Origin of the sequence: Streptomyces sp. NPDC032940 (assembly GCF_040636935.1) — a bacterium.
Taxonomy (GTDB): domain Bacteria; phylum Actinomycetota; class Actinomycetes; order Streptomycetales; family Streptomycetaceae; genus Streptomyces.
The window spans coordinates 1-108,835 of sequence record NZ_JBEZVJ010000029.1 but is presented as its reverse complement, the minus strand read 5'-3'; the positions used below and the strand labels follow the sequence as shown (position 1 = coordinate 108,835).

Here is a 108,835-nt window from a genome sequence, read left to right as displayed (position 1 = left end):
TGCGGCGCTCCATGGTGTCGAGCAGGGTGAGCTGCTTGTGCAGCAGCACCTGGCTGCGGCGGGCGAGGTTGACGAACACCTCGGAGACTCCGGCGGAGCGTTCGGTGCCCGCCTCGGGATCGACCGGTTCGCCCTCGCCGCCGGGCTTGTCGCCCACGCCGTCGCCGTCGGGCGCGCTCACCTCGGGCTCCTCCTGGGCCAGCCGCTCGTCCAGGGTCTCGCCGTCGTGCTGTTCGGCGGCCGTGGTGCCGTGCCTGGTCACGCCCAGCGGCTTCTCCGGCGGGGAGTAGCCCTCGTCGAGCGTTTCGTCGTAGTCCCGCTCGTCGACGGCGTCCTGGAGGTCGAGAGGTGCGGCGTCCGCCTGCTCCTCGTTGGTTCCGGTGGGCTGGTAGGCGTCGTCGGCCATCGGGTCCGTGCCCATCGCTGCCTCCTCGCGCGTGCGTCGGCTCGGTCGTTCGGTGTCCGGTTCGCGTTTCCCGATCCGCGATCTCTAACCCGGGGGCGCGACGCGGATGTCCAGATCGCCGATGCGGTACGGGACCCAGGTGCGGGCGTAGGCGGGCGGGGTGCCGCCCGGTGCGGTGACGGCGGCGACGGGGATCCGGCGGGCCGTGTCCAGGATCCGGGCGACCGTGGTGTTCTCGTTGTTGCCGCTGGTCGCGCCGGAGGAGCAGCCGGTGTAGTAGCCGATGGGGATGGCCTCGTGTCCGGTGAGCAGGCAGGGCGGGCGTACCCCGAGGCGGTGCAGTGCGCCTGCCGTGCGGGCCCAGTCCTCCCGGCTCTCGGCGGTGCGGTCCACGGTGTACACGAGGACGACGAGCTGCACCGTGAGATGTCCGGCCAGCGCGAGGGCGACCAGCGGCGCGCCCACCGGCCGCCGGCGGCCCCGGGGGGTGCGGGCCAGGTGCCACAGTGCGTCGGCGACGGGGACGGCCAGCAGCGCGTAGGCGGGCTGGAGGAAGCGGGGAGCCGCATATCCGATCATGAAGAGGTACGGCGACGCGGCCGTGGCGGCGCAGGCGAGCGGGACGAGGGTGCGGGCGGTGCGCCGGGCCCGGACGGCGACGGCCAGTGCGACGAGGGCGACGGCCGGCAGCAGGACCCACCACAGGGTGATCACCGGATGCGGCATCGACCCGGTGCAGGGGCGGCACAGGGCGCGTCCGCCCAGGCTGCGCAGCTGGTCGTCGACGGCGATCTGGAAGCCGAGCCCGCCCTGGATGCGGGAGGCCTCTTCCAGCCGCTCCGCCAGCCCTCCGTACCAGGCGTACGCCTCGATCACCCACTCCACTCCCCCGGCCGCGAGTCCGCCCGCGAGGGCGAGCAGCAGCCGTCCGCGCCGGCGGACCAGGGCGAGGACCAGGAGGGGCAGGGTCACCCAGACGGCGTCGGTGGGCCGCATCCACGCCATGAGCGCGGCGCCGGCCACCACCGCCCCCAGGGCGCCCGGCTCCCGTTCCCGCCGGGCCCGCAGGAAGCCGCCGACGCAGATCAGCGCGCCGATCCCGACCCACTGGTTGGGCATGGCCTGGGGGCCGTAGAAGAGGGTCACCCACAGCGTGGCGAAGAACGCGCCGGCGGTGGCGAGGACGCGCGCCGGGAAGAGGCCCCGCCAGGACCGCAGCCCCAGGTACAGGCCGGCCCCGGAGAGCACGGCGAGGTAGACGCGCAGCAGCGCGGTGGACGACGACCAGGAAGCGACGGGTGCCACCAGCAGGGAGACGCCGCGGGAGCGCGGGGCGCTGAAGAAGGCGGCCGGGTGGTGCGTGGTGACCTGGCTGACGTAGACCGTCTCGTCCCAGCCGAGGCCCAGACCGGGGCGTACGAGCAGCAGTTGGGCCAGGGTGAAGGCGGCGGCCACCGCGGCGAGCGGGGCATCACCGCGCAGGCGCCGGGAGGTGCCCGGCGCCGGCGCCTCGCGTCGCCGTCCGCCCGTGAGCAGGGCGCTCGCGCCGTCGGCCATCGTGCACCCCTCACCCCCGCCGCCGGCGGGGCCGTTCGGACCTCGCCTCCTGCCGCCACCGACGGAAGCCCGGAAACCCGGAGACCGAGGTCAAACTAACCCGCGCGGCGCGAAACCGCAGGGCGGAATACGGCCGGACGCCCCGTCCTGACCCGGCCCCGGGGTCGGGTCAGCGGACGTTCGGGCGGCGGTGCGGGGGCTGCTCGGGCGTCGGGCGCCGCTCGGGCACGGGGATGGGGCGCGTGACGGGGCCGTCCCCGTTCATGTGCACCGGGCTGCCGTGGTGCCGGATCGTCAGGGGATCTCCCATCAGCAGCTTGTACGTCACCTTGTCCGCCTCCATCTCCACGCTCACGCACCGCCCGCGGAACTGGAGCCGGAAGGCCAGCCGGCTGAACTTCTCGGGCAGCCGCGGCGAGAAGCTGAGGCTGTCGCCCTCGCGGCGGGTGCCGCCGAAGCCGGCGACCAGCGCCATCCACGTCCCGGCCAGGGAGGCGATGTGCAGCCCGTCGCGGGTGTTGTGCTCCAGGTCGGCCAGGTCCATCAGGGCAGCCTCGGCCGCGTAGTCGTAGGCCAGGCGCAGGTGTCCCGTCTGGGCGGCGACGACGGCCTGGCAGCACGCGGACAGGGACGAGTCCCGCACGGTCAGCGGCTCGTAGTAGGCGAAGTTGCGGGCGATCTGCTCCTCGTCGCAGTGGGCGTCGAACCAGCTGCCGCAGGTGTACATCGCCAGCACGAGGTCTGCCTGCTTGACGACCTGTTTGCGGTAGAGGTCGAAGTAGGGGAAGTGCAGCATCAGCGGGTAGTGCTCCGGACCGGTGTTCGCGAAGTCCCAGCGCTGGTGGCGGGTGAAGCCGGCGTGCTGCTCGTGGACGCCCAGTTCGTCGTTGTAGGGGATGTGGACGCTCTCGGCGGCGTCCCGCCAGGCGGCGCTCTCCTCGTCGTCGACGCCGAGCCGGGTCGCGTGGTCGGGGTGGCGTTCGCAGGCGTCGGCGGCGGTGAGGAGGTTCGAGCGGGCCATGAGGTTGGTGTACGTGTTGTCGTCGGTGATGGCGCTGTACTCGTCGGGACCGGTGACGCCGTCGATGTGGAAGACGCCGTGGTGGTCGTGGTGGCCGAGGGACCGCCACAGCCGGGCGGTCTCCACCAGGAGCTCCAGGCCCGTGTCCCGTTCGAAGTCGGTGTCGCCGGTCGCCGCGACGTAGCGGACCACGGCGTGGGCGATGTCGGCGGCCACGTGGAAGGCGGCGGTGCCGGCCGGCCAGTAGGCGGAGCCCTCCGAGCCGTCGATGGTCCGCCACGGGAACGCGGCGCCGCGCAGCCCGAGCTGGGCGGCGCGGTCCCGGGCGGCGGGCAGCGTGTCCCGGCGCCAGCGCAGCGCCTCGGCGACGGCCCTGGGCTCGGTGTAGGTCAGCACGGGCAGCACGAACATCTCGGTGTCCCAGAAGGCGTGACCGTCGTATCCGGAACCGGTCAGTCCCTTGGAGGGGATGGCCCGCTGCTCGGCGCGGGCGCCGGCCTGGAGCACGTGGAACAGGGCGAAGCGGACGGCCTGCTGGATCTCCTCGTCGCCGTGCACCTCGACGTCGGCGCGGCCCCAGAAGTCGTCGAGGTAGGCGCGCTGTTCGGCCACCAGCCCGTCCCAGCCGCTCTGCGCGGCGGCGGCCAGCGCGGCCTCGACCTGGTCGCTCATCGCGGGCCGGGAGCGGGCGCTGGACCAGCCGTGGGCGACCGTCTTCTGCACGCGCAGCCGCTGGCCCGGCTCCAGGACGGAGGTGATGGTCAGCCGGGCCACGTCCTCGTTGCTCTCGCTGCTGGTGGTGGTGGTCGCGTCGGGGCCGTCGACCACGTGGTCGGCCGCCACGGCGACCCTGAGGCCGCTGCGCCGGGTGCGGTGGACCAGGCGCAGCCGGGGGCCGAGCGCCAGGTCCTCCTCCGGTTCGAGCGGGGACTTCAGGGCCCTGGCCGTGCGCGGGTCGCCGTTCGGGTCGGGCAGGCTCTCGTTGGTGACCAGCTCGGACTGGATGACCACCCGGGTCTTGCTGTCCACGGGTTCCACCTCGTACTCGACGGCGGCGATGGCCCGCTGGGTGAGGGAGACGAGCCGGGTGGAGCGCACCCGGACGGTCGACCCGGCCGGCGAGGTCCACTCGCAGATCCGCTCGAGGACGCCGCGCCGCAGGTCCAGGGTGCGTTCGTGCTGGACGAGCCGGCCGTAGCGCAGGTCGAACGGCTCGTCGTCGACCAGCAGGCGCAGCAGCTTGCCGTTGGTGACGTTGATGACGGTCTGCCCGGACTCGGGGTAGCCGTAGCCGGCCTCGGCGTAGGGCAGCGGGTGCAGTTCGTAGACGCCGTTGAGGTAGCTGCCGGGCAGCCCGTGGGGTTCTCCCTCGTCGAGGTTGCCGCGCCAGCCGACGTGCCCGTTGGAGAGGGCGAAGACGGACTCGCTCTGGGCGAGGAGGTCGAGGTTGAGCTCGGTCTCGCGGACCGACCAGGGCTCGACGGAGTAGGTCCGGTTGGTGATCACGCGTGGCCCCCCAGCTCGGCGAGGTCCTTGACGACGCGGTCGGCGCCGTGGGCGTACAGGGCGTCGGTCTGGCCGACGCGGTCGACGCCGACGACGTATCCGAAGTGGCCGGAGCGGCCGGCGTCCATGCCGGCGAGGGCGTCCTCGAAGACGGCGGCGCGGGACGGCTCGACGCCGAGGTCGCGGGCGGCGGCCAGGAAGGTGTCGGGGCGTGGTTTGCCCGGCAGTTTCCGTTCGCGCGCCACCACGCCGTCGATCCGTACGTCGAACAGGCGCTCGGCGTCGACGGAGCGCAGCACGTCCACGGTGTTGGCGCTGGAGGAGACGATCGCGGTGGCGAGGCCGGCCGCGCGGACCGCCTCGATGTAGCGCAGGGTGCCGTCGTACGCCTCGACGCCCTCGGTGCGGATCTTCTCGAGGACCAGCTCGTTCTTGCGGTTGCCGACCCCGTTGACCGTCGGCGCGTCCGGCGGGTCGTCGGGCCCGCCCTCGGGCAGTTCGATGCCGCGCGAGGCGAGGAAGGTGCGCACACCGTCCGCACGGGGGCGTCCGTCGACGTACTCGTCGTAGTCGGAGTCGGTGAACGGGCGGAAGCCGGCGCCCTCCCGCTCGCGCAGGAAGGCGTCGAACGTCTCCTTCCAGGCGGCGGCGTGCACCACCGCCGTCCGGGTGACGACCCCGTCGAGGTCGAAGAGGCAGGCCTGGATGTCGTCGGGAAGTCCGAGCTGCGTCGTCATACCCGACACGTTCCCCGCCGGGGCGCGTCCCATCGGGTGGTACCCGCCACAAGGGGACGACCGCCGGCCCGCGTGCCGGGGGACCGCTGCCGCCGGACATGTGCGCCGCCACTTCCAGCCCCGGCCCCGCCGCCGGCCGGTCGGCCGCAGGCGGCGGCTCGCCGGGGCGGCACGCCGCTAGGCCCTGTCGCCGGACTCCCCGTCTGCCTGGCGGCGCCATGCACGCACTCTCGCCGCGCCTGGCGCCGCTCCGGGCGGACGACGGGAGTCTGACGGCAGGACCTAGGCCGCCGCGAGGTGCGTGCCGATCCGGTGGAACGCCTGGACCAGCGGGGCGGGCGGCACGGCCGGGGACGTCACCTGGGAGCCGAAGTGGACGATCACGAGCTCCAGACCCGGTGAGACGAAGAGCCGCTGGCCGTGGATGCCGCTGGCCATGTAGGAGCCGTAGGGGTCGTTCAGGATCCACCACAGGTCGTGGTACGAGAGCCGGGCCGGCGAGTCCGGGGGTGCCGCCGGGAAGCGGACGCGGCGCGGGTAGCCGTCGGGCACGCCGCCGGCGATCGTGGCGGCCACCTCCTCCGGGACCACCTGACGGTCCCCCACCGCTCCGCCGCAGCGCAGCATCTCGCCGAGCCGGGCGACATCGCGCAGCGTCGCGCTGAAGCCTCCGCACGCGGCTTCCACCCCGTCGGCGTCGAGCACGTAGTACGCGTCCTCCTCCGCACCTAGCCCGGTCCACAGCAGCTCGCTGAGCAGGGCGGACGTGGTCGATCCGGTGACGCGGCGCAGGACCTCGGCCAGTGCTTCGACGTTGCCGTTCTCGTAGCGGAACTCCTCCCCCGGCGCTCCGGTGGCGCGGGCGGTGCGCAGGTGCTCGCGGATGGTGTCCGGGCCGGTGTAGCCCTGGGGGCGCAGCGCGGGAGCGACGACCGCGTGGTACCGGTGGGCCTCGATCGCCTTGTCGAAGGGGCGGCCCGCGTAGCTCACGCGCGTGCCCATGTGCAGCAGGTCCTGGACCCGGGCCTCGCCGAAGGCGGTGCCGGCGAGTTCGGGGACGTAGGCCGACGCCCGGGCCGTGCGGTCCAGCAGGCCCCGGTGGGCGAGCGTCGCTGCGACGAGGCCGAGGTAGGACTTGGCCGCTGAGGCGTTGAAGTGGGGGGTGTGCGCCTCGGTGCCGTGCAGATGGCGTTCGTGAACGACCGAACCGCGGTGCATCACCAGGAACGCGTCCGTCTGTGCGGCCGCGAAGAGATCCGGCAGCTTGAGGGTGCCCGCGTCGGTGGTGACCAGCTCCAGGGAGTCCAGGTCGTGCGGCTGCTCCGGCAGCGGACGGGCGGGCCCCCGGCCCCGCCAGACGCGGCGGCTGGGCGCCAGCTCCCGGCCCGCGGAGGTGAAGCGGCGGATCCAGGCCGGATCCGTGTAGCCCCGGGTCCACTTCAGCTCGCTCAGCGGTGTCGTCTCGGACATGGTGCCGCTCCCTCTCGGGTCGTCGGGTTCCGCGTCGATGCCGTCCGGACCGTTGACCTGGCGACGCCGGACGCCTAGGTTGCCAGATCATCTGGCCGTTACTGGACAGTCTGTATGCCAACGCACCGCTCTTTCAATAGCGATGTCGCTCCGAGCCTCAGGAGTGCCCATGGAATTCGACCGCCGCCGCGCCTGGCCCATCGCCGCGCTGATCGTGGCGTTCATGCTCATCAACTACGCGGACAAGTCCGTCCTCGGGCTGGCCGCCGTACCGATCATGGAAGAGCTGCACATCAGCAACAGCACCTACGGCCTGATCTCCAGCTCGTTCGCCCTGCTGTTCAGCCTCTCCGGGCTGATCGTCGGGTTCGTCTCCGCCCGTGTCTCCAGCCGGATGCTGCTCTTCACCATGGCGGTCCTGTGGGCGGTGGCCCAGCTGCCGGTGCTCTTCGTGGCGTCCGTGCCGGCGCTGATGGCGGGACGCGTACTGCTGGGAGCGGCCGAGGGACCGGCCGCGTCGATGTCGATGCACGCGTTGTACAAGTGGTTCCCGGAGGACCGCCGCGCCCTGCCGTCGGCGCTGCAGATCAGCGGCGCGGCCCTGGGCACGCTGATCGCCGCCCCGGTCGTGACCTGGCTGATCACCGCGTTCGGCTGGCGCTCCGCTTTCGCCGCGCTCGCGGTGACGAGCCTGGTGTGGAGCCTGGTCTGGTGGCGGACGGGACACGACGGTCCGTACGGCCACGCTCCGGCGCACGGGTCCTCCGGCGCCGGCCCGGGAGCGGCCCGCCGGCTGCCGTACCGCGTGCTTCTGCTGAACGGCACGGTGCTGGGCAGTGTCGCCGGCGCCTTCGGTGCCTCCTGGGCGCTGGCGCTGAGTCACGCGTGGCTGCCCGCCTACCTGCGCACCCAGCTCGACATGACGCCGAGCCGGGCGGCCACGCTCATCAGCGCCGTCTCGGCCTTCAGCTTCGTCCTGCTGCTGACGGTCTCGCCGCTGGTGGACGCGCTGAACCGGCGCGGGCTGTCGAGCCGTTGGTCGAGCGGCGCGCCGCAGGGGGTCGCCGTCGTGGTCGCGGGACTGGCGACGACGGCCCTTCCCTTCGTCGACGCGCGGGTGCCCCTGCTGGTGCTCATCGCCGTGGCGTTCGGCGGGCACGCGATCGTCTTCCCGCTGCACTACCTCACGACGGCCGCCGTGGTGCCGCCCGCACAACGCGGTGCGGTGTTCGGGATCGTCGCGGCGACGGGGACGCTGCCCGGACTGGTCGCGCCGTATCTGACCGGGCGTCTGCTCGACTCCGCCTCCTCACAGCACGCCGGCTACGCACAGGCGTTCCTGCTGACGGCGGCGGTGATGCTGGTGTGCGGGCTGATCGCCCTCCTCGCGATCCGGCCGGAACGGGACGCCGGACGCCTGACGCCGGCCGGAGGTCCGGAGCACCCCGCCCGACAGCCCGCGGCCCGCTAGCGGCGCCCACGGACCGGCGACTCATCAGGACCCACCGCCTCCACTTGGTCCTCCCATCGACTACACAGCATCTTCACTGTCACCATGTGCCTCATGACGCACATCACCAAGGGCGCCAACACCCCTGTCCCCACTGCTCTTCTCCGGGTCGCGGTCTGCCGGCAGAACGTTCCGGGAGCACCGGCAGTGGATGTCTCCGCCCTGCTGCTCGACGCTGCCGGCACGGTGCGCGGCGACGCCGACCTCGTCTTCTACAACCAGCCCGCGCACCCGTCGGGGGCCGTACGCCACGCGGGTACGGCCGAGGGCGGCGGGCAGCTCGCCGAGTGGCTGGAGCTGGACCTGCCGCGTGTGGAGCCCTCCGTCCAGCGGGTGCTGGTCGCCAGCTCCTGCGACGGCGGGGTCTTCGGTCAGGTGCACGGGCTGCATGTGCAGGCGCTGACGGCCGAGGGCTCGGTGGTGGCTCACTACACGGTGAGCGACGCGGGGAGCGAGACGGCGTTCGTGCTCGGGGAGTTCTACCGCCGGAACGGGCAGTGGAAGTTCCGGGCGGTGGGCCAGGGATACGCCTCGGGTCTGGCGGGACTGGCGACGGACTTCGGCATAGCCGTCGCGGAGCCGGCCCCCTCGGCCGCGGCCCCGGCCGTCGCCGTACCGCTTCCGCCCACCACCCCCGCCTCCCACCCGGCACCCGCACCCACGCCCACACCGACGCTCTCCGGTCCCGCCTCCGCCTTCGCCCCGGCGGCCGCCGCCCCGGCCGCCCCGCCCCCGGTGACGGCGGCCGGGGCGGCGCCGGTGGACGCCCCGCCGCACTCCTTCGGCCCCGAGTTCCACCCGTACACCCAGCGCGGGCAGGGCAACGGTGTGGTGTCCGTGGACGCTCCCCTGCCTCCGGGGCCGGTCGTCGTCGAGGCCTGGCACCAGGGGGAGGGCTACTTCGGGATGCACACCCTCACCCGTCGCAACAAGGACGACGACCTGCTGGCCAACTCCACGCTGCGCGACTTCCGCTGCCGCGTCCTGGTGCAGCCCCCGAAGGACCGCCCCCTGCGGCTGCGCGTCGAGGCGGACAACGACTGGACGGTGATCGTGCAGCCGCTCTCGGTGCTCCGCCGTCTGGGGCCGGGCCCCCTCAGCGGCTACGGCCCCGAGGTCGTCGCCTACACCGGACCCGTGGCCGACCTGGACGTGGACTTCGCCGGGGACGAGGACGGCGGCGGATACTTCGGCCTGTGGACCCTGGACGCGTCCCGCCTGCACGACCTCGACGACCGCGACCTGCTGGTCAACGACACCGACCGGCTGCGGCAGACGGTACCGATCGCCGACGGCCCGCTCCTGCTCCTCCTGGAGGCCGACGGCGCCTGGCAGCTCGACGCCCGGCCCCTGTACGTGCCCGACCAGGCCGCGGCGCAGGCCGCCGGCGCCTACTCCGGACGCGGCGAGAAGACACTCACACTGGTCAACCCGACGCCCGGGCGGCCGGCCCTGCTGGAGTACGCCTGCCCGGGCACCGGCGGCGGTCTCGGCCACCGGCTGATGCTGGTCGACGAGTACGACGACGAAGAAGACCTGGTACAGGGCTACCGCCACGGAGAGCACGGCCGCACCCTGCTGTTCACCAAGGGCGAGTCCCAGGTGCGGCTGCGGCTGGCGGACGTGGGCGACTGGAGCCTGCGCCTGCTGCCGGTGGAGCAGGCGCCCCTGCTCACCGGACCGGCCGAGGGGCGGGGCAGCACGGTCTTCCGGTACGAGGGGCAGCCTGCCCTGCTCGGGCTGTGCCGGACCGTCTCCGGCGACCAGGTGGTGACGACCCGCACGGTCCAGGCCGACGGCCGGTCGAAGATCTCCGCCGACACCATGCGCCGCCGCCCGGTCACGGGGCCGCTGTGGGTGACGCGGGCCGGCCACTGCTACGTGCAGGTGTGGACCACCGACGAGACGGGCTGGCGGATCGAGCCGGCCGCCCTGGCCACCGTGCCGGTGCTGGACCGCGCGCCCGTCGAGGGGCAGGGCTACGGAGTGGTGCGGCACGCCGGGCCCGAGGCCGAGGTGATGGTCCAGCACGACGCGCTCGGCGGGGCCGCCCTGCCGGTGCTGTGGGAACTGGACGAACACCTGGAACCGATACGCAGGATCAGCACGGCTTCCGGTCTCCAGCGCGTCCCGAGCGGATACCTCCAGATCCGGACGTCCGGCCGCTGGGCCCTGGAGCCCCGCGGATGAGCCGTCTCCCCCGGCTGGCACACTCTGCGGTGTGCCCCTGACTTTCGACGACCTGCTCGCCCGGGCCCGTTCCCTCCCGCGCGGTGGACGGCGCGCGGTCCTCGGCATCGCCGGGAGCCCCGGCGCCGGGAAGTCGACGCTCGCCGAGGCGCTCGTGCGGGACCTGAACGGGCCGGGCGGGACCTGGGTCGCGCACGTCCCCATGGACGGCTTCCACCTCGCCGACGCCGAGCTCGACCGGCTCGGCCGCCGGGACCGCAAGGGTGCGCCGGACACCTTCGACGCCGCCGGGTACGCGGCACTGCTGCGCCGGCTGCGCGAGCAGGGGACCGGCGACGGGGAGGACGCGCGGGACACGGTGTACGCGCCCGGCTTCGAGCGGGTGCTGGAGCAGCCGCTCGCCGGGGCCGTGCCGGTGCCGCCGACGGCCCGGCTGGTCGTGACGGAGGGCAACTACCTTCTGCTGGGCACCGGCGCGTGGGCGCGGGTGCGGTCCTCGCTCGACGAGGTGTGGTTCTGCGAGGTGCCCGAACAGGAGCGGATCCGCCGACTGGTGGCCCGGCACGTGGAGTTCGGCAAGTCCCCCGAGGAGGCGGTGGCCTGGGTGCGGGGCACCGACCGGCGCAACGCCGACCTGGTGGCCGCGACCCGCGACCGCGCCGACCTCGTCGTACCGGACGCGGCGCTGCCGCGCTGAACTGCGCCGTGCCGCACGACGTACCGGTGGGCATGACGGACGAGGAGCGGCGGCCGGCCCCCTGGCGGCGCCGGTGCGCGGGGCCGTGGACGGTGCCGGTGCTCGTGGCCGTGCTGCTCGCCCAGATGGCCTTCGCGATGGTGACCACGGCGCTTCAGCAGACGCCGACGATCGACGAACCCGTGTACGTGGGGGCCGGCGTCGACTACGTGCGCGAGCACCGGCTGCGCCTCAACCCCGAACACCCGCCGCTGGGCAAGCTGGTGGTCGGCGTGGGGGTGGCGCTCGCCGGTCCGCGCGTCGACACCTCCTTCGAGGGCGGACAGAGCGCGTGGGGGCGGCATCTGCTGTACGAGTCGGGCAACGATCCGGGGCGGCTGATGCTCTGGGCGCGGCTCCCGGTGATCACGCTGACCCTCCTGTGCGGGCTGGTGGTGTTCGCGTTCGCCCGGGAACTGGCCGGGCCGGCGGGCGGCCTGACGGCGCTCGCCCTGTACGCCTTCTCCCCCGACGTCGTCGCCCACGGTTCGCTCGCCACCCTCGACGCGCCGGCCGCCGCCTTCGTGCTGACGTCGGTGTGGCTGCTGTGGCGCGCCCGGCGCCGTCCCCGGCTGTGTCTGCCGCTCGCCGGGGCGGCGTTGGGGGCCGCTCTCGCGACGAGGGCGAGCACCCTGCCCGCGGTGCCGGTGCTGCTGGTCCTGGCGGCCCTGTCGACGGGGACTCGGACGGGCGGGCGCAGGGCGGCGCGGGCTGCGGCGGGCGCCCTCGTCGTGGCCGCGGGCGCGATCGCCGTCGTCTGGCTGAGCTACGTGGCGGTCGATCCGCGGCTGCGCGGTGCGGCCGGGCAGCCGGCGCCGCCCGGTGTGGCCGGCCTGAAGGGCGCTCTGGTGGACCTGCTGCCCTTCCCGGAGGCCTACCGGGACGGGATGCGGCTGCAGTTCGCGCTGGAGCGTCATCCGTGGCAGGGCTTCCTGTTCGGCCGGCTGTACACGGGCTCGCTGTGGTACTACCTGCCGGCCGCGCTGCTGGTGAAGACGCCGCTGGGCGCGCTCGTCCTGTGGGCCGCCGGAGCCGCCGCCGTGGTGGCGGTACGCCGGCTGCGGCCGGCCGCGCCCCACCTGCTGCTGCCGGCCGCCGTGCTGCTGGTGTCCGCGATGGCGGGCTCGCGGAACTTCGGCACCCGGTACGCGCTGTTCCTGCCGATGCTCCTCGCGGTGGCGGCGGGGTGCGTCCTGGCGGTGCGGGTGCGGTGGGGCCCGGCCGTGACGCTCGCGCTGGTGGGCTTCGTCGCGGTCAGCTCGGTACGGACGTACCCGTACTACCTGCCGTACGGCAACGAGGCGTTCGGCGGGCCGGCCGGGACCCGGCTGCTGCTGCACGACTCGGCCGTGGACTGGGGGCAGGACCTGGGCCGGCTCGCCGACCGGCTGCGCGAGCGGTACCCGGGCGAGCGGGTCTGGCTGGTCTACAAGGGCAGCGGTGTGCCGTCCCACTACGGCATCGAGGCCGCCGACCCGCGCACGGTGCCGGAGCGCGAGGTGCACGGGCTGCTGGTCGTGTCCGACTCCGCGGCGGCCAAGGCGACGGGGCGGCTGGCCGCACTGATCGACAGCAGCCGGCCCGTCGAGGACGTCGGGCACTCGATCACGGTCTACCGCCGCTGAGCGGACGCGGGGTGCGCCTGCGCTAGGGCGAGCCCGCGCTCGGGAAGCCATCGGCGCTGACGTGGGGCAGTACGCGGCTCGCCACGCGATAGCGGCCGTTGGGTACGTCGGCGGACGTGCCGACGTGCACCGCCAGCGGGCCGGCCCACTCGTAGCCGCGCCGCTCGGCGTGCCGGGCCAGACTGTCGGTGAGCACCTGGCCCACCCGGCCGTCACGGCGCGCCAGTTCCTCGTGGACGGCCTCGGCGAGCTCGACGTCGTAGGCGTTGGGGACCATGACCCGGCCTTCGGCGCAGACCACGGCGTTGCTGTCGCACTCGGTGCGCAGGGCGTCGAGGATCTCGACGGGTTCCTTGTCGAGCACCCGCGCCCACAGTGCTTCCCATCGGTTCTCGAGGGCTTTCTCCAGCGCGCTGATCGCGCTCATGCGGTGTCACCTGCCGGGTTGGGGGACGGAGGGTCCGGGGCGGTGGAGCCAGGGACGACGGCTGACCGTGCGGTCATTTCTCGTCGTAGTCGTCGGGACGCACATGAGCCTCCTCGAGGGCTTCCCGCAGGGTCCGGCCGGTGCCGCCGGGCGGGCGCGGGGCGTTCTCCTCACGCCGGTCGGGGACGTCGTCGGTGGTGTCGGTCTTCGGCCGGTTCTCTTCCGGGACGGTCATGACGCGGGCTCCTCGTCGCTGGTGCCGGGTTCTTCCGTGGCGGCGGGTTCCCGCCGGGCGCGGTGCTATCCCCCGCGAGCCCCGGCCGCCCTGGACAACCCCCTGACGGGCGCGGCCGGTGGGCTATGTTGACCTCCGTGGGAGACAAAGGAGGCGCATCCGTGCCATCGCCGCAGCAGGCACGCGCACAGGCATCGGCGATCACCTCGGGACGGACGGCCCCGGAGACGGAGGTCTCCCCCACGTCCCGGCTGAGGACGCTGTTCGACCGCCCACGACTCTCCCCCGGCCAGCGGCGCATCGCCCAGTACCTGATCGAGAACCTCACCGAGGCGGCGTTCCTGTCGATCACGGACCTCGCCGAACGCGCCGGCGTGAGCCAGCCGTCGGTGACCCGGTTCGCGTCGGCGGTCGGTTTCAGCGGCTATCCGGCGCTGCGGGAGCGGCTCCAGTCGATCGCGCTGGGCGGCCGCGGCGGCACCCCGGCCGAGGAGAACGGCGGCAACGAACTGCAGGCGGCCGTCGACGCCGAGATCGAGAACCTGGAGAACCTGCGGCGCGACTTCGCCGACCCCGGGCAGGTCATCGACACCGGCCGGAAACTGGCTTCGTCGACGCCGCTGACCGTCCTCGGGCTGCGCATCTCCGTGTCGCTCGCCGAGTACTTCGCCTACGCCGCCCGCCGCGTCCACCCCGACGTCCGGCTGGTCACCCGCGGCGGCAGCGTCGCCTACGACGCGCTGCTGCAGTCCCGGGAGGCGGGCGGTACCTGGGTGCTGGCCTTCTCCCTGCCCCGGCACGCGCAGGAGACCCTCAACGCCGTCCGGGTGGCCCGCGGGGCCGGACTGAAGGTGGCGCTGATCACCGATCTGGCGCTCGGTCCGGTGGCCGACGAGGCCGACGTCACCTTCGCCACCGGCACCGGGTCCCGGCTGGTCTTCGACTCGTACGCGGCCTCCGGCGTGATGTGCGCGGCGCTGCTCCAGGCCATGACCGACGCCGATCCGGAGCGGACGCAGGCCCGGCTCGAGGAGTACGAGCAGATCGCCGAGCAGCACCAGTTCTTCCTGCGGGACTGAGCCCGCTGCGCCGGGCGCCCCGGGGTGACCGGCCCCAGCAGGCATGAATGTTTTCATACGTCTTGCAAAGCGGATGGCATATATAAATACTGCTCACGGATCGCGCCCCGGACGCCCGGAGCGCGTCCGCATCTGCGCGAACACCCCGGCCGCCGACTCCTACCCGCTCCGGCGCCACCCCGGGTGTTCGTTCGGGCACCGCCTGCGCGAGGGCCCGAGGCGGTCCCGGCCATCCCCTAGGCCGGGGCCGCCCACAACGTCGCAGCACCCCGTCGACGCCGCACACCCCGGAAGCGATGATCATGCCCCTGACGACCACGCGCCTCAGCCCGGACTGGCCGTGCCAGGTCAAGAGCCCCGGCAGCTACGACTGGGAGCGCTCGGCGGCCAAGTGGCTGCGGGAGCTGGTACCGGCCCGCTACGCCGGCTACCCGGCGCTGATCCGGCATCCCGTCCTGCTCGCCCGCCACGCGCAGATCCAGGTCCAGCACGAGTTGCGGGTGGCCCGCACCGCCCTGCAGACCGCCCGCGCCGACCTGCCGCGGCTCGGCATGCCGGAGTCGGTCATCGAGCACACGATCAAGCTCTACCTGGCGGAGCTGCGGCAGTTGCAGCACATCGCTCGCAGCGTGCGCGTGGTCACCGAGGCGCTGGTCGAGCGGGGTACGACCGCACGCTGACCCCGCCCGTCGCCGCCCGGGGCGCCCGCCCCGGGGACCGTCCGGGGGGCCGCGGGGAAATCAGGGCGAGCACCTGCCGACGGGCAGCCCTCGATGCGCGGTCCGTGTGCCATGCTCGTGGCGTGACGAGCGAGCACGCCGCGCGGGCGGATCGCGGCGCCTCGGCCGACCCGGCCGGACCGGCCCGGGTCGCCGCCGGAGAGCGTGCCGAGACCGACCGGCTGCACGACCTCGCCACGACGGCGGCCGTCGTGGCACGGGCCGAGGGCGCCCTGATGGCACTCACCGGCATCTCCGCCGAGGCGGCGCGCGAGACGCTGGTCCGGCGCGCGCGGGCGGAGCGGCGCACGCTGCTGGAGGAGTGCCGCGTCACGCTCGCCGCCCTGCCCCCGCACGCCGCCGTCCAACGGCAGGAGCAGCGACTGGCGGACCTGCAACGCCTGGGCGACCTCGGCTGGGCGGACTGGGACCTGGTCGCCGGCGAAGCCGTCTGGTCCGGCCAGGTCTTCGCCATCTTCGGCCGCGATCCCGCGCGCGGGCCGGTCGCCCTCTGCGGCCTGCCCGGCCTCGCCCTGCCGGACGACGGGCCCGCGCTGACCCGGGCCGTGCGGGCGCTGACGCGCGAGGGGCGGTCCTGCGACGTACCGTTCCGGATCATGACGCCTGGCGGTGTCCGGCACCTGCGGATCGTGGCCGAGGCGGTGACGGACGGCGAGGGTACGCCCGTCGAGGTGCACGGCTTCGTCCAGGACCTGACCGCGCGGCGCCGTGCGGAGCTGGCGCTGGTCGAGAGCGAGCGGGCGATCCTGACCCAGCACGACGTGCTGCTGGCCGAACGGACGCTGGCCGCCCGGTTGCAGGACGCGCTGCTGCCCCTGCCCCGGCGCCCCGTCCGGCCGGCCGGGCTGCGCGTCGAGGTCGCCTATCTGCCCGCGCAGGCGGGCGTGCAGGTCGGCGGCGACTGGTTCAGCGCCATAGAACTCCCGGACGGGGACGCCCTGTTCGTGGTCGGGGACGTCGCCGGTCACGGTGTGGACGCCGTCGCCACGATGGCCCAGCTGCGCTTCACCGCCAAGGGCATGGTCGTCACGGGCTCCTCGCTGACCGGCGCCCTGGCCCGCCTCAACACGCTGCTGCTGCACTCCCGGGGCGCCCACGGCACGGCAAGCATGGTCATGGCCCGCTACTCGCCCGCGCGGCGACGGCTGGCGTGGGCGCAGGCCGGTCATCTGCCGCCGCTGCTGCTGCGCGCCGGGAGGGCCCGCTACCTCGACCGGCCGCGGGGCATCCTGCTGGGTGCGAGCACCTCCCCGGTCTTCGCGGAGGCGGAGTGCCGCCTGGAGCCCGGCGACCGTCTCCTGCTGTACACGGACGGCCTGGTGGAGCGGCCCCCCGACGGCATCGACCGCGGCCTCGTACGGCTCGCCGGCGCCGCCGCGGCGAGCGGAGCCGGCACGGCGGGCACGCTGGAGCCGCTGCTCGCGGCGCTGCTGCCGGAGGACGAACTGCGGGACGACGTCTGCGTCCTGGACATACGGGTCCCCGACGATCCGGCGCCGCGGACGTCGACGGCGCCGGGCGTAGACGGCGCCGCGGACGCAGACGGGGCCGAGGACGTCAGTCCACCGGGTGGCCGGCCTCGACGCCGCTGACGTCGCCGAGCCGCAGCAGCGGCCGGCCGGGCGTCTCGCGCCCGCCCCACTCGACCGGTTCGAGGACGTGGCCGACGTGGTCGCCGCCGGCGACCCGCTCCACGACCCGGCCGACGAACCACGCCTCGGCGTCCTCCAGCAGTACCGTCCCGCCGTGTCCGCGGCGCTTGCGGACCTGCCGGAACTTGTCCACGTCGTCGCCGGTCCGCCCGCCGAACACCTCGGCCAGTCCGTGCTGCCCCCGGGCCAGCAGGTGGACGGCCAGGTACTCGGCGGACCGGGCCACCCGGAAGGTGCGGTTGACCTCGGACAGCCACACGACGAACCGCACGGGCCGCATGGAGCACTGGGAGGCGAAGCCGACCAGGCAGCCCGCCTCCTCCCCGCCCGCGGCCGCCGTCACCACGCACATGTCCGGGTCGAGCCGGTCGAGAAAGACGTCCATGCCCGCCATGCTAGGCAGGGCCGTCCCGGCGGGCCGGGGCCGACCGGTCGTCAGCTCTCGAGCAGGCGGCGCAGGGCCGCTTTCATCGCCGCCACGAAGGCGTCCCGGCGCGGCGCGTCGAGGACGTCCAGCGACAGGTACGGGTTGAGGTCCTCCAGCTCGACCAGCAGCAGTCCGCCGCCGGGAGCGCGGCAGGCGTCCACGCGCTGGATGCCGTGCTCGATGCCGTTCCACTCGATGAACCGCCGGGCGAACTCGAGGTCCTCCGGCGTCGCTTCGTAGGGTTCCAGCTGCCAGCGCCGGTCGGGGTGCGGCGCGTACAGGGCGTACTGGAAGTCGTGGTCGACGAAGTAGAAGGACACCTCGTGGGCGAAGTCGACGCGCGGCTGGACGAGGACGTCACCGGCTCCCTCGCGCACCGCCTCCCGGGCCCTCCACGCCGGGACGAACCGCAGTCCGAGGGAGTCGGCGCCCAGCTTCGGCTTCACCACGTACTCCTCGGCGGCGGGCAGCCGGTCCAGGTGCTCGAGCCGGTCGACGGTGGGGATGACGGGGTATCCGGCGGCCGTCAGGTCGAGCAGGTACTGCTTGCCGGCCATGTCCGCCCGGCCGGTGAGCTGGTTGTAGACGCGGGCACCGCACGCGGCCGCGCGCTCGCGGAAGGCGACGTACGCGGCCAGATGCCCCAGCACCGGACCGCTGTTGCGGACGACGACGGCGTCGAAGCCGTCCAGCAGCGCGGCGGCGTCGCGCGGGTCGCACAGGGCCAGGTCGAAGTCCTCGCGCAGCCGGGAGGTCAGCAGGATGTCCTCGTCGCAGTAGCGCCGTCCCCGGGCCTGATAGGCGAGGTCGGTGACGTAGAGGATGCGGGGGCGTTCGGACGGCATGGGGACTCCTCGGGACGACCGCAGGCGATCGTATGTGATCACCGTGGGAGAGGACGAGGGTCCGGAACCTTCCCCTACCCTGCACTCAGTGCCACATCTCCTCCACCGCGAATGGCTCATTCCTCCAGCAGGCCAGGAATTCGGGGGCAGACAGCACCTTTACGCGTGGCACTGAGTGCCATACTCTGTCGTCGTGCACGGTGGCACCGTCCCCGAGCACACGCGTGCCCGGGCAGCCGCGCACGCGGGATTCCGGCCCGAGTGCAGGGAGTTGACAGCGTGTACCACCCCTCAGGAAGCGTCGCTCAGCAGACAGCCGGCTCCGCGACGGCGGTGCTCGACCACGGGGCTCCGGAGACCGAGGCCATCTACTTCCAGCGCTGCACCTGGTGCGGCACCTCGATGTACCACCGGCTGCTGTGTCCGGTCTGCCGCGGCAGCGACCTGCGCACGGAGCGCAGCGAGGGCACCGGTACGGTGCGCCACACCACCGTGGTGCACCGCAACACCCCCGCCGCGCGGAATGTGTCCCTGATCGAGATGGCCGAGGGCTTCGTCGTGCGCGGCCGGGTCACCGGTCCGCTCATCGGCATCCACAGCGGGGACCGGGTGCGGCTGTCCACGGCCAAGGACCCGGTGCGGGGCGAGCCGGTCTTCCAACTGGTCGACGACTCCTACCGCGCCTGGACCTGAGCCGGGCCCTCAGGGCGTGAGCGTGATCGTGATCCCCACCGTGCCGTCCAGGCCCCGGCGCAGCCGGCTCCCGAGGAGGGTGAGCCGGCCGACGATGCCGTACTTGCGGGCGATGAGCGCGCGGTAGCGGCCGGCCGTGGCGGCGTCGCCGATCTCGGCGGTCGCGGGGACCTGGTCGCCGGTCGGATTGCCCCGCACGTCGCAGGGGCCGACCAGGACGTCGGCGCGCTTGCGGATGCGCTTGACCTTCCCGGAGTCGGCGGCCGTCCACACGCCGAGCACGTCCCCGTCCCGTACGACCCACACCGGGGTGGCGACGGGGGTGCCGCTCTTGCGGTAGCTGGTGACCAACAGGTACTTGCCGGCCCCGAGCCGGGCCAGTGACGCCTCGTCCATGGTCGGGAAGTCTAGGCCCGCACCCGTATGTGCGTGGCCGGTACGCGACAAGTACGCGCGCGTCCCGGCTCAGGTCAGGGCCGCCGCCATCCTGCGCACCGCCTCCGTGATCACCTCCGGGGAGGTGGCGAGGTTGAGCCGGACGTGTCCCGCCCCGCCGGTGCCGAAGTCCGGGCCCGGGCTGAGGGCGACCCGGCCGCGGTGGAGGAAGACCTCCGCCGGGTCGTCGCCGAGGCCGAGCGCGCGGCAGTCGAGCCAGGCCAGGTACGTCGACTCTCCCGGGTGGTGGACGACGCCGGGCAGGTGGGCCGCCAGCAGGCCGGTGAGCAGCCGCCGGTTCTCGTCGAGCCCGGTGAGCACGGCGTCGAGCCAGGCGGTGCCGTCGCGCAGGGCGGCCGTGTGGGCGATGACGCCGATGTGGCTGGGGCCGTGTCCGACCTCCTCGGGCATCCGGGCCAGGTCGGCGGCAGCGGCGGGTCCGGCGAGGGCGAGTGCCGCCTTGAGCCCGGCGAGATTCCACCCCTTGGACGCCGACATCAGCGACAGGCCGCGTTCGGCGCCGGGGACGCTCAGGTACGGCACGAACCGCACGCCGCGGGCGACGACGGGGGCGTGGATCTCGTCGGCCACGACCCGGACGCCGTACCGCTCGGCGAGGGCGGCGATCGCGGCCAGTTCCTCGGCGGTGTGCACGGTGCCGGTCGGGTTGTGCGGGCTGCACAGCAGATGGGCGGCCCGCCCGCCGCCGGCGACCGCCCGCCGGAAGGCGTCCTCCAGCACCTCGAGGTCGATGCGGAGGTCCGTGCCGAGCGGCGCCTCGACCACGCGCCGGTCCAGGTGCGTCACGAACTGGTAGAACGGCGGGTACACCGGCGGGTTGACGATCACCGGGTCGCCGGGGCCGGTGACCAGCTTGAGCATCTCGACGACGCCGAGCATCACGTCGGGCACGATCGCGGTGCGCTCCACGGCCAGGCCGTCCCAGCCCCAGCGCTTGCCCGCGAAGGCGGCCAGCGCCTGGGCGTAGGCGGTTCCGGCGGGGTAACCGGTGTCGCCGAGCTCCATGGCCTCGGTGACGGCCCGCACGACGGGTTCGGCGAGCGGCACGTCCATCTCGGCGACCCACAGCGGCAGCACGTCGGCGGGGTGGGTGCGCCACTTCATGCTCGTGCGCCGGCGCAGCCGGTCGAGGGTGAGCGCGCGCAGGGGGTCGGGGTCACCGGGCGGGTCCTGCGGGATCCTGGTCATGAGGCTCAAGATAGGGGGCCGCGGTGTGACCGGGAAACGGGACGACGGGGCGCCGGGGACGCCGGCCGGGGTGTTCCTGGAGGTCGCGTGCGACGAGTCGGGCTCGGACGGGGAGAACCTGACCGGCGGGAACACCGACGTCTTCGCGCACGCCGGTGTGTGTCTGCCCGTGGCCCCGGCCGCCGAGGCGGTGCTGACGGTACGGGACCGGATCCGGTCGCCCGCGGAGGAGTACAAGGCGAACCATCTGCTGCGGGAGAAGCACCGGCCCGTTCTGGAGTGGCTGCTCGGCCCGTCGGGGCCGCTCCACGGGCACGCGCACGTCCACCTCACGGAGAAGGCGTACTTCGTGGTGGACCGCACGGTCGCCCTGCTGCTCGGCGATCCGGCCGGGGCGCTCCCCCTGTACCGGGCGGGGCGGCGGATCGCCGGGGAGGAGAGCTGGCGGGCGTTCCTGACGTCGGCGAACCGGCTGCTGTGGGTGCGCGGCAACGGCGACGGTGCGGACGCAGGGGCGCGGGCGGCGCCCGTCGACGCGTTCTTCCGCGCCGTGGACGTGCTGCGCGGTGCCCGGCCGCCGGACGGGCCGGCCGCGACCCTGGAGCGGCTCGCGGCGTCCCGGCCCCGCGCGGACGCCTGCCGGGCCCGCCTCACGTCCTCTCCCGCGCCGATCCCGGTGCTGGATCCGCTGCTTCCGGCCGTGGTCGCCACCGCCGCGCACTGGAGCGCGGCCGGGCGGCCGGTGCGCCTGGTGCACGACCGGCAGAACACGCTCACGCCCGAGCGCATCGCCTGGATCGTGGAGCGGGCCCGGCTCGGCGGCGTCCGGCTCGACGGGCTGCGGCTGGTGCACGCGCGCCTCGACGCACGGGTCCAGCTCGCCGACTTCCTGGCCGGGATCGCCCGGTCGCTCGCCTCCGACGCGCTCGGCGGCCAGGACGACGCGGTCCTCACCGGGCTGCTGCGTCCCTATCTCGACGCGGCCTCCGTGTGGGGGGACGAGGGCAGTTGGCGGCGGCTCGCCGGGGAGGGGGCGGGATCGCCGTCGCGCTGAACAGGGCCGTCCCCGGGGCCGTATGGAGGGAGGGCGCCCGAGGTCCGCGGGCCCCCGCGGCGGTGACGCCGCGCATCCGGGTTCGGGAGCGCACGCATGAGGCACGCACGACGACGCATCGTCCGGCGAGTGGCACGGCTGGCCGCCGTCGGCGGACTCCTGCTGGGCGGCACGATGGTCACCCGGGCCGTGGCGAGCGAGCCTCCCGGCGTGGCGGCCGCCCGGCACACGCCGGCCGGGCCGGCGTCCGACGCCGGCGGCGCTCTCGTGGCCCGCCTCGGCACCTCCCGTACGGCCGGACACTGGATCGGCTCCGACGGGCGGCCGGTCGTCGCGGTCACCGACGACGATGCGGCCGACGAGGTGCGGCGGGCGGGCGCCGAGGCGAAGGTGGTCCCGCACAGCATGACGGAGCTGAAGTCGGCGACGTCCGTGCTGCGTTCGGCGCCCCGGGTGGCGGGGACGGCGTGGGCCCTCGACTACCGGTCGAACGAGGTGGTGGTCCGGGGTGACGGCACCGTCTCCGGGGCCGACTGGGCACGGCTGACGCGGGTCGCGGAGGGCATCGGCGGCTTCGTCCGCATGGAGCGCACGGAGGGCGCGTTCACGACGCGCCTGAACGGGGCCCGGCCGATCCTGTCGACGGCCGGCCGCTGCTCGGCGGGGTTCAACGTGACCGACGGCACGAGCGACTTCATCCTCACCGCCGGTCACTGCGGGCCGACGGGCTCGGTCTGGTTCGGGGGCGACGAGGGCGGCGGCCGGCAGCTCGGGAGGACGGTCGCCGGGAGTTTTCCCGGGGACGACTTCTCCCTGGTGGAGTACGCGAACGGCCGGGCGGGGGACGGCGCCGACGTGGTGGCGGTCGGCGACGGCAAGGGGGTGCGGATCACGGGCGCCGGCCAAGCGGCCGTCGGCCAGCGGGTGTTCCGCAGCGGCAGCACGAGCGGGCTGCGCGCCGGTCAGGTCACCGCGCTCGACGCGACGGTCAACTACCCGGAGGGCACGGTCACGGGCCTCATCCAGACGAACGTGTGCGCCGAACCCGGGGACAGCGGCGGCCCGATGTTCTCCGAGGGGATCGCCCTCGGCGTGACGTCGGGCGGCAGCGGCGACTGCACCGAGGGCGGGACGACGTTCTTCCAGCCGGTGACGGAGGCGCTGGCATCGCTCGGCATGCGCGTGATCGTCTCGTCGCCGGACGGGACCGGGCAGCGGGCCGCGCCGCCCGCGGCCTCCGGTGCCGCCGCGCCGGGTGCGGCGGCACCGGGGGCGTCGGCGCCGGTGACGGGCGTCGACGGGTCGACGCTGCTGTCCCGGCTCACCGACCGCCGCAACATCGGCCCGGGACTGCTGGTGATCGCGGGCAGCCTGATCGCGCTGGCGGGCACCCGGTGGCTGCGGACGGAGCAGGACCGCAAGGCGTACCGGCGGCACTACTCGGCTACGTGGGGCTGAGTCGCGAGGGGGACCCGGCGGTGTGCGGCCGGGTGGCGAGGGTCACCGAGGAGCCTCGGGCGGTCAGGCGGCCTTCACCGGCTCGGAGGGCGCGGCGGCCCATTCCAGGACGAGGCGCTGGTATTCCTCGCGCTGCTCGACGCTCAGTGTCCCGCCCGACCGGAGCCACAGGGCCCGGATCTCCTCGTTGACCTCGGCAGCCGATCGCTCGGAGGAAGGCTCAACAGTGGTGGACATGCTGTGAAGCATACGGTGCCAGGCGTGAAGACGATGTGAGTAATCGCGAGCCAAACGGACATATCAGACCGTGTTACTGATCACGTCGATCCTCCCATCTGTCAAGACCCGTCGGCCAGTTCGTTACCGACGGCTGTGTCCTGACGCACATGCCCCGTCTTCCCGCGTCCCTCGGTGTGCCGGTGCGCCGTGGCGGGGTACGGCTTCGGCGTGACGGCTGTCACCCGGCCGGTCAGGTCCCTCCGTCGACCAGCGAAAGGGCACGCTCCCCATGACGTTCTCCCTCGGCATCGTCGGCGCCGGTCAGTTCTCCGGCCGGTTCGCCAGGCTGTTCCGGGCCCATCCCGGTGTGCGCGACGTGTACGTCACCGACCTGATCCCGGAGCGGGCCGAGCGGCTCGCCGCCGCCGAAGGCCTCACCGGCACCTTCCCCGGCTACGAGGCGATGCTGGAGTCGCCGGCGGTCGACGCCGTGGCGGTCTTCACGCAGCGCTGGACCCACGGCCCGCTGGTGCTCCAGGGACTGAGGGCGGGCAAGCACGTGTACTCGACGGTCCCCATGGCGATCGGCGTGGAGGAGATCGCGGAGATCCTCGACACGGTCCGGGCGACCGGACTGACGTACATGATGGGTGAGACCAGTCACTACCACCCGGCCGCCGTGTACGCCCGCGACCGGATCGCCGAGGGTGCCTTCGGGCGGCTCTTCTACGCCGAGGGCGACTACGTCCACGACATGGACCTGGGCTTCTACGACGCCTACCGGTACAGCGGGGGTGAGGAGTGGAGGTCCACCGCCAGCTATCCGCCGATGCTCTACCCGACGCACTCGGTGGGCGGGGTGCTGGGCGCCTGGCGGACGCACGCGGTGAGCGTCTCGGCGATCGGCGTGGTGGACGAGCGCGGAGACGGGGTCTTCGACCGGTCGGTCAGCCGGTTCGACAACGACGTCTCCAACGCGACCGCGCTGTTCGAGGTGGCCGGCGGCGGGTCGTTCCGCACGAACGAGTTCCGGCGGGTCGGCTATCCCTCGTTCATCCGGGAGTCCCGTTTCCGGTTCTTCGGCACCGAGGCGAGCATGGAGCAGCTCGCCACGGTGGCTCTGTGGCAGGACAAGAACGGGGTGGAGGACATCAGCGAGCTGCTCGAACCCAGGCCCGCCACGGACCCCGACGACCCGTCCCTGCGGCATGTCGCGCCGGAGCTTCGGGCCGCCTTCACCTCGGGTTCGGCGCCGGTGCACGACCGGAGGCGGCTGCCGCGGTCCTTCGACCGTCTGCACAACGGCCACGAGGGCAGCCACCACTTCCTGGCGGACGACTTCGTGACCGCGGTCGCCACCCGCACCCTGCCGCCCGTGAACGCCTGGGTCGCGGCCCGCTACACCCTGCCGGGCATCGTCGCGCACGAGTCCGCGCGGCAGGGTGGTGTCAGGCTGGAGATCCCGGACTTCGGGGACGCGCCGGGGCCGTGAGGAGGCCGCGCCCGTCAGGTGCCCGGCTTGCGGCCGTACACGTAGACGTCGTCGCCGTTCTTCAGCAGCGACCAGTACTTCCTGGCGTCGGTCTTCGTCATGTTGACGCAGCCGTGGGAGCCCGGCGGGTTCCACATGCTGACGCCGACCGAGTGGAAGGCCTGGCCGCCGTCGAAGAACTGGCTGTAGGGCATCGGCACGTCGTAGATCGTGGAGACGTGGTCGATGTGCCGCCAGTAGATCTTCTTCAGGCCGGTGCGGGTCTCGTAGCCGTTGCGGCCCGTACGGACCGGCACCGGGCCGTAGACGAGCTTCTTCCCGTCCTGGATCCAGCTCAGCTGGAGGGTCAGGTCGACGCAGGCGATACGGCCCTTGTTGACCGGACACTTGCCCGACTTGTTCGGGTTCTTCCCGACGGCCTTCTGCTTCTGCATCAGGTCCATCACGCCCCAGGTGACGGGGCCCGCGTAGCCGATGTTCGGCGTGATGCCGTGCTTGGTCTGGAAGGCCCGGGTCGCCGTGCAGTCGGCGGCGGACTGCTTGCCGTCGACGGGGCGGCCCAGGAACTTCTCGACCTTCTTCTGGTACGGACCCGTCTGCGTGGTGCAGCTCGCGGCCTGCGCCGGTGCCGCGCCGAGCGCGAGGGTGAGCGGCGCCACCAGTGCGGTGAGCCCGAGTGCGACGGCACCCCGTCTGCGTATGTCCCCCATGGCCGGTCAGCCTTTCGCGTCGAAGGGGTGGAACGGGCGGAGGTCGCCCGTGGTGCGATCCCCGGCCTGGTAGACAGTTCACCGGCGGCTTCGGTTGCCCGCCGCGCCGCACCGCGACCGAACCGTGACGAACGACACCGTTCCGCCCGTACCGGCGTGCGGGTCAGTCCGTGGCGCCCCGTTCCTCCACTGCCTGCCGGAAGCCGGTGTTGACCGCGGTCAGGCCGCCGTCGACGGTCAGCGTGGTGCCGGTGATCCAGGACGCGTCGCGCGAGGCGAGGAAGGCGACGGCCGCCGCGATGTCCTCGGGCTCGCCCACCCGGCCCAGCGGATAGAGCCCCCGGACGGCCGCCAGTTCCTTGTCCCGGCCCTCCCAGGCGGTGGTGCGCACGGTGCCGGGCATCACCAGGTTGACGCGGACTCCCCGCGCGGCGGCGTGTCCGGCGAGGGTGCGGGTCAGGGAGGCCAGGCCCGCCTTGGCGGCGCTGTAGGCGTGGTTGCCGAAGTCCTGGTGGCCGTTGACCGAGCCGATGCTGACGATCGCGCCGCGGCCGGAGGCCGCCAGGCGGGGCAGTGCGGCGCGGCAGCATCGGTAGGCGCCGGTGAGGGTGACGTCGAGGTCGCGCGCCCACGCCTCGTCCGGTTCGTCCTCGAAGAGCGGGGCGTCGGGGGTGCAGGCGTAGGCGTTGTTGACGAGCACGTCGAGGGAGCCGAAGGCATCGACGGCACGGGCGACGGCGGCCTCGACGGACGCCCGGTCGGCGACGTCGCAGACGGACGCCTCGGCGGTCAGCCCCCGCGCCCGCAGCGCCGCCGCGGCCCGCTCGGCCGCGGGCCCGTCCACGTCGGTCACCAGCACCCCGGCCCCCTCCTCGGCGAGCCGTGCGGCGGTGGCGGCGCCGATGCCGCGCGCGGCGCCGGTGACGAGAACGCCGTGTCCTTCGAAGCGCTCGGTGTCGGTCATGGGGCCGACGGTAGTGCCTGGCCGCCCTGCGGTCACCGGTACCCGGTGACGTCGGCCGGCTTGTCCGCGTCCTGGACCTCGACGAGGTAGCGCCAGGCGTCGGGGCGGCTGCCGTCGAGGTCGGTGAAGCCGTACTCCCGCGCGAGCCCGCCGCTGGAGAGGGACTGCCCGTTGAAGCGGGCGACGTTCGGGTCGGCGGCCAGTGCGGCGACGGCGCGCCCGACGTAGCGGGGGGTCTCGGAGATGGCGAAGTGGGGGACGCGGTCGAGGGCGTCGCGCCAGTTCTCCTCCCGTACGCCGAAGTGGTCGAGCATGATCTCCGAGCGCAGCCAGCCGGGGGTCAGCGCGACGGCGGTCGCGCCGCGCGGTCCGAGCTCGTGGCCGAGGGCGAAGGCCATGCGCAGCACCGAGGACTTGGCGAGGTCGTAGAAGAAGGAGACCCGGTAGTTCTCGCGGTTGTAGTCGGCGGTGCCGTCGGTGACCTCGACGACGAGCCCGCCGGGGCTGCGCAGCAGCAGCGGGAGGGCGTGGTGGCTGGTGATCGCGTGGGTCTCCACGGCGAGCCGCAGGAGCCTGAGGCCCTTGTCGAGGTCGTGCTCCCAGACGGGGCTGTCCCACTCGAAGAGGTTCTCGCCGCCCCAGATGTCGTTGACCAGGACGTCGAGACGGCCCTGTTCGCGGGCGACGCGGTCGACCAGCGCGGCGACCTCGGCCGGTTCGAGGTGGTCGGTGGGGACGGCGACGCCCTGGCCGCCGGCCTCGGTGACCAGGTCCGCGGTGTCCTCGACGGTCTCGGGGCGGTCGTACTCCGAGCGCCGGGCGCGGGTGGTGCGGCCGGTGACGTAGACGGTGGCGCCCGCCGCGCCCAGTTCGACGGCGATGCCGCGTCCGGCGCCGCGGGTCGCTCCGGCGACGAGTGCGACCCTGCCCTCGAGTGACTTTGCCATGTCCGGCTCCCGTTCCCTCTCACCACGAACCATCACGTGCTCACCCGGGGCTCCGGGTGAGCGATGTCGTGATCGAGACTGCCCGGGAAGCCGGACATCTTCTGTCACCTTTTCCGCGTGTTGCCCAGCTTGGCGCCGAGTGCCGCGCGGTCCGGTGTCAGTGGCCGCGGTCGATCCACTCCTTCAGATGCGGGGCCTCGGCGCCGATCGTGGTGGAGTCGCCGTGGCCGGTGCGGACCTCCGTCTCGGGCGGCAGCACGAGGAGCCGGTCGCGGATCGAGTCGATGATCGTCGGGAAGTGGGAGTAGGACCGGCCGGTGGCGCCCGGGCCGCCCTGGAAGAGCGTGTCGCCGGTGAAGACGGTGCCGAGGCCCGGGTCGTAGAGGCAGACGGCGCCGGGGGCGTGTCCGGGGGTGTGCAGGACCGTCAGGTCGGCGCCGGCGGCCTCGATGACCTGGCCGTCGGTCAGCCAGGCGTCCGGTTCCCGGTCGGGGTGGGTCTGCTGCCACAGCGGCATGTCGTCGCGGTGCAGCCAGATGGTGGCGCCGGTGCGCTCGGCGAGGGCGGGGGCGGCGTTGACGTGGTCGTTGTGGGCGTGGGTGCACACGATGGCGGTCAGGCGCCGGTCCCCGACGGCCTCGAGGATGGCGTCGGCGTCGTGGGCGGCGTCGATGACGACGACCTCGTGGTCGTCGCCGACCAGCCAGACGTTGTTGTCGACGTCCCAGGTGCCGCCGTCGAGGCTGAACCGGCCGGAGGTGACGAGGCGTTCGATGCGGGCGGTCATCACAGCACCACCACCGAACGCAGCACGTCACCGGCGTGCATCCGCTCGAAGGCCTTCTCGACCTCGTCGAGCCGGATGGTCTCGGTGACGAACTTGCCGAGGTCCAGGCGGCCCTGGAGGTGGAGGTCGACGAGCATCGGGAAGTCGCGGGAGGGCAGGCAGTCGCCGTACCAGGAGGACTTCAGCGACCCGCCGCGTCCGAAGACGTCGAGGAGCGGCAGTTCGAGCTTCATCTCGGGCGTCGGGACGCCGACGAGGACGACGGTGCCGGCCAGGTCGCGGGCGTAGAAGGCCTGCCGGTACGTCTCCGGGCGGCCGACGGCCTCGATGACGACGTCGGCGCCGAAGCCGCCGGTCAGTTCGCGGATCGCCTCGACGGGGTCGTTCTCACGGGAGTTGACGGTGTGGGTGGCGCCCATGGAACGGGCGGTCTCCAGCTTGCGGTCGTCGATGTCGACGGCGATGATCTTCGCGGCTCCGGCGAGGCGGGAGCCGGCGATCGCCGCGTCGCCGACGCCGCCGCAGCCGATGACGGCGACGGTGTCGCCGCGGCCGACGTCGCCGGTGTTGATGGCGGCGCCGATGCCTGCCATCACGCCGCAGCCCAGCAGGCCGGCGACCTCGGCGGAGACGGACGGGTCGACCTTGGTGCACTGCCCGGCGGCGACCAGGGTCTTCTCGGCGAAGGCGCCGATGCCGAGCGCCGGGGAGAGCTCCTGGCCGGTGGAGGCGAGGGTCATCTTCTGCTCGGCGTTGTGGGTGTCGAAGCAGTACCAGGGGCGCCCGCGCAGACATGCCCGGCACTTGCCGCACACGGCACGCCAGTTGAGGATCACGAAGTCGCCGGCGGCGACGTCGGTGACCCCGGCGCCGACCGACTCCACGATGCCCGCGGCCTCGTGGCCGAGCAGGAAGGGGAAGTCGTCGCTGATGCCGCCCTGCTTGTAGTGCAGGTCGGTGTGGCAGACGCCGCAGGCCTGGATCTTGACCACGGCCTCGCCCGGTCCGGGATCGGGCACGACGATCGTCTCGATCCGCACCGGCTCGTCCTTGCCCGGTGCGATCACGCCGCGTACTTCCTGCGCCATGGTCCTGACTCCTTCTTCGCCCACTCGTGGTTCCTCCCCGACCCTACGCGCAACTGATCGTCAGGGCGCCGGTGACGGGGCGGTTCGACGATCCGCGGTGCGCGGAGCCGACGCGGTCCCGGCGGCCGGGCCCGTGGCACGCGTGAGGGCCGCCCGGACGCGGGCGGCCCTCACGGGAGACGCGGCGCGGGACGTCAGCCTCCGGCGGCGGCGCCGAACACGGGGGACAGCAGTCCGGTGACCTGTCGCAGCTGGTCGCGGGTGTCGGGCCGGTGCAGATGGACGGCGGGGATCGTCCGGGAGTCGTCACGCCCTGCGGGCAGGCCGTCGACGGCGAGCGAGCCGAGCGCCGGACCGAGTGGCCCTGCCTGCGCGGAGCCCGGGTCGGCGGCGTTCGCCATCGGCGCGACGAGGCCGGCGAGAGCCGCGGCGAGACCGAGGGCGGCGGCGATGCGTCGTGGTGAGATCATGCTTCGGCAACGCGAACGGGCCGCGACCGGACACGGGCGGGCCACCGCGCTCACCCGTCGGGAGCATCGGTACGGCAGGGCTTGCCCGAGCCGCCCGGGCGCAGGAGGCTCGAAGGAGAGGCCCTCCGCGGTCCGTCCCGGTCGGGCCGCGACCTTCGAAGGAGGTCGTCATGGGCACCAGCACAGGCACCGGCTTCGACAGCGAAGTACTGCGCCGGGGAATCGAGGAGGAGACGGCGGCGACCATGTTGTCGCTCTACGCGGACGACGCGGAGATCCGCATCGTGGACCGCTACACCCAGCCCAGCAGCCCGAAGGTCCTGCACGGCCGCGACGAGATCGCCGAGATGCTCGACGACGTCTACAGCCGCGACATGACGCACCACCTCGAGGAGTGCGTCGTCCAGGGCGACCGGGCCGCATTCACGGAGTCCTGCGCCTATCCCGACGGCGCGCGCGTCCTGTCGGAGTCGATGATGTCGCTGCGGGACGGGAAGATCGTCCGGCAGACCATGATCCAGGCATGGGACGAGTAGCCGAGGGCTGCGGTCCCTGCCGGTCCCGGTGCCGATTCCTCGCGCCGGGGCCGGTTTTTGTCGTGTCCGCGGTCTTGTGGTGGGGGCGCTCTCTCCTTACTTTTCAGTAAGTTCCTTTGAAACCAGGTCTGTTCACTCCGCGCCCCCACCTGCAGAGGAGAGACAGCAGCATGCCTGTTTCCAGATCCAGGCACCTGTGCTCCGTGGCCGCCGCCCTCGCACTCACCGCCGCCGTCGCCGCTCCCGCGACCGCGGCGGCGGCCACCGCCACCCCGTCCCGGGAGGCCCCCGCCGCGCTCCGCGAGGTGATGTTCGTCGGCAACAACTGGGACGGCACCGCCGACGTCATCGGCTCCACCGGCGACTTCGCCAGGATCGGCCGGATCGGTGTCGTCCCGGACCGGGAGCAGCGGATGGCCGAGATCAACGCCGACCCGATCCGCTGGATCTACTTCCAGGCCATCCGCAACAGCGTCGGCGAGGGACACGACCAGTTCGTCGACGACATGTACTCGACGCCGGACGGCAGGTCGCTCGTCGTCTCCCGGCCCAGCTTCGCGGACGTCGTCTCCATCGACCTCGCCACCGGCCGCCTCAACTGGCGATTCCCCGTGTCGGGTTACCGCGCCGACCATATGGCGGTCTCGCCGGACGGAACCCGTGTCGCGGTGTCGGCGTCGACGTCCGACACGGTGCACGTGCTGGACATCGAGACGGGCCGGCAGCTCGGATCCTTCGGCACGGGCGCCAAGCCGCACGAGAACATCTTCACCAAGGACGGCAAGTACCTCTGGAACATGTCCATCGGCGAGGTCAACACCGCGCTCGACGCGCCCTGGCTCGACTGGACGAAGGGCGACCGGCGCATCACGGTCGTGGACACGACGACCTTCCGGCAGGTCAGGGTCATCGACATGCGTGAGCGTCTCGACGCGATCGGTCTCGGCGACTACTCCGACGCCGTGCGGCCCGCCGTGTTCTCGCCCGACGAGTCCACGCTGTACTTCCAGGTCTCGTTCTTCAACGGCTTCTTCGAGTACGACCTCGCCACCGACCGGATCACCCGGACCAAGACCCTGCCGAAGAACCCGGCCACCAGCGAGGACCGCACCACCTGGGTCAACGACTCGCGGCACCACGGCCTGTCCATGAGCCCGGACGGCGCGAAGATCTGCGTCGCGGGCACGATGGACGACTACGCGACGGTCGTCGACCGGACGACGCTGAAGGAGGGCCCGCTGGTGCCGGCCGCCAAGCCCTACTGGGCCACGGTCAGCGGCGACGGCACGCACTGCGTGATCTCCGAGAGCGGCGCCGACCAGGTCACCGCCATCGACTTCGCGACCGGCGAGAAGTCGGTCTCCGTCCCGGTCGGCGACCATCCGCAGCGCGTTCGGCTGGGCCATGTCGCGGCCGGCTGGACCGGGCCGTCGGCCTGACCTCCGCCGGGTCGCGCCGAGGACATCGAGTCCCCTTTTTTACGTGAGCCCGGTGTGTGAGCCGCGCCGGGAGGGGTAGTCGCACGGCATCGAAGAGGCATGCATGTCCTCCGCAGTACTCCTGACGGAAGGAGGTCCGTGACAGCGCACACTCGTAGCGACCGGGCCGACTCCTCCGACACGGAACGACCCGGCACGTAGCGGGCAGCGTCCACGAGGGCGCTGCCCGTCCCCTGTCCCTCCGCCCTTTTCCGGTCCCCTACGAGGCCCGCCGGCGCAGCGGCAGGCGGTGCAGTTGGACGTCGTCGAGGCGGCCGTCGGCGGCCGTGGCGGTCATGTACGTGCAGTACGGCTGGCGGCGCCGGTCGGTCGGGGAACCTGGGTTGAGCAGCCGCAGGCCGGTGTCGGCCGTGGTGTCCCACGGGATGTGGCTGTGCCCGAAGACCAGCACGTCGAGGTCGGGGAAGCGGGCGGCGCAGCGTGCCTCGCGGCCCTGGGCGGCGCCCGTCTCGTGGACGACGCCGAAGCGCAGCCCGCCGAGGTCGGCGTAGGCGATCTCGGGCAGCCGCGCGCGCAGGCCCGGTCCGTCGTTGTTGCCGTACACCGCCACGAGGCGCCGGCTGTGCTCCTCCAGCAGGTCGAGCGTGTCCGTGTCGACCCAGTCCCCGGCGTGCACGACGACGTCGGCGCGGGGAATCTCCGCCAGCAGGGGCGCGGGCAGTTCCCTGGCCCGCTTCGGCAGGTGGGTGTCGGACATGAGCAGGAGGCGCACGGATCCAGCCTAGCGGCCAGGTCTCCGCAATGGGCAGGTAAAGCTGTTCAGGACGAACTGGACAGTCTTGCCTGTCGAAATTACGGTGGCGGTATGCAAGCCGATGCCGTGGAACCCGCCGGGGCCGTCTCCGATTCCGCCGCCCGTGCCGCGCGCGAGCTGCACGTGGTCTTCAGCCGGCTGCGGCGACGGATCCGGGAGGTCGCCCGGGACGAGGACCTCACGCCCTCCCAGGTGTCGGCCCTCACCCTGGTCGGCAAGCACGGCGCGGCGACGGCCAGCGCGCTGGCGTCCGCCGAGGGCGTCCGGCCGCAGTCGATGGCGGCCACCCTGGTCGCCCTCGACCGGCACGGTCTGATCCGCCGCAGTCCGGATCCGGAGGACGGCCGCCGGCAGCTCGTGACCCTCACCGAGGCCGGCCGGTCCCGCATCGAGGGCAACCGGCAGGTCCGCGAGGAGTGGCTGGCCCGCGCCCTCCAGGACCGGTGCACCGCCGGGGAACGGGAGACGCTCCTCGACGCACTCGCCCTGCTGGAGCGGCTGACCCGGCCGTGACACCGCACGTGCCCGGGCGGACCGCGTCACCTGCCGGCCCGCCCGCGGCTGAACCACCCCGACCCACCCGAAAGGCCTCCCCCATGGCAGTCACCGCCCTGGACCCCCGCGCCGCCCTCGTCGTGATCGACCTGCAGGCCGGCATCGTCGCCGCCCCGGTCCGGCCCCACACCGCCGGGGAGGTCGTCGCACGCAGCGCCGCGCTGGCGGACGCCTTCCGCGCCCGGGACCTGCCCGTGGTGCTGGTCCGGGTCTCCTTCGCCGCCGACGGCGCGGACGCCGTGCCCGGCCGCACCGATGCCGGGGGCTCCGGCGGGACCCGGCCCGAGGGCTGGGACGTCCTGGTCGACGAGCTGACCGGCCACCCCGGCGACCTCACCGTCACGAAGCGCAACTGGGGCGCCTTCCACGGCACCGGTCTCGACGTCCAGCTCCGGCGCCGGGGCGTCACGCAGATCGTGCTGGCCGGCATCGCCACCAGCATCGGCGTGGAGTCCACCGCCCGGGCCGCGTACGAGCACGGCTATCACGTCACCCTCGCCACCGACGCCATGACCGACATGGACGCGGACGCGCACCGCAACAGCGTCGAGCGGATCTTCCCACGACTGGGCGAGACGGGCACCACGGCCGAGATCCTGGAGCTGCTCGCCAAGACCCACTGCTGAGGGACCCGCCGCCGGACACCGGCCGGGTCCGGACACGCGCCGCGCCGGCCCGGTGGCCGGCGCGCGACGATCTCCGTCCCGGGGTGCGGTCAGTCGTCGCCCCGGACGATGTTCGACTCCTGGCCCGTCTGCGGCGTGCGCGGGACGTCGCCGTCCTCGACGGCCGGAACCCAGGTGCGCACGGCACCCTTGCCGCGCAGGCGACGGGCCTGCGACCAGCCCGTCTCCAGGCGGCGGACAACGGGTTTCTCGCTGGTGTCCGCGCTCACGAGGCATCATCTTCTCTCTGTTTCCGGTGCCGGTGTCCCTCGGGTCCCCGGGCGTCCACCGGTGAAACCGGGGGCCCGGCGCCGCCCTCACCGGCCCAGGGAGATCTCGCTCCACACCTGTTTGCCACCGCTGACCGGGATCGTCCCCCAGGTTGAGGACACCGCCTCGACCAGCAGGATGCCGCGCCCGCCGGTGGCCTCCCAGCCGATGCTGGTCGGTTTGACGGGCGTACGCGGCGACGCGTCCGCGACCGCGAGGCGCAGTCGGCCGCCCACCAGGGTGAGGTCGAGGCGGACCGTGCCGTCGGTGTGCACCAGTGCGTTGGTGACCAGCTCGGAGACGACCAGGAGCGCGGCGTCGATGCCGTCCGCGGGCACGCCCCACGAGCGCAGGGTGCGGTGGGTGAAGCGGCGGGCGTGCCGGACGGCCTCGGGCAGCCGCCACACCGTCCAGGTCTCGCGCCGCGGGCGCGTCTCCATGCCGTCGTAGCGCACGAGCAGCAGGGCGACGTCGTCGCTGCGGCGGGCGTTGCCGAGGAGGGCGTCGGCGACGAGACCGAGGTGGGCGGGGTCGGAGACGCTGAGCGCGTGCGCGAAGCGGTCCATGCCCTCGTCGATGTCGGCGTCGGCGGACTCCACGAGCCCGTCCGTGGTGAGGGCGATCAGGGTCCCGGGCCGCAGCCGCAGCGGGCTCATCGGGAAGTCGGCCTGCGTCACCACGCCGAGCGGCGGGCCGCCCTCCGCCTCCGCGATCTCCGTGGAGCCGTCGGGATGCCGCAGCACCGGCGGCAGGTGCCCCGCGCGCACGCACCAGGCGGAGCCCTCCTCCATGTCGAGGTCGACGTAGGCGCAGGTGGCGAAGAGGTCGGTGCCCATGTCGGTCAGCAGCCGGTTGGCCCGGGAGACGACCACGTCCGGTGGGTGCCCCTCGACGGCGTAGGCGCGCAGGGCGGTGCGCATCTGGCCCATGAGGGTGGCGGCGCCGGCGCTGTGGCCCTGGACGTCGCCGATGACGAGGGCGACGTGGTGGTCGGGCAGCGGGATCACGTCGTACCAGTCGCCGCCGAGCTCCAGTCCGGCCGTGCTGGGCAGATAGCGGGCGACGGCGACCGCGCCGGGCAGCTCCGGCAGGCGGCGCGGCAGCAGCTGGCGCTGGAGCATGCCGACGAGCTCGTGCTCGGCGTCGAAGGCGTGGGCGCGCATCAGCGCCTGACCGGCGAGACCGGCGGAGGCGGTGAGCAGGGCGCGCTCGTCCGGGCCGAAGTCGTGCGGGGAGTCCCAGCCGATCAGGCAGACGCCGGCCGTGCGGCCCGCGGCCGGCAGCGGCAGGACGGCGAGGCCGCCGGGGCCGACGTCGGCGAGCGCCGGTTCCAGCGCGGTGCCGGCCGGCCAGATCTGGGCGCGGCCCTCGCGCAGCGCGGAGGCGAGGGTGGGCATGGCTCGGACGGGCGCGTCGGGCCACTCGGTGCGCCACTCCAGCCGCCACAGCTCGGGCCACGACTCGGGTTCCGGCGGGTCGAGGACGGTGACGACGAGCCGGTCGCCCTCCAGCTCGGCCAGGGCGATCCGGTCGGCGCGCAGCGGCCTGCGCAGGGCGGCGACGACGGCCTGGCTGACGTCCCGTACGGTGCCCGCCGTGGCCAGCGCGGCGGCCAGGCGCTGGACGCGGGCGACGTCGGTGACGTCGGGGCGCAGGGTGGAGGCGTCGGCGACGGTGCCGACGAGGCGGGCAGGCCGGCCGTCGCCGCCCGGCAGCAGGCGCCCGCGCAGTTGCAGCCACTTCGGCGGGCCGGTGGGCTGCAGGACCCGGAACTCGAGCTCCCGGTCGCCGATGGACATGTGGTCGGGCTCGACCACGGACATGAGGGAGGGCAGGTCCTCGGGCACGGTCAGGCCGAGCAGCGTCTCGACCTTGCCGTCGAAGTCGTCCGGAGTCAGGGCGAACAAGCGCAGGATGTCGTCGCCGACCTCGACCCGGCCGGTGTCCATGGCCAGGGAGAACGCGTCGGGCCGCAGCTCCTGGCTCTCGGCCGGCGCCGGCGGGGCGGGTCCGACGGCGGCCTCGGCGACCCGTTCCAGACAGTCCCGGTCCTCGGGGCCGAAGCCCCCCGGGCGTTCCGTCAGGGCGAGGAGACAGCCGCCGTCGCCGGGGACGGGCAGGGCGGCGAGGGAGAAGCCGCTGGAGGGGACGTGCCGGGACTCGGCGGACCCGGCGAACTCCTCGGGGCCGAGCCACACCGGAGTCCCGTCCCGGTGGGCGTCGGCGACCGGGGAGCCGCCGGCCGCGGGGTAGGTGTCGCGTACGCCGTACAGGGTCCGCGGCACGCCGACCGACTCGGCGAGGCAGAGCAGCTCGCGGTCCTGGCCGGGCGTGTACACGGCGGCGAAGGCGGCGCCGCCGAAGACAAGCGCCTGTTCGAGGACGCGGCGCAGTCGGTCGCCGCGGTCCGGGAGGGCCGTGACCGCCTTCAGGGCACCCTCGGCACGCAGCGTTCTCGTCCCGCGTTCCGCCGCGCCCTCACTGACCACGTCGCCATTACAGCGTGTCTGGGACGGCCGCGCAGCCCCTGTGACCGGGGAAGCCGCGATCCGGGTGCGCAAGCCCTGCGCCCGTTGCCGCACATCCCCCACCGGGGTGATGCCTGGGCGGTGGGGGATGTCCGGCGGGATCAGTGGCTCTGCCTCGTACCGGAGCCGTCCGCACCGACGGCCCCCGCTCCGTCACCGGCGTCCCCCACGCCGTCACCGGCACCGGCGCCCTCGTCTCGGGCCTGATCACCTGCACCGGCGCCCTCACCACCGCTCTGGTCACCGGCACCTGCACCTTCACCACCGGCCCGGTCCCCCGCACCGGCGTCGCCGAGCGTCGCGCCGACCGCCTGCAGGGCCGTGGTGACCGGCTGGAAGAAGGTCTCGCCGCCCGCCGTGCAGTCGCCGCTGCCCCCGGACGTGAGCCCGATGGCCAGGCCGTCCTGGGTGAACAGGGAGCCTCCGCTGTCCCCGGGTTCGGCGCACACGTTCGTCTGGATGAGGCCGGTGACGGTGCCCTCGGGGTAGTTCACGGTGGCGTCGAGGCCGAGGACCTGTCCGTCGGCCAGTCCGGTGGTGCTGCCCATCCGGAAGACCTGCTGTCCGACCGTCGCCTCCGCCGCCCCGCTGATCGCGACGGTCTGGCTGCCGACGTTCACCTCGCTGGGCGCCTCGGTCGCCGGGTCGTCGTAGGTGACGAGCGCGAAGTCGCCCTGTCCGGGGAAGACGGCCTGGTCGACGGTGGCGACCGGCTGCCCGCCCTGCGCGTCGGACCACTGTGCGGCGGCGACCCCGCAGTGACCGGCGGTGAGGAAGGCGGGCGAGCCGTCCGCCGCGGTGACGTTGAAGCCGAGCGAGCAGCGGGCGCCGCCGCCGAATACGGCGTCTCCGCCGGACAGGAACGTCTTGAAGGTGCCGGGGGACTTCTTGAGGGTCGCCATGCCGGGGCCGAGGTCCTCGACGGTGGACTCCAGCCGGTCCCACGAGGCGCCGGTGACGGTGCTGTCGGCGGTGACGAGGATCTTGTTGGTCCGGGGGTCGACGGCCCACGAGGTGCCGGGGATGGTCGCCTCGGTCTTCAGGGTGCGTGCGCCGGACCTGAGGTCGGCGATGCTGTTGTCCACCTCGCGGACGGCCGCTCCCGCCTTCTGCGCCCGCACGACGGCATCGTTGTTGTCGCCGGGCACGACGTTGACGACGAGCTGCCGCTTGCCGGCGTCGTAGTAGGAGCCGGCGAAGGCGTCGCCGAGCAGTCCGGAGAGCTGTGAGGCGAGATCCGAGGCGTCCGCCGCCCTGAGCGTCCGCGGCGCGGCGGCGGTGTCGCCCGAATCGCCGCCGTCCTGCGAGGCGTTGGCGTTCGGAAGCAGGATCGCGGCCGCGCCGAGCGCGACCACCGAGCCTGCCGCCAGCGCGGCCTTGCGCTTCGGGATTCGCTTGTGACTCAAACTTCTCGACCTCCTGGGACGGGGTCCGTGCCGCCGGTCGGCAGCTCTTGTGGGGGCGCCTGGATGGCTGTTGGTACGCACGGACCCGACGGGCCGTTCAATCCCGCCCACCCGGCACGCTCCGCGACTGGCCGACGACGCTCTGTCGCACCCGTCGAGCGGAATCCGGGCTTCAGCGAATCTGCACATCGACTGCCCAACCCGGTCACCCCCGCTGTGCGTTCTCCACAACCGTCGGGCGCCGCGCACGCCTTTGGGGCGGGAGTGCCGGATTCGCGGCGGTCCGGGCAAGGGGTGGCGCGTCCCGATGCCGCCGCCGGTGTGAAGAAGTGGCCGCGAAGACGTGCGCACTCCTGCACGGTTGGGCGCCCCGGCGTTGCAAGTGTCCAGGTGAGAGGGGTGATTGATTGGAAGGGCCGACCGGCCGCGTGCTTTGATCCATCGCACCGCGGAGGCCGCGGAGGGCTCCGGAAGCGGGCGCCGAGGCCGCCGTGGTCGCGGCCGTCATCTGTCCCCAGAGGGGGCCGCTCCCCCCTTGTGAATTGGCTATATGAAGGGAAGTTCCATCATGAACTCCACCCCCCAGGTCGAGACCGTCGAGATCTCCGACGCCGAGCTCGACAACGTCTCCGGTGGCCTGAACGTGAACGCCGTCGGCACCGTCACCGGCCTGGTGGACGGCATCGCCCCGGTCTCGGGTCTGCTCAACACCGCCGTCGGCACCGTCGAGGGTGTCACCGGCCTGAACACGGCCCCGGTCACCAACCTGGTCGCCGGTCTCTGATCGCGCCCTCGTGCCGCTGAGTCCCGGAGCCGTACCCCGGCTCCGGGACTTTTCGGCGGTTCCCCGACGGTTTTCCGAGCGCTCCCCTGGGATACGTCCGACGTGCAGTTCCGCCAACAGGCCCTCGCCAAACTCCAGTCGCCGGAAGAGCTCGACCTTCCGGTGCGTTTCGCCCGCCCGCAGGGGTGGCTGGTGCTGTCCGTGACCGTCGTCGCGATGGCCGCCGCCTCCGTGTGGGCGGTGACCGGCTCGGTGACCTCCACGGTCGGCGCGCCCGCCGTCCTCACCCACGGCCAGGGCAGTTACGTCCTGCAGAGCCCGGTCTCCGGCCAGGTCACCGCGGTGCTCGCCCGCCAGGGCGAGCGGCTGGCCGCCGACTCCCCCGTGCTGAAGGTGCGTACCGCCGAGGGCGACACCGTCGTGCGTTCGCTCGACGCGGGCCGCGTCAGCGCGCTCGCCGCCACCGTCGGCCAGATCATCCGGACGGGCGCGAACGTCGCGTCGGTCGAGAAGGTCGCCCACGCCGGGGACCCGCTCTACGCCACCGTGTACGTCCCCGCGGAGAACGCCGCCGCCATACCCGCCGACGCCCCGGTCGACCTGACCGTGCAGTCGGTGCCGTCCCAGGAGTACGGCGTGCTGCGCGGCCACGTGCAGTCGGTGGACCGCTCGGCCCAGTCGGCCCAGTCGATCGGCGCGTTCCTCGGGGACGCCCAGCTCGGCGAGCAGTTCACCGAGGACGGCAGGCCCGTGGCCGTGACGGTGCGCCTCGACACCTCGGCGTCCACGAAGAGCGGATACGCCTGGTCGTCCGCGGGCGGACCGCCGTACGACCTGACCTCCATGACGCTGGCCACGGGCTCCATCCGGCTGGCCGGGCAGCGTCCCGTCGATTGGCTGCTGCCGTGACCACCGCGACCGACAACCGGGGCAGACGCCGTGCCGCCCCGCCCAGGCGCACGGTTCCCAAGAGCCGGGCGAAGACCGTCCGTACGCCCACCGTGCTCCAGATGGAGGCCGTCGAGTGCGGCGCCGCCTCCCTCGCGATGGTCCTCGGCCACTACGGACGGCACGTCCCGCTGGAGGAGCTGCGCATCGCGTGCGGCGTCTCCCGCGACGGCTCACGCGCCAGCAATCTGCTGAAGGCGGCGCGCGGTTACGGGTTCACCGCCAAGGGCATGCAGATGGACCTGGCCGCCCTCGCCGAGGTGACGGCGCCGGCCATCCTCTTCTGGGAGTTCAACCACTACGTCGTCTACGACGGTATGGGCCGGCGCTTCGGCCGGCGCGGGGTGTTCGTCAACGACCCCGGCAAGGGACGCCGTTTCGTGTCCCTGGAGGAGTTCGACGGCAGCTTCACCGGGGTCGTGCTGACCATGGAGCCCGGCGACGGCTTCACCCGCGGCGGTCGCAGGCCCGGTGTGCTCGGCGCGATGCCGGCCCGGCTGCGCGGCACCGCGGGCACCCTGCCCGCCGCCGTGCTGGCGAGCCTGCTGCTGGTGGCGGTGGGCGCGGCGGTGCCCGCGCTGAGCCGCACCTACATCGACATGTTCCTGATCGGCAAGCAGACCTCGCTGCTGGGTGTGCTGTTCGCGTCGATGGCGGCCTGTGTGCTGCTCACGGTGGTGCTGACCTGGCTCCAGCAGGCGAACCTGCTGCACGGCCGCATCATCTCCTCCACCCTCTCCAGCGCCCGCTTCCTGCGCCATCTGCTGCGGCTGCCGGTGACGTTCTTCTCGCAGCGCAGCCCGGCCGACCTGGTGCAGCGCCTGCAGTCCAACGACGCCGTGGCCGAGACCCTGGCCCGCGACCTCGCGGCGGCGGGCGTCGACGCGATCGTGGTCGTGCTGTACGCCGTGCTGCTGTACACGTACGACCCTCAGCTCACCTTCGTCGGCATCGGCGTGGCGCTGCTCAACATCGTGGCGATGCGGGTCGTGATCAAGTTGCGGGCGACGCGGACGGCGAAGCTGCGGGCGGACACGGCCCGGCTGACCAACACGGCGTACACGGGCCTCCAGCTCATCGAGACGATGAAGGCGACCGGCGGTGAGGACGGCTACTTCCGCAAGTGGGCGGGGCAGCACGCCACCACGCTGGAGGAGCAGCAGCGGCTCGGGGTGCCGAGCGCGTGGCTGGGCGTGGTCGCGCCGACGCTCGCCACGCTGAACAGCGCGCTGATCCTGTGGATCGGCGGTATGCGGGCGGTCGAGGGGCACATCTCGATCGGTCTGCTGGTCGCCTTCCAGGCGCTGGTCACCCGGTTCACGGCTCCGCTGACCCGGCTGAACGGCGTCGCGGGCCGCATCCAGGACTTCGCGGCCGACGTGGCCCGGCTGAAGGACGTGGAGAACTTCCGGGCCGACCCGCTCTACGGCCGCGCCGGCGGGTCCGACTCCACGCGCCGGCTGCACGGCCATGTCGAGCTGGAGAACATCTCGTTCGGCTACAGCCCCCTCGACAAGCCCTTGCTGAGCGGCTTCGACCTGACGGTCGGTCCGGGGCAGCAGGTGGCCCTCGTCGGCGGCTCGGGCAGCGGCAAGTCCACGGTGTCCCGGCTGATCTCCGGCCTGTACACGCCGTGGGAGGGCGTGATCCGCATCGACGGGCAACGGCTGGAGGACATTCCGCGCGGGGCTCTGGCGTCGTCGGTCTCCTTCGTCGACCAGGACGTGTTCCTCTTCGAGGGCTCGGTGCGCGACAACGTGGCGCTGTGGGACCCGTCGGTCCCGGACGACGCCGTGGTGGAGGCGCTGCGTGACGCCGCGCTGTACGAGGTGGTGATGCGCCGTCCTGGTGGCATCCACAGCAGGGTCGAGCAGGACGGCCGGAACTTCTCCGGCGGGCAGCGCCAGCGGCTGGAGATCGCACGGGCGCTGGTGCGCAGGCCGAGCATCCTGGTCCTGGACGAGGTGACCAGCGCGCTGGACGCGGAGACCGAGCTGGTGGTGATGGACAACCTGCGCCGGCGCGGCTGCGCGTGCGTGGTGATCGCGCACCGGCTGAGCACCGTGCGGGACAGCGACGAGATCGTGGTCCTGGCGCACGGATCGGTCGTGGAGCGCGGGCGGCACGAGGAACTGGTGGCGCGCGGCGGCGCGTACGCGGCGCTGGTCGGGGAGCGGTGAGATGACGACGGTGCACGAAGGGCAGGGCGATCTCGTCCTCGGCCCGCTCGGCTCCCTGGGCACGCGCGTGGACTGCGCCGGGTTCAACCGCCTCGACCTGGAGGGCCCGCAGGTGCTCTGGCTGGTCGTGTCCGGCGCGGTGGACCTGTTCGCGGTGGACGCCGGGCAGCAGGGCCACTGGCACCATCTGGGCCGCCTGGAGGCGGGCTCGGTGCTGCTGGGTCCGGTGGCGGGCCCCCAGCACACGCTGGTCGCCCGTCCCCTGCGGGACTGCGTGGTGCACCGCATCGGGCTGCGGGAGCTGTACCAGCCGGCGCCCACGCAGACCTGGTCGTACGACGAGTACGGCAACCCGCAGTACGTGCCGCCGACGACGAGTCCGCTGGAGTACGCCCTCGCCCTCGGCGTCGGGCGCAGTCTGTCCATCCTCTTCCAGGCGCCGATGGCCTCCGAGCGGGCGGCGGCGCCGACGGACGACGACGTGTTCTGGATGCAGGTGCCGCCGGGCAGCGTGCAGTACGGCGCGGTGTACGGCGAGGAGGCCGCCGCCGACCTGCTGATGGACCCGGCGCTGTGGCAGAGCATGGTCGACCAGCAGTACCGGCTGCTGACCACGCTGGACCGCTGGATCGAACAGCTGGAGCGCACCCACGAGACGCGTACGGCGGCCGGTATCAAGGCCGGTGAGGCGGTGCGCGCCCAGGCCGACCGGACGCTGCTCGCCTCCATCGGCAGGCGGTCGGGCAAGCGGGCCACGGCCGCCGACGCGGACGCCACGTACGCGGCCTGCGAGCTGGTCGCCCGGGCGGCCGGGATCACGCTGGCCGAGCCCGCGCAGAACGGCGCCGAGAGCGACCGGCTCGACCCGGTGGAGCGGATCGCCCTGGCCTCCCGGGTCCGCACCCGGGCGGTGCGGCTGGAGGGCCGGTGGTGGCGGGACGACGTCGGGCCGCTGGTGGGGCACCGGGCCCTGTCGGGGGCGCCGGTGGCGCTGCTGTGGCGGCGCGGCGGCTATGTGGCCGTCCACCCGGCGACCGGCCGGGAGACACCGGTCGAGAAGGCCAACGCCGAGGAGTTCGAGCCGCGGGCGGTGATGTTCTACCGGCCGCTGCCCGAGCGCCGGCTCGGTCCGCTGCGGCTGCTGCGGTTCTGTCTGCGGGGCACGCGCGGCGATCTGGCGAGCCTGCTGCTCGCGGGTCTGGTGACGGTGGCGATCGGCGCGCTGGTGCCGGTGGCGACCGGCAAGGTGCTCGGCGAGTTCGTGCCGAAGGCGCAGACCGGGCTTATCGTGCAGGTGTGTCTCGCGGTGATGCTGAGCAGTGTCGTCGCGGCGGCGTTCACGCTGCTCCAGAACCTCACGATCCTGCGGCTGGAGGGCCGGGTCGAGGCGACCCTCCAGCCGGCCGTGTGGGACCGGCTGCTGCGGCTGCCGACCCGGTTCTTCACCGAGCGCTCCACGGGTGAGCTGGCGAGCGCGGCCATGGGGATCAGCGCGATCCGCCGGCTGCTGGCCGGGGTCGGGCCGACGGTGGCCCAGTCGGTGACGGTCGGCGCCATGAATCTGGGGCTGCTGCTCTGGTACAGCGTGCCGATGGCGCTCGCGGCGATCGCCATGCTGGTGGTCGTGGCGGGCGTGTTCCTGGGGCTCGGGCTGTGGCAGGTGCGCTGGCAGCGGCGGCTGGTGCGGCTCACCAACAAGCTGAACAACCAGGCCTTCCAGACCCTGCGCGGCCTGCCCAAGCTGCGTGTGGCGGCGGCCGAGAACTACGCCTACGCGGCGTGGGCGGCGCAGTTCGCGCGCAGTCGTGAGCTCCAGCAGCGCGCCGGGCGGGTCAAGAACCTCAACGCGGTGCTCGGCGCGGTGTATCTGCCGCTGTGCACGCTGCTGATGTTCATGCTGCTGGCGGGGCCGGCCCGCGGTTCGATGTCGGCGGCGGCCTTCCTCACCTTCAACACCTCGGTGACGATGCTCCTGACCTCGGTCACCCAGCTGACCGGTGCCTTCGTGTCGGCGGTGGCGGCGCTGCCGCTGTTCGAGGAGATCAAGCCGGTGCTGGAGGCGGCGCCGGAGGTGCGCACCGCGAGCACGCGGCCGGGGCCGCTGTCCGGGGCGATCGAGGCGCGGCGGCTGTCGTTCCGGTACACCGACGACGGTCCGCTGGTCCTCGACGACGTGTCGTTCGCGGTGCGGCCGGGCGAGTTCGTGGCGGTCGTCGGCCCCAGCGGCTGCGGCAAGTCGACCCTGCTGAGGCTGCTCATCGGCTTCGACCGTCCGCTGTCGGGCAGCGTCCTGTACGACGGTCAGGACCTGGCCGCGCTCGACCCGTCCGCGGTGCGCCGGCAGTGCGGGGTGGTGCTCCAGCACGCGCAGCCGTTCACCGGCTCGATCCTGGACGTCATCTGCGGCACCGAGCCGTACACGCCCGAGGAGGCGATGGCGGCGGCGGAGATGGCGGGGCTGGCCGAGGACATCAAGCGGATGCCGATGGGCCTGCACACCATCGTGTCGGGCAGCGGGGCGGTCTCCGGGGGCCAGCGGCAGCGGCTGATGATCGCGCAGGCGCTGATCCGCCGGCCGCGCGTGCTCTTCTTCGACGAGGCGACCAGCGCCCTGGACAACGAGACGCAGCGCACGGTGATCGAGAGCACCAAGGCGCTCCGGGCGACCAGGATCGTCATCGCGCACCGGCTGTCGACGGTGCTGGACGCGGACCGCGTGGTGGTGATGGAGGACGGCAAGGTGGTCCAGCAGGGTCCGCCCGCCCAGCTCCTCGCCGACACCGGCGGCCGGCTGCACGAGCTGGTGCGGCGGCAGCTGGCCTGACGGGCGGATCCGCCGCCCGTCGTGGCGGCATCGGCCCGTGCGGGGAAGTCGTCCGTCCGACGGATCGGGGTACTCGCCCGGCCGGACGGAACGACGAGCGAGAAGAGGAGTCCCCCGTGTCCCGAGACGGCGACCGCGGCCCCCAGAAGCCCGAGACGGCCATCGAGGAGGTCATGCGCGAGATCGAGGAGGCCGAGACCCGCGACCCGGAGTCCGCCGAGGAGCGGCGGCACCGAGGTGAGGCGGGCGACGCCACCTCGCCGAACACCGAGGCGCAGGAGGAGTCCGGCAAGGAGTAGGGCGGCAGGGCGGCACCGCGGATGCCCGGTCCGCGCGGATGCGACGGCGCCGGACGGGTACCCGCGACGCATGGAGAACGTCCGTCACGAACCACCGCTGCCGACGGCCCGGGGCCCGCTCTCCGCGGCCGTCGGCGCGTATCTGCTCGGCACGGGCGCGCTGCCCGGCGCCGAGGACGTCGCCGCCGCGGCACCCTACGGCGACGACCTGCAACTGGCCCTGTACCAGTGCTACGAGCTGCACTACCGCGGTTTCGCCGGGGTGTCCCCCCGCCTGGAGTGGAACACCGGTCTGCTCGGCACCCGGGCGGCGCTGGAGGACCGCTTCCTGTCCGCGCTGCGCGCCGACACACCCGTCCACGACAGCGTGGCGGACGCGGTGGGGGCGCTGCTGGTCGAGCCCGTCGACGGCACGGGCGTGAGCCACTTCCTGCGGGACGAGGGCGAGCTGTGGCACCTGCGGGAGTACGCTGCCCAGCGCTCCCTGTACCACCTCAAGGAGGCCGACCCGCACGCGTGGGTGCTGCCGCGGCTGTGGGGCCGCGCGAAGGCGGCGATGGCGGCGGTGGAGTTCGACGAGTACGGCGGCGGCCGTGCCGACCGGGTGCACGCCCGGCTGTTCGCCGACCTCATGACGGACCTGGGCCTGGACACGGCGTACGGACGTCATCTCGACGCGGCCTCCGCCGAGTGTCTGGCCACGGTGAACATGATGTCCCTGTTCGGGCTGCACCGGGCGCTGCGCGGTGCCCTGGTCGGCCACTTCGCGGCCGTCGAGATCACCTCGTCGCCCGGGTCCCGGCGCCTCGCCGAGGCCATGCGCCGTACCGGTGCGGGTCCCGCCGCCGAGCACTTCTACGACGAACACGTCGAGGCCGACGCGGTGCACGAGCAGATCGTCCGGCACGAGGTGATCGACGGCCTGCTGGAGCTGGAGCCGCAGCTCGCGGCGGACGTCGTCTTCGGCGTCGACGCCACCGGGTATCTGGAGGACCGCTTCGCCGGCCGGCTGCTCGCCGACTGGCGGGCGGGCCGCTCCTCCCTGCGCACGCCTCTGACGGACGCGGTCCGCGAGCCTTCCGGAACCTCCCATATTTCGTGACCGCGGGGGTACACGGCGTTCCGTGAGTTTCATGGTGCTACCGGGCGTCTACGCCCCTCAGGAGGACACCGCCCTGCTGGCCGGGGCCCTGTCCGACGAGTCGCTGCCACCGGGCGCGGCCGTGCTCGACGTGGGTACCGGCTCGGGCGCGCTGGCGCTGGCGGCGGCGCGGCGGGGCGGCCGGGTCACCGCGGTGGACGTGTCACGGCGTGCCGTGTGGGCCACCCGGCTGAACGCGGCGCGGACCGGCGTACGGGTCCGGGTCCTGCGCGGCAACCTCTTCACGCCGGTGCGGGGTGAGTCGTTCGACCTGGTCCTGGCCAATCCGCCGTACGTTCCGGCGCCGGGCGGCGGCCGGCGACCGCGTGGCGCGGCGCGGGCCTGGGACGCGGGTCACGACGGCCGGCTGGTCCTGGACCGGATCTGCCGGGAGGTTCCCGCCCTGCTGCGGCCCGGCGGCGTGCTGCTGCTGGTGCAGTCCGCGCTCAGCGACCCCGCACAGACCGTGGGGCTGCTGCGGGCGGCCGGGATGAAGGCCGCGGTGATCAGGCGCCGGCGGATCGCCTTCGGGCCCGTGGTGCGCGGCCGGGAGCGCTGGCTGCGCCAGCGGGGCCTGCTGTCCCTGGCCGACGACGAGGAGGAGCTGGTGGTCGTCCGTGCCGAACTCCCCGTCTGACCCGCCCCGCCGGATCACCGTGCGGCGCCGGGGGCCGATGCTGGTGGAGGGCCCCGTCGAAGTCGAGCTGGAGGACGGGACGACGGTGTCCTCCGACCGCTTCCGGGTCGCCCTGTGCACCTGCCGTCGCAGCCGGCGCTATCCCTGGTGCGACACCAGTCACCGGGCCCGGTCGTCCGGGCCGGGCGACGGGCCGTCCGACGGCGGCTGAACCCCCTGGCCCGATACCGGAGAACGGCGGACGGCCCCACTCCGTCCGCCGTCCCCGGTGCGGGACCGTTCCGGCCCACGCGGCGGCTGCTCGCACTCCCCAGCGACGAGCAGCCGGTCACGTCGCGCGGACCGCGCGGTCCCGGTCTCTCAGAACGTGAAGACGCTCGTGCCGACCGCGTCCTTCACGCACTCGTTGGCGAAGGCGCGCTCGTAGGAGACGCGCCGGCCCTGCCAGACCCCGTCGACGGTGACGACGACCGGGGCGTACTCCCGGGTGCACATCACGCCGGTGTCGCCCGCCAGGGCGTCGAAGTCCCCTCCGGCGCCCCGCAGTTCCGCGCAGGCCGAGGCGGCGGCGGGGTGGGTGCCGGACGGTCTCGGCATACAGTTCAGGGTGACGGCGCGCAGCGGCGCGGTGGTGGCAGCGCTCTCTCCCTGCCCCACGGTCAGCACCAGGGCCGAGGGGGCGTAGAGCGAGGCGGGGGCGGTGGCCGGGGAGGCGGTGGAGGCCCCCGCGAGGGGCCCGCAGACGGCGGTGGCCGTCAGGCCCAGAGTCGCTGCCCAGCGCGCGGTGTTCCGCATTGTGTGCATCCTTCCGCTCGTTTCGAGGGTGGTGCCGTCACGGCCGGGTCGGGGCCGGAACGGCGAGCGCGAGTCTGCCGAGTCCGCCGCCGAAAAACACATCGACCGTGCAGATCTGCGTAACCTTTTGTGTTGAATCAGTGGCGGGAAGTAACGGAATTAGAACGTTCCAAGTCCGGAACGGGGCGGTTCTTGATCATCTGATCTGGCCGGATGGCGTGATCCAGGCGTTCGCCGATAGGCCGGAAACACTCCCGAAACAGTCCCGCACCCACCGGGTCGACGGCGACGTACTCGCGAGTATGGTGCTCGCGGCGCGCGAGCTCGACGACGAGAGGGCGGGACGTACGGATGGCGAAGCACTGGGCGGACTTCCAGTACGAGATCTACCTGAACGGCATGACGGGCGCGGTGCCTCGGCTGCCCACCGACCTGACCCGGCTGGAGGAGCTGACCGAGCGGCGGCTCGGCCCCGGCCCGGTGGGGTACGTCGCGGGCAGCGCGGGCGACGGTTCCACGGCGCGCGCCAACCGGCGGGCCCTCGCGCGGCGGCGGATCGTGCCGCGGATGCTGCGGGACGTGCACGAGCGTGACCTCTCGGTCGAGGTGCTGGGCCGCGCCCTGCCCGCCCCGCTGGCCCTGGCACCGGTCGGCGTCCTGTCGATCATGCACCCGGACGCGGAGTCCGCCGCCGCCCGGGCCGCCGCCGCGCAGGGCGTGCCGTTCGTCCTGTCCTCGGCGTCCAGCACGCCGATGGAGCAGGTCGCCGAGGCGATGGGGGAGGCCGAGCGCTGGTTCCAGCTGTACTGGCCGAAGGACCGCGAGGTGGCCCGCAGCTTCCTGGACCGGGCGAAGGCGGCCGGGTTCACCGCCCTCTTCGTCACCCTGGACACCCCGCTGCTGTCGTGGCGCCCGCGCGACCTCGACCAGGCGTACCTGCCGTTCCTGCACGGGGTGGGCACCGCCAACTACTTCTCCGACCCGGCGTTCCGGGCGGGTCTGGCGAAGCCGGTGCACGAGGACCCGAACGCGGCCGTGATGCACTTCGTCGGCATGTTCTCCGACCCGGGCAAGACGTGGCCGGATCTGGCCTTCCTGAGGGAGAACTGGGACGGTCCGATCGTCCTCAAGGGCGTCCTGCACCCGGACGACGCCCGGCTCGCCGCGGACGCCGGGATGGACGGCGTGGTGGTGTCCAACCACGGCGGGCGTCAGGTGGCCGGCTCGATCGCGGCGGCCGACGCGCTGCCGGGCGTGGTGGAGGCCGTCGGCGACCGGCTCACCGTGCTGTTCGACAGCGGCGTGCGCACCGGCGACGACGTGTTCAAGGCGCTCGCGCTCGGCGCGCGGGCGGTGCTGCTCGGCCGCCCGTACGTCTACGGCCTCGGTCTGGACGGGCAGGCGGGCGTCGAGCATGTGATCCGCTGCCTGCTCGCCGAACTCGACCTGACCCTCGCCCTGTCCGGCCACGCCTCCCCCACCACGCCGGGCCCGGCCGACCTCGTCGAGGAGCCCGCCTGAGGGTCAGCGGCGGTGAACGCTGACCGCGTAGCCCCCGCCGTCGTACGGGTCGGCGTCCCAGGTGGCGAAGCGGTCGGCGAGGGTGAGACCGGCCGCGGCGCAGTGGGCGTCGTAGTCCGCGAGGGTCAGCGTGGGCGGCACCGGGAGGTGGTCCCGGTCCAGGCCGAAGCCGGCGACGAGCAGACCGCCCGGGCGCAGGGCCCGGGCCAGGGTGGCGGCGACGGCGGACTCGGTGCCCGGGGCGAGGAGCGGGAAGACGTTGCCCGCGGCGACGACGAGGTCGAAGCCCGGGGCGAGGCCCTCGGCGGCCGGGTCGAACTCCGCGAGGTCGGCCCGCACCCAGGTCAGCTCCGGCGCGGTGCGGCGGGCCACGGCCAGCATGGAGGCGTCCTGGTCCACGCCCGCGCCCTCGTACCCGAGGCGGGCGAGCTGGATCAGGACCCGCCCGGTGCCGCATCCGGCGTCCAGCACGCGCGAGCCGACAGGCACCAGCCTGGCGCAGAACCGCGCCTCGCCGTGGACGTCCTGCCCCTGTTCCGCGAGCGCGGCGAAGCGCGCGGCGTACCGCTCACCGGACCCACCGCCGGTCAGCTGCTCCCATCGGTTCATACGGCAAGCGTAAGTCCGCGTCCCGGCCGTACGGACACGGCCTGGGGCGTGGCCGCAAAGCCCCTCCGTCCGCCCGTTGGGCGGGCCCGCGGCGTCTGGTGCGTGCTCCCGGTCTGCCGGGCGCAGCCCCACCTACTGGGTGTACTCGGGACTTCGCCCGGTACGGCGAGAGTGCGTGCCAGGCGTCGCGGGGCAGGAGGGACTGTGCGGACACGCCCTAGGAACCCGAGAGCTGCACCGGCCGGGCGGCCGGGGCCGCGGCCCCGGTCCCGGCGATCGACAGGGAGCCGTCCGCCGCCGGGGCCTTCTCGGTCCGCCAGCGCTGCGCGGTGGAACCGTCGTGCACCTTGACGACGATGTCGGCGTCCGGCGCGCCGGTGGTGGCGGCGAGGGCGAGCTGGTTCTGCCAGCGCGGCAGCAGTGCGCCCTGCGCGGTGCGGTCGTAGCGCACGGCGTCGCCGCGCTCGGTGCCCTCGTCGGCGCAGGTACCGAGGATGACGACGCCGGCGTCCGCCTGCGAGTCCAGACACAGCCCGGGGTCGGCGACGCTGCGCAGCAGACCGTCGTCCTCCAGGGTCCACTGCTGCGTCCACGCCTGGGAGCAGGCCGCCAGCCGGGCGCCCGCGCCGGTCTTCGGCTCGCCCCGGACGTCGAGGCAGAGGCCGGCGGCGACGTTGCGCAGCCGGGTGGGGTCCGCGGCGGTGGGCAGTCCGGCGGCACCGGGCGGCCTCGGGCGGGAGGTCGCGGACGCCGTGGCCCCGCCGTCGACGGCGCTGGTGGACGCGGCCGGGTCGGCGCCGCCGCCGTCGTACGACCACACGTTCACCACGAGGACGACCGCCAGGACGCCCACCGAGGCGGCGCCGGCCCCTCTGAGCAGCGACCGGGCGGAGCGCGGCCGGCCCGGGAGCCGGCGGACGGGCGCGGGGAACCGGGCCAGCAGGCCGGGCCGGCCGCGGCCCCGGTGCCGGGCGGCGGTCCTGCCCTGCGGGCCCCGGCCCGCGCGGCCCGGCCGGGAGTCGAGATAGCGCCGGGCTCCCCAGCCCAGCACCGCCTCCGCGATCAGCGGTCCCAGCTCCCGTTCGAAGTAGGCGAGTTGCTCGGCCGCATGGCGGCAGTGCCGGCACTCCGCCAGGTGCTTGCGCACATCCGGCAGCAGATCCCCGCCGCGGCGGATCGGGACGTCGAGGAGACGGTTGTGGAAGCGGCAGTCCTGGTTCGGCGCGAGCTGCCGGTGCGCGTGCAGACAACCGTCGCGGAATTGCTCACGCGCCTGTTCGTACGTGGCCGACGCGGTGTCGGTGTCCATGCCGAGGAGACCGGCCGGCACGGCAATGGGTTCGCCCTCGACCTCCGTGTGCCACAGCAAACAGCGGGCCGGTCCCGGAAGGGAGGCGAATGCGCGCGCGGCCAGGGCGCGGTTTTCCGGGATCAGGGACTTCGCCGCCCGCATACCGCGTCCCCCGGCGGGTTTGAGCAGGTGCGGCAGAACACCGCCGATCTCGTCGTCGGCCGACCACTGGCGGACGGTGTCGCGCACGGCCACCAGCAGTCGTGGGCGCAGGGCCGTGGCCGGTTCGCCCTGGGCGAGCAGGTCCAGCACCCGGTGCTGGGCGGCGGCGGTGACCATGGCGGCGATCTGGCCCGAGGCGGCGAGGCAGATCGCCGCGTAGTCGTGGGCCGGTTGCCAGTGCCGGGCCGTCAGCAGCGCGACGGCCCTGGCCGCCTCGCTCTCCGGCCCCTCCCGCAGCCGGGCGGCCAGCCACTCGTCGGACTCCCCGGGGTCCCCGCCGAAGGACGGATGGACGGGACGAGGGGGGTGAGGGGTGGGCACTGAGCTGTTTCCTTCCCACGCGCGGGTGACGCAGAAGTTCCGGTCGCCGAAAGGGAATTGGTGTATACCTCTTTGGCGTGGCGTGGGGGGGCGTGAATTCGCCACGGCGAAATCGGTCCCGGTTCTCCACGGTGCGTGCGAGACCCGGCCTCCACCCCCCGCACGAGCGCTTCACTCTCGCACAAACCACTCATGGTCAACAAGGCGTCCGGGGAACGTCGGACCTCTCTGAAGTAAATCCGGAATCAGCGGCAACTGTTGACCCTTACACGGGTTTTCGGATTTCTCGGCGTCGGCCCGTGTGCCGGTCTTTCGCCCGACGCGTGCTCAGATCTGCCAGGACCGCAGGCGGTCGGCCGCCCCGTAGACGTCGGCGTCGCCGGTGAGCAGGTCGCGCGCGAGGTCGACCAGGGCGCCGTAGGGCGGGTCGATGCCGACACCGCTGGCGAACATGTACGCGACGGCCGTCGCGCAGGCGAAGCGGGCGTTGGCCGACGGCAGGGGTCTGAGCACGGCGAGGGTGTGCAGCAGCGCGGCGGCCCGCCAGGCCGGGTCGGAGTTCACCCCGAGGCGGGGCGGATCCACGCGGTGCCGGGCGACGGCGGCGACCAGCGCGGAGAAGTCGTTGATCGTGGGCTGCTCCGGCAGCACCTCCTCGTGACGCTGGAGCAGCCAGGGCACGTCGATGTGGAGAACGGGTGCCATGGGTCAGGCGGCCCGCCCCTCGCGCCGTGCCGGAGGTGGTTCGTCGTCCGGGAAGGCGGCCGCGAACTCGTCGGCGTGGGCGGTGAAGAAGCGCCGGAACGCCTCCGCGCCCTCCTGCAGCGCCCGGTGCCGGGCTATGTCGGCGGCGGCGGCCTCCCGCACGAGCGCCTTCATCGACGTACCGCGTTCCTTGGCGATCTGCCGCAGGTCCTCGAGCTCGCGGTCGCTGAACTCCACGTTCAGAGCTGGCATGCCTCCCACGGTACCGCGCGGGTACTGACCCGTAAATACCACCAGGTCAGGGCGGAGATACGGCGGTACCGCGGGAAGCGAACGGGTGAGCGACGGTGAGTGGTCCGTCAGCCCTGGTCCGCCACGAAGGACGCCATGCGGACCAGGGCCGCGTTCCAGTTGACGGTGTGCTCGTTGGTCGACCAGGACTGGATGTCGTCGATGTAGCAGAACTGGCCGACGCAGCCCTGGAGCTTGCTCTGCGCATAGGGGTCCTGGATGGCCGAGTTCGGCCCGCCGGCCAGGGTGCCGTCCGGCGGGTCCGGCAGGGCGGGATCGAGCTGACGGGCGTACCAGCGGCTGTGCTGGCGGTGGGCGGAGACCTCGCCGTAGCCGGTGACGTAGGAGATGTTCAGCGCGTTGCGGCCCAGGACGTAGTCCATGGTCTGGACGGCGCCGTCACGGTACGCGGCGCCGCCGGTGATGTCGTGGGCGGTGGCGAGGACGACCGCGTTGTTGAGGACCTGGGCGTTGGAGCCCCAGTCGTAGACGTTGCCGTCGGGGGCGTACGGCATCCCGTAGGGCTGCGCCTCGAGCGTGGCCAGGTAGCGGTCGGCGCCCCGGACCACGGAGCGGCGCACTGCGTCACGGCCGGGGAGCCGGCTGGGCACGGTGGCCAGGTCGAGGCGGGCCGCCGCCGCGGTGCGCGCCCAGTCGAAGCCGAGCGGGCCGAAGATGTCGGCGGTGTGGACGGGCGACGTCAGCACGTACCGCTCGAACGTCCGCTCCCCCGTCGTCAGGTACAGCTCGGCGGCGGCCCAGTAGAACTCGTCGTCGACCCGGCTGTCGGGGTAGGCCCCGCCGCCGGTGCCGTCGTTCTCGTCGGCGAGCACGTCCGGGTGGGCGAGGGCCGCCGCCCAGGCCGTGCGCGCGGCGTCGAGCGCCTTCGCCGCGAAGGCACGGTCGTAGGGCCGGTAGAGGCGGGCCGCCTGGGCGGCCGTCGCGGCCAGGTTCAGGGTGGCCGCGGTGGTCGGCGGGTGCAGTTCGCGCTTCTGCGGGTCGTCGCTCGGCAGCAGCGGCAGGCCGGTCCACTGCGCGTCGTGGATCTTGTGGTGGGCCATTCCGGCCAGCGGCTGCCCGGCGGGCACCTGCATCTTCAGCAGGAACTCCAGTTCCCAGCGGGCCTCGTCGAGGATGTCCGGCACCTTGTTGCCGCTCTCGGGCAGGGCGAGCGTGCCGTCGCCGAGCTTCGACGGCTTCCCGGTGCGGGCGTGCAGCGAGCGCTCGTAGGTGCTCAGCAGCTCCCAGGCGGAGATGCCGCCGTTGACGACGTACTTGCCGTGGTCGCCGGCGTCGTACCAGCCGCCGGAGACGTCCAGGGTGTAGTCGCACTCGCCGGGCCGGCAGGGGACCTCGGTGTCACCCTGGTTGGGGGCCGTGCCCACGTGTCCGGCGGGGCGCGCGTAGCCGGGGCGCAGTTCGTCGTCGATGGCGATGCCGCTGCGCTGCGTGTAGTAGTACTTCGCGGAGTCGGTGCGCAGCCGCTCGTAGCCGGCCGTTCCGATGGCGAAGGGGTGGCTCGTCTCCCCGTCGACGACGAGGGTGTAGCCGTCGCCGCGCCGGGTCCAGCGGCCGAAGTCGATCGTGTGGACGTTCTGTCCGGAGGAGGCGTCGGCGCCGCGCGGCACGCTCCAGCCGTGGGCGACGGCCCGGCCGCCGGCGTCCTTCAGCTGCCAGGGCAGGCGTGCGGTCGCGTCCGTGACCAGCGTGGCGTTCTTCGGCCCGGACGGCAGATAGCCGACCTGGTTGACCCGCACCCGCGGCCCGGTGTCGGGCACGTAGGGCTCGGGCGCCACGCCGCCCAGCAGGGACACGTCGTCCACGCAGAACCGCCAGGCGTCGGGAGTGCCCCCGAGCTGGAAGCCGACCTGGCCCTGGGTGGTGTCGACAGGTGAGGTGAAGGTGTACGAGTAGGTGTTTCCGGAGACGCTCAGCTGGGGGCTGACCTCGTAGTAGGTGTCGTACGGGGACACCGACAGGCCCACGATCGCCCGGACCACGTGGTCGGCGGGCGCGCCGGTCGCGGTGAAGGAGAACCTGTACGACTCCCCTGCGACCAGGGCGATGTCGTTCTGGCCGACGGCGGCGTCCCAGCGGTTGGTGGTACCACCGGGGACGTCGGCGCACAGCCGGCCGTCGGTCACGGCCGCGGTGACGTTGCCGCTCGCCCACCAGGACTCGGTGCCGTTGTCGAAGGTGCCGTTCTTGACCTGCTCGGTCTCGTCGGCGCCGGCCGGCGCGGCGGGCAGCGCGGTGACGGCCGCCGCGAGCAGGGCCGTCAGGCAGACGAGCGCGGTTCTGCGTCTTTTCACGTCCGGGCTCCTCGGGGGGTGAGGGGCGGGCAGCGCCACCGACGGTCATGGGAGCGCTCCCAGAAGCGGTCGGAGGCCATGTTTGTGGCAGACATGACAGCCCGTCAACGGTCCGGACGGGACGGATTCCCGCCCGGACCGCCGTCCGGCCGGTCAGACGGCGGGTGCCTCCAGCCGGCTGATCCGGACCGCGCCCTTCGGCTCACCCGGGTGACGGCTGGTCAGCGTGAGCCGGACGCGGGAGCCGCGTACCGGGTCGAAGCCGATCACCGTGGGGGCGTCGGACGCGCCGGCCCACTCGATGCGGACGCCCTCGGCCGTCCGCCACGCACGGCCGTCCCAGACGGCGACCTCCACCGCGGCGGGCAGGCTGTGCGCGGCGTCCACGGTGAAGGAGACCTCGATCCGGCCGTAGCGCCGGGTGCGTCCGTGGTCGACCGAGATCCAGTCCTCGGCCCGGGCCCCGTCGAAGGCGGGCAGCAGGGCGGTGGCCGCCTTGTGGAAGCCGTTGGACCAGCCCGTGGCCGGATCGCCGTCGAGCACGGCGACGGGCAGGGTGTCGGGGCGTCCGGAGTAGCTCGCGTCCGCGTGCGGGTGGACCACGGGTGCCGGGTGCTCGGGCGCGAACCGCGGCGCCGGTGTGGTGGCCGGGGAGGCGGCGCGCCGGGCGTGCACGGTCGCCGTGCCGGCCCGCAGCCCCTGCGCGCGGGCGGTCACCCGCACCGTGCCCGGCCGGGTACCGGAGCGCACGATGGCCAGCGCCTTGCCGTGGAAGGCGGTGCGGGTGCTCGCCTGGTACCGCTCGGCGCTCTCCTGGCGGCCGTTGTCCACGCCGGCCAGGGAGCCGCCCGCGACTTCGAAGGAGATCAGGTGCTCGGCGCCGGGCACCACCACCCCGGCCCGGTCGACCACCTCGGCGGTCACGAAGACCAGGGCGCGGCCGTCGGCGGCGACGCTCTCGCGGTCCGGGGTGAGGCGTACGGCGTGCGGCGCGCCGGCGGTGCGCAGGACGTCGGTGGCGACGGTCCTGCCGCCGCGCCGGGCGACGGCCTTCAGCTCGCCGGGTGCGAAGGGCACCTTCCAGGTGAGGTGAAGCTTGCCCGCGCTGCCGTTCGGGCTGGTGTAGCTGCCGGGGTGGGGGCCGTCGGTGAAGGTCTTGTCGTCGCCGGTGGCCTCGGTGGTCTCCAGATAGGTCCGGCCGTCCACCGTCCTCTTGGTGTCGAACGAACGGGCCCCGAGGGACTTCCCGTTGAGGAACAGCTCGACGGTGTCGACGTTGGCGTACGCCCAGACCTCGACGGTGTCGCCCTCGCGGTGGTTCCAGGTCGACGGCAGCAGGTGGACCATCGGCTCGTCGGTCCACTGGCTGCGGAAGAGGTGGTACATGTCCTTCGGGAAGCCCGCGGTGTCGACCGCGCCGAAGAAGCACGCCTTCACCGGGAAGACGTCGTAGGGCGTGGGCTCCCCGATGTAGTCGATGCCGGACCACAGGAACTGCCCGGCGAACCACTTGCGGTCCCGGTCCTTCTTGTGTCCGTACTCGCCGCTCATGGTCCAGGAGGCGAGGTTGTTGTCGTACGAGGACGTGGCCCGTCCGCCGGGCGTGTGGTTCTCACCGGTGTTCAGGTGCTCGGGCTCCTGGTAGGTGCCGCGCGTGGAGGTCTCGGAGGACGACTCGGACTCGAACAGGAACAGGTGCGGATAGGCGGCGTGCAGGTCGTCCACCGACTTGGCGGTGTTGTAGTTGAGGCCGAGTCCGTCGAGCTTGGCCAGCATCAGGTCGGCCGCCGACCCCTTGGCGGGCAGCCGGCGGTACTTGTCGGAGCCGATGACGAGCGGCCGGGTGTCGTCGGCGGCCCGGATCGCGGCGATGATCCGGTCGGCCATGGCGAGTCCGGCGGTGGAGGTGGAGTCGGGGATCTCGTTGCCGATGGACCACATGACGACGGCGGGCGAGTTGCGGGCCGCGAGCACCATCTCGGTGACGTCCGCCTCGCACCACTCGTCGAAGAACCGCCCGTAGTCGTACCGGTTCTTGCCGGTGCGCCAGCAGTCGAAGGCCTCGACCAGCATCACGATGCCCAGTTCCTCGCAGACCTCGGTCATCTCGGGCGAGGGCGGGTTGTGGGAGGTGCGGAAGGCGTTGGCGCCCATCGACTTCATGAGGGTCATCTGGCGGCGCACCGCGTCGGCGCTGACCGCCGCGCCGAGCGCGCCGAGGTCGTGGTGCAGATCGACGCCCTTGATCTTGGCGTGGACCCCGTTGAGGTGGAAGCCCTCCTCGGGGTCGATGCGGAACGTGCGGACGCCGAAGGACGTGCGGTAGGTGTCGACGGTGCGTCCCGCGACGCGCAGTTCGGTGCGCAGGGTGTAGCGGTGCGGGTCCCCGAAGTCCCACAACCGGGGGCGTGCGAGGGTGAGTTCATGGGTCTCGCTCCGGTCGTCCGCGACGGTGACCGTGGATGCGGCGCGGACCACCGTACGCCCCTCGGCGTCCTCGACCGCCGACCTGATCTCCACCTCGCGCGCGCTGCCCGAGGCGTTGACGACGGACGTCTCCACCCGCACGAGGGCGCGCTCGGCGCTCACCTCGGGCGTGGTGACGTACGTGCCCCAGCGGCGTACGTGCACCGGTTCGGTGACGACGAGCCGCGCCTGCCGGTAGATGCCGCTGCCCGAGTACCAGCGGCTGCTGGGCAGTTGGTTCTGCACCCTGACCGCGAGGACGTTCTCGGTGCGGCCGTCGGTGTGCACCAGACCGGTGAGGTCGAGGGCGAAGCCGGTGTAGCCGTAGGGGTGGCGGCCGGCCTCCCGGCCGTTGCAGTAGACGTGGGAGTCCATGTAGACGCCGTCGAACTCGACCGAGATCCGCTTGCCGGCCCACGCGGGCGGCAGGGTGAAGGCGAGGCGGTACCATCCGAGGCCGCCCGGCAGGAAGCCGGTGCCGCTGGTGGTGCCGTGCTCGGTGGTCGGCGTCTGCTCGATGCTCCAGTCGTGCGGGACCGCCACCTCGCGCCAGTCCGAGTCGTCGTAGTCCGGTTCGGCGGCCCGCGCGTAGGTGCCGTCCGGGTCCGTGACTCCGCCGGGGTCGACCAGGGCGAAGCGCCAGCCGTCGCGCAGGGCGACCGTGTGGCGGCCCGTGCCGTCGTCCGCCGCGTCCGCGGCCCACGCCGACGGGGCGCCGGCCAGTGCGCCCGCCGCGGGCGCCGCCGCGGAGGCGATCAGGACCGATCTGCGTGTGACCGTCATACCGGATCTCCCTCATCAGGAATCAGAAGTACTCACAACCAATCGCGAACGAACAGATTCTGGCGTCGGTTCACGGGCGGCCGTCAAGGGTGGGGAAAGCCCTTTCTGCCACAGGTGCCCCTGGAGTTCGGCCGCCGGTGCGCCGAGGGAGCCGTCCGAGCCGGATCGTTCGGGTCCGCACGACGCCGGGACGCACTAGGCTGGGGCCCAGGTGACGCGCTGTTCACTGTGGGTGTGCGCAATGGAGTGGCGACGATGAGTCCGGTCAACCCGCACGACGATGCCACCGCGGCCCGCGCCGTCGTCGACGACTCCGGCACGCTGCGGGAGTGGAGCGAGGGCGCGCGTCTGCTGCTGGGCCACCCGGCCGAGGACGTCGTGGGGCGCCCCGCCGTCGAGTTGCTGGCCGAACGGACCGACGGACCGCGGCTCCGGCCCGGCGCCGAACGCTGGAACGGGACGCTGGCGCTGCGGCACCGCGACGGGCACACGGTGTCCGTGTGGCTGCTCGCCCGGCGCAGACCGCCCGAGGACGACGGCCCGGGCACGTGGCTGGCCGTCACTCCCCTGGGCCCCGCGCCCGATCGGCTGGAAGATCCGCTGGTCAGAGCCGCGCTGACCCAGTCGCCCTGCGCCACGATGATCTTCGACGACCAGCTCCGCATCCGCGGGGTGAACGACGCCATGGCCCGGCTCTTCGAGCTTCCGCCGAACCGCCTGCGCGGCCTGCGGGCCACCGATCTCGGCGGCCGGACGCAGGCCGCGGAGCTGGAGGAGCACATGCGGCACGTGCTCGCCACCGGCGAGGGCCACGACATGCACACGTACCTCAAGGCCCCCGGTGAGAGCCGCGCCCACGCCTGGCTCGCCCGCGTCGCCCCGCTCTCAGGCTCCGACGGTGAGGTGCACGGGGTCTGTGTGACCGCCCACGACTTCACCGAGCAGCACCTCGCCCGGGAGCGGCTCCAGCTGGTCAACGAGGCCAGCGTGCGCATCGGCAGCACCCTCGACGTCACCCGCACCGCACAGGAACTGGCAGACGTGTGCGTCCCGGCGCTCGCCGACTTCGTCAGCGTCGATCTGCTCGACCCGCAGGAGCACGGCGACGACCCCGTGGCCGCGCCGACGCCGCCGGTCGCCCTGCGCCGCACCGCCCACCAGTCGGTCAACCCGGGATGCCCGGAGGCGGTCGCCGAGCCGGGCCGCGTCGACGTCTATCCGGCGGACTCACCGCAGGCCCGCTGTCTGGTCGCGGGGCACGCGGTCGTCGCGGCGGTGCCCTCCGCGGACCTCGAGCGGTGGCGGGAGCGGGATCCCGTACGGGTCGGGCGGATCGAGGAGTACGGCATCCACTCCGTGATGTCCGTCCCGCTGCAGGCCCGCGGGACCACCTTGGGGATCGCGGTGTTCACCCGGTTCCGCCGCCCCTACGCGTTCACCCACGACGACGTCCTGCTGGCCGAGGAGGTCAGTGCCCGCGCCGCCGTCTGCATCGACAACGCCCGCCGCTACTCCCGCGAGCGCGAGACGACCCTGATGCTGCAGCGCAGCCTGCTCCCCCGGTGGCTGCCGCCGACCGCCGCGCTGGAGGCGGCCTCGCGCTATCTCCCGGCGGCCCGCTCCGGGGTGGGCGGCGACTGGTTCGACATCATCCCGCTGTCCGGGATGCGGGTGGCGCTGGTCGTCGGGGACGTCGTCGGCCACGGTATCCAGGCCTCGGCCACCATGGGCCGGCTGCGCACCGCCGTACGCACCCTCGCCGACATCGACCTGACCCCCGAGGAACTGCTCACCCACCTGGACGACCTGGTCGTGCGGCTGTCGGAGGAATCCGGGGGCGAGGGCACCGGCGAGCTGGGGGCCACCTGCCTGTACGCGGTGTACGACCCGGTGTCCCGGCAGTGCTCCCTGGCCCGTGCCGGGCATCCGCAGCCCCTGCTCATCCCGCCGGACGGCCCGCCCCGGCAGCTGGACCTGCCTTCCGGGCCGCCGCTCGGCGTGGGCGGACTGCCCTTCGAGTCCGCCGAACTGGAACTGCGCGAGGACAGCGTGCTCGCCTTCTACACCGACGGGCTGGTCACCAACCGTGACCGCAACGCCGACGAGGGGCAGGCGCTGCTCCGGGAGGCCCTGTCCGTCCCCGCCGGCTCGCTGGACGCGGCCTGCGACCGCGTGCTGCACGCCCTGCTCCCGACCGGCGGCGCCTCCGACGACGTGGCGCTGCTGCTGGCCCGCACCCGGGGGCTCCCGGCCGAGCAGGTCGCCACCTGGGACATCCCCGCCGACCCGTCGCTGGTCGCCCCCATCCGCAAGCAGGTGCTGGACCAGTTGTCCGCCTGGGCGCTGCTGGAGGCCTCCTTCACCGCCGAGCTGGTGGTGAGCGAGCTCGTCACCAACGCCATCCGGTACGGAGCGCCGCCCATCCGGCTGCGGCTGATCCACGACGCGACCACGCTGATCTGCGAGGTCTCCGACACCAGCCACACCGCGCCGCATCTGCGCCGGGCCAAGACCTGGGACGAGGGCGGACGCGGTCTGCTGCTGGTCGCCCAGCTCACCCAGCGCTGGGGCAGCCGGCACACCGCCGAGGGCAAGACGATCTGGGCGGAGCTGGCCCTGATCGAGGAGGAGTGACCGACGGTTTCCGCAGCCGTGGCGGGGGACACTCGAGAAGCAGGCGTGCCCTCCGGCACCCGGGCCGGACCGTACGCGACGAGTCACGGGAGTGTGGAGAAGCGATGGCGAAGACGTCCCGGCCCGCAGGTCGTGTCCCCGGTCGGGCGGCCCTGCTGGCGAGCGCGGTCGCGGTGCTCGGCATGCTGACCGCCTGCGGCACCGACGACGGCGCGGCGAGCACGGCGCAGTCCGGACAGGCCGAGCAGTCGGCCGGCGCGAGCAGCGGCACGCCCGCGGACGTGAGCACCGGCGGACCGACGGCCGGGACCGGCGACGAGCCCACAGCCGGCGGCGTGCCCAGCGACACCGCCGGTTCCGCGTCCGCCTCCGCTCGCACCGACGGCCGCTGCCACACCTCCGAGCTGCGCGCGTCGGTCGGCCGCGTCGACCCCGGTGCCGGGCAGCGCAACTTCCCCGTCGTGCTGACCAACACCTCGGAGCGCACCTGCACCCTGTACGGCTATCCGGGCGCCGCCTTCGTGGACGCGTCCGGCAGGCAGCTGGGCGCCGACCCGGAGCGTGAGCCCGCGTCGCCGCGGACGGTCACGCTGGCGCCGGACGGCAGCGCGTGGGCCGGACTGTCGTTCTCCAGCCCGGAGATCAGCGGCGCCCGCACCGCGACCCCGGCGAAGCTGGTCGTGACGCCGCCGGACGAACGGGACCCGCTGACCGTGAAGTGGACCTCGGGTGAGGTCCCGGTGGGCGGCAACGCCTCCTCGGTGTCCGTCACCGCCCTGGAGGCCGGGACCGGTCCCTGAGCGCAGGGGCGCCCCGGCCCCGCCGGTCAGTGACCGGCGATCGGGTGCGGCGCGTAGGGCCGCTCCAGCTCCTCGGTCTCCTTGTCGGTGAGGGCGAGTCCGACCGCCGCCACGGCGTCCTCGAGGTGGCCCGGCCTGGCCGCGCCGACGATCGGTGCCGTCACCGTGTCCTGGTGCAGCAGCCAGGCGAGGGCCACCTGGGCACGCGGGACGCCGCGGTCCTGAGCGATGCGGGTGACGGCCTCCACGATCGCGCGGTCGCCCTCCTGGTAGAGCGTGCTGCCGAAGGTGTCGGTGGCGCTGCGCCCGGTCGTGGTGTCCCAGTCCCTGGTGAGCCGGCCGCGGGCCAGCGGGCTCCAGGGCAGCACGCCGGCGCCCTGGTCGGCGCAGAGCGGCAGCATCTCGCGCTCTTCCTCGCGGTAGAGGAGGTTGTAGTGGTTCTGCATGGAGACGAACTTGGTCCAGCCGTGCCGCTCGGCGGTGTACTGCATCTTGGAGAACTGCCAGGCGTACATCGAACTCGCCCCGATGTAGCGCACCTTGCCGGCCTTCACCAGGTCGTGCAGCGCCTCCATCGTCTCCTCGACCGGCGTGTGCGGGTCGAAGCGGTGGATCTGGTAGAGGTCGACGTAGTCGGTGCCCAGGCGGCGCAGGCTGTGGTCGATCTCGGTCATGATCGCCTTGCGGGAGAGCCCGGCGCCGTTGGGTCCGGGCCGCATCCGGCCGTTCACCTTGGTGGCGAGCACGATGTCGTCCCGGCGGGCGAAGTCCGCGAGGGCCCTGCCGACGATCTCCTCGCTGGTGCCGTCCGAGTAGACGTTGGCCGTGTCGAAGAAGGTGATGCCGGCCTCCAGCGCCTGCCGGATCAGCGGACGCGAGGCCTCCTCGTCGAGGGTCCACTCGTGGGTGCCGCGGTCGGGAACGCCGTAGGTCATGCATCCCAGACAGATCCGCGACACGTCCAGTCCCGTCGAACCGAGCTTCACGTACTGCATCGTTGCTGCTCCTGCCTTCCGGATCGGTACCTCGCGAGCGTACGTCCTCGTGGCGGCGCGGGCCGGGCTCGGGTCAGCGCTCCTCGATCAGGTCGAGGGCCCGCTCCCAGCCGAACTCCGGGCGGCTGCCGTCCGTCCCGGTCTCTCCCGCGTACGGGTCGCCGAAGCGCACCCCCATCCCGCTCAGCCGTACGAGGCTCTCCCGGTAGGCGGGATGGGCGGCCAGCGCGTCGGCCACGCAGGGCAGGACGGCGACGGGGACGCCGAGACCGCACGCCTCGCACAGGGTGGCCAGGGCGAGGGTGTCGGCGAGGCCGGCGGCCCACTTGTTGACCGTGTTGAAGGTGGCGGGCGCGACCACGACGGCGTCGGGCGCCGGGAAGGGCCGCGGGTCGCCCGGCCGGCGCCAGGCCGAGCGGATCGGCCGGCCGGTCTGTGCCTCGACGGCGGCGGTGTCGAAGAAGCCGTCCATCGCGACCGGGGTCGCGAAGACGCCGACCTCCCAGCCGCGTTCGTGTGCGGCGGTGATCAGAGCGCCGGCCCCGGAGGCCACCCCGGCGGCGCAGACGACGACGTACAGGAAGGGCTTCTCGGTGCTGCGGGGCGGTCGGGTCACGCCGGAACCCTACTCAACCGGCCGGGTACCGGATCGCCAGGGGCGAGCCCACGTGACCGCGCGGGCGTCCCGTGCCCGGCCGGGTACCGCGTGTCGCGTCGCCGTCGGGGGCGCGCGGCCGGGATGCGGTAAGGATGGATCGTGCACCGGCCGGTGTCGGACCGCGGTGCACGTCAGCCGTACGACGCGACGATGGGACGGAAATCATGCCTCTTGAGGGCGAGTACGAACCCAGCCCGACGCAGTGGGTGCGCGAACAGGTGGAGCTGTACGAGAGCTCCGGCGGCACCCAGGGGACGACCCTGCTGGACACGGGGCTGCCCGTGATCGTGCTGACCACGCGGGGCGCCCGCAGCGGCAAGATCCGCAAGACCCCGCTGATGCGCGTCGAGCACGAGGGCCGCTACGCGGTGGTCGCCTCCAAGGGCGGGGCGCCCGAGCACCCGGTCTGGTACCACAACGTCAGGGCCGACCCCCACGTGGAGCTCCAGGACGGTCCGGTGAAGCAGGACATGACGGCCCGTGAGGTCACCGGCGCGGAGAAGGCCGAGTGGTGGGAGCGTGCCGTCGCGGCGTTCCCGCCGTACGCCGACTACCAGAAGAAGACGGACCGGGAGATCCCCGTCTTCGTGCTGGAGCCCTCCGGCGGGAACTGAGCCGGGGCCGGAGGAAAAACTTCCGGTTCCGTGTGCATGGCCCGGCCGCCGCCGGGCACACGAGGGTCAGGCCCCGCCGCGTTCCCCCGTCGCGGCGGGGCTTTCCGCTGCCTCGCGCGCGCTGCGGTCGGTGACGTCGAGGAAGATCTGCCCGGCCTCGGGGACGGTCCGCGCGAGGGACTTCTTGATGCGTACGGCCACCTCCTCCACCCGCTCGCTGTCCAGGCCGGGCACCAGGTCGACGCGGGCGGCCACCAGGGTGGAGTCGAGGCCCGTCTTCATGGTGAACAGCGCCTCGACGCTGTCGATCTCCGGCTGTGCCCGCAGCAGCGCCCGGATGCGGCCGTCGGCCTCCGGGTCCGCGGCCTCGCCGATCAGCTGGTCACGGGCCTCGCGGCCCAGCCGGTAGGCCACGTACACGAGCAGCGCGCCGATGGCGAGCGAGGCGCCGGCCTCCCACACGACCTGCCCGGTGACCATGTGCAGGGCCATGCCGGTCATGGCGAGGGTGACGCCGAGCACCGCGGTGCCGTCCTCGGCGACGACCGTGCGCAGGGCCGGGTCACGCATCCCGGCGGCGACCCCGCCCTGCCCGCGCACCTGGTGCAGCGCCCGCAGCAGGGAGGCGCCCTCGGCGATCAGGGCGACGCCGAGCACGATCAGGCCGGCCACGTAGCCGCTGAGCTTCTCCTCCGCGCCCGAGCGGAGGGCCTCGACGCCCTGGAAGAAGGAGAAGCAGCCGCCCATGACGAAGATTCCGACGGCCGCCAGCAGCGACCAGAAGAAGCGTTCCTTGCCGTAGCCGAAGGGGTGGCGGCGGTCGGCGGGGCGGCGGCTGCGGCGCAGCGCGGCGAGGAGGAAGACCTCGTTGAGGCTGTCGGCGACCGAGTGCGCCGCCTCCGACAGCAGCGCGGGGGATCCCGCGAGGAAGCCGCCGACCGCCTTGGCGACCGCGATCACCAGGTTGGCCGCCAGAGCCACCAGCACGGTGATCCGCGTCCTGCGGTCCGCCTTGCCGGCGGTTCCGCCGGTCCCCCGGTCCTTCTCGCCGGCCTGTCCGTCGCCTTGTCCGTCGGCCTGTCCGTTCGCTGTCGTGTTCGAGGTTGTCCGGCTCACGTCTCGCCGACTGCCCCGGCCGGCCGGGCTCACACCCCGCCTTGTGGGTGGCCGACCAGTGCCGACGGCCGAAAACGGGGAACGCGTTACCAGGGCACACCGACGACAGGGAGGTACGTCCCATGAGCGGCGACGACGGGACGCCCGGCAACAGCGGCTACGGCAGGAGGGCGTTCAAGCGGTCGAAGAGCCACTTCGCCGACCGGATCACCGCGGACGGCCGTGACGGCTGGCCGGTGGCGGCCGGGCGGTACCGTCTGGTGGCCAGCCGGGCCTGTCCGTGGGCGAGCCGGGCCCTGGTGTCGCGGCGGCTGCTCGGCCTGGAGGACGCCCTGTCCCTGGCGATCGCCGACCCGGTCCAGGACGACCGCAGCTGGCGCTTCACGCTGGACCCGGACGGCCGTGACCCCGTCCTCGGCATCCGCTTCCTCAGCGAGGCCTACGACAAGCGGGAGACCGGCTACCCGGGCGGGGTGAGCGTGCCCGCGGTCGTGGACGTGCCCAGCGGACAGCTGGTGACCAACGACTACCAGCAGATCACCCTGGATCTGGCGACCGAGTGGACCGCCCTGCACCGGCCCGGCGCGCCCGACCTGTATCCGCACGCCCTGCGCGACGAGATCGACGAGGTGATGGCCGGCGTCTACCACGACGTCAACAACGGGGTGTACCGGGCGGGCTTCGCGACCGGTCAGGAGGAGTACGAGGCCGCCTGCGCGGGTGTGTTCCGCAGGCTGGAGGAGCTGACGCCCCGGCTGGAGCGGCAGCGCTATCTGGTCGGGGACACGATCACGGAGGCGGACATCCGGCTGTTCACCACGCTGGTGCGCTTCGACGCCGTCTACCACGGTCACTTCAAGTGCAACCGCTGGAAGCTGGCGGAGAATCCGGTGCTCTGGGCCTACGTCCGCGACCTGTTCCAGACACCCGGGTTCGGCGACACGGTCGACTTCGACCACATCAAGCGCCACTACTACCAGGTCCACACCGGCATCAATCCGACCGGCATCGTGCCGCTCGGCCCGGATCTGTCCGGCTGGCTCACGCCGCACCACCGGCAGGAGCTGGGCGGACGTCCGTTCGGCGACGGCACGCCGCCCGGCCCGGTGCCCGCCGGCGAGGAGGTACCGGCGGCCGGCAGGCCCTGACCCGGCGGGGCCGTACCCGTCGCGGCCCGGCAGCACGTTCCGGCATCACCGATGCGAACCCCTTAGGAGGCCCCCGTGGGCAAGAAGAAGAAGCAGAAGCTCCCCCTCGCGTACAAGCCGGTCGGCTTCGTCCTGGGCTGGGCGGGCGGCACGCTGGCCGGGCTGGCCTTCCAGAAGACGTGGAAGGTGATCCGGCACGAGGACGACGCGCCCGACGCCCTGGACCCGGACCGCGGCTGGGGCGAGATCCTCCTGGCGGCGGCGGTCCAGGGCGCCATCTTCGCGGTGGTGCGCAGCGCGATGGACCGGACGGGCGCCAAGGCGATCGAGCGCTCGACCGGTGTCTGGCCGGGCGGCGACAAGGGCGGACGGGACTGACCGGAAACAGCGCCCCTCCCGCCCGCCCTCACGACGCCGGCATCATCCGAACGAGGTCCTAGCCCTGTTTGGGTGCCGTCGGCGGTGTGCTGAGGCGCAGGGTGAAGGAGTGGCCCGCCGGGTCGGAGAAGCCGCGCTCCTCGTGGGGTCCCGCCGCGTCCTTCGCCTCCAGCGGGCGCCCGCCGAGGCCCACGACCCCGCGCTCGGCCTCGTCCAGGTCCGCCACCACGAAGTCCAGGTGGACCTGGAGCGAGTTCTCGGGGCGGGGCCAGCTCGGCGGGGTGGCGTTGGCGTCCCTCCGGAACGCCATGCGGAAGCCGCCCGGGCCCTCGATCTCGATGCGGTTGGCCGACACGTCGGTCTCCTCGGCGCCCAGCAGCCCCTTGTAGAACTCGGCGAGCTTCTCGGGTTCCGCGCAGTCGAGCACCACGACGCCCGCGTTGATCAGTGCCATGTCTCCTCCGAAGGATTCCGGGCCCGGGGCGTCGGGCCCCGCGGCCGTCTGTCTTGCGCTTGTCCCGGCCCGGCGGATTCAGTCGGGACGGGCCCCGGGCAGGCCGGTTCTCGCGGCCGGCCGACGGTCTCCGACGTGAGATCTCGATGACATATGTCAATCGAACATGCTCAAACTCGCTCGTTCGGGGTAACTTTCGATGGAGCGTGGGCAGTTGGGCCCCGGAGCAGGCTGGAGGCGTTGTCGTCGTGCGACAGGAATCCGCGTCGCTCACCACGCACCTGCGCGTCCGCCACGACCGGGGACACACGGTGCTGGAGTTCCTCGGCGAGATCGACATCGCGTCGGCCGCCGAGATCGTCCCGCACCTGGACCGGGAGACCGGACGTCCCGGCGCCCGGGTCGTGCTCGACCTCGGCGGGATCGAGTTCTTCGACTGCTCGGGGCTGCGGCTGCTGTACCGGGCCCGGCGCCGGGTGCTCGACGGGGGCGGCCAGGTGCACCTCGTGTGCGCCCATCCGTTGACCCTGCGCATGCTGCGGATCACCGGACTCGCGCGGCAGCTGCCCCCGCGACCGACCCTGGCGGAGGTGCTCGGCGTCAGTCCGCCGCCGGAGCGTCGAACAGGGCGCTGACCGACTCGCCGTTGTGGATGCGGCGCACGGCCTCGGCGAGCGCCGGGGCGATGGACAGCACCCGCAGCTTCTCCGTGTGGTCGCCGGCCGGCACCGGCACGGTGTTGGTGCACACGATCTCCAGCACATCGGGCTGTTCGCCGAGCCGGCCGAGCGCACCGGACGCGAACAGCCCGTGCGTACAGGCGAGCCGGATCGTGCGCGGCCCCTGCTCCCGCAGCCGGTCGAGGAGTTCCAGCACCGTGCTGCCGCCCGCGATCTCGTCGTCGAGCACGATGACGTCGCGACCGGCGACGTCCCCGATCACGGCGCTGACGCTGACCCGGCCGTCGGCGAAGCGTTGCTTGGCGCCCGCTGCGACGCGGGCGCCGAGCAGCCGGGCGAACGCGGCGGCCTCCTTGGCGTTGCCGAGGTCCGGGGAGACCACCGTGGCGCGGGACAGGTCGTACCGCCGGAAGTGCGCGGCCAGTTCGCGCAGCGCGTGCAGATGGTCGACCGGGACCGGGAAGAAGCCGTGCACCTGGGGCGAGTGCAGGGTCATGGCGAGGACCCGGCCGGCACCCGCCGCCACCAGCAGGTCGGCGACGAGGCGCCCGCCGAGCGAGATGCGCGGAGCGTCCTTCTTGTCGGAGCGGGCGTAGGAGTAGTGCGGCAGGACGACGGTGATGCGCCCGGCCGAGGCCCCGCGGGCCGCGTCGCACATCAGCAGCAGTTCGACGAGATGCTCCTGCACCGGCTTGACCAGCGGCTGGACCAGGAAGACGTCCCGCTCGCGGCAGTTGGCCCGGAGCTGCACCTCCAGGCAGTCGTTGGCGAACCGGCTGACCCGGACGGGGCTGAGGGGCACGCCCAGATGGGCACAGACCTCATCGGCCAGCACCGGGTGGGCACTACCGCTGAACACGGCGATGTCTCGCACGGACCGCTCCTCGCGTGATCCTGTCCGGCCGGGACCTCAGCTTACGGAAATCCGGTTGCGGCGGCCCCGGGGAATGGCGTCATGATGACGCCGTCCGTGTTCCCTCAGGTCAGGATCCCTCGCATGCGCCGACTCCTCGACACCACCCAGCGCCCATCCCGGCCCACGGTTCTCGAGGACTCCTTCCCGCATGCACACCCTGAACATCGGCATTCTGGCCCACGTCGACGCCGGTAAGACCAGCCTCACCGAGCGGCTGCTGTTCGACCACGGCGCCGTCGACCGGCTCGGCAGCGTCGACACCGGTGACACCCGTACGGACGACGGCGAGATCGAGCGCCGGCGCGGCATCACCATCCGCTCCGCGGTCGCCGCGTTCACCGTCGGCGACACCCAGGTCAATCTGATCGACACCCCCGGGCACTCCGACTTCACCGCCGAGGTCGAGCGCGCCCTGGAGGTCCTCGACGGCGCGGTGCTGCTGCTGTCCGCCGTGGAGGGCGTCCAGGCGCGCACCCGGGTGCTGATGCGCACCCTGCGGAGGCTGCGGCTGCCCACGCTCCTCTTCGTCAACAAGATCGACCGGGCCGGTGCCCGCGCCGACGGTCTGCTCGCCGACATCCGGCGCCGGCTGACCCCGCACGTCGTGCCGCTGACGGAGGTCGCCGCCGGACTCGGCGGTGCCGGTGCCCGGGTGCGGCCCTGCCGTCTGACGGACCCGCTGGTGCGCGCCCGGACCGCCGAGGCGCTCGCCGAGGTGGATCCGGACATGCTGGCGGCCGTCGTGGACGGCCCGGCGCCGACCGCCGACGCGGTGCGCGCCGCGCTCGCCGCCCGGACCGCCGACGGCTCGTTCCACCCGCTGTACGTCGGCTCCGCGCTCGGCGGCCAGGGCGTCGCGGAGCTGGCGCGGGGCCTGGTCCGGCTGGTCCCCGCCGCCCCCTCGCCGGCGGCCGCTACATCGCCGCCGCGCGGCACGGTGTTCGCCGTACGCCCCGGACCGGGCGGCGAGCGGACGGCGTATCTGCGGCTGTACGACGGTGAGGTGCGCCCGCGGCAGCGGCTGACCTTCCTGCGGCGCGGGTCCGACGGCCGGACCCACGAGGTCCACGGCCGGGTGACGCGCCTCGAGGTGGTCGGCGGGGCTGGGGCGCTCACCGCGGGGAACATCGCCGCCCTGTCGGGTCCGGCCGCGCTGCGCGTCGGCGACCGGCTCGGCGCGGTCACCGACCGGGCGCCGCAGTTCGCGCCGCCGACCCTGGAGACGGTCGTACGGGCCCGGCGTCCCGGGCAGGCGGCGGCGCTGCGGTCGGCGCTGCTCGCCCTCGCCGACCAGGACCCGCTGCTGCACGCCCGCCCGGCGGAGTCCGGGGCCACCGCCCTGCTGCTGTACGGCGAGGTCCAGATGGAGGTGCTCGCGGCGACCCTGGCCGGGGACTTCGGCATCGAGACGGAGTTCTCGCCGGGACGCGTCCGGTTCCTGGAACGACCGGACGGCACCGGTGAGGCCGTCGACGAGATGCCGTGGCACGACCACACCCGCTACTGGGCGACGATCGGGCTGCGGGTCGAGCCGGGGCCGCGCGGCTCGGGCGGGGTGTTCGCGTACGAGACGGAGCTGGGCGCGCTTCCCCGCGCCTTTCACCAGGCCGTCGAGGAGACGGTCCACGCCACGCTGCTGACCGGCCTGGCCGGCGCCGCGGTGACCGACTACCGGGTCACGCTGATCCGTTCCGGTTTCTGCTCCCCGGTCAGCACGGCCGCCGACTTCCGCGGGCTGACCCCGATCGTGCTGCGCCGGGCCCTCGGGCGGGCCGGCACCCGCCTCTACGAGCCGTACCACGCCTTCGAGGCGGAGGTTCCGCCGGACGCGCTGGCGCCCGTGACGGCCCATCTCGCCTCGCTGGGCGCGGACTTCACCGGAACGACGGGAGGCGACCCCGCCTGGCTCGTCACCGGCGAGCTGCCGGCCCGGCGCGTGCGGGAGGCCGAGCTGCGGCTGCCGGGGCTCACGCACGGGGAGGCGGTGTGGTCCTCGCGCCCGTCGCAGGACCGGCCGCTGAAGTCCGCGCACTGACCGCCGCCCTCGAGGTACTCACCAACTGCAGTGCCTGGCACGGAGGATGGGGGGAATGCGGACGGTAGGAAGGAGGGCCGTCGCCATGACGACTCCCATCAGGCACCTCCCCCGGCGGATGCCCGGCTGGGCCAAGGCGCTGAGCGCGATCGTGCTGGTGCTCGTCGTGCTCTTCGCGGGACTGCGGTTCAGCGTGCTGCCGGGCCTGAAGGACCTGTTCGGCACCGAGACCCACGACCGCTCGGGCCCCGCGCTGCTGAAGTCCATCCAGGACATCAGCCGTTACGAGGCCGCCTCCGGCTCCTTCCAGGTCGTCGTGGACCTGGAGAAGGACGCCAAGTACCTGCCCGACGCGATCCGCGGCACCCGCACCCTGTACGTCGGTGCGGGCACCGTCGACGCCTACGTCGACCTCGGCCGGGTGGGCGAGGACGACGTGACGGTGAACGAGGACCGCACCTCGGCCACGCTGCGGCTGCCGCACGCGGCGCTCGGCAAGCCGGCGCTGGACCCGGAGCGCTCGTACGCCGTCTCCAAGCAGCGGGGTCTCCTCGACCGTCTCGGCGACCTGTTCTCGGACAACCCGAACGGCGAGCAGGCCGTGCAGAAGCTCGCGGCCCGGCACATCGGCGACGCGGCGAAGGAGAGCGAGCTGACGGCGCGCGCCGAGGGCAACACCACGGCGATGCTCCAGGGCCTGCTGCACTCCCTCGGCTTCACACAGGTGCGGGTGGCCTACGGGGCCTGAGGGCCCGGCCCGCCCGTCGTCCGGACAGGACGGCGGGCAGGGCCGGCGACCCGGGCATCCTCGGCGGCTTCGCGGGTAACCGCCCCTGCACACGGAGAAGTCGACGTCTGGAGGACCGAATGGCTCGTGCCGTCTCACGACCGAGTTCCCTGTGGCGTCCGCGCGCCGCCAAGGCACGCGAGGCCGAGGCGCGGGACGCCGGCCGGCCCGAACGGCGCCCGCTCGCCCTCGTGCTGCGGCTGCTGGCGATGGGGTGCGCGTTCGTGTTCATGGTGGCGTTCGCGGTCGTCCTGGCCCGGCTGACCCTGAACCCCTCCCCGGCCTCCGAGGCGCTGACGCACACCAACATGCGTCCCGGCCGCTCGCTGCGGGCCTATCTGGATCAGCCCGCGCTGCGCGACGCCGTGAAGCAGATCGGCGGCAACCTGCTGCTGGGCGTCCCCTTCGGCGTCCTGGTCCCGGTGGTCGCCCCGCGCACGCGCGGCGTGCTGCGGGTGCTGCTGCTGACCGCCGTGGTGATGCTGCTGGTGGAGTTCGCGCAGGGCGCCCTGGTGACCGGGCGGGCCTTCGACATCGACGACGTGATCCTCAACAGCACGGGAGCGCTGATCGGTTATCTGCTCCTGGGCCGGCGGACGAGCCGCGCGGTGCACGCGCGCAGGCCTCGCGGCTGAGCGGGGCCCGTCCACCTTCCGGAACGTGACCAGGTGGTCCGTACCAGAGTATTGACGGACCCTTATCTCACTTCTTAAATCAAGAGGCGACACCCTTACCCCCCACCACTGCCGGCGCTCCCTCGACGGGACGCCGCGCTGAAGGGAGAGCCGTGGCCCGCCCACTCCTGCTCCGCAGATGTCTCCTCGCCGCCGCCCTGTCCGCCGGACTCGCCGCGTCACTCGTGACCGGCACCGCCGGTGCGCAGCCGGACACCGGATCCGCCGGGGCCGCCGGCACCGCGGCCGCCGCCGTGACGTTCTCCGACACCTTCGACGGCCCGGCCGGTGCGGCCGTCGACTCGTCGAAGTGGCAGATCGAGACCGGCGACAACGTCAACAACCACGAGCGGCAGTACTACACGTCCGGCAACAAGAACGCGGCGCTGGACGGCCAGGGCCACCTGGTCATCACGGCCCGCAAGGAGAACCCGGCCAACTACCAGTGCTGGTACGGCACCTGCCAGTACACCTCGGCCCGGCTCAACACCTCGGGGAAGTTCACGGCGCAGTACGGGCACGTCGAGGCGCGGATGAAGATACCGCGCGGTCAGGGGATGTGGCCGGCCTTCTGGATGCTCGGCACACCGGTCAACTGGCCGGACTCGGGCGAGATCGACATCATGGAGAACGTCGGCTTCGAGCCGTCCACCGTCCACGGCACCATCCACGGCCCCGGCTACTCGGGCTCGGGCGGCATCGGCGCCGGCTACACGCTGCCGGGCGGCCAGGCCTTCGCGGACGCCTTCCACACCTTCGCCGTCGACTGGGCGCCCGACTCGATCACCTGGTCCGTGGACGGCAACGTCTACCAGACGCGCACGCCGGCCGATCTCGGCGGCAGGCAGTGGGTGTTCAACAAGCCGTTCTTCCTGATCCTCAATCTGGCGGTCGGCGGCTACTGGCCCGGTGACCCGGACGGCTCGACCTCCTTCCCGCAGACGCTGGTGGTCGACCATGTCTCGGTGACGACGAGCGACTCGGGCACGGGCAGCGGCGCGATCCGCGGCCTCGCCGGCAAGTGCGTGGACGTCGCCGCCGCGCACACCGCCAACGGCACGCCGGTGCAGCTCTACGACTGCAACGGCACCGCCGCCCAGCGGTGGACGGTGGGCTCCGACGGCACGATCAGGGCGCTCGGCAAGTGCCTGGACGTCAACGCGGGCGGCACCGCGGACGGCACGGTCGTCCAGTTGTGGGACTGCAACGGCAGCGGCGCCCAGCGCTGGGTCGTCACCGCGGCGCACGACATCGTCAATCCGCAGGCCGACAAGTGCCTCGACGTCACCGGCAACAACGCGGCCAACGGCACCCGGCTGCAGATCTGGACCTGCACGGGCGGCGCCAACCAGAAGTGGACGGTCGGCTGACGCGCGACCGCGGGCCGGGGGTCCCTACGCGGGCCCCCGGTGCTCTCAGCCGGTGCGCAGGACCCGGAAGCGCGAGGGTTCCGCCGGATCCCGGTCGACGACCTGGACGGGCGGCCAGGTCCACTGCCGGACGCTGACGCCCGGTGTGCGGGAGAACCGGATCGGCCCGCGGGTGCCCTCGACCGCGACGTGCGACCAGGAAGCGGCGATGCGGGCACGGTCCGTGCCGTGGGCGCGCAGCAGTGCGGCGAGGACGAGGACGGCGTCGTACCCCTCGAGGGCGACGAACGAGGGCGGCTCGGCCAGCCGTTCGCGCAGGGCCGTCTCGACGCGTGCCCCGAGCGGGCCGAGCCGCTCGGGCAGATAGCGCAGGAAGGGGACCGCGGCGCCGTCGCGGCCCAGTGCGGCCGCCCATCCGGCGAACTCGGGCTGTCCGGCGGGGGCGCCGATCAGCACCCGGTCGAGGCGCCCGTCGCGGCGGACGGCCCTGACGACGGGCACCGCGGGCTCCGGGTGGCCGGCCAGCAGCAGGAGGGCCGTCGCGCGGTGGGCGACGAGCGCGTCGCACACGGCCGTGGGGTCCAGGGTGCTCAGGTCGAGCTCGACGACCGTGCCGCCGTGCGGGGCGAGGTGCTCCCGCAGGATGCGGGTCCCGGACGCCCAGTAGACGCTCGGCTGGGTGGCGACGGCGATCCGGCGGTGCCCCTCCCCGAGGAGGTGGTCCGCGTAGAGCCGCCAGCCCCGGGACTGCGGCGGGGCGAGCCGGGCGACCCGGTCCGTGGGGCGGTCGGTGAGCGCGTCGAGGACCGCCGACGAGCACAGGAAGGGCAGGCCGAGGGCGTCGGCCCGGCCGGCGGCGGCGCGGGCCACGACGCTGTGGTACTCCCCCGCCAGGGCGGCCACGCCCAGGCCGGCCAGTTCCTCGACGGCCGCCGCGGCCCGGTCCGGGTCGGCCGCGGTGTCCCGGACGACCAGTTCGAGCGATCCGCCGAGGATCCCTCCGGCGTCGTTGACCTCGCGTACGGCCAGCTCCAGCCCGGCGAGCAGATGCCGGCCCGCCTCGGTCCAGCCGGGCGGGGTGAGGGGAACGAGGGCGCCGATCCGGACGCCGGCCGGTCCCCGCCGGTCCGACTGTCCCGACTGCCGGTCAGGTCGCACGGTGCTCATGGTGGCTTGCTGCCTTCGTCGGTTCACGTGTCTGCCGTGGGCGCAGCCCGCGTCCCGGCCGGGACGCGGGCTGCGGGTGGTCAGTCACACGGTGCCACGTACCTGACCCGGTCGATGATCGCGACGTCGCCGGACCACATGACCGCGGTCACCCGGGAGCAGTCTCCCCAGCCGGAGTCGAGGTTGCCCTCGCCCTTGACCGGGCCCGCGTACTGCGAGAAGTTCCCCTCGTCCACCTTGCAGGCCACACCGGTCTTGTTCGGACACAGCTTCAGCTTCATGTGCTTCGCCGTGCCGAGGTTGTTGTCGAACACGGCGCAGGCCCCGGCCACGCCGGTCGCGTGCTTCGTGTACGTGAAGAGGGTGCCGAACCGGCGCGAGTCCGGGAGCTGCTCGGCGCCCTCGAGCTCGTACCCGGTTCCGCACAGGGTCGCGGTGGCACCGACGGCGACGGGGTTCGCCTCCGCGAGGGCACGGGTCTGCGCGTCACGCGCTCCGTTCTCGGAGTACTTCACGCTGGTTCCGGGGACGAGCAGGTCGGCCTTCGCGGGGCTGTGGCCTTCGGCCAGGGCTTGCGGGGTGACGGCGAGGACGGAGACGAGAGCGGCCGCCGGAGCGAGGAAACGCATCAGTCTGCGCATGGAAAGTCAGTTCTCCTTCGTCAAGGATTGCCTGGTCGGGAGGCGGGCCGGCGTCCTCGCCCGGGTGTCGGCGAACGAGGGCGGCGCACGGACCCGTACGCGTGAGCGCATGACGGTGAGACTCGACGATGCCCTCCCCCTGGCGACCGTCCCGGTCAGTGGATGACTGCCGGTCCGGGCAGCCGTTCGGCCGGGCTGCCCGTGATCAGAATAGGCATGGACCAGAACCATGGATCAAGAGAAAAAGACCGCCCGGCGGAAGGAGGTGGCGTGAACCGGCCACGGACGCAGGCAGGCCCCTGCGGGCTCATCCGCGTCTCCCACCAGGGGAGTTGACCGCAGGAGGGATGTGAAGAACGCATGCAGAATTGTCGGGTGCATGGTGACTACGTGGCGGGATCTGACCCCCGCCGTCACCCCCGGCTAGTGCGGCGTCCAGGTGAACTTGTCCCCGCCCACCCAGCGGACCACGTCGGGGTCGTCGAGGTCGTGGACCTTGATGCCGAAGGCGGCGGCGGCCTCCAGGACGTCGATGACGGTCGTCGCCTCTCCGACCACCTGTCCGTCGATCTCCACGATCCGGAACGGCGGCGTGCCCGGCTGGACCCCGAGCACGAGGATCCGCGGACTGGCGATGTGCGGGCTCGCGATTTCGGTCATGCATAGAGGGTAGGCCGCAATCCCGGTGCACGGCCTCCAGGACTCCCCGTTCAGGGGCGCCGCCAGTCGTCACCCGTCAGATGCGAGCCGGCCATCGGGCCCATGCGCAGCATGCCGCCGTCCACGCTCCAGGACGCGCCGGTGACGTACGAGGCCTCGGGCCCGGCGAGGAAGGCGATCACGGCGGCGACCTCGCGGGCGTCCCCCGGACGGCCGAGGGGGACGCCCGGCCTGCGCTCGGTGTGCGGGTCGGTGTCCTCCTGGCCGGTCATCGGGGTGGCGATCTCGCCCGGGGCCACGGCGTTCACGGTGATGCCGTGCTCGGCCAGCTCGAGGGCCATGACCTGGGTGAGCAGGCCGAGGCCGCCCTTGGCCGCGCAGTACGGCGCGGCGCCCACCCGCGGCTGGTGCTCGTGCACGGACGTCACGTTGACGATCCGGCCGCCGTCCCCCTGGCGGATCATGCGCCGGGCCGCGTTCTGCCCGCACAGGAAGGGGCCGGCCAGATCGACGTCCAGCACGTGGCGCAGGTCGTCGAGGCCCAGGTCGAGGAAGGGCGTGGCGGTGCCGGTGCCCGCGTTGTTGACGAGGACGTCGATGCGGCCGAGCCGTTCGCACAGGGCGTCCACCGTGTCGGCGGCGCCGGGCAGCCGGGTCAGGTCGACCTGGGCGGTCTCGGCGCGGCGGCCGAGGGCCCGGACCTCCTCGGCGGTGCGCTCGGCGCCCTCCTCGTCGGTGTGCCAGGTGATGCCGACGTCCATGCCCGCCCGGGCCAGGCGTACGGCGGTGGCGCGGCCGATCCCCGAGTCGGAACCGGTGACGACGGCCACCTTGGTGTCGGTCGGCGTGGAACTGGGCACGGGAGCCTCCTCGTCGGGGCGTGCGGTGCGACGGGGCATCGCAGTACCCGGGGGCCGCGCGGACAAACCGCCCGGCGTCGTCGTGCGGCGCCGGACCCGCTGGGGAACCCTGGAGGTGGCGGAGAGGAGGTGCCGATGGATCCCGTCCGGGCGCTGGAGCGGATCGCCTTCCTGCTGGAGCGGTCGCAGGCACCGACGTACCGGGTGCGCGCCTTCCGTACCGCGGCCCGGGTGCTCGGCGAGCTGCCCGAGGCCGAGCTGCGCGAGCGCACGGAGGCCGGTTCGCTGGAGTCCCTCAAGGGGGTCGGCCCGAAGACGGCGCAGGTCGCGCGGGAGGCGCTGGCCGGGCAGGTCCCCGGCTACCTGGAGAAGCTGGAGGGCGAGGCCGGCGCCCCGCTCGCCCACGGGGGCGAGGAGCTGCGGGCCCGGCTGCGCGGCGACTGCCATCTGCACTCCGACTGGTCGGACGGCGGCAGCCCGATCGAGGAGATGGGCCGGGCCGCGGCGGCGCTCGGCCACGAGTGGGCGGCGCTGACCGACCACTCGCCCCGGCTGACGGTGGCCCGCGGCCTGTCCCCCGAGCGGCTGCGCGAGCAGCTGGACGTGGTGGCGGAGCTGAACGAGACGTGGGCGCCGTTCCGGCTGCTGACCGGCATCGAGTGCGACATCCTCGAGGACGGCTCGCTGGACCAGGAACCGGAGCTGCTCGAGCGGCTCGACGTGGTGGTGGTGTCCGTGCACTCCAAGCTGCGGATGGACGCCCGCTCGATGACCCGCCGCATGGTGGCCGCCGTCCGCGATCCGCACGCGGACGTCCTCGGGCACTGCACCGGACGGCTGCTGACCGGGCGGGGCCGGCCGGAGTCGGAGTTCGACGCGGACGCCGTGTTCGCCGCCTGCGCGGAGTCCGGCACCGCCGTGGAGATCAACAGCCGGCCGGAGCGGCTCGATCCGCCGCGGAGGCTGCTGCGCCGGGCGGTGCAGGCGGGTGTGCTGTTCTCCGTCGACACCGACGCGCACGCGCCCGGCCAGCTGGACTGGCAGGTCCACGGCTGCGCGCGGGCCGAGGAGTGCGGGGTGCCCGCCGAGCGGGTGGTGACCACCTGGTCGCGGGAGGAACTGCTGGCCTGGACCCGGGAGGGCCGGGTACCGGCCGGAGTGGCGGGCGGCTGACGTGGTACCCGCCGGGCTCACGCGGCGGGCCCGGGCGGCGAAAGCCCGGGGACAGCCGGCTCGGACGGCAGGAAGGGAACGGTGCATGGAACGGGCGGCCGTGTTCGACGTCGACGGAACCCTCGTCGACACCAATCATCTGCACGTGGTCACCTGGTGGGAGGCGTTCCGGCAGGCGGGTCACCGGGTGCCGATGCACGCCGTCCACCGGGCGGTGGGGCTGGCCTCCACCGACCTCATCGGCCATCTGCTGGGCGAGGACCGCGACAAGGACCAGGACGCGCAGCTCAGCGCCGCTCACAAGGCGCTGTACGGGCAGTACTTCGACCGGCTGCCGGCGCTGCCGGACGCCGGGGAACTGCTGCGGCACCTGGCCGGCGACGGCTGGACGGTCGTCCTCGCCACCTCGGCGGGCGGTGCGGAGCTCGGCGCGCTGCGGCGGGCGATCGACGCGGACGAGGCGATCTCCGCGACCGCGAGCGCCGACGACGTCGACGCGGGCAAGCCCGCGCCGGAGCCGGTGGAGCACGCCCTGGAGCTCGCCGGGGTGCCGGCCGGGCGAGCGGTGTTCGTCGGCGACACGGTGTGGGACATGCGTGCGGGCAGCCGCGCCGGGGTGCGCTGCGTGGGCCTGCTGTGCGGCGGCCTGCCGCGCGCCGACCTGGAGGATGCGGGCGCGGAAGCGGTGTACGCGGACCCGGCCGACCTGCTGGCCTCGCTCGCGAACAGCCCGCTGGCATGAGCGGCGCGGACATGCGGACGCCCGGCGGCGCACGGCGCGTATGACGGACGTGGGACGCGGCACCGGGCGAACGCCGGGGGACGACGAAGGGAGCGGCGGGACGGGGCGCCCGGGTGGGTGGCGGACCGTCGTGGCGCGGGCGCTGCGCGGGGCGCGGCCGGTGGACTGGCTACGGCGGGAGGCGGGGGCCGTCGGGCAGGCCGTGGCGGCCGCCTGGCGGGGTCCCGGCCGGGAACGCGACCTGGCCGTCCAGTCGCTGAAGGCCGCCGGGGCGGGGCTGCTGGCCTGGGCCGTGGCGGGTGTCTGGCTCGGCGATCCGATGGCGCTGATGGCCCCCTGGGTGGCGGTGGTCCTCGTGCAGGCGACCGTCTACAGCTCCGTACGGCAGGCCGGGCAGCAGTTCGGGGCGATCTGCCTGGGGTCGCTGGTGGCATCCGGGGCCCAGGCGGTCACCGACGACACCACCGGGGCGCTGGCGCTGTCCCTGCCGGTGCTGATGCTGCTCGGGAACTGGTCGCGCTTCGGACAACAGGGTGTCTACGCGGCCACCACCGCGGTGTTCGTCCTGGCCGCGGGGACGCCGGTCTCCGCGGCCGCGGTCGGGCACCGGATCGGGCAGGCGGCGCTCGGCGCGGTCATCGGCGTCGCGGTGAACGCGTTCGTGCTGCCGCCGATCCATCTGCGGGACGTCCGGGAGAACCTCGCGGCGCTGGCCCGGGAGGCGGGCGAGGTCCTGCACACCGTCGCGGGCGATCTGCGGGAGACCGAGTGGGACGCGCAGACGGCGGCCGGGTGGACCGGCGAGTCCGCGCGGCTGCAACGGCGCGTGGAGGCGCTGGCGTCGGCCCGGTCCTGGAGCCGGGAGAGCCTGCGGCTGACGTCCGGCCCGCTGCGGGTGCTGTACCCGGCACCACCACCGCCGCCGCCCGAGGAGGAGGACCAGCGGTGGACGCGGGTCACCGGGAACATCACGGAGCTCACCCGGACCCTGTCGGTGGCGGCCGACGAGAACCGCACGCCGGCCACGCCCGAGGGCCCGGTCCTCCGCCTGTACGCGCGGCTCCTGAAGCTGATCGGCGACTCCTGCCACGCGGAGGCCGGCCGGCTGCTGGGGCAGGAGCGGGTGGCCGGCCGGCCGCCGGACGAGAAGGACGCCGGCGACACCGCCGAGGAGACGGAGGAGACGATGGACGAGCTGCACCGGCGGTTGCAGCAGGGGCTGCGGGAGCACGCCGGGCTTGGGGCCGAGCAGACGTCGGTGCTGGGCTCGCTGCTGCTCCAGGCCGAGAACCTGTGGGCCGAGGTCGTCCCCGAGCCCTTGGACCGGTGACACGAACCGGGGGCGCGGACCAGTGACGCGGACCAGTGACGCGGATCACCCCAAAACGCGACAGACGGTGGAACACCGGCGGAGGGCCCGCCGTTGAACAGGGCGTGGGTACGGACGGGACAGTGTCCCCGGGCCTCACCTATCGCCCACAGGGACGATCGTTCGGCTGAAGCCCTGTGGAGCCCCTCGCCGAGAGGCGACCGCCGTCCGTATCCACCACAGACCGCCCCGACCGTGATCCCCCGTCCGGTCGGGGCTCTTCTTTGCCCGCGGCCCGGCGGGGTACCCGGAGCCCGCGACCTGTCAGGCGCACGGGAGGAGCGCAGAGTGAGCAGCACAGCGGGCAGCAGGATCGTGGTCACGGGCGCCACCGGCAACGTGGGCACCAGTGTGGTGAGGCTCCTCGCGGAGGACCCGGAGGTCGGTTCGGTCCTGGGACTGGCCCGGCGGATCCCCGAGTGGTCACCCCCGAAGACGGAGTGGGCCGCCGTCGACCTGGCGTCCGAGCAGGCCGACGCGGCCGGTCTCTTCGCCGGCGCCGACGCGGTGATCCATCTGGCGTGGGCCTTCCAGCCGACGCACGATCCCGCCACGACGTGGCGCACGAACGTCCTCGGCTCCCTGCGGGTCTTCGAGGCGGTGGCCGCGGCCGGAGTGCCGGCGCTGGTGCACGCCTCGTCGGTCGGCGCGTACTCGCCGGGGCCGAAGGAACGCGCCGTGGACGAGTCATGGCCGACGCACGGCTGGCCGGACGCGGCGTACTGCCGGGAGAAGGCCTACCTGGAGCGGGTGCTGGACACCTTCGAACGCGACCATCCGGGCATCCGGGTGGTGCGGATGCGGCCCGCCTTCCTCTTCAAGCGCGAGTCGGCGAGCGAACAGCGCCGGATCTTCGGCGGCACCTTCCTGCCGGGGCCACTGGCCCGTCCGGAGCTGCTGCCCTTCCTGCCGGACGTCCCGGGGCTGCGGGTGCAGATGCTGCACACCGACGACGCGGCGAGCGCCTACCGGCTGGCGGTGCGCACGCCGGACGCCCGGGGCGCGTACAACCTGGCGGCCGACCCGCCGGTCGACGCGGAACTGCTGGGCCGGATGACCGGTACGCGTGCGGTGCGGCTGCCCCGCGCGGCGGCCCGCTCGGCGATCGCCGCCGCGTGGGGACTGCGTCTGCTGCCGGCGTCCCCGCACCTGTTCGACGCGGTACTGCGGCTCCCGCTCATGGACTGCACGCGGGCGCGCGCGGAGCTGGGCTGGCGCCCGGTGCACACCGCGCCGGAGGTTCTGGAGGAGTTCCTGCTGGGCCTGCGGCAGGGCGCGGGCGCGGCGACGGAGCCGCTGCGCGGGCGCAAGGTGGGCTGACCGTCGGGCCTCAGCCGGACGACTCGTCGGGTACGGGGTGCTCGGGATGCACGTTGCCCGACTGCGGTGCGCCCCTGCGGCCCGTCCCGGCCTCGTCCGTGTCGGGGACGTCTGTGTCGGCGTCGGGGACGTCGGTGCCCTCGGCGTCCGCCGGCGCGTCCCGGTCGGCCGCTCCAGGGTCAGGGGAGTCTTCGGAGTCCTCGGCGTCCTCGGCGGCGGCGGGCGCGGGCCTCGCACGGGTGGCGGCCGCCTCCCAGGGGTCCTCGCCGGCGCCGGCCTGCTGGTCCGGCAGGTCCCGCGGCACGGGAGTGCCGTTCTCGCCCGGTCCTTCGAGGCGGTGGTCGGTCACGGCGCTCTCCCTCCGGTGGCTTCGCCGGGTCGTACGGGCGAGGTCGGGTACCTCCGGCGGCGGACGGCGAAACCTCAGTGCGGCGCCCGTTCGTCCAGGGCCGTGCGCCAGGCGGGCAGGGGGTTCTCGGGCTCCGGCTCGGGGCGACGGCCGCCCCGGGCGAAGAAATCGGCCAGCGGCAGGATCGCGGCGCCGACGGTGACCGCGTCCGGGCCGAGCCGCCCCAGGTCGACGGTCACCTTCTGGGCGGGGTGACGCAGCGCGTACGACACCGCGTGGCGGCGTACGGCGGGCAGGAAGCGGGTGCCGAGCTGGAGGCCGGCCCAGCCGCCGATGAGGATGCGCTCGGGCTGGAACAGGTTGATCAGGTCGGACAGGCCGGCGCCCAGATACTCGGCGGTCTCCTCGAGGACGGCGAGGGCGACCGGGTCGGCGGCGCCGCCGTCGGGCGGGTGGGCGGCGGCCAGCAGGGAGGTCAGGGCCGTCTCCTCGTCGGTGCCCTCGGGCACCCGGCCGCCCTCCTCGCGCCAGCGGGCCAGCAGGGACTCGGCGCCCGCGTAGGCCTCCAGGCAGCCGAGCGCGCCGCAGCGGCAGCGGCGCCCCCTGACCCGGACCGTCAGATGCCCCCATTCGACCGCGCGGCCGTGTTCGACCTCGGGGGTGACGAGGCAGGCGCCGACGCCGGAGCCGAAGAGCACGACGATCGCGTTGCGGGCGCCGCGCCCGGCGCCGAACCACATCTCGGCCTGGCCGAGGGTCTTGGCGCCGTTGTCGATGAAGTACGGGACGGTGTCGGGCAGCGGGGAGCCGGCGCGGAGCAGGGCCTCGAGCGGTACGGCGTCCCAGCCGATGGTCTGGCCGTGGACGACGGCGCCGCGCTCGGGGGTGTGCTCGACGATGCCCGGGACGCCGATGCCCACGCCGAGCAGCCGCTCGGGGGCGAGGCGGGCGGCGGCCAGCACCTCGGCGACGCCCTCGCGGATGTGGTCGACGATGACCTCGACCTCGTAGCGCTGCTGGGTCAGCGGGCGTTCGGCGCGGGCGAGCTCGGTGAGGGTCAGGTCGAACAGCTCGACGCGCACCCTGGTCTCGCCGACGTCCACGCCGATCATGTGGCCGCTGCCGGGCGCGACGCGCAGCAAAGTGCGGGGCCTGCCGCCGTCGGAGTCGACGCTGCCGGCCTCCTCCACCAGCCCGTCGGCGACCAGGTCGGCGACGACGTTGCTGACCGAGCCCGAGCTCAGCCCGGTCGCGGGGCCCAGCTCGAAGCGGCTGAGCGGCCCGTCGAAGTAGAGCCGCTGCAGCACGGCCGTACGGTTGGCCCGCCTGAGGTCGCGCACCGTGCGCCCGTTCCGCCCCGCCATTTGGCTCCTCCCGCCGTGCCCGACCAGCAACATACCTCTCCCGGCCCGCCGCCCGCGACTTTCCTCTCCCCTTAATTCAGGCTGTGAACTGCGACGCCGACCCGCCTTCGTCCGGCACTCGGGCCGCCGCACGGGAAATCCATTGGCCTCAACCCCGCCCGGCTATCTACGCTAGGCAGAAACCTAGGACCCCTAGGTTCACCTTCACCGGACCGACGATCACACCCCGGGGCTTCCCATGAGAACACTCACCGAGCGGGACATCCGCGACTCCTTCGTCAACTGCTCCAAGGGCGAGGCGAAGCGGCTGGCCGTCCCCCGCGACCTCGACGAGCGCCCGTGGGAGGATCTCGACTTCCTCGGCTGGCGCGACCCCGGAGCGCCCGACCGCAGCTATCTGGTCACCGAACAGGGTGAGCGCCTCGTCGGTGTCGCGCTGCGCTTCCAGCAGGCCCGGAGCGGCTACTTCCAGCGCAGCATGTGCTCGCTGTGCCTGACCACCCATGCGCGGGGCGGCGTGTCCCTGATGACCGCGCGCAAGGCGGGCCCGGCCGGCCGCGAGGGCAATTCGGTCGGCCTGTACATGTGCACCGACCTGGCGTGTTCCCTGTATCTGCGCGGGAAGAAGCTGCCGGAGACCGGTGCCCGCTTCGAGGAGAGCCTGACCCTGGAGGAGCAGATCGCCCGCACCACGGACCATTTGTCGGCCTTCCTCGCCAAGATCACCGGCTGACCCCTCCGCCCCCGGCACCATCGGGCGGCACCCCGGCGCGTGAGAGGCGTTTTGACCCCCTGCGTCCGGTTACCGTCTGTCCGGATGCGTTCGATGCGCCCGGGGAAAGGGAACAGCCCGAGGATGCTGGATGTACGTGAGGCGGCGGGGTCCGCGAAGCGCGAGGCGAAACGCCTGGCGAAGGACCCCATGGTCGTGCAGGCGCTGCGCTCGGCCGCGGCGGCGTCGATCGCCTATGTGATCGCGGTGCGGCTGTCCCCCGACAAGTCGGCGGCGCCGCTCACCGCGCCCCTGACCGCGCTGCTGGTCGTCCAGGTCACCCTGTACGCCACGCTGAAGATGAGCGTCCGGCGCGTGAACGCGGTGGTGGCCGGCGTCCTGGTCGCCATCGTCTTCAGTGCGGTGGTGGGGCTGAGCTGGTGGAGCCTCGCGCTGCTGATCGTGGCGGCGCTGGGCGTCGGACATCTGGTGCGGGCGCACGAGTTCGTGGCCGAGGTGGCGATCAGCGCGATGCTGGTCCTCGGGGTGACCTCGCACGGGAGCCTGGCGTGGGCCCGCGTGGTGGAGACGCTGATCGGCGCGGTCGTCGGACTGGTCTTCAACCTGCTCTTCGCTCCCCCGGTCTGGGTGGAGCAGGCCGGGGAGTCGATCGAGGGTCTGGCACGGCGGGTGCGGCAGCTGATGCTGCGCATGGGCGAGGAGGCGGCGGGCGCCACGCCGTTCCACGAGGCGGCTGCCCGGCTGCACGAGGCCCGCCGCCTCGACCACGACATCGCCGAGGTGGACGAGGATCTGCGGCAGGCCGAGGACAGTCTGCGGCTGAATCCGCGCGTCCGGGAGGGCCTGCTGCACCGGGTGGTGCTGCGCACCGGTCTGGACACGCTGGAGATCTGCACGGTGGTGCTGCGGGTCCTGGCGCGCACCTTCACCGACCTCGCGAAGGAGCGCGAGCCGGATCCCCTGTTCGCGCCGGAGACGGGCGCGGCCATCCAGCAGCTGCTGTCCGAGATCGCCGACGCCGTGGTCAGCTTCTCGGTGCTGGTGACGACGAGTGCCAGCGAGAACGCCGAGTCGGCGGAGGAACGGCTGAGCGCCGAGCTGCACCAGGCCGCGGTCACCCGGGACAAGCTCGCCCAGCTGCTGCTGGACGGGGTCCAGCGCGACGCCCGGCAGTGGCAGTTGCACGGGGCGGTGCTGACCGAGGTCAACCGCATCATCGACGAGATGGACACCGAGCACCGCTCGCGCCGGCTGCTGGAGGAACTGGACCGGCACACCCGGGAGCAGCGCGAGCGGCGCCCTCGGCTGATGCGGACGTGGGAGCGGCTGCGCAAGCTGACACGGCGGCGCCGGAACCGCGGGGGCCCCGGCCGTCGTTCTCGGTGACGGACGTCCGGGGCGACGGGCACGGACGGACGCGGACGGGCGAGGGCCCGGCTGGACGAAGAGGGGGCGTACGGATGACCAGAACGAGCGTGCGGATCGAAGGGAACACCCTGCGGCTGCCGGGCGGTGCGGCGGTGCGGTTCGTCCGCACCCTGCGGCTGCCCGAGACGGGCACGCACCCGCTGCCGCCGGGGCTCGGCGAGTTCCCGGTCCGCCGGGTCGCCGATCATGCGGACACCGTGCCCGAGGCCTGGCGGGCGCGCGGCGGCGTGATGCTGCCGGTGTATCTGCGCGAGGCCATGTGGCTGAGCTTCGCCGGCACCGCCGAGCCCGCCGCACTCCAGGTCGGGGTGGGCAAGGTGTGCGCGGTGTCGGGGAAACCGTGGAGCGACCGGCTGTCCCGCGACCCCCAGAACTACGTGGTGCTCCCGCGGCAGCCCTGGCTGGACGGCATCAACTCCGGGACGGGCACGGTGCGCCAGTTCGTGGCGGTCCCGCTGGGCCTGGGCGCGACCGTGGAGGGCCAGGTGACGGGCGAGGAGGTGTGGGGCGGCGTGCAGTTGCAGGCCTTCACGCTCAACGACCGGGAGCTGGCCCGCTGGCGCGAGGAGGAGCGGCGCCGGGCCGAGGCGCTGCGCGCCCGGGGACCCCGGCCGCCCGCGGCCTACGGGGCCCCGATGCCGATGGCGGCGCCGGCCGCTCCCGGCGCGGCCCCTGCGCCCGCGGGTGCGGCCCGCGGGCGGTCCGCGCCCGCCATGGGACTGGGCGTCGGCGGGTCCATGCGGCAGGAGGTCTACCGGGACGAGCGGCGCCTGACGGACTGGGCCGAGCGGCCGGCGGGCCGCGTCTTCGTGCATCTGGTGACGCCGCCCGAGTGGCGGCGGATCACCGGCGAGGCGCCGCCGCCGTCCCCCGTGGACCGGGCGGCGTACACCCGGGCGGGTCTGCCCTGGTTCGACTACTACGACCAGGACGCCGAGGACCTGGCGCCGACCGATCCGCTCCGGGACGTCAAGCCGGTCGGCGAGTGGATCGGCGACGACCACGAGCCCTGGCAGCAGCCCGGCCCGCAGCAGATCACTCCCCTCGGGGACGCCCCGGGGGCACCGGTGCAGGACGGCGACTGGTAGACACGGTGCGGACGGGACGGACCGACGGGCTGGGGTGCGCATGAGCGGTGGCGGCTGGAACAGGCGCCGGTTCGGCGCGTTCCTCGCCCGGGCGGCCGCCGCGGCGGCGCTCCCGGCGGCGACGGCCTGCGACGACGCGCAGGACTCCGGATCCGCGGCCACCCCCGGGGCGTCCGCGGCGAGCGGCGGCGCCCCGGGCCGGGAGCACTCCGGGTCCGGTCCGCGCCCGCTGTACCTGGGGACGTACACGTCGGCCGAGGGCGGCGGCCGGGGCATCGGCCTGGCCGGGTACGACGCCCGCACGGGCCGGATCACCGGCCGGGGCACGGTCACCGGCGTGGCGGATCCGTCGTTCCTGGCGGTGCACCCCGCCGGACACACGCTGTACGCGGTCAGCGAGCGGGAGGACGGCGCCGTGACCGCCGTACGCCTGTCCGACCGCGTGGTCCTGGGGAGCCGGAGCACCGGCGGCTCCGCGCCCTGTCATCTGTCGGTGCATCCGAGCGGGCGGTGGCTGCTCAGCGCGAACTACGGCTCGGGCAGCGTCGCCGTGCACCCGGTGGACGCATCCGGCGCGCTGGGCGAGCGGACCGGCCTGGTCACCCACTCCGCTCCCCCGCCCGGCCCCGGGCAGGAGGGCCCGCACGCACACCAGGTGGTCACGAGTCCGGACGGAGGCCATGTCCTCGCCGTCGACCTGGGCACGGACACCGTGTACACCTACCGCCTGGACGAGCAGGCGGGCACGCTCGCGGAGGTCTCCCGGGCGCGCACCCGGCCGGGCGCCGGACCGCGCCATCTGGCCTTCCACCCCGGCGGGCGGCACGCCTATCTCGCCAACGAGGCCGACAACACGGTCGCGGTATGCGCCTTCGATCCGGGCACCGGGCGCCTCACCGTCGGCGAGCCGCAGTCCACCGGCACGGGGGCGGGCACCAGTTACCCGGCGCAGCTCCTGGTCACCGCGGACGGTTCGTACGCCTTTCTCGCCAACCGGGGCCACGACAGCATCACCCGCTACGCCGTGGCGGCGGGCGGGGCGGAGCTGCGGCTGCTGGACACGGTGCCGGTGGGCGGGGACTTCCCCCGGCAGATCGCGTTCTCCCCGGACGGCGGACTGCTGTTCGCGGCGAACCAGAGGTCCGGCACGGTGAGCGTGTTCCACGTGTCCGCGGAGACCGGCGGACTGCGTCTCACCGGGGAGCCGTTCGCCTCACCCGTCGCCGTCTGCGCGCTGCCGCTGTAGCGCGCGGGGGCAGTCGGCAGCGCTCGCCTGCGCGAGCAGCACATGCATGCGTTCGGTGAGCTGTGCGACGTCGTCGGCGGGCGCGTGGAACGGCAGCCGTACGTCGCCGTGGGTGCGGGCACGCTCGATGCGCAGCGTCAGTCCGTGCCGGTCGACGGCGAGGGGGCGGACCCGGACGGCGCCGTGCAGGCTGCCGGCGTCGACGAGCCGGGTGAGCCGTTCCACCGCGTCGCCCTGACAGTCGGCGAGGTGGGTCAGCAGCCGGGCCTCGGCGGCGGCCAGCGGGTCGGGCGCGGCGGCGGCGAACTCGTCGCAGCCGACCACCACGGCGCCGGACGGCTGCCGCAGCACCACACGCGTGGGCCGGAACGCCAGGTGGCCGTCGTCCGCGGTGAACCACCCGGCGAGCCAGAGCCGGGCGCGGATGCGGTTGCGCACCGGGACGGGCGCCACGTCGGCGAACTCCAGCACGGCGGACGGCTCGCCGCGGGGCGCGAAGAGGGCCGCCGCGTGCAGGGCGCTGTCCTCGGGCAGGTGCAGCAGCACGCGGCCGTCCTCGGCCACGGTGTGCGCGCCGACGAACTCCTCGCGGCCGCCCTCCGCGGTCACCGCGCAGGACCATGCGGCGGCGAGCACGGAACGGGCCTGCTCCGCCGCGGCGGGCGCGGCCGTCCAGGTGTGGTGGTCACCCATTCCATCCTCCGTCATCTCCATTAGGTAAGGCTTGCCTAACTTATCGGAGATCAGGGTGCGCGCCAACCAGGACGTGTGATCTTTACGTGACCTTTCCGCGCACGGAGGGGGCGTGGACCGGGCGCACGCCACGGCGGAACGCGCCGCCTACGGCGTGATCGCGCCCAGCAGGGCCCGCGCGCACAGGTCGCGCACCTGCTCCCGGGCCGGCCGCGGATCCCGCAGCCACTCCAGGCAGACCGCGGTGGTGAACGCCAGCCAGCCGCGCACCGCCAGCCGCACGTCGGCCCGCTCCTCGAAGGCGGGGCCGAACTCCGGGTCGGCGGCCAGGGCGGCGAGGATCTGCCGCTCCTGCGCCGCCAGCGCCCTCCGGTACACCCGGCGCACGGCCTGGTCCCCCGTCGCGTCGGCACGGTGGAAGGCGCGGTAGCCGTGCGCGTGTTCCCGGACGTACTCCAGGTAGGCGTCGAGGCCCGCGGTGAGCTGCTCGCGGACCGGGACGCCGGGCACGGCCGCCGTCATCCGCAGCATGCGCTCGCTCTCGCGCTCGACGACCGCGGCGAAGAAGTCCCGTTTGGCCGGGAAGTAGTGGTACAGCAGACCGCGCGAGACCCCGGCGATCTCGGCGACCCGCTCGATCCACACGTCGTCGTAGGGACTCTCGGAGAACAGCCGCGCCCCCACCGACAGCAGCTGCTCCCTGCGCTCCTCGGTGCTGAGCCGGCGGCGCGTGCGCTCACCCTGGTTCGCGGGCATGCCCGCACTCTACTTGACGCCGGTTCAACAACGGGACGACACTGGGGCCGCTATTGAATCCACGTACAACACGCTCGAACACGGCGCCATGTCAAGGGAGATCGCGTCATGGCTCAGACGAGGACGGAGACGGCCGCGGACGGGCTGCCGAAGGGATTTCGCAGCGCCGAGCTGGGCTGGCCCGAGCTGGACCGCATCCCGCACCCCCCGTACCGGCTCCCCCTGCTCGGGGACGTGGTCGGAGCCGGCCCGCGCACGCCGATGCAGGACTCGCTGCGCTACGCGCGCCGGCTGGGGCCGATCTTCCGGCGGCGCGCCTTCGGCAAGGAGTTCGTGTTCGTGTGGGGTGCCCGGCTCGCCGCCGACCTGGCGGACGAGTCGCGCTTCGGCAAGCACGTGGGCCTCGGCGTGGCCAACCTGCGGCCGGTCGCCGGGGACGGGCTGTTCACGGCGTACAACCACGAGCCCAACTGGCAGCTCGCGCACGATGTCCTGGCGCCCGGGTTCAGCCGGGAGGCGATGGCCGGCTACCACCTCATGATGCTGGACGTGGCGGGACGCCTGACGGCCCACTGGGACGGGGCCGAGGCCTCCGGACGCACGGTGGACGTGCCCGGCGACATGACGAAGCTGACGCTGGAGACGATCGCGCGCACCGGGTTCGGGCACGACTTCGGCTCGTTCGAACGCCCCCGGCTCCATCCCTTCGTGGAGGCGATGGTGGGCACGCTCACCTACGCGCAGCGCCTCAACACCGTGCCCGCACCGCTCGCGCCGTGGCTGCTGCGGCGCGCGAGCCGCCGCAACACGGCCGACATCGCCTATCTGAACCGCACGGTCGACGACCTGGTCAGCGCGCGCCGCGCCGCCGGCGGTGGCGGCGACGGGGACCTGCTCGACCGGATGCTGGAGACGGCCCACCCGGAGACCGGCGAGCGCCTCTCGTCGGAGAACGTGCGCCGTCAGGTCATCACCTTCCTGGTGGCCGGCCACGAGACCACCTCGGGCGCGCTCTCCTTCGCGCTGCACTATCTCGCCCGGCACCCCGAGGTCGCCGCCCGCGCCCGGGCCGAGGTCGACCGCGTCTGGGGCGGCACCGAGACGCCCGGCTACGAGCAGGTGGCCAAGCTGCGTTACGTGCGCCGGGTGCTGGACGAGTCGCTGCGGCTGTGGCCGACGGCGCCCGCCTTCGCACGGGAGGCGCTGCGGGACACGGTGCTGGACGGCACGTATCCGATGCGGCGCGGCGCCTGGGCGCTGGTCCTCACCGGGATGCTGCACCGCGATCCCGACGTGTGGGGGCCGGACGCGGAACGGTTCGATCCGGACCGCTTCGACGCGAAGGCCGTACGGGGCCGCGCACCGCACACCTTCAAGCCGTTCGGGACGGGCGCGCGGGCCTGCATCGGGCGGCAGTTCGCGCTGCACGAGGCCACGCTCGTGCTCGGGCTGCTGCTGCGCCGCTACGAGCTGCGGCCCGAGCCGGACTACCGGCTGCGGGTGACCGAGCGGCTGACGCTGATGCCGGAGGGGCTGCGGCTGCGGCTGGAGCGGCGCACCGCGGTGCCGGAACCCGCGGTGCGGGAGCCCGGGGCGAAGGCCGCTGCCTCAGAGGACCGTTGTCCAGTGCACCGGACGGCTCAGTGACCCCGGCAGCCTGGTGCCGGCGCTGCCGCGGGCCGCGGTGAGCTGCGGCTGGGTGAGGAAGAAGGCGCCCGTGAGGTCCGCGTCCGTCAGGTCGGCATCGCGCAGGTCGGCGCCGATCAGGTCCGCGCCCCGCAGATCGGCGCCGGTGAGGTCGGCGGCGATGAGGTAGGCGCCGCGCAGATCGGCCCCGCGCAGGTCGGCGCCCTTGAGACGGGCGCCCATGAGGTCGGCGCCCCGGCGGTTCTTCTTCCTGCCGCGCGCCCCGGCCCGCATCAGTTCGCTGGTGCGCAGCAGGAGCACGTTGACCCGCTGCCGGTGCGCGGCGACGTCCAGGGCGGCCAGTTCCTCGGGGCCCGCGGCGGTGAGCCGTTCGGTCTCGGCCAGCACTCGGCGCAGGTCGGCGTGGACGGGCCGGGCCGCGGGCAGGGTCAGCGCCTCGGTCAGGTACCAGAGCAGCTCGTGCAGTTGGCGCACGACCGGGAACACCTCGAACATGAGGCGGGCCCGTCCGGGCGGGCCGGTGCGCCAGTCCTGTCCCCCGAAGGTGACCTGGGAGACCCGCTGCCCGGCGCCGAAGCAGTCGTAGACCGTGCAGCCGGTGAAGCCCTCGGTCCGCAGCCGCGCGTGGATCCCGCACCGGCTGTCCGCGCCGAGGTTGCCGCAGGGGGTGCCGGCGGCCTTGTCCACCGCGAAGTCGGCCGACCGCGTGAAGGGCAGCGCCACGCAGCACAGCCCGAAGCAGTTCTCGCAGTCACCGCGCAGTTCCGCCCGGCCGGTCTCTCGTTCCCGCATGGCGTTCAGCATACGGAACGGGGGCCGGCCACCCCGCAGGGGCGGTTCCGGCCCCCGGCGGGGTCAGTCCTCGTCCGGCAGCTCCAGGCCGGCCAGCCTGGCCGGGTCGGCCAGGATGTACAGGCCGGTGATGCGGCCGTCGGCGACGGTGACGGTCAGGACCGACTGGGGGCGGCCGTCGACCACGCTCACCAGGCCGAGCGAGTCGTTGACCCGGACCATCCGCGCCCGCGCGTTGTACCGCGCGAACATGAGCGCCGACTCGGCCACGGCCTGCGCGCCCCGCAGCGCCTTCGACCCGGCGATGCCGCGCACCAGGGTGCCCGCGTCGGCCCGCAGGACCACCTGCGGGTGGAGGACGGCGACCAGCGCCTCGAAGTCGCCGCCCCGCGCGGCGGCCTGGAAGGCGTCCAGCGCCTCCCGCTGCCGGCCGAGGTCGGGTTCGGCGGGCGGGCCGGCGTCGCGGACCCGGCGGCGAGCACGGGAGGCCAGCTGCCGGGTGGCGGCGGGGCTGCGCTCCACGACCGGGGCGAGGTCGTCGAAGGGCACGGCGAACATGTCGTGCAGCACGAACGCGAGCCGCTCGTCGGGCTCGAGCCGGTCGAGCACGACGAGCAGGGCCACGCCGACCGAGTCGTCGTGCAGCGCCTGCTGCTCCGGGTCGTCCGCCGTCAGGGGCCCGATCAGCAGGTCGGGGACGAAGGTCTCGTCCATCGGCTGCTCGCGGCGCGCGGTGCGCGAGCGCAGCAGGTCCAGGCAGATCCGGCCGGTCACGGTGGTGAGCCAGGCGCCGAGGTTGTCGATGCTGTCCGCGTCGGTGCGGCCCAGGCGCAGCCAGGCCTCCTGGACGGCGTCCTCCGCCTCGGCCAGGGAACCGAGCATGCGGTAGGCGACCGCCCTGAGCTGTCCCCGGTGCTCCTCGAAACGCTCGGCCAGCTCGGTGTCGCCGGTCATCCGCGTCACCGTGCGAACAGCTCGAAGGCGACCGCGGGCCGGTCCCCGAACCGCCGGCCCGTCTCCTGCGCGGTGCGGGTCAGGAAGCCGCGGGCGTACGCCTCCGGGTCCTCCTCGGTCAGCACCTCGATGTAGGTGCGGTGTTCGAGCAGTGAGCGGACCGCGCGCTCGAGGCCGGCGGTGGCGTCCACGGCGTGGGTGGGCGTGGCGGAGCCCGCGACGGCGACCCAGCGGACCCCGTCCCACGGTTCGAGGCCCTGCTCGGTCAGCTCGGGGAAGATCCACCGGTTGCCGGCGTCGCCCGCCGCGTCGAGCGTGGCCCGGCCGACGGCGACGTGGTCCGGGGTGTTCCAGGCGACCCCGCCCCAGGTGTCCCGGTGGTTGAGCGTGACGACCAGTTCGGGCCGGTGCCGGCGGATCGCGGCGGCGATGTCCCGGCGCAGGGCGACGCCGTACTCGACGACGCCGTCCCGGTGGTCGAGGAACTCCACCTCGCTCACCCCGACGACGGCCGCGCTCGCCCGCTGCTCCCGCTCCCGCAGGGCGGCGCACTCACCGGGCGCCAGGGTGTCGATGCCGGCCTCGCCGCGGGTGGCGAGGACGTAGGCGACCTCGCGGCCCTCGTCGGTCCAGGCGGCGATCGCCGCCGAGCAGCCGTACTCCAGGTCGTCCGGGTGGGCGACGACGGCGAGGGCGCGCCGCCAGTCGCCGGGCATGGGCTCCAGTTGCGTGATCGTCGGCTCCGTCATGCCCGCACACTAGCCCGTGGCGAGGGCCTCGCACCCCGGTGGCCGGACACCGCCGCGGGCGTGTGGCGCGAGCGGGTGGCAGGGCCCCGGACGTCAGGCCTCGTCGCGGGCCAGGGCCAGCAGCCGGTCCAGGACGCGGGGGCCGCCGGCCCGCACGCCGTCGTGCTCGAACTCGTCGGTGACCCAGGTGCGCAGGCCCCGGATGCTCCGGGCGGTGGCGAGCGCGTGGGCGGTGTCGACGTACATGTCGTCGTGGTAGACGGCCGCGGCGGCCGGCACCTCGTTGGCGGCGAGGCGCGCGGGGTCGTACAGAGGTGTCCAGTCGGTGCGGGCGGCGAGCAGTTCGGCGGTCTCGCGCAGCGGGCGCAGCGCCGGGTCGCAGTCGAACATCCAGGGGTGGATCGACTCGCCGGTGAACAGCAGCGGTTCGTCGCCCGCGAGGGCCTTGGCGGCGTCGAAGCGCGGGAACTCGGCGCGGACCCGCTCGGCGGACCAGTTCGTGGGGCGTGCGTCCTGTTCGTAGATCGCCTCGTGGACGAGGGCGTACAGCGGGTGGCCGGCGTACGACAGCAGGCCCTGGACCTCTTCCTGGAAGGCGTCGGACAGCTCGGTGCCGTGCGGGGTGCGCACGAAGGCGTCCTCCAGCAGGAAGTGCAGGCGGTGGCTGCCCTCGCTGCCGCCGAGGAGGATGCCGAGGGACTGGAAGGCCTCGACGGTGAGTCGGTAGCCGTTCGGCAGGACCACGTCGTGGGTGAGCAGGTGGTCGGCGATGCGGCGGGCGCGCTCGATGTCCTGGGGGTAGCGGGCGTAGTGCGCGACGACCTTGCGCTCGATGCGGGGGTAGGCGGCCCGGTAGACGTCGTCGGCGTGGGCGTCCAGGGAGGGCAGGCCGCCGGTGATCAGGGCGGTGTGCAGGCCCTCGGGGGCGAGCGAGAGGTAGGCGACGGTGCAGAAGCCGCCGAAGCTCTGGCCGAGGACGGTCCAGGGGGCGCCGCCGGTGACCTGGGGACGGATGGCCTCGCAGTCGCGGACGATGGAGTCGGCGCGGAAGTGGGTGAGGTAGTCGGCCTGCTCGGCGGGGCCGCCGCGCAGCGGCAGCGTCTGGCGGTTGGCGGGGGTGGAGGCGCCGGTGCCGCGCTGGTCGAGGAGGAGGACCCGGTACTCCTTGAGGGCCCGGCCGAACCAGGCGGGCCGGCCGATGAAACGGTTCGCCCCGAAGCCGGGGCCGCCCTGGAGGTACACCAGCCACGGCAGGTCGTCCCGGTGCGCCTGGTCGCTCGCGACGGCCTCGCGGGCGTACAGCTCGATCGTCTCCCCCGAGGGGTCGGCGTGGTCGAGGGGCACGGTGAATCGGCGGTCGGTGAGGACGACGCCGGGCTGGCGGTAACTGGCGCTCAACGGGGCTCCCGGGACGGAGGGGTCGTACGGCCGGATCTTTCGGCCGTGTCCCAGTTCAGCACATGGTCCTCCGGCCGCCGACCCCCGGGACCGGACAGTGTGCTGAACGGCCGGTCAGCGCACGGCCAGGCTGGAGCGGCGGACCACCAGTTCGGGCTGGAGCACGACCCGCCGGTGGTCATGGGTCCGGTCGGTGCCCTCCAGCTCGGTCTCCTCCAGGAGCAGCTCGGCGGCCAGGGCGCCCATGGTGACGGCGGGCTGGCGTACGGAGGTGAGGGGGACGGCCGCGGCGGCGGCGAACTCGATGTCGTCGTAGCCGACGATGGCGAGGTCGTCGGGGACGCGGACGCCGGCGGCGTACATGGCCTGGAGGACGCCGAGGGCGAGCAGGTCGTTGGCGCAGAAGACGGCCGTGGGCCGGTCGGCGAGGCCGAGCAGGCGGGCGCCGGCGTCGCGGCCCGCGGCGACGTCGAGGCGCTCGGTGGGCAGCTCCCGCAGCGCCTCGGGACCGAGCCCCGCCTCGGCGAGCGCGTTCAGGGCTCCCGTGCGCCGGTCGCGGACCTGGTGGAGTTCCGGCGGGCCGCTGACGTACGCCACGGAGCGGTGCCCGGCGTCGACGAGGTGGCGCACGGCCAGCGCGCCGCCGGCGACGTCGTCCACCGAGACCGAGCACTCCGTGGTGCCCTCGGCGACCCGGTCGACCAGCACGAAGGGGATCCGGTGGCGCCGGAAGCCCGCGATGTTGCGGCCGGTGGCGTCGGCCGGGGTCAGCAGCACGCCCCGCACCCGCTGCTCGGCGAAGAGCGAGAGGTACTCGGCCTCCTCGGCCGGGCTCTGGGCACTGTTGCAGACCATCACCCCGAGCCCCGCCTGGCGCGCGGCCCGCTCGGCGCCGCGTGCGACGTCCACGAAGAAGGGGTTGCCCATGTCGAGGACGAGCAGCCCCATGATCCGGCTGCGCCCCGCGCGCAGCTGGCGCGCCGACTCGCTGCGGACGTAGCCGAGTTCCTCGATCGCGGCCAGCACCCGGGCCCGGGTCTCGGCCGCGACGGTGTCCGGGCGGTTGATGACGTTGGAGACCGTACCCACGGAGACTCCGGCGGCGCGGGCGACGTCCTTGATACCCACCGAATGGGCCATCGGGCAGGGACCTCCAGGGTCGGGTCTGGGGAAGGGCGGCGGGAAGGACCTTCACATTACCCGCGCCGCCGCGGCACGGCGCCGCCCGGCCGCCACGGGACGCCGGCGCCGCGCCGCACGCCCTCTGACGCGGGGCCGGGACCGGCGGCTACCCTGCCTCTCGTCCGATGATCACCATGATCGCCCGGAGGAGCCGCGATGCGTGTCGCCCTGTTCCTGACCTGCGTCAACGACACGCTGTATCCGGACACCGGCCGTGCCGTCGTGGACCTGCTGACCCGGCTCGGCGTCGAGGTCGACTTCCCGGCGGGCCAGACCTGTTGCGGACAGGCCCACTACAACACGGGGTACCGGCACGAGGCGGAGCCCCTGGCCCGGCGCTTCGGCGAGGTCTTCGCGGGCTACGAGGCGATCGTGACGCCGTCGGGGTCGTGCGGCGCGATGGTGCGGGAGCTTTACCCGCGCATGGGCGAACGATCCCGGGCCGAGGGCCGCGGGGACGGCCTCGCCGCCGCCCTGGCGCCGGTGGTGCCGAAGACGTACGAGCTGACCGAGTTCCTGGTGGACGTGCTGGGGGTGACGGACGTGGGCGCGTACTACCCGCACACCGTCACGTACCACCCGACCTGCCACGGTCTGCGTTCCCTGGGTCTCGGCGACCGGCCGCTCAGGCTGTTGCGGGCGGTGAAGGGGCTGGAGCTGGTGGAGCTGCCGGGCGCGGAGGAGTGCTGCGGTTTCGGCGGCACGTTCGCCGTGAAGAACGCGGACGTGTCCGCGGCGATGGGTGCGGACAAGGTGCGCAACGCCGAGTCGACGGGCGCCGAGGTGCTGTGCGCGGCGGACAACTCGTGTCTGATGCACATCGGCGGGACCATGGCGCGGCTGCGGACGGCCCTGCGGCCGGTGCACATCGCGGAGATCCTGGCGAGCACGGAGGAGAGGGTGGACGTATGAGCGGGACGTTCGTCGGCATGCCGGCCTTTCCCGAGGCGGCGCGGGAGGCCGTGCGCGACACGACGCTGCGCGGCAACCTGCGCCACGCCACCCACACCATCCGGGACAAGCGGGCCCGCGCGGTCGCGGAACTGGACGACTGGGCGGCGCTGCGGGAGGCCGGCAAGCAGATCAAGGTCCACACGCTGCGCCATCTCGACCGGTACCTGGTCCAGTTGGAGGAGTCGGTCACGGCGGCCGGCGGGACCGTGCACTGGGCCGCCGACGCCGACGAGGCCAACGCGATCGTCGCCCGGCTGGTCGAGGAGACCGGCGAGAGCGAGGTCGTCAAGGTCAAGTCCATGGCCACCCAGGAGACCGGGCTCAACGAGGCCCTGGAGGCCGAGGGCATCCGCGCCTACGAGACCGACCTCGCCGAGCTGATCGTGCAGTTGGGCAAGGACCGGCCCTCGCACATCCTGGTGCCGGCCGTCCACCGCAACCGGGGCGAGATCCGGGACATCTTCCGCGCCGAGATGGGCGAGTGGGGGCGTCCGGCGCCCGAGGGGCTCACCGACACACCGGCCGAACTCGCCGAGGCGGCCCGGCTGCACCTGCGGGAGAAGTTCCTGCGGGCCAAGGTCGGCGTCTCCGGCGCCAACTTCATGGTCGCCGAGACCGGCACGCTGGTGGTCGTGGAGTCCGAGGGCAACGGACGGATGTGCCTGACCCTGCCGGAAACGCTGATCTCCGTCGTCGGCATCGAGAAGACCGTCCCCACCTGGCGGGACCTGGAAGTCTTCCTCCAGACCCTCCCCCGCTCCTCCACCGCCGAACGCATGAACCCCTACACCTCCATGTGGACCGGCACCACCGACGACGACGGCCCGCAGAACTTCCACCTCGTCCTCCTCGACAACGGCCGCACCGACACCCTCGCCGACGAGATCGGCCGCCAGGCCCTGCGCTGCATCCGCTGCTCCGCCTGCCTCAACGTCTGCCCCGTCTACGAACGCGCCGGCGGCCACGCCTACGGCTCCGTCTACCCCGGCCCCATCGGCGCCATCCTCAGCCCCCAACTGCGGGGTACGGGCAGCGAGATCGACGCCTCGCTGCCGTACGCCTCCTCCCTCTGCGGCGCCTGCTACGAGGTGTGCCCCGTCGCCATCGACATCCCCGAGGTGCTCGTGCATCTGCGGGAGCGGGTGGTGCAGGGCGGGCCTGCCGTCCGCAACGGCAACCGGGTGCTGCTCAAGCCTGCCAAGGGACACGCTGCCGAGCGGGCCGCGATGCGGGCGGCGCAGTGGGCGTTCGCGCACCCGGGCGTGCTGCGGACGGGCCAGCGGCTCGCCTCGCGCACCCGGCGGCTGCATCCGCGGACGCTGCCCGGTCCGGGCCGGGCGTGGACCGGCAGCCGGGACCTGCCGGCGGTACCGGCGGAACCGTTCCGCGACTGGTGGCAGCGCACGCGTGGCGGCAAGGAGGGGGCCGAGTGAGCAGCAGGGAACGCGTACTGGGCCGGGTGCGGCGCGCGCTGGCCGACGTACCGGGCGACGAGCCGCCGTACGAGGAGGCGGTCGCACGGGACTATCTGCGTGCGCACGGGCGGCGCAGCGTCGAGCAGACGGTGGAGCTGCTCGCGGAGAACCTGGCGGACTACCGGGCGGTCGTGCACCGGTGCGCGGACGGGGAGTTGGCCGGGCTGCTCGCCCGTCTCCTGTCGGAGCACGGTGCGCGGAGTGTGGTGGTCCCGGCCGGGTTGCCGCCGGAGTGGATGTCGGCCGCCGATCCCACGCGGGTGCACGACCGGGCGGTGAACACCGCGCATGAACTCGACCGGGTCGACAGCGTCGTCACCGGCTGCGCCGTCGCCGTGGCCGAGACCGGCACCATCGTCCTGGACGGCTCCCCCGACCAGGGCCGGCGCCGTATCACCCTCGTCCCCGACCATCACATCTGCGTCGTACGCGTCCCCGACCAGGTGGTGTCCTCGGTGCCCGAGGCGCTCGAACGCCTTGATCCCGCACGGCCGTTGACGTGGATCTCCGGTCCCTCCGCGACCAGTGACATCGAGTTGGACCGGGTCGAGGGCGTGCACGGCCCGCGCACCCTGGAGGTCGTCCTGCTGAGCGGCTCCTGACCCTGCCGGGGTGTCGCTGAGTACACCCCCCGATACGGGTTCTGCGCCCAGTGTCGCCGCGCCCCGCGCTCCGTAGCGTCTTGGACGAGGCACCGCACAGGGCGTGCCGCACGGAGGGTGATGACGATGTTCCGCACCGGCGCACGAGGCAAGCACGCACCCGGACCGTCCCCGGAGGCGCTGCGGCTGGTCAAGGTCACCAAGACCTACGGCACCGCCGAGAACGCCGTGACGGCGCTGGACGGGGTGACGCTGAGCCTGGGGCGCGCCACGTTCACGGCGGTGATGGGGCCGTCGGGCTCGGGCAAGTCCACGCTGCTCCAGTGCGCGGCGGGCCTGGACCGGCCGGACGCCGGCATCGTGTGCGTGGACGGCACGGAGCTGACGGGCGGCGGTGAGGCGGAGCTGACGAGGTTCCGGCGCGGCCGGGTCGGGTTCGTGTTCCAGCAGTACAACCTGCTGGACACGCTGACGGTGGCGCAGAACGCCGTGCTGCCGCTGAGGCTCGCCGGGCGGCGGGTGGACCGGAAGCGGGCGCGGGAGATCCTCACCGCGGTCGGTCTCGGCGACCGGCTCGGACACCGTCCCGATCAGCTCTCGGGCGGTCAGCGGCAGCGGGTGGCGATCGCCCGGGCGCTGGTCACCGAGCCCCGGGTGATCTTCGCGGACGAGCCGACGGGGGCGCTGGACACGCGCAGCGCGCGGCAGGTGCTGCTGCTGTTGCAGGAGGCGGTGCGGGTCCACGGGCGGACCGTGGTGATGGTGACGCACGACCCGGTCGCCGCCTCGTACGCGGACGCGGTGGTCTTCCTCGCCGACGGCCGGCTCGCGGGCCGGATGGACGCGCCGACGCCGGACGCGGTGGCGGAGCGGCTGGCGCACCTGGGCGACGACGTGCCGGCGGGGGTGTGAGCGATGTTCGTACTGGCTCTGCGGTCGATCCGGCGCCGTCCCGGGCGGTTCCTCGCGACGCTGCTGTCCGCCTTCCTGGGGGCGGCGCTCATCATGACGTTCAACTCGATGCACGACACGGCCGGCCGGCCCGGCGTCGACTCCGTCAGCTCGGAGACGCTGGGCACGGCCGCGGGGGTGGTCGGGGGGTACGGGACCCTGCTGGTGTTCTTCGCGGTGGCCTCCACGCTGACGGTCAACGTGCGTCAGCGCACCGCCGAGCTGGAGCTGCTGCGCTGCTCGGGGGCGACCCCGGCCCAGCTCACGCGGATGGTCGTCGGTGAGGCGGTGGCCGTGGCGCTGGTGGGCGCGCTGCTGGCCATCGGCCCGGCGATGCTCGGCGGGCGGGCGCTGCTCGACATGTTCCAGGACAGCGGTCAGGTGGCGCGGTCCGTGGACCACTCCTTCGGTCCGGTGGCGCTGCTCAGCGGCGTGGACATCACCCTGCTGGCCTCGGCCGGCGCCGCGTTCCTGGCGGTGCGGCGGGTGACGCGGGGCGGCCGGGAACGGGCCGGCGCGAAGCGGTTCCTGGCGGGTGCGGCGCTGGTCACCGGCGCCCTCGGTGCCTGCTCGACCTTCCTGTTCTCCGCGACGGACGAGGCGCTGATGGCGGCGCCGGCCTACGGGGCGATCCTGCTGTCGGTCGGCTTCGCGCTGCTGTCGCCGAAGCTGCTGAAGGGCGTCCTGGACCGGCTGCCGCTGAGCGGTGCGAGCGGCTGGCTGGCCGTGCGCAATCTGCGCGAGCGGGCCCCGCACCTCGCGGGCGTCCTCGTCTCGCTGATCATGTTCACGGCCGTGTCGACGGCGACGCTCACGATGCAGGCGGTGGAGAGCGACGCGGTGAAGGCGTCGGGACTGGTCAAGTCGGTCGACGCCAAGAACCTGGAGACGCTCAACCTCACGGTGGTCGGCATCATCGCGGTCTTCGTCTGCGTGATGCTGGTCAACTCCCTGTACGCGGCGACGACGTACCGCTCCCGTGAGTTCGGGCAGCAGCGGCTGGCGGGGGCGACGCCGGGGCAGGTGCTGGCGACGGTCGGCACCGAGGGCGTGATCCTCACCGTCACCGGCGTGTTCCTCGGCACGGTGGCCGCGCTGGCCGGGGTGGTCCCCTTCACCGTCGTCCGCACCGACGCGGTGCTGCCGGACCGGTTCATCGGCGTGTGGCTCGCCATGACGGCGGTCTCGGCGGCGGTGACGCTGGGGACGAGTCTGGCGACGGCACGGCGAGTGCTGCGGACACCGGCGGTGGGGGCGGTGACGGTGGCCGCGTGAGACGGCCGGCGGCGCCGGGGACACCTGTGGAGCGGGTGTCCCCGGCATCGCTTTTCGCGTGACAGCGATGCTGAACAAGCGCTTAGATATAGGTCGCATACCCTGTCCCGAGCTGGAGGCCCCCGGTGTTCACTTCCGTCGACGACGTCTCCGCCCGGCTCGCCGCGACCGGTTATCTGGCGTCACCCGCGGTCGCCACGACCGTCTTCCTCGCCGACCGGCTCGGCAAGCCGCTGCTGGTCGAGGGCCCCGCCGGGGTCGGCAAGACCGAGCTGGCCAAGGCCGTCGCCGCGGTCGCCGACGCCCGGCTGGTGCGGCTCCAGTGCTACGAGGGCGTGGACGAGTCCCGCGCGCTGTACGAGTGGAACCACGCCAAGCAGCTGCTGCGCATCAGCGCCGGCCGCGACGAGAGCTGGGACGAGACCCGGACCGACATCTTCAGCGAGGAGTTCCTGCTCACCCGGCCGCTGCTCACCGCCATCCGCGGCGACGAGCCGAAGGTGCTGCTGATCGACGAGACCGACAAGGCGGACGTCGAGGTGGAGGGCCTGCTCCTGGAGGTGCTCAGCGACTTCCAGGTCACCGTCCCTGAGCTGGGCACCATCACCGCGACCCGCAGGCCCTTCGTCGTGCTCACCTCGAACGCGAGCCGTGAACTGTCCGAGGCGCTGCGCCGGCGCTGCCTGTTCCTGCACATCGGTTTCCCCGAGGAGGAGCTGGAGCGGCGGATCGTCCGGCTGAAGGTGCCCGGGCTCGACGAGGCGCTGGCCGCGTCCCTGGTGCGGGTGGTGGGCGCGCTGCGCGCCATGGACCTGCGGAAGCTGCCGTCGGTCGCCGAGACCATCGACTGGGCCCGCACCCTGCTGGCGCTCGGCACCGGCAGCCTCGACGAGGAGATCGTGCGGGCCACTCTCGGCGTCGTCCTCAAGCACCACGACGATGTGCAGAAGGCGGCGGCCAAGCTCGACCTGGACGCGCTGTGACCACCGGCGGCGCGGGCGTCACCGAACGGCTGACCTCCCTGGTCGCCGCGCTGCGCGCGCACGGCATCCGGATCGGCACCGGCGAGAGCGTGGACGCGGCACGGGCCGTCGAGGCGCTCGGCCTCGCGGACCGGGAACTGCTGCGGGAGGGCCTGGCGGCGACGCTGCTGCACACCTCCGCCCAGCGCGCGGTGTTCGACCCGGTCTTCGACCTGTACTTCCCGCGCCGGGCCGGCGGCCCGGAGTCCGGACCGGCCGGGCGGGAAGAGCTGAGGGACCGGATCGCCGCCGCGCTCGCGGCCGGCGACCGGGCGCTGCTGGAGCGGCTGGCCGCGGAGGCGGTCGAGGGCTTCGGCCGGTACGGCTCCCCCGGAGCCCCGGGCTCTTCCGGCTCTCCTTCGGGCCCTTCCAGCGGCTCGGACGGCTGGTCCTCGCATCAGACGCTCGACCGGCTGCGGCCGCAGACCCTGCTCGCCCGGGTCCGCGACGGCATCCGGGCGCGCGACGGCGCCCCGGACTTCACCGACCGGCTGCTGGAGGACGAGATCCGGCGCCGGATCGAGGAGTTCCGGCGGATGGTGGCGTCGGAGGCACGGCGCCGGGTCGCCGAGCGGCGCGGCCGGGACGAGATCGCCCGGCGGGCGGTGGCCACGACCCCCGACCGCGTCGACTTCCTGCTCCTCGGCAAGGACCGGCTGGCGGAGCTGCGCCGGACCGTGCAGCCGCTGGCCCGCAAGCTCGCCACCCGGCTCGCGGCCCGTCGGCGGCGGGCCTCCCGCGGCAGCATCGACCTGCGGCGCACCCTGCGCGGCTCGCTGTCCACGGGCGGGGTGCCGATGCGGCCGGTCCTGCGCAGACGGCGTCCGGCGCGGCCCGAACTGGTGCTGCTGTGCGATGTGTCGGGGTCGGTGGCGGGATTCTCGGACTTCACGATGCTGCTGGTGCAGGCGCTGCACGACCAGTTCAGCAAGGTGCGGGTCTTCGCGTTCGTCAACCGGGTCGACGAGGTGACCGGGCTGCTCGTGCACGGCGCCGCCGACCCGGAGAGGCTCGGCGCCCGCATCGACGAGGAGGCGACGCTCACCGCCTGGCACGGCAGCAGCGACTACGGGGTCGCCCTCGGCGAGTTCGCGGAGCGCTACGGCGACGCGGTGGGCCCGCGCACGACCGTGTTCGTGCTGGGGGACGCCCGGACCAACATGGGCGACCCCAATCTCGCCGCCGTGCGGGAGATCGCCGGGCGGGCCCGCAGGGTGTACTGGCTCAACCCCGAGCAGCGCTCCCGCTGGGGCACCGGCGACTCCGCGGCACCCGAGTACGCCGAGCTGGTGGAGATGCACGAGTGCCGCAACGCCCGCCAGCTCGGCGCCCTGGTGACCCGGCTGCTGCCGGTGTGACGCGCAGGGTCAAGTCCCCGGTCAGTCGGCCTTGGCGTACTCCTTCGCCATGGCCCCGGCGAAGTCGTACACCACGCACTGCTCGTCGCCGACGACCCAGGCATCGTGCCCGGGCGAGCAGACGAAGACGTCGCCGGGACCCACCTCGCTCTCGGCGCCGTCCTCGTCCATGCGGACGCACATCCGTCCCTGCACCACGTAGCAGTTGTGGTGGATCATGCAGCTGTCGGTGCCCGCGATGGGTGCCACGGACTCCGACCAGCGCCAGCCCGGTTCGAAGGTGGCGACGGCGAAGTCGAGCCCTTCCATGTGCACGGCCTCGAGGTGCCCCCGGGGGAAATCGCGCCGCTCGTCCGGCTTGTCGAGCGTCTTGGCCTCGAACATGACGCTCCTCCTTTCCCTGCCCCCGCACTCCATCGTCCGCCTGTCAAGTCGCAGGCGCCATCCGGGGGACGCCGGGGTTCAGCCGCCGGTGCCGCAGAGTCGGGCGAAGCGTTCGGCGTCGACGTTGCCGCCGGAGAGGATCGCGCCGACCCGGCGGGGCGGGGGCCCGGCGCGGCCGGTGAGCAGGGCGGCCAGCGGGGTGGCGCCGCTCGGTTCCAGGACGATCTTCAGCCGCTCGAACGCGAACCGCATGGCGTCCCGGATCTCGTCGTCGGAGACCAGCACGATCCCGTCGACGAGCCGCCGGTTGAGGGAGAACGTCAGCTCGCCGGGGGTGTGCAGGGCCTGGCCGTCGGCGATGGTGTGCGGCACGGGGACGGCGACGCGCCGGCCGGCCTCCAGGGAGCGCTTGGTGTCGTCGCCGGCCTCCGGTTCGACGCCGAGCACCCGGGTGCCGGCGCCCGGGCCCTTGATCGCGGTGGCGCTGCCGGCGATCAGTCCGCCGCCGCCGACCGGGACGACCAGGGCGTCCAGCTCCCCGGTCTCCTCGATCAGTTCGAGGGCGGCGGTGCCCTGTCCGGCGATGACGTGCGGGTGTTCGTAGGGCGGGATCAGGGTGAGGCCGCGCTCGGCGGCGAGGGCCTCGGCGATCGCGACGCGGTCGCCGGTGTAGCGGTCGTAGGTGACGATCTCGGCGCCGTAGCCCTCCGTGGCCGCCCGCTTGGACGGCGGGGCGTCCTCGGGCATGACGATGACGGCGGTGGTGCCGAGCTCACGGGCGGCGAGGGCGACGGCCTGCGCGTGGTTCCCGGACGAGTAGGCGGCGATGCCCCGGGCCCGCTCCTCGGGGGTGAGGCGGGAGGCCGCGTTGTACGCGCCGCGGAACTTGAAGGCGCCCACGCGCTGGAAGTTCTCGCACTTGAGATGGACCTCGGCGCCGACGAGGGCGTCCAGCGTGCGCGAGCGCAGCACGGGGGTGCGGTGGGCGACGCCCTTGAGCCGGGCGGCTGCGGAGCGGACGTCGTCGAGGGTGACCGGCGGGGTCGTGGTCGTCACGCGTGTCCTCCAGCGGGGTCGGTGCCGGCGGCGGGGCCGGCCGTGGAGCGGGCCTGGGAGAGGTAGTTGTAGGCGGAGGCCCGGGAGATGCCGAGCCGGGCGGCGACCTGCTCGACCGAGCGGCGCACGGCGAACACCCCGCGCCCGTCCAGGTCGCGGAAGAGTTCGAGGCGCTGGGCGCGGTCCAGCGCCGACCAGTTCCGGTCCCGGCGCAGCGGGTGGGCGTCCACGATGGCGTCGACCACGGCGTCGATGTCGTCGCCGAACGTGGTCACCGGCGGGTCGGCGGGGAGGCCGGCGGTGCCGGCCAGGGCACCGAGGAGGGCGTGGGCCCGGTCGACGGCCGTCACGTCCAGGTTGACGCACAGGGCACCGAACACGGCCCCCGTGGAGTCGCGCAGGACCATCGTGGAGGACTTCAGCAGGGTGCCGTCGCCGGTGCGCGTGACGTAGTTCAGCTCGTCCCGCGCCTCGTCGCCACGGGCCCGCACGCGCATGCCGATCTCGCTCATCGCCCCGCCCACCGTCCGTCCGGTCAGTGAGCCGGCGACGGCGACGACCGACCGGTCGGGGTGCCGGTAGTCGTGCAGCACGACTTCGCAGAGCGGGCCGAACGTCGCCGCGATGCCTTCCACCACGGGGCGCAACGCGGCCAGCACGGCGTTCCGTTCGGCGTCCGTGGACGGTGCGTTCATCCAGGGCCTCCCCCCACTCGGTCCAGCCGAGCCCTGAGACTACACGTCCAGCTCTGGACTGTCGGTCCAAGACACCTGGCGCACCCCCGCGCCACCCCCGCTCCTCGCACCTCCCCTGTTGACATCCGCCCCCGATCTGATCATGATTCTACTAATGAATTAATGAAAGCATGGAAGGTGACGTGGTCGAGTACCGGATCGATCGGCAGAGCGGCATTCCGGCCTACATACAGATCGTGCGGCAGACCGAACAGGCACTCCGGATGGGTGTGCTGCGGGTCGGGGACAAGCTCCCGACGGCCAGGGAGGTCGTCGCCGCCACCGCCATCAACCCCAACACCGTCTTCCGGGCCTACCGGGACATGGAGCAGGCCGGACTGGTGCAGTCGCGGCGCGGGCTCGGGACCTTCGTGACGCGGTCGCTGGCGCGGCCCGGCGCGGAGGACGACTCGCCGCTGCGTGCAGAGCTCACCGAGTGGGTGGCACGAGCCCGTTCGGCCGGGCTGGAACGCGACGACGTGATGGCACTCGTCACGGCGGCGCTCGATGAACACGAACACCGACAAGAGCATGAGCAAGAGCAGGAGGAGGACGCATGACCGGGCCTGACGAGCCCGCCGCGCTGAGCGCCACGGACCTCGGGTTCCGTTACCGGGCGCGCGGCGGCTGGGCCCTGCGGGACTGTGGCTTCACGGTGCCCCGCGGCCGAATCACCGCCCTGGTCGGACGCAACGGCGCGGGCAAGAGCACGCTGCTGCACCTGGCCGGCGGGCTGCTGCGCCCCACCCGGGGCGCGATCCGGGCGCTGGGTACGGCCCCGGACACCGCCGGGGCACGCGCCCGGGTCGCCCTGGTGACCCAGGACAAGCCGCTCTACCCCCGCTTCACGGTGGCCGACACGCTGCGCATGGGCGCCAGGCTGAACCACGTGTGGGACGCCCCGGCCGCCGAACGGGCCGTCCGCGAGGGCGGCATCGCCCTCGCGGCGCGGGTGGGCGAGCTGTCGCCCGGGCAGCGCACCCGGGTGGCGCTCGCGCTCGCCCTCGGCAAGCGGCCCGAACTGCTGCTCCTCGACGAGCCGCTCGCCGACCTCGACCCCGTGGTGCGCGGCGAGATCATGGCGACGCTGATGGCCGAGGCGGCCGAGCGCGAGGTGAGCATCGTGCTCTCCTCGCACGTCCTGCCCGACCTGGAGCAGACCTGCGACTGGGTGGTGCTGCTGCGGGCCGGACGGGTCGCGCTGAGCGAGGACGCCGACGTGCTCCGCGAGGGCCACGCCCTGCTCACCGGACACATCGACGAGGAGTCCGCGCTGGACGGGCACACCGTCGTGCACCGCCGGGCACACGGACGGCAGCTGACCGCCCTGGTCCGGCGGCAGGGACCGCTCGGCGGTGACTGGTGCGTCGAGCACCCCGGCCTGGAGGAGATACTCCTCGGCCATCTGCGGTCCGGCGCGCAGGGCACGGCCGAGGACGCGAAGGAGGCGGCGTGAAGGGCTCGTTGTGGCTGGCGTGGCGTCAGCAGCGGGTGCTGGTGGTCTGCGGTGCCGCCGTCCTGGTGGCCGCGGCGGCGCTCGCCGCGTACTTCCGCTCGGGCATGCTCGACGACCTGCACAGCGGCGTGTTCGACCACTGCGACCCCGGGCCGCTGTACTGCAGCGGCCCGGACGACGGACTCCCCCGGTTCCTGGACGTCGAACCGCTGAAGCTCCTCGGGGCGCTCAACATCGCCCTGCCCGTGCTGATCGGCATGTTCTGGGGAGCGCCGCTGCTGGGGCGGGACCGGGAGCTGGGCACCCACCGGCTGGTCCTGTCGCAGGGGGTGAGCCGGGCCCAGTGGTTCGCCTCCCGGTTCGCGCTGGCGGCGGTCTGCACCGTGGCCCTCTCCGGCGCCCTGGCCCTGCTGTTCCGCTGGTGGTGGGACCCGGCCGCCAACCGCAGCTACGGCGTCTTCTGGTACGAGGCCACCGCCCTGACCGGCTCCGGCCCCAGCACGGTCGCCGCCGCGCTGTTCGGTCTCGCCGCCGGGACGCTGGCCGGGCTGCTCACCCGCCGGGTGCTGTCCGCGATGGCGTGGACGCTGCTCGTCACGTCGGCGGTGGCGGTCCTGGTGCAGTGGACGCACCGGGCGCGGCTGCTGGTGCCGCCCGAGCGGTACGTCAGCTCCGGCTGGCAGCCCAAGCCGGCCATGGGTGAGAAGTGGTCCACCGGGCACTACGGTCTCGTCACCGCGTCCGGCGGCCGTGAGGACGTGCTGAACTGTCCCTTCCCGTCCGGCGGCGAGCTGCGCCGTTGCATGGCCGAGCACGGCTATGCGGCCCGCTTCTACGAGGCCAACCCGGCCGGCGACTACTGGACGTTCCAGTGGATCGACACGGCCCTCCTCGGCGGCCTCGCCCTCGGGCTCACCGTCGCCGTGGTCCTGCTGCTGCGCCGCCGGGTCTGACCCGGACCCCGGCGCCCCGTCTTCCCCGTCCCCCACCTCGTACGGAGGTCGATCCGTCATGCCCAAGGACGCCAAGTCCCCCAAGAAACTGCGCAGCAACCGCGCCGCGCTCACCCACAAGGTGGGCTACGCGCTGCGCCATCCCGAGCGCGTCGCGCCCTACGTCCGCCGGGCCGGCCGTGACGCGTGGCTGCGGCTCAAGCACCCCGACCACGTCGGCTACTACCGGGCGGTGATGGCGTCCGACACCCGCCGCAACCCGGAGGCCGCGGTCGGCAGCCGGACCCACGACCGCTGGCTGGCGCTCGGGCAGATGCAGTTCGACTACCTGCTCGAGCACGGGCTGCGCCCCGAACACCGCATGCTCGACATCGGCTGCGGCAATCTGCGCGGCGGCTGGCGCTTCATCGACCACCTCGACAGCGGCAACTACTACGGCATCGACATCTCGCCGGACATCCTGATCGCCGCCAAGAGGACGCTCACCGAGCGCGGCCTCCAGGGGAAGCTGCCCCACCTGACCATCACCGGCGACCTCACACTGGACTTCCTGCCCGACGACCACTTCGACGTCGTCCACGCCCACAGCGTCTTCTCGCACTCGCCGCTGCACGTCATCGAGGAGTGCCTCGCGCACGTGGGCCGGGTCCTGACCGGCACCGGGTTCTTCGACTTCACCTTCGACCGGACCGAGGGCACCGAACACCAGGTGCTGGGCGAGGACTACTACTACCGCACCGAGACCCTGCTCCGGCTGGCCCGCAGGCACGGTCTGCACGCGCGGTTCATGGAGGACTGGGAGAAGCGGCCGCACGGCCAGTCGAAGATCCGCGTCAGCCGCGCACCCCTGCCCGCCTAGTCCGTCCGCCCCCGCGGCCGTGGTACCGGACCGACGGTCCCGCGCTACGGCCGCGGACGGGTGCGCCGCCAGGCGGGCCGGGCGGCGTGCACGGTGCCGTCCGGGGTGCGGACCACGTCGTAGAAGTCACCGCCGAGCAGGGCGCGGGAGCGGCC

At 73.6% G+C, this 108,835-nt stretch carries 104 protein-coding genes and 1 pseudogene; 55 read left to right on the top strand and 50 right to left on the bottom strand.

The features are described from left to right. The 5 genes from AB0E77_RS28240 to AB0E77_RS28220 all read right to left on the bottom strand — a co-directional run. Positions 1-421: hypothetical protein (locus tag AB0E77_RS28240; protein ID WP_361575808.1), on the bottom strand; the 421-nt coding region annotated here is incomplete at its 3' end. Between the two features lie 69 nt (positions 422-490). Next, the gene (locus AB0E77_RS28235) at positions 491-1,963 is read right to left on the bottom strand and encodes a hypothetical protein (RefSeq protein ID WP_361575805.1); all 1,473 of its coding nucleotides are present in this window, start codon (positions 1,961-1,963) and stop codon (positions 491-493) included. A gap of 169 nt (positions 1,964-2,132) precedes the next feature. Then, on the bottom strand, positions 2,133-4,490 hold the full coding sequence (locus tag AB0E77_RS28230; protein ID WP_361575803.1) for a glycosyl hydrolase family 65 protein: 2,358 nt from the start codon (positions 4,488-4,490) through the stop codon (positions 2,133-2,135). After that, complete coding sequence (locus tag AB0E77_RS28225; protein ID WP_361575800.1) at positions 4,487-5,227, bottom strand: beta-phosphoglucomutase family hydrolase; 741 nt, start codon at positions 5,225-5,227, stop codon at positions 4,487-4,489. Before AB0E77_RS28225 ends, AB0E77_RS28230 begins: the two co-directional genes overlap by 4 nt. A gap of 282 nt (positions 5,228-5,509) precedes the next feature. Then, positions 5,510-6,697, bottom strand: coding sequence for a serine hydrolase (locus AB0E77_RS28220; protein ID WP_361575798.1), 1,188 nt, complete (start codon positions 6,695-6,697; stop codon positions 5,510-5,512). A 169-nt stretch (positions 6,698-6,866) separates the two neighbouring features. Here AB0E77_RS28220 and AB0E77_RS28215 point away from each other — a divergent pair, with 169 nt between their 5' ends. From AB0E77_RS28215 to AB0E77_RS28200, 4 genes are all read left to right on the top strand, one after another. Further along, positions 6,867-8,168, top strand: coding sequence for an MFS transporter (locus AB0E77_RS28215; protein WP_361575796.1), 1,302 nt, complete (start codon positions 6,867-6,869; stop codon positions 8,166-8,168). Positions 8,169-8,261: 93 nt separating this feature from the next. Next, a complete protein-coding gene (locus AB0E77_RS28210; RefSeq protein WP_361575793.1) occupies positions 8,262-10,397 on the top strand; it encodes a TerD family protein in 2,136 nt (711 codons plus the stop codon). A 31-nt stretch (positions 10,398-10,428) separates the two neighbouring features. Then, positions 10,429-11,094 carry a nucleoside/nucleotide kinase family protein gene (locus AB0E77_RS28205; protein ID WP_361575790.1) on the top strand — a complete coding sequence of 222 codons (666 nt, stop codon included), beginning with the start codon at positions 10,429-10,431 and terminating at the stop codon, positions 11,092-11,094. A 32-nt stretch (positions 11,095-11,126) separates the two neighbouring features. Continuing rightward, a complete protein-coding gene (locus AB0E77_RS28200; RefSeq protein ID WP_361575823.1) occupies positions 11,127-12,758 on the top strand; it encodes a phospholipid carrier-dependent glycosyltransferase in 1,632 nt (543 codons plus the stop codon). Between the two features lie 22 nt (positions 12,759-12,780). Here the strand turns inward: AB0E77_RS28200 and AB0E77_RS28195 are convergent, their stop codons facing one another. Together AB0E77_RS28195 and AB0E77_RS28190 are read right to left on the bottom strand one after the other, a co-directional pair. Beyond that, positions 12,781-13,185: a DUF3662 domain-containing protein gene (locus tag AB0E77_RS28195; protein WP_361575787.1), complete on the bottom strand. Its 405-nt coding sequence runs from the start codon at positions 13,183-13,185 to the stop codon at positions 12,781-12,783. Positions 13,186-13,258: 73 nt separating this feature from the next. Continuing rightward, the gene (locus tag AB0E77_RS28190; protein ID WP_361575784.1) at positions 13,259-13,420 is read right to left on the bottom strand and encodes a hypothetical protein; all 162 of its coding nucleotides are present in this window, start codon (positions 13,418-13,420) and stop codon (positions 13,259-13,261) included. A 161-nt stretch (positions 13,421-13,581) separates the two neighbouring features. Here AB0E77_RS28190 and AB0E77_RS28185 point away from each other — a divergent pair, with 161 nt between their 5' ends. The 3 genes and pseudogenes from AB0E77_RS28185 to AB0E77_RS28175 all read left to right on the top strand — a co-directional run. Further along, positions 13,582-14,499 (top strand): MurR/RpiR family transcriptional regulator, encoded by a 918-nt coding sequence (locus AB0E77_RS28185; RefSeq protein ID WP_361575777.1) that lies wholly within the window; start codon positions 13,582-13,584, stop codon positions 14,497-14,499. A 296-nt stretch (positions 14,500-14,795) separates the two neighbouring features. Continuing rightward, positions 14,796-15,179 (top strand): hypothetical protein, encoded by a 384-nt coding sequence (locus tag AB0E77_RS28180; RefSeq protein WP_361575774.1) that lies wholly within the window; start codon positions 14,796-14,798, stop codon positions 15,177-15,179. 407 nt (positions 15,180-15,586) lie between these two features. Beyond that, positions 15,587-16,729, top strand: a pseudogene (locus tag AB0E77_RS28175) (SpoIIE family protein phosphatase); the annotation flags it as partial. A 67-nt stretch (positions 16,730-16,796) separates the two neighbouring features. Here AB0E77_RS28175 and AB0E77_RS28170 read toward each other — a convergent pair. Together AB0E77_RS28170 and AB0E77_RS28165 are read right to left on the bottom strand one after the other, a co-directional pair. Beyond that, positions 16,797-17,285 carry a flavin reductase family protein gene (locus AB0E77_RS28170; RefSeq protein ID WP_361575772.1) on the bottom strand — a complete coding sequence of 163 codons (489 nt, stop codon included), beginning with the start codon at positions 17,283-17,285 and terminating at the stop codon, positions 16,797-16,799. Between the two features lie 41 nt (positions 17,286-17,326). Further along, complete coding sequence (locus AB0E77_RS28165) at positions 17,327-18,163, bottom strand: hypothetical protein (RefSeq protein ID WP_361575769.1); 837 nt, start codon at positions 18,161-18,163, stop codon at positions 17,327-17,329. Between the two features lie 279 nt (positions 18,164-18,442). On the opposite strand from AB0E77_RS28165, the gene AB0E77_RS28160 reads away from it, so the two are divergent. Further along, entirely contained in the window at positions 18,443-18,856 is a 414-nt protein-coding gene (locus tag AB0E77_RS28160; RefSeq protein ID WP_361575766.1) for a zinc ribbon domain-containing protein, read from the top strand. A 9-nt stretch (positions 18,857-18,865) separates the two neighbouring features. Here the strand turns inward: AB0E77_RS28160 and AB0E77_RS28155 are convergent, their stop codons facing one another. Further along, positions 18,866-19,252, bottom strand: coding sequence for a PPOX class F420-dependent oxidoreductase (locus AB0E77_RS28155; RefSeq protein ID WP_361575763.1), 387 nt, complete (start codon positions 19,250-19,252; stop codon positions 18,866-18,868). Between the two features lie 69 nt (positions 19,253-19,321). Beyond that, the gene (locus AB0E77_RS28150) at positions 19,322-20,500 is read right to left on the bottom strand and encodes an aminotransferase class I/II-fold pyridoxal phosphate-dependent enzyme (protein ID WP_361575760.1); all 1,179 of its coding nucleotides are present in this window, start codon (positions 20,498-20,500) and stop codon (positions 19,322-19,324) included. A 25-nt stretch (positions 20,501-20,525) separates the two neighbouring features. Between AB0E77_RS28150 and AB0E77_RS28145 the strand changes: the two genes are divergently transcribed. Both AB0E77_RS28145 and AB0E77_RS28140 read left to right on the top strand, forming a co-directional pair. Further along, on the top strand, positions 20,526-21,554 hold the full coding sequence (locus AB0E77_RS28145) for a hypothetical protein (RefSeq protein WP_361575820.1): 1,029 nt from the start codon (positions 20,526-20,528) through the stop codon (positions 21,552-21,554). Between the two features lie 96 nt (positions 21,555-21,650). Next, entirely contained in the window at positions 21,651-23,012 is a 1,362-nt protein-coding gene (locus AB0E77_RS28140) for a S1 family peptidase (RefSeq protein ID WP_361575757.1), read from the top strand. A 63-nt stretch (positions 23,013-23,075) separates the two neighbouring features. Here the strand turns inward: AB0E77_RS28140 and AB0E77_RS28135 are convergent, their stop codons facing one another. Next, positions 23,076-23,261, bottom strand: a complete 186-nt coding sequence (locus AB0E77_RS28135; RefSeq protein ID WP_361575754.1) for a hypothetical protein — start codon at positions 23,259-23,261, stop codon at positions 23,076-23,078. 259 nt (positions 23,262-23,520) lie between these two features. Between AB0E77_RS28135 and AB0E77_RS28130 the strand changes: the two genes are divergently transcribed. Further along, on the top strand, positions 23,521-24,723 hold the full coding sequence (locus tag AB0E77_RS28130) for a Gfo/Idh/MocA family oxidoreductase (protein ID WP_361575751.1): 1,203 nt from the start codon (positions 23,521-23,523) through the stop codon (positions 24,721-24,723). Between the two features lie 14 nt (positions 24,724-24,737). Here the strand turns inward: AB0E77_RS28130 and AB0E77_RS28125 are convergent, their stop codons facing one another. From AB0E77_RS28125 to AB0E77_RS28100, 6 genes are all read right to left on the bottom strand, one after another. After that, positions 24,738-25,433, bottom strand: coding sequence for a L,D-transpeptidase (locus AB0E77_RS28125; RefSeq protein ID WP_361575748.1), 696 nt, complete (start codon positions 25,431-25,433; stop codon positions 24,738-24,740). Between the two features lie 163 nt (positions 25,434-25,596). Continuing rightward, the gene (locus tag AB0E77_RS28120; RefSeq protein ID WP_361575746.1) at positions 25,597-26,397 is read right to left on the bottom strand and encodes an SDR family NAD(P)-dependent oxidoreductase; all 801 of its coding nucleotides are present in this window, start codon (positions 26,395-26,397) and stop codon (positions 25,597-25,599) included. Positions 26,398-26,429: 32 nt separating this feature from the next. Continuing rightward, positions 26,430-27,344 carry an SDR family oxidoreductase gene (locus AB0E77_RS28115; protein WP_361575743.1) on the bottom strand — a complete coding sequence of 305 codons (915 nt, stop codon included), beginning with the start codon at positions 27,342-27,344 and terminating at the stop codon, positions 26,430-26,432. Between the two features lie 157 nt (positions 27,345-27,501). Further along, positions 27,502-28,131, bottom strand: a complete 630-nt coding sequence (locus tag AB0E77_RS28110; protein ID WP_361575740.1) for an MBL fold metallo-hydrolase — start codon at positions 28,129-28,131, stop codon at positions 27,502-27,504. After that, entirely contained in the window at positions 28,131-29,219 is a 1,089-nt protein-coding gene (locus tag AB0E77_RS28105) for an S-(hydroxymethyl)mycothiol dehydrogenase (RefSeq protein WP_361575737.1), read from the bottom strand. Before AB0E77_RS28105 ends, AB0E77_RS28110 begins: the two co-directional genes overlap by 1 nt. Before the next feature lie 194 nt (positions 29,220-29,413). Then, complete coding sequence (locus AB0E77_RS28100; protein ID WP_361575734.1) at positions 29,414-29,689, bottom strand: hypothetical protein; 276 nt, start codon at positions 29,687-29,689, stop codon at positions 29,414-29,416. Positions 29,690-29,859: 170 nt separating this feature from the next. On the opposite strand from AB0E77_RS28100, the gene AB0E77_RS28095 reads away from it, so the two are divergent. Both AB0E77_RS28095 and AB0E77_RS28090 read left to right on the top strand, forming a co-directional pair. Then, a complete protein-coding gene (locus tag AB0E77_RS28095) occupies positions 29,860-30,225 on the top strand; it encodes a nuclear transport factor 2 family protein (RefSeq protein WP_361575731.1) in 366 nt (121 codons plus the stop codon). A 170-nt stretch (positions 30,226-30,395) separates the two neighbouring features. Next, positions 30,396-31,664 carry a YncE family protein gene (locus tag AB0E77_RS28090; protein WP_361575728.1) on the top strand — a complete coding sequence of 423 codons (1,269 nt, stop codon included), beginning with the start codon at positions 30,396-30,398 and terminating at the stop codon, positions 31,662-31,664. Positions 31,665-31,923: 259 nt separating this feature from the next. Here AB0E77_RS28090 and AB0E77_RS28085 read toward each other — a convergent pair whose 3' ends face one another. Then, the gene (locus AB0E77_RS28085; protein ID WP_361575725.1) at positions 31,924-32,436 is read right to left on the bottom strand and encodes a metallophosphoesterase; all 513 of its coding nucleotides are present in this window, start codon (positions 32,434-32,436) and stop codon (positions 31,924-31,926) included. 93 nt (positions 32,437-32,529) lie between these two features. Here AB0E77_RS28085 and AB0E77_RS28080 point away from each other — a divergent pair, with 93 nt between their 5' ends. Both AB0E77_RS28080 and AB0E77_RS28075 read left to right on the top strand, forming a co-directional pair. Next, positions 32,530-32,991 carry a MarR family transcriptional regulator gene (locus AB0E77_RS28080; RefSeq protein WP_361575722.1) on the top strand — a complete coding sequence of 154 codons (462 nt, stop codon included), beginning with the start codon at positions 32,530-32,532 and terminating at the stop codon, positions 32,989-32,991. A gap of 83 nt (positions 32,992-33,074) precedes the next feature. Next, the gene (locus AB0E77_RS28075) at positions 33,075-33,659 is read left to right on the top strand and encodes a hydrolase (protein ID WP_361575719.1); all 585 of its coding nucleotides are present in this window, start codon (positions 33,075-33,077) and stop codon (positions 33,657-33,659) included. 89 nt (positions 33,660-33,748) lie between these two features. Here AB0E77_RS28075 and AB0E77_RS28070 read toward each other — a convergent pair whose 3' ends face one another. The 3 genes from AB0E77_RS28070 to AB0E77_RS28060 form a co-directional block, all read right to left on the bottom strand. Next, complete coding sequence (locus AB0E77_RS28070; protein WP_361575716.1) at positions 33,749-33,928, bottom strand: hypothetical protein; 180 nt, start codon at positions 33,926-33,928, stop codon at positions 33,749-33,751. An 87-nt stretch (positions 33,929-34,015) separates the two neighbouring features. After that, complete coding sequence (locus AB0E77_RS28065; RefSeq protein ID WP_361575713.1) at positions 34,016-36,457, bottom strand: SpoIIE family protein phosphatase; 2,442 nt, start codon at positions 36,455-36,457, stop codon at positions 34,016-34,018. Between the two features lie 140 nt (positions 36,458-36,597). Beyond that, positions 36,598-37,902 (bottom strand): S1 family peptidase, encoded by a 1,305-nt coding sequence (locus tag AB0E77_RS28060; RefSeq protein WP_361575711.1) that lies wholly within the window; start codon positions 37,900-37,902, stop codon positions 36,598-36,600. 568 nt (positions 37,903-38,470) lie between these two features. On the opposite strand from AB0E77_RS28060, the gene AB0E77_RS28055 reads away from it, so the two are divergent. The 8 genes from AB0E77_RS28055 (at position 38,471) to AB0E77_RS28020 (ending at position 46,926) form a co-directional block, all read left to right on the top strand. Beyond that, entirely contained in the window at positions 38,471-38,686 is a 216-nt protein-coding gene (locus AB0E77_RS28055; RefSeq protein WP_361575708.1) for a type A2 lantipeptide, read from the top strand. 102 nt (positions 38,687-38,788) lie between these two features. Beyond that, positions 38,789-39,595, top strand: coding sequence for an HlyD family efflux transporter periplasmic adaptor subunit (locus AB0E77_RS28050; RefSeq protein WP_361575705.1), 807 nt, complete (start codon positions 38,789-38,791; stop codon positions 39,593-39,595). Further along, entirely contained in the window at positions 39,592-41,814 is a 2,223-nt protein-coding gene (locus AB0E77_RS28045) for an NHLP family bacteriocin export ABC transporter peptidase/permease/ATPase subunit (protein WP_361575702.1), read from the top strand. Before AB0E77_RS28050 ends, AB0E77_RS28045 begins: the two co-directional genes overlap by 4 nt. Position 41,815: 1 nt before the next feature. After that, positions 41,816-44,638, top strand: coding sequence for an NHLP bacteriocin export ABC transporter permease/ATPase subunit (locus AB0E77_RS28040; protein WP_361575699.1), 2,823 nt, complete (start codon positions 41,816-41,818; stop codon positions 44,636-44,638). A 116-nt stretch (positions 44,639-44,754) separates the two neighbouring features. After that, entirely contained in the window at positions 44,755-44,937 is a 183-nt protein-coding gene (locus AB0E77_RS28035; RefSeq protein ID WP_361575696.1) for a hypothetical protein, read from the top strand. Positions 44,938-45,007: 70 nt separating this feature from the next. Beyond that, complete coding sequence (locus AB0E77_RS28030) at positions 45,008-46,039, top strand: iron-containing redox enzyme family protein (RefSeq protein ID WP_361575693.1); 1,032 nt, start codon at positions 45,008-45,010, stop codon at positions 46,037-46,039. Between the two features lie 31 nt (positions 46,040-46,070). Next, on the top strand, positions 46,071-46,715 hold the full coding sequence (locus tag AB0E77_RS28025) for a HemK2/MTQ2 family protein methyltransferase (RefSeq protein WP_361575817.1): 645 nt from the start codon (positions 46,071-46,073) through the stop codon (positions 46,713-46,715). Further along, positions 46,696-46,926: a CDGSH iron-sulfur domain-containing protein gene (locus AB0E77_RS28020; RefSeq protein ID WP_361575690.1), complete on the top strand. Its 231-nt coding sequence runs from the start codon at positions 46,696-46,698 to the stop codon at positions 46,924-46,926. The genes AB0E77_RS28025 and AB0E77_RS28020 overlap by 20 nt, the downstream gene beginning before the upstream one ends. Before the next feature lie 149 nt (positions 46,927-47,075). Here the strand turns inward: AB0E77_RS28020 and AB0E77_RS28015 are convergent, their stop codons facing one another. Further along, positions 47,076-47,510, bottom strand: coding sequence for a protease inhibitor (locus tag AB0E77_RS28015; protein WP_361575687.1), 435 nt, complete (start codon positions 47,508-47,510; stop codon positions 47,076-47,078). Positions 47,511-47,861: 351 nt separating this feature from the next. Between AB0E77_RS28015 and AB0E77_RS28010 the strand changes: the two genes are divergently transcribed. Further along, the gene (locus tag AB0E77_RS28010) at positions 47,862-49,031 is read left to right on the top strand and encodes a lactate 2-monooxygenase (protein WP_361575684.1); all 1,170 of its coding nucleotides are present in this window, start codon (positions 47,862-47,864) and stop codon (positions 49,029-49,031) included. 3 nt (positions 49,032-49,034) lie between these two features. Here the strand turns inward: AB0E77_RS28010 and AB0E77_RS28005 are convergent, their stop codons facing one another. The 6 genes from AB0E77_RS28005 to AB0E77_RS27980 all read right to left on the bottom strand — a co-directional run bounded on the left by AB0E77_RS28005 (position 49,035) and on the right by AB0E77_RS27980 (position 58,031). Continuing rightward, positions 49,035-49,640 (bottom strand): class I SAM-dependent methyltransferase, encoded by a 606-nt coding sequence (locus AB0E77_RS28005; RefSeq protein ID WP_361575681.1) that lies wholly within the window; start codon positions 49,638-49,640, stop codon positions 49,035-49,037. A gap of 217 nt (positions 49,641-49,857) precedes the next feature. Further along, positions 49,858-51,474 carry an RICIN domain-containing protein gene (locus AB0E77_RS28000; RefSeq protein WP_361575678.1) on the bottom strand — a complete coding sequence of 539 codons (1,617 nt, stop codon included), beginning with the start codon at positions 51,472-51,474 and terminating at the stop codon, positions 49,858-49,860. A gap of 327 nt (positions 51,475-51,801) precedes the next feature. Continuing rightward, on the bottom strand, positions 51,802-52,179 hold the full coding sequence (locus tag AB0E77_RS27995; protein ID WP_189232535.1) for a toxin Doc: 378 nt from the start codon (positions 52,177-52,179) through the stop codon (positions 51,802-51,804). Between the two features lie 3 nt (positions 52,180-52,182). Next, positions 52,183-52,431, bottom strand: a complete 249-nt coding sequence (locus tag AB0E77_RS27990; protein ID WP_361575675.1) for a hypothetical protein — start codon at positions 52,429-52,431, stop codon at positions 52,183-52,185. Between the two features lie 107 nt (positions 52,432-52,538). After that, positions 52,539-54,782 (bottom strand): glycoside hydrolase family 9 protein, encoded by a 2,244-nt coding sequence (locus AB0E77_RS27985; protein ID WP_361575672.1) that lies wholly within the window; start codon positions 54,780-54,782, stop codon positions 52,539-52,541. 153 nt (positions 54,783-54,935) lie between these two features. After that, the gene (locus AB0E77_RS27980; RefSeq protein ID WP_361575669.1) at positions 54,936-58,031 is read right to left on the bottom strand and encodes a glycoside hydrolase family 2 TIM barrel-domain containing protein; all 3,096 of its coding nucleotides are present in this window, start codon (positions 58,029-58,031) and stop codon (positions 54,936-54,938) included. Between the two features lie 255 nt (positions 58,032-58,286). Here AB0E77_RS27980 and AB0E77_RS27975 point away from each other — a divergent pair, with 255 nt between their 5' ends. Both AB0E77_RS27975 and AB0E77_RS27970 read left to right on the top strand, forming a co-directional pair. Further along, positions 58,287-60,665, top strand: coding sequence for a SpoIIE family protein phosphatase (locus AB0E77_RS27975; protein ID WP_361575666.1), 2,379 nt, complete (start codon positions 58,287-58,289; stop codon positions 60,663-60,665). 104 nt (positions 60,666-60,769) lie between these two features. Then, the gene (locus AB0E77_RS27970) at positions 60,770-61,465 is read left to right on the top strand and encodes a DUF4232 domain-containing protein (RefSeq protein ID WP_361575663.1); all 696 of its coding nucleotides are present in this window, start codon (positions 60,770-60,772) and stop codon (positions 61,463-61,465) included. Positions 61,466-61,491: 26 nt separating this feature from the next. On the opposite strand, the gene AB0E77_RS27965 is transcribed toward AB0E77_RS27970, so the two are convergent. Beyond that, positions 61,492-62,460, bottom strand: coding sequence for an aldo/keto reductase (locus tag AB0E77_RS27965; RefSeq protein WP_361575660.1), 969 nt, complete (start codon positions 62,458-62,460; stop codon positions 61,492-61,494). Positions 62,461-62,533: 73 nt separating this feature from the next. Beyond that, the gene (locus AB0E77_RS27960; RefSeq protein WP_361575657.1) at positions 62,534-63,076 is read right to left on the bottom strand and encodes a flavoprotein; all 543 of its coding nucleotides are present in this window, start codon (positions 63,074-63,076) and stop codon (positions 62,534-62,536) included. Between the two features lie 206 nt (positions 63,077-63,282). Here AB0E77_RS27960 and AB0E77_RS27955 point away from each other — a divergent pair, with 206 nt between their 5' ends. Next, positions 63,283-63,732, top strand: a complete 450-nt coding sequence (locus tag AB0E77_RS27955; RefSeq protein WP_361575654.1) for a nitroreductase family deazaflavin-dependent oxidoreductase — start codon at positions 63,283-63,285, stop codon at positions 63,730-63,732. 66 nt (positions 63,733-63,798) lie between these two features. Here the strand turns inward: AB0E77_RS27955 and AB0E77_RS27950 are convergent, their stop codons facing one another. Further along, the gene (locus tag AB0E77_RS27950) at positions 63,799-64,725 is read right to left on the bottom strand and encodes a cation diffusion facilitator family transporter (RefSeq protein WP_361575814.1); all 927 of its coding nucleotides are present in this window, start codon (positions 64,723-64,725) and stop codon (positions 63,799-63,801) included. Between the two features lie 245 nt (positions 64,726-64,970). Here AB0E77_RS27950 and AB0E77_RS27945 point away from each other — a divergent pair, with 245 nt between their 5' ends. Together AB0E77_RS27945 and AB0E77_RS27940 are read left to right on the top strand one after the other, a co-directional pair. Continuing rightward, the gene (locus tag AB0E77_RS27945) at positions 64,971-65,996 is read left to right on the top strand and encodes a glutathione S-transferase C-terminal domain-containing protein (RefSeq protein ID WP_361575651.1); all 1,026 of its coding nucleotides are present in this window, start codon (positions 64,971-64,973) and stop codon (positions 65,994-65,996) included. A 75-nt stretch (positions 65,997-66,071) separates the two neighbouring features. Then, entirely contained in the window at positions 66,072-66,374 is a 303-nt protein-coding gene (locus tag AB0E77_RS27940; protein WP_361575648.1) for a DUF4235 domain-containing protein, read from the top strand. Between the two features lie 58 nt (positions 66,375-66,432). Here AB0E77_RS27940 and AB0E77_RS27935 read toward each other — a convergent pair whose 3' ends face one another. Then, entirely contained in the window at positions 66,433-66,828 is a 396-nt protein-coding gene (locus AB0E77_RS27935) for a VOC family protein (RefSeq protein WP_361575645.1), read from the bottom strand. 248 nt (positions 66,829-67,076) lie between these two features. Between AB0E77_RS27935 and AB0E77_RS27930 the strand changes: the two genes are divergently transcribed. Further along, positions 67,077-67,463, top strand: a complete 387-nt coding sequence (locus AB0E77_RS27930) for an anti-sigma factor antagonist (RefSeq protein ID WP_361575642.1) — start codon at positions 67,077-67,079, stop codon at positions 67,461-67,463. Here the strand turns inward: AB0E77_RS27930 and AB0E77_RS27925 are convergent. Continuing rightward, a complete protein-coding gene (locus AB0E77_RS27925; RefSeq protein WP_361575639.1) occupies positions 67,429-68,382 on the bottom strand; it encodes a ribose-phosphate pyrophosphokinase in 954 nt (317 codons plus the stop codon). The two genes, AB0E77_RS27930 and AB0E77_RS27925, sit on opposite strands and share 35 nt — an antisense overlap. A gap of 190 nt (positions 68,383-68,572) precedes the next feature. Here AB0E77_RS27925 and otr(A) point away from each other — a divergent pair, with 190 nt between their 5' ends. From otr(A) to AB0E77_RS27905, 4 genes are all read left to right on the top strand, one after another. Continuing rightward, on the top strand, positions 68,573-70,459 hold the full coding sequence (gene otr(A) / locus AB0E77_RS27920; protein ID WP_361575636.1) for a tetracycline resistance ribosomal protection protein Otr(A): 1,887 nt from the start codon (positions 68,573-68,575) through the stop codon (positions 70,457-70,459). 85 nt (positions 70,460-70,544) lie between these two features. Next, the gene (locus AB0E77_RS27915) at positions 70,545-71,207 is read left to right on the top strand and encodes a DUF4230 domain-containing protein (protein WP_361575633.1); all 663 of its coding nucleotides are present in this window, start codon (positions 70,545-70,547) and stop codon (positions 71,205-71,207) included. Positions 71,208-71,326: 119 nt separating this feature from the next. Then, a complete protein-coding gene (locus AB0E77_RS27910; RefSeq protein WP_361575630.1) occupies positions 71,327-71,881 on the top strand; it encodes a VanZ family protein in 555 nt (184 codons plus the stop codon). A gap of 152 nt (positions 71,882-72,033) precedes the next feature. Then, complete coding sequence (locus AB0E77_RS27905) at positions 72,034-73,290, top strand: lectin (RefSeq protein ID WP_361575627.1); 1,257 nt, start codon at positions 72,034-72,036, stop codon at positions 73,288-73,290. Positions 73,291-73,335: 45 nt separating this feature from the next. Here the strand turns inward: AB0E77_RS27905 and AB0E77_RS27900 are convergent, their stop codons facing one another. Both AB0E77_RS27900 and AB0E77_RS27895 read right to left on the bottom strand, forming a co-directional pair. Further along, on the bottom strand, positions 73,336-74,457 hold the full coding sequence (locus AB0E77_RS27900) for an ABC transporter substrate-binding protein (RefSeq protein ID WP_361575624.1): 1,122 nt from the start codon (positions 74,455-74,457) through the stop codon (positions 73,336-73,338). An 80-nt stretch (positions 74,458-74,537) separates the two neighbouring features. Further along, positions 74,538-75,098 (bottom strand): hypothetical protein, encoded by a 561-nt coding sequence (locus AB0E77_RS27895; protein WP_361575622.1) that lies wholly within the window; start codon positions 75,096-75,098, stop codon positions 74,538-74,540. Here AB0E77_RS27895 and AB0E77_RS27890 point away from each other — a divergent pair. Next, a complete protein-coding gene (locus AB0E77_RS27890; protein ID WP_361575619.1) occupies positions 75,097-75,264 on the top strand; it encodes a hypothetical protein in 168 nt (55 codons plus the stop codon). The two genes, AB0E77_RS27895 and AB0E77_RS27890, sit on opposite strands and share 2 nt — an antisense overlap. A gap of 257 nt (positions 75,265-75,521) precedes the next feature. On the opposite strand, the gene AB0E77_RS27885 is transcribed toward AB0E77_RS27890, so the two are convergent. Both AB0E77_RS27885 and AB0E77_RS27880 read right to left on the bottom strand, forming a co-directional pair. Further along, complete coding sequence (locus AB0E77_RS27885; protein WP_361575617.1) at positions 75,522-75,758, bottom strand: hypothetical protein; 237 nt, start codon at positions 75,756-75,758, stop codon at positions 75,522-75,524. A gap of 50 nt (positions 75,759-75,808) precedes the next feature. Beyond that, positions 75,809-76,618, bottom strand: a complete 810-nt coding sequence (locus tag AB0E77_RS27880) for an SDR family oxidoreductase (RefSeq protein ID WP_361575614.1) — start codon at positions 76,616-76,618, stop codon at positions 75,809-75,811. A 135-nt stretch (positions 76,619-76,753) separates the two neighbouring features. Here AB0E77_RS27880 and AB0E77_RS27875 point away from each other — a divergent pair, with 135 nt between their 5' ends. The 4 genes from AB0E77_RS27875 to AB0E77_RS27860 all read left to right on the top strand — a co-directional run bounded on the left by AB0E77_RS27875 (position 76,754) and on the right by AB0E77_RS27860 (position 81,222). Further along, positions 76,754-77,791 carry a PHP domain-containing protein gene (locus tag AB0E77_RS27875; protein WP_361575612.1) on the top strand — a complete coding sequence of 346 codons (1,038 nt, stop codon included), beginning with the start codon at positions 76,754-76,756 and terminating at the stop codon, positions 77,789-77,791. A gap of 85 nt (positions 77,792-77,876) precedes the next feature. Next, entirely contained in the window at positions 77,877-78,533 is a 657-nt protein-coding gene (locus AB0E77_RS27870) for an HAD family hydrolase (protein ID WP_361575609.1), read from the top strand. Positions 78,534-78,663: 130 nt separating this feature from the next. Next, positions 78,664-79,863, top strand: a complete 1,200-nt coding sequence (locus AB0E77_RS27865) for an FUSC family protein (RefSeq protein ID WP_361575606.1) — start codon at positions 78,664-78,666, stop codon at positions 79,861-79,863. A 327-nt stretch (positions 79,864-80,190) separates the two neighbouring features. Then, positions 80,191-81,222 (top strand): SDR family oxidoreductase, encoded by a 1,032-nt coding sequence (locus AB0E77_RS27860; protein ID WP_361575603.1) that lies wholly within the window; start codon positions 80,191-80,193, stop codon positions 81,220-81,222. A 10-nt stretch (positions 81,223-81,232) separates the two neighbouring features. Here AB0E77_RS27860 and AB0E77_RS27855 read toward each other — a convergent pair whose 3' ends face one another. Then, positions 81,233-81,571 carry a hypothetical protein gene (locus AB0E77_RS27855; RefSeq protein ID WP_361575600.1) on the bottom strand — a complete coding sequence of 113 codons (339 nt, stop codon included), beginning with the start codon at positions 81,569-81,571 and terminating at the stop codon, positions 81,233-81,235. Between the two features lie 74 nt (positions 81,572-81,645). Then, entirely contained in the window at positions 81,646-82,935 is a 1,290-nt protein-coding gene (locus tag AB0E77_RS27850) for an ROK family transcriptional regulator (RefSeq protein ID WP_361575597.1), read from the bottom strand. Positions 82,936-83,173: 238 nt separating this feature from the next. Between AB0E77_RS27850 and AB0E77_RS27845 the strand changes: the two genes are divergently transcribed. From AB0E77_RS27845 to AB0E77_RS27830, 4 genes are all read left to right on the top strand, one after another. After that, entirely contained in the window at positions 83,174-83,668 is a 495-nt protein-coding gene (locus AB0E77_RS27845) for an FBP domain-containing protein (protein ID WP_361575594.1), read from the top strand. A 123-nt stretch (positions 83,669-83,791) separates the two neighbouring features. Next, positions 83,792-85,054 carry an FUSC family protein gene (locus AB0E77_RS27840; protein ID WP_361575591.1) on the top strand — a complete coding sequence of 421 codons (1,263 nt, stop codon included), beginning with the start codon at positions 83,792-83,794 and terminating at the stop codon, positions 85,052-85,054. A 74-nt stretch (positions 85,055-85,128) separates the two neighbouring features. Continuing rightward, on the top strand, positions 85,129-86,184 hold the full coding sequence (locus tag AB0E77_RS27835; protein ID WP_361575588.1) for a hypothetical protein: 1,056 nt from the start codon (positions 85,129-85,131) through the stop codon (positions 86,182-86,184). A gap of 40 nt (positions 86,185-86,224) precedes the next feature. Continuing rightward, positions 86,225-87,430, top strand: a complete 1,206-nt coding sequence (locus tag AB0E77_RS27830; RefSeq protein WP_361575585.1) for a lactonase family protein — start codon at positions 86,225-86,227, stop codon at positions 87,428-87,430. Here the strand turns inward: AB0E77_RS27830 and AB0E77_RS27825 are convergent. Continuing rightward, positions 87,398-88,123, bottom strand: coding sequence for a DUF2470 domain-containing protein (locus tag AB0E77_RS27825; protein ID WP_361575811.1), 726 nt, complete (start codon positions 88,121-88,123; stop codon positions 87,398-87,400). The genes AB0E77_RS27830 and AB0E77_RS27825 overlap by 33 nt on opposite strands. A 147-nt stretch (positions 88,124-88,270) precedes the next feature. After that, positions 88,271-88,879 (bottom strand): TetR/AcrR family transcriptional regulator, encoded by a 609-nt coding sequence (locus AB0E77_RS27820; RefSeq protein WP_361575582.1) that lies wholly within the window; start codon positions 88,877-88,879, stop codon positions 88,271-88,273. 108 nt (positions 88,880-88,987) lie between these two features. Between AB0E77_RS27820 and AB0E77_RS27815 the strand changes: the two genes are divergently transcribed. Beyond that, positions 88,988-90,526: a cytochrome P450 gene (locus AB0E77_RS27815; RefSeq protein ID WP_361575579.1), complete on the top strand. Its 1,539-nt coding sequence runs from the start codon at positions 88,988-88,990 to the stop codon at positions 90,524-90,526. Here the strand turns inward: AB0E77_RS27815 and AB0E77_RS27810 are convergent. From AB0E77_RS27810 to AB0E77_RS27790, 5 genes are all read right to left on the bottom strand, one after another. Continuing rightward, the gene (locus AB0E77_RS27810) at positions 90,488-91,330 is read right to left on the bottom strand and encodes a pentapeptide repeat-containing protein (protein WP_361575576.1); all 843 of its coding nucleotides are present in this window, start codon (positions 91,328-91,330) and stop codon (positions 90,488-90,490) included. The genes AB0E77_RS27815 and AB0E77_RS27810 overlap by 39 nt on opposite strands. A gap of 51 nt (positions 91,331-91,381) precedes the next feature. Further along, positions 91,382-92,272, bottom strand: coding sequence for a sigma-70 family RNA polymerase sigma factor (locus AB0E77_RS27805; protein ID WP_361575573.1), 891 nt, complete (start codon positions 92,270-92,272; stop codon positions 91,382-91,384). A 5-nt stretch (positions 92,273-92,277) separates the two neighbouring features. After that, entirely contained in the window at positions 92,278-93,021 is a 744-nt protein-coding gene (locus tag AB0E77_RS27800) for a PIG-L deacetylase family protein (protein WP_361575571.1), read from the bottom strand. Between the two features lie 93 nt (positions 93,022-93,114). Then, positions 93,115-94,419, bottom strand: a complete 1,305-nt coding sequence (locus AB0E77_RS27795) for an alpha/beta fold hydrolase (RefSeq protein WP_361575568.1) — start codon at positions 94,417-94,419, stop codon at positions 93,115-93,117. A 114-nt stretch (positions 94,420-94,533) separates the two neighbouring features. After that, positions 94,534-95,559, bottom strand: a complete 1,026-nt coding sequence (locus AB0E77_RS27790; protein ID WP_361575565.1) for a LacI family DNA-binding transcriptional regulator — start codon at positions 95,557-95,559, stop codon at positions 94,534-94,536. A gap of 198 nt (positions 95,560-95,757) precedes the next feature. Here AB0E77_RS27790 and AB0E77_RS27785 point away from each other — a divergent pair, with 198 nt between their 5' ends. The 7 genes from AB0E77_RS27785 to AB0E77_RS27755 all read left to right on the top strand — a co-directional run bounded on the left by AB0E77_RS27785 (position 95,758) and on the right by AB0E77_RS27755 (position 103,238). Then, on the top strand, positions 95,758-96,513 hold the full coding sequence (locus tag AB0E77_RS27785; RefSeq protein WP_361575562.1) for a (Fe-S)-binding protein: 756 nt from the start codon (positions 95,758-95,760) through the stop codon (positions 96,511-96,513). Then, a complete protein-coding gene (locus tag AB0E77_RS27780; protein ID WP_361575559.1) occupies positions 96,510-97,988 on the top strand; it encodes a lactate utilization protein B in 1,479 nt (492 codons plus the stop codon). The genes AB0E77_RS27785 and AB0E77_RS27780 overlap by 4 nt, the downstream gene beginning before the upstream one ends. Further along, entirely contained in the window at positions 97,985-98,632 is a 648-nt protein-coding gene (locus tag AB0E77_RS27775; protein ID WP_361575556.1) for a lactate utilization protein C, read from the top strand. Before AB0E77_RS27780 ends, AB0E77_RS27775 begins: the two co-directional genes overlap by 4 nt. 120 nt (positions 98,633-98,752) lie before the next feature. Beyond that, positions 98,753-99,544, top strand: coding sequence for an ABC transporter ATP-binding protein (locus AB0E77_RS27770; protein WP_361575553.1), 792 nt, complete (start codon positions 98,753-98,755; stop codon positions 99,542-99,544). A gap of 3 nt (positions 99,545-99,547) precedes the next feature. Continuing rightward, positions 99,548-100,858 (top strand): ABC transporter permease, encoded by a 1,311-nt coding sequence (locus AB0E77_RS27765; protein ID WP_361575550.1) that lies wholly within the window; start codon positions 99,548-99,550, stop codon positions 100,856-100,858. Positions 100,859-100,983: 125 nt separating this feature from the next. Next, positions 100,984-101,841 (top strand): MoxR family ATPase, encoded by an 858-nt coding sequence (locus AB0E77_RS27760; protein ID WP_361575547.1) that lies wholly within the window; start codon positions 100,984-100,986, stop codon positions 101,839-101,841. Next, complete coding sequence (locus tag AB0E77_RS27755) at positions 101,838-103,238, top strand: VWA domain-containing protein (protein ID WP_361575544.1); 1,401 nt, start codon at positions 101,838-101,840, stop codon at positions 103,236-103,238. The genes AB0E77_RS27760 and AB0E77_RS27755 overlap by 4 nt, the downstream gene beginning before the upstream one ends. A gap of 21 nt (positions 103,239-103,259) precedes the next feature. On the opposite strand, the gene AB0E77_RS27750 is transcribed toward AB0E77_RS27755, so the two are convergent. The 3 genes from AB0E77_RS27750 to AB0E77_RS27740 form a co-directional block, all read right to left on the bottom strand. Next, positions 103,260-103,622 (bottom strand): cupin domain-containing protein, encoded by a 363-nt coding sequence (locus AB0E77_RS27750; RefSeq protein WP_361575541.1) that lies wholly within the window; start codon positions 103,620-103,622, stop codon positions 103,260-103,262. A 78-nt stretch (positions 103,623-103,700) separates the two neighbouring features. After that, a complete protein-coding gene (locus AB0E77_RS27745) occupies positions 103,701-104,678 on the bottom strand; it encodes a pyridoxal-phosphate dependent enzyme (RefSeq protein ID WP_361575538.1) in 978 nt (325 codons plus the stop codon). Further along, a complete protein-coding gene (locus AB0E77_RS27740) occupies positions 104,675-105,373 on the bottom strand; it encodes a PAS domain-containing protein (protein WP_361575535.1) in 699 nt (232 codons plus the stop codon). The genes AB0E77_RS27745 and AB0E77_RS27740 overlap by 4 nt, the downstream gene beginning before the upstream one ends. 170 nt (positions 105,374-105,543) lie before the next feature. On the opposite strand from AB0E77_RS27740, the gene AB0E77_RS27735 reads away from it, so the two are divergent. Genes AB0E77_RS27735 through AB0E77_RS27720 form a run of 4 tightly spaced genes read left to right on the top strand, consistent with a single transcriptional unit; the run spans position 105,544 to position 108,680 of the window. Then, positions 105,544-105,972 carry a GntR family transcriptional regulator gene (locus AB0E77_RS27735; protein WP_361575532.1) on the top strand — a complete coding sequence of 143 codons (429 nt, stop codon included), beginning with the start codon at positions 105,544-105,546 and terminating at the stop codon, positions 105,970-105,972. After that, positions 105,969-106,868: an ABC transporter ATP-binding protein gene (locus AB0E77_RS27730; protein ID WP_361575529.1), complete on the top strand. Its 900-nt coding sequence runs from the start codon at positions 105,969-105,971 to the stop codon at positions 106,866-106,868. The genes AB0E77_RS27735 and AB0E77_RS27730 overlap by 4 nt, the downstream gene beginning before the upstream one ends. Continuing rightward, on the top strand, positions 106,865-107,821 hold the full coding sequence (locus AB0E77_RS27725; protein WP_361575526.1) for a transporter: 957 nt from the start codon (positions 106,865-106,867) through the stop codon (positions 107,819-107,821). The genes AB0E77_RS27730 and AB0E77_RS27725 overlap by 4 nt, the downstream gene beginning before the upstream one ends. Before the next feature lie 58 nt (positions 107,822-107,879). Continuing rightward, positions 107,880-108,680, top strand: coding sequence for a class I SAM-dependent methyltransferase (locus AB0E77_RS27720; protein ID WP_361575523.1), 801 nt, complete (start codon positions 107,880-107,882; stop codon positions 108,678-108,680). Positions 108,681-108,835: the final 155 nt, after the last annotated feature.

Excerpts from the sequence above, each read along its gene's own strand:
- AB0E77_RS27810 (WP_361575576.1), bottom strand. The coding sequence starts at position 91,330 with ATGCTGAACGCCATGCGGGAACGAGAGACCGGCCGGGCGGAACTGCGC.
- AB0E77_RS28090 (WP_361575728.1), top strand. The coding sequence starts at position 30,396 with ATGCCTGTTTCCAGATCCAGGCACCTGTGCTCCGTGGCCGCCGCCCTC.
- AB0E77_RS27990 (WP_361575675.1), bottom strand. The coding sequence starts at position 52,431 with ATGCCAGCTCTGAACGTGGAGTTCAGCGACCGCGAGCTCGAGGACCTG.
- AB0E77_RS28155 (WP_361575763.1), bottom strand. The coding sequence starts at position 19,252 with ATGGACGAGGCGTCACTGGCCCGGCTCGGGGCCGGCAAGTACCTGTTG.
- AB0E77_RS27840 (WP_361575591.1), top strand. The coding sequence starts at position 83,792 with ATGCTGGATGTACGTGAGGCGGCGGGGTCCGCGAAGCGCGAGGCGAAA.
- AB0E77_RS27895 (WP_361575622.1), bottom strand. The coding sequence starts at position 75,098 with ATGCGCAGACTGATGCGTTTCCTCGCTCCGGCGGCCGCTCTCGTCTCC.
- AB0E77_RS28210 (WP_361575793.1), top strand. The coding sequence starts at position 8,262 with ATGACGCACATCACCAAGGGCGCCAACACCCCTGTCCCCACTGCTCTT.
- AB0E77_RS28005 (WP_361575681.1), bottom strand. The coding sequence starts at position 49,640 with ATGAACCGATGGGAGCAGCTGACCGGCGGTGGGTCCGGTGAGCGGTAC.
- AB0E77_RS28015 (WP_361575687.1), bottom strand. The coding sequence starts at position 47,510 with ATGCGGAACACCGCGCGCTGGGCAGCGACTCTGGGCCTGACGGCCACC.
- AB0E77_RS28055 (WP_361575708.1), top strand. The coding sequence starts at position 38,471 with ATGAACTCCACCCCCCAGGTCGAGACCGTCGAGATCTCCGACGCCGAG.
- AB0E77_RS27975 (WP_361575666.1), top strand. The coding sequence starts at position 58,287 with ATGAGTCCGGTCAACCCGCACGACGATGCCACCGCGGCCCGCGCCGTC.
- AB0E77_RS27765 (WP_361575550.1), top strand. The coding sequence starts at position 99,548 with ATGTTCGTACTGGCTCTGCGGTCGATCCGGCGCCGTCCCGGGCGGTTC.
- AB0E77_RS27910 (WP_361575630.1), top strand. The coding sequence starts at position 71,327 with ATGGCTCGTGCCGTCTCACGACCGAGTTCCCTGTGGCGTCCGCGCGCC.
- AB0E77_RS28075 (WP_361575719.1), top strand. The coding sequence starts at position 33,075 with ATGGCAGTCACCGCCCTGGACCCCCGCGCCGCCCTCGTCGTGATCGAC.
- AB0E77_RS27720 (WP_361575523.1), top strand. The coding sequence starts at position 107,880 with ATGCCCAAGGACGCCAAGTCCCCCAAGAAACTGCGCAGCAACCGCGCC.
- AB0E77_RS27835 (WP_361575588.1), top strand. The coding sequence starts at position 85,129 with ATGACCAGAACGAGCGTGCGGATCGAAGGGAACACCCTGCGGCTGCCG.
- AB0E77_RS28215 (WP_361575796.1), top strand. The coding sequence starts at position 6,867 with ATGGAATTCGACCGCCGCCGCGCCTGGCCCATCGCCGCGCTGATCGTG.
- AB0E77_RS27870 (WP_361575609.1), top strand. The coding sequence starts at position 77,877 with ATGGAACGGGCGGCCGTGTTCGACGTCGACGGAACCCTCGTCGACACC.
- AB0E77_RS28195 (WP_361575787.1), bottom strand. The coding sequence starts at position 13,185 with ATGAGCGCGATCAGCGCGCTGGAGAAAGCCCTCGAGAACCGATGGGAA.
- AB0E77_RS27800 (WP_361575571.1), bottom strand. The coding sequence starts at position 93,021 with ATGACGGAGCCGACGATCACGCAACTGGAGCCCATGCCCGGCGACTGG.
- AB0E77_RS28025 (WP_361575817.1), top strand. The coding sequence starts at position 46,071 with ATGGTGCTACCGGGCGTCTACGCCCCTCAGGAGGACACCGCCCTGCTG.
- AB0E77_RS27965 (WP_361575660.1), bottom strand. The coding sequence starts at position 62,460 with ATGCAGTACGTGAAGCTCGGTTCGACGGGACTGGACGTGTCGCGGATC.
- AB0E77_RS27730 (WP_361575529.1), top strand. The coding sequence starts at position 105,969 with ATGACCGGGCCTGACGAGCCCGCCGCGCTGAGCGCCACGGACCTCGGG.
- AB0E77_RS28130 (WP_361575751.1), top strand. The coding sequence starts at position 23,521 with ATGACGTTCTCCCTCGGCATCGTCGGCGCCGGTCAGTTCTCCGGCCGG.
- AB0E77_RS27770 (WP_361575553.1), top strand. The coding sequence starts at position 98,753 with ATGACGATGTTCCGCACCGGCGCACGAGGCAAGCACGCACCCGGACCG.
- AB0E77_RS27875 (WP_361575612.1), top strand. The coding sequence starts at position 76,754 with ATGGATCCCGTCCGGGCGCTGGAGCGGATCGCCTTCCTGCTGGAGCGG.
- AB0E77_RS27785 (WP_361575562.1), top strand. The coding sequence starts at position 95,758 with ATGCGTGTCGCCCTGTTCCTGACCTGCGTCAACGACACGCTGTATCCG.
- AB0E77_RS27845 (WP_361575594.1), top strand. The coding sequence starts at position 83,174 with ATGAGAACACTCACCGAGCGGGACATCCGCGACTCCTTCGTCAACTGC.
- AB0E77_RS27885 (WP_361575617.1), bottom strand. The coding sequence starts at position 75,758 with ATGACCGAAATCGCGAGCCCGCACATCGCCAGTCCGCGGATCCTCGTG.
- AB0E77_RS27830 (WP_361575585.1), top strand. The coding sequence starts at position 86,225 with ATGAGCGGTGGCGGCTGGAACAGGCGCCGGTTCGGCGCGTTCCTCGCC.
- AB0E77_RS27750 (WP_361575541.1), bottom strand. The coding sequence starts at position 103,622 with ATGTTCGAGGCCAAGACGCTCGACAAGCCGGACGAGCGGCGCGATTTC.
- AB0E77_RS27995 (WP_189232535.1), bottom strand. The coding sequence starts at position 52,179 with ATGGCACCCGTTCTCCACATCGACGTGCCCTGGCTGCTCCAGCGTCAC.
- AB0E77_RS28200 (WP_361575823.1), top strand. The coding sequence starts at position 11,127 with ATGACGGACGAGGAGCGGCGGCCGGCCCCCTGGCGGCGCCGGTGCGCG.
- AB0E77_RS27850 (WP_361575597.1), bottom strand. The coding sequence starts at position 82,935 with ATGGCGGGGCGGAACGGGCGCACGGTGCGCGACCTCAGGCGGGCCAAC.
- AB0E77_RS27735 (WP_361575532.1), top strand. The coding sequence starts at position 105,544 with ATGGAAGGTGACGTGGTCGAGTACCGGATCGATCGGCAGAGCGGCATT.
- AB0E77_RS27820 (WP_361575582.1), bottom strand. The coding sequence starts at position 88,879 with ATGCCCGCGAACCAGGGTGAGCGCACGCGCCGCCGGCTCAGCACCGAG.
- AB0E77_RS28165 (WP_361575769.1), bottom strand. The coding sequence starts at position 18,163 with ATGCCGTCCGAACGCCCCCGCATCCTCTACGTCACCGACCTCGCCTAT.
- AB0E77_RS28125 (WP_361575748.1), bottom strand. The coding sequence starts at position 25,433 with ATGGGGGACATACGCAGACGGGGTGCCGTCGCACTCGGGCTCACCGCA.
- AB0E77_RS28135 (WP_361575754.1), bottom strand. The coding sequence starts at position 23,261 with ATGCTTCACAGCATGTCCACCACTGTTGAGCCTTCCTCCGAGCGATCG.
- AB0E77_RS28120 (WP_361575746.1), bottom strand. The coding sequence starts at position 26,397 with ATGACCGACACCGAGCGCTTCGAAGGACACGGCGTTCTCGTCACCGGC.
- AB0E77_RS27935 (WP_361575645.1), bottom strand. The coding sequence starts at position 66,828 with ATGGCACTGATCAACGCGGGCGTCGTGGTGCTCGACTGCGCGGAACCC.
- AB0E77_RS28115 (WP_361575743.1), bottom strand. The coding sequence starts at position 27,344 with ATGGCAAAGTCACTCGAGGGCAGGGTCGCACTCGTCGCCGGAGCGACC.
- AB0E77_RS27915 (WP_361575633.1), top strand. The coding sequence starts at position 70,545 with ATGACGACTCCCATCAGGCACCTCCCCCGGCGGATGCCCGGCTGGGCC.
- AB0E77_RS27740 (WP_361575535.1), bottom strand. The coding sequence starts at position 105,373 with ATGAACGCACCGTCCACGGACGCCGAACGGAACGCCGTGCTGGCCGCG.
- AB0E77_RS27805 (WP_361575573.1), bottom strand. The coding sequence starts at position 92,272 with ATGACCGGCGACACCGAGCTGGCCGAGCGTTTCGAGGAGCACCGGGGA.
- AB0E77_RS28170 (WP_361575772.1), bottom strand. The coding sequence starts at position 17,285 with ATGGCGGGCATGGACGTCTTTCTCGACCGGCTCGACCCGGACATGTGC.
- AB0E77_RS27955 (WP_361575654.1), top strand. The coding sequence starts at position 63,283 with ATGCCTCTTGAGGGCGAGTACGAACCCAGCCCGACGCAGTGGGTGCGC.
- AB0E77_RS28040 (WP_361575699.1), top strand. The coding sequence starts at position 41,816 with ATGACGACGGTGCACGAAGGGCAGGGCGATCTCGTCCTCGGCCCGCTC.
- AB0E77_RS27815 (WP_361575579.1), top strand. The coding sequence starts at position 88,988 with ATGGCTCAGACGAGGACGGAGACGGCCGCGGACGGGCTGCCGAAGGGA.
- AB0E77_RS28225 (WP_361575800.1), bottom strand. The coding sequence starts at position 5,227 with ATGACGACGCAGCTCGGACTTCCCGACGACATCCAGGCCTGCCTCTTC.
- AB0E77_RS27945 (WP_361575651.1), top strand. The coding sequence starts at position 64,971 with ATGAGCGGCGACGACGGGACGCCCGGCAACAGCGGCTACGGCAGGAGG.
- AB0E77_RS28080 (WP_361575722.1), top strand. The coding sequence starts at position 32,530 with ATGCAAGCCGATGCCGTGGAACCCGCCGGGGCCGTCTCCGATTCCGCC.
- AB0E77_RS28150 (WP_361575760.1), bottom strand. The coding sequence starts at position 20,500 with ATGACCAGGATCCCGCAGGACCCGCCCGGTGACCCCGACCCCCTGCGC.
- AB0E77_RS28095 (WP_361575731.1), top strand. The coding sequence starts at position 29,860 with ATGGGCACCAGCACAGGCACCGGCTTCGACAGCGAAGTACTGCGCCGG.
- AB0E77_RS28235 (WP_361575805.1), bottom strand. The coding sequence starts at position 1,963 with ATGGCCGACGGCGCGAGCGCCCTGCTCACGGGCGGACGGCGACGCGAG.
- AB0E77_RS28105 (WP_361575737.1), bottom strand. The coding sequence starts at position 29,219 with ATGGCGCAGGAAGTACGCGGCGTGATCGCACCGGGCAAGGACGAGCCG.
- AB0E77_RS28030 (WP_361575693.1), top strand. The coding sequence starts at position 45,008 with ATGGAGAACGTCCGTCACGAACCACCGCTGCCGACGGCCCGGGGCCCG.
- AB0E77_RS28140 (WP_361575757.1), top strand. The coding sequence starts at position 21,651 with ATGAGGCACGCACGACGACGCATCGTCCGGCGAGTGGCACGGCTGGCC.
- AB0E77_RS27790 (WP_361575565.1), bottom strand. The coding sequence starts at position 95,559 with ATGGCCCATTCGGTGGGTATCAAGGACGTCGCCCGCGCCGCCGGAGTC.
- AB0E77_RS27900 (WP_361575624.1), bottom strand. The coding sequence starts at position 74,457 with ATGAGCACCGTGCGACCTGACCGGCAGTCGGGACAGTCGGACCGGCGG.
- AB0E77_RS27890 (WP_361575619.1), top strand. The coding sequence starts at position 75,097 with ATGGAAAGTCAGTTCTCCTTCGTCAAGGATTGCCTGGTCGGGAGGCGG.
- AB0E77_RS27980 (WP_361575669.1), bottom strand. The coding sequence starts at position 58,031 with ATGACGGTCACACGCAGATCGGTCCTGATCGCCTCCGCGGCGGCGCCC.
- AB0E77_RS27780 (WP_361575559.1), top strand. The coding sequence starts at position 96,510 with ATGAGCGGGACGTTCGTCGGCATGCCGGCCTTTCCCGAGGCGGCGCGG.
- AB0E77_RS28220 (WP_361575798.1), bottom strand. The coding sequence starts at position 6,697 with ATGTCCGAGACGACACCGCTGAGCGAGCTGAAGTGGACCCGGGGCTAC.
- AB0E77_RS28180 (WP_361575774.1), top strand. The coding sequence starts at position 14,796 with ATGATCATGCCCCTGACGACCACGCGCCTCAGCCCGGACTGGCCGTGC.
- AB0E77_RS27825 (WP_361575811.1), bottom strand. The coding sequence starts at position 88,123 with ATGGGTGACCACCACACCTGGACGGCCGCGCCCGCCGCGGCGGAGCAG.
- AB0E77_RS27970 (WP_361575663.1), top strand. The coding sequence starts at position 60,770 with ATGGCGAAGACGTCCCGGCCCGCAGGTCGTGTCCCCGGTCGGGCGGCC.
- AB0E77_RS28010 (WP_361575684.1), top strand. The coding sequence starts at position 47,862 with ATGGCGAAGCACTGGGCGGACTTCCAGTACGAGATCTACCTGAACGGC.
- AB0E77_RS28110 (WP_361575740.1), bottom strand. The coding sequence starts at position 28,131 with ATGACCGCCCGCATCGAACGCCTCGTCACCTCCGGCCGGTTCAGCCTC.
- AB0E77_RS28100 (WP_361575734.1), bottom strand. The coding sequence starts at position 29,689 with ATGATCTCACCACGACGCATCGCCGCCGCCCTCGGTCTCGCCGCGGCT.
- AB0E77_RS28190 (WP_361575784.1), bottom strand. The coding sequence starts at position 13,420 with ATGACCGTCCCGGAAGAGAACCGGCCGAAGACCGACACCACCGACGAC.